This is a genomic window from Flavobacterium lipolyticum (assembly GCF_020905335.1).
In the GTDB taxonomy this organism is placed as follows: Bacteria; Bacteroidota; Bacteroidia; order Flavobacteriales; family Flavobacteriaceae; genus Flavobacterium; species Flavobacterium lipolyticum.
This window is the reverse complement of the sequence record NZ_JAJJMN010000001.1, coordinates 2306860-2422202: the sequence shown is the minus strand read 5'-3', so window position 1 is coordinate 2422202 and position 115343 is coordinate 2306860. Positions and strand designations below refer to the sequence as shown.

General features: G+C 35.2%; 98 protein-coding genes and 1 tRNA gene (2 of these 99 only partly in view). 50 read left to right on the top strand and 49 right to left on the bottom strand.

From position 1 onward, the window contains the following. Positions 1-1989: the 5' portion of a TonB-dependent receptor plug domain-containing protein gene (locus tag LNQ34_RS10720; RefSeq protein WP_229999654.1), read on the bottom strand. Its footprint begins 858 nt before the window's first position; only the first 1989 of its 2847 coding nucleotides appear in the window; its start codon is at positions 1987-1989; its stop codon lies beyond the left edge, outside the window. Between the two features lie 543 nt (positions 1990-2532). Between LNQ34_RS10720 and metK the strand changes: the two genes are divergently transcribed. Then, positions 2533-3783, top strand: a complete 1251-nt coding sequence (gene metK, locus LNQ34_RS10715; RefSeq protein WP_173966537.1) for a methionine adenosyltransferase — start codon at positions 2533-2535, stop codon at positions 3781-3783. Between the two features lie 440 nt (positions 3784-4223). Here the strand turns inward: metK and LNQ34_RS10710 are convergent, their stop codons facing one another. Beyond that, on the bottom strand, positions 4224-5690 hold the full coding sequence (locus LNQ34_RS10710; protein WP_229999653.1) for a M28 family metallopeptidase: 1467 nt from the start codon (positions 5688-5690) through the stop codon (positions 4224-4226). Positions 5691-5978: 288 nt separating this feature from the next. Here LNQ34_RS10710 and LNQ34_RS10705 point away from each other — a divergent pair, with 288 nt between their 5' ends. After that, positions 5979-7745 carry a DUF4153 domain-containing protein gene (locus LNQ34_RS10705; RefSeq protein ID WP_202700668.1) on the top strand — a complete coding sequence of 589 codons (1767 nt, stop codon included), beginning with the start codon at positions 5979-5981 and terminating at the stop codon, positions 7743-7745. A gap of 61 nt (positions 7746-7806) precedes the next feature. Here LNQ34_RS10705 and LNQ34_RS10700 read toward each other — a convergent pair whose 3' ends face one another. The 3 genes from LNQ34_RS10700 to LNQ34_RS10690 form a co-directional block, all read right to left on the bottom strand. Beyond that, on the bottom strand, positions 7807-10032 hold the full coding sequence (locus tag LNQ34_RS10700; RefSeq protein WP_229999652.1) for a CDC27 family protein: 2226 nt from the start codon (positions 10030-10032) through the stop codon (positions 7807-7809). 91 nt (positions 10033-10123) lie between these two features. Beyond that, the gene (locus tag LNQ34_RS10695) at positions 10124-12811 is read right to left on the bottom strand and encodes a carboxypeptidase-like regulatory domain-containing protein (protein ID WP_229999650.1); all 2688 of its coding nucleotides are present in this window, start codon (positions 12809-12811) and stop codon (positions 10124-10126) included. A 30-nt stretch (positions 12812-12841) separates the two neighbouring features. Then, complete coding sequence (locus tag LNQ34_RS10690) at positions 12842-13741, bottom strand: GLPGLI family protein (RefSeq protein ID WP_202700666.1); 900 nt, start codon at positions 13739-13741, stop codon at positions 12842-12844. A 223-nt stretch (positions 13742-13964) separates the two neighbouring features. Here LNQ34_RS10690 and LNQ34_RS10685 point away from each other — a divergent pair, with 223 nt between their 5' ends. From LNQ34_RS10685 to LNQ34_RS10670, 4 genes are all read left to right on the top strand, one after another. After that, complete coding sequence (locus LNQ34_RS10685) at positions 13965-14783, top strand: hypothetical protein (protein ID WP_229999648.1); 819 nt, start codon at positions 13965-13967, stop codon at positions 14781-14783. After that, positions 14783-15397, top strand: coding sequence for a deoxynucleoside kinase (locus LNQ34_RS10680; RefSeq protein WP_017498354.1), 615 nt, complete (start codon positions 14783-14785; stop codon positions 15395-15397). Before LNQ34_RS10685 ends, LNQ34_RS10680 begins: the two co-directional genes overlap by 1 nt. A gap of 170 nt (positions 15398-15567) precedes the next feature. Beyond that, positions 15568-15864, top strand: coding sequence for a type II toxin-antitoxin system HigB family toxin (locus tag LNQ34_RS10675; RefSeq protein ID WP_229999646.1), 297 nt, complete (start codon positions 15568-15570; stop codon positions 15862-15864). Between the two features lie 5 nt (positions 15865-15869). Next, positions 15870-16238: a helix-turn-helix domain-containing protein gene (locus LNQ34_RS10670; protein WP_202700663.1), complete on the top strand. Its 369-nt coding sequence runs from the start codon at positions 15870-15872 to the stop codon at positions 16236-16238. A 238-nt stretch (positions 16239-16476) separates the two neighbouring features. Here LNQ34_RS10670 and LNQ34_RS10665 read toward each other — a convergent pair whose 3' ends face one another. The 6 genes from LNQ34_RS10665 to LNQ34_RS10640 all read right to left on the bottom strand — a co-directional run bounded on the left by LNQ34_RS10665 (position 16477) and on the right by LNQ34_RS10640 (position 25073). Further along, positions 16477-19029 (bottom strand): sodium-translocating pyrophosphatase, encoded by a 2553-nt coding sequence (locus LNQ34_RS10665; protein ID WP_202700662.1) that lies wholly within the window; start codon positions 19027-19029, stop codon positions 16477-16479. Positions 19030-19151: 122 nt separating this feature from the next. Continuing rightward, complete coding sequence (locus LNQ34_RS10660; protein ID WP_017498356.1) at positions 19152-19682, bottom strand: inorganic diphosphatase; 531 nt, start codon at positions 19680-19682, stop codon at positions 19152-19154. Between the two features lie 110 nt (positions 19683-19792). Continuing rightward, on the bottom strand, positions 19793-20392 hold the full coding sequence (locus LNQ34_RS10655; protein ID WP_202700661.1) for a DNA-3-methyladenine glycosylase family protein: 600 nt from the start codon (positions 20390-20392) through the stop codon (positions 19793-19795). 47 nt (positions 20393-20439) lie between these two features. Then, positions 20440-21492 (bottom strand): acyltransferase, encoded by a 1053-nt coding sequence (locus LNQ34_RS10650; protein ID WP_229999644.1) that lies wholly within the window; start codon positions 21490-21492, stop codon positions 20440-20442. 34 nt (positions 21493-21526) lie between these two features. Then, entirely contained in the window at positions 21527-24028 is a 2502-nt protein-coding gene (locus LNQ34_RS10645) for a DUF5686 and carboxypeptidase-like regulatory domain-containing protein (protein ID WP_202700659.1), read from the bottom strand. Positions 24029-24095: 67 nt separating this feature from the next. Then, complete coding sequence (locus LNQ34_RS10640; RefSeq protein ID WP_202700658.1) at positions 24096-25073, bottom strand: pyruvate dehydrogenase complex E1 component subunit beta; 978 nt, start codon at positions 25071-25073, stop codon at positions 24096-24098. Positions 25074-25565: 492 nt separating this feature from the next. Here LNQ34_RS10640 and LNQ34_RS10635 point away from each other — a divergent pair, with 492 nt between their 5' ends. From LNQ34_RS10635 to LNQ34_RS10620, 4 genes are all read left to right on the top strand, one after another. After that, positions 25566-26312 carry an electron transfer flavoprotein subunit beta/FixA family protein gene (locus LNQ34_RS10635; RefSeq protein ID WP_017498361.1) on the top strand — a complete coding sequence of 249 codons (747 nt, stop codon included), beginning with the start codon at positions 25566-25568 and terminating at the stop codon, positions 26310-26312. Between the two features lie 145 nt (positions 26313-26457). Continuing rightward, positions 26458-27426 carry an electron transfer flavoprotein subunit alpha/FixB family protein gene (locus tag LNQ34_RS10630; protein ID WP_202700657.1) on the top strand — a complete coding sequence of 323 codons (969 nt, stop codon included), beginning with the start codon at positions 26458-26460 and terminating at the stop codon, positions 27424-27426. Positions 27427-27591: 165 nt separating this feature from the next. Continuing rightward, positions 27592-28215: a bifunctional nuclease family protein gene (locus tag LNQ34_RS10625; protein ID WP_202700656.1), complete on the top strand. Its 624-nt coding sequence runs from the start codon at positions 27592-27594 to the stop codon at positions 28213-28215. 116 nt (positions 28216-28331) lie between these two features. Next, positions 28332-29183, top strand: coding sequence for a thymidylate synthase (locus tag LNQ34_RS10620; protein ID WP_229999643.1), 852 nt, complete (start codon positions 28332-28334; stop codon positions 29181-29183). A 39-nt stretch (positions 29184-29222) separates the two neighbouring features. Here the strand turns inward: LNQ34_RS10620 and LNQ34_RS10615 are convergent, their stop codons facing one another. Continuing rightward, the gene (locus LNQ34_RS10615; protein ID WP_202700655.1) at positions 29223-29519 is read right to left on the bottom strand and encodes an isoamylase early set domain-containing protein; all 297 of its coding nucleotides are present in this window, start codon (positions 29517-29519) and stop codon (positions 29223-29225) included. Positions 29520-29755: 236 nt separating this feature from the next. Between LNQ34_RS10615 and LNQ34_RS10610 the strand changes: the two genes are divergently transcribed. The 4 genes from LNQ34_RS10610 (at position 29756) to porT (ending at position 32609) form a co-directional block, all read left to right on the top strand. After that, the gene (locus LNQ34_RS10610; protein ID WP_202700654.1) at positions 29756-30100 is read left to right on the top strand and encodes a 2TM domain-containing protein; all 345 of its coding nucleotides are present in this window, start codon (positions 29756-29758) and stop codon (positions 30098-30100) included. A gap of 11 nt (positions 30101-30111) precedes the next feature. Further along, the gene (locus tag LNQ34_RS10605) at positions 30112-30594 is read left to right on the top strand and encodes a dihydrofolate reductase (RefSeq protein ID WP_202700653.1); all 483 of its coding nucleotides are present in this window, start codon (positions 30112-30114) and stop codon (positions 30592-30594) included. Positions 30595-31165: 571 nt separating this feature from the next. Further along, positions 31166-31897, top strand: a complete 732-nt coding sequence (ubiE, locus tag LNQ34_RS10600) for a bifunctional demethylmenaquinone methyltransferase/2-methoxy-6-polyprenyl-1,4-benzoquinol methylase UbiE (protein WP_202700652.1) — start codon at positions 31166-31168, stop codon at positions 31895-31897. A 1-nt stretch (position 31898) separates the two neighbouring features. Further along, positions 31899-32609, top strand: coding sequence for a type IX secretion/gliding motility protein PorT/SprT (gene porT / locus LNQ34_RS10595; protein WP_202700651.1), 711 nt, complete (start codon positions 31899-31901; stop codon positions 32607-32609). A gap of 9 nt (positions 32610-32618) precedes the next feature. Here porT and LNQ34_RS10590 read toward each other — a convergent pair whose 3' ends face one another. Next, positions 32619-33347: a TrmH family RNA methyltransferase gene (locus LNQ34_RS10590; RefSeq protein WP_202700650.1), complete on the bottom strand. Its 729-nt coding sequence runs from the start codon at positions 33345-33347 to the stop codon at positions 32619-32621. A gap of 37 nt (positions 33348-33384) precedes the next feature. On the opposite strand from LNQ34_RS10590, the gene tamL reads away from it, so the two are divergent. The 5 genes from tamL to LNQ34_RS10565 all read left to right on the top strand — a co-directional run bounded on the left by tamL (position 33385) and on the right by LNQ34_RS10565 (position 39616). Further along, positions 33385-35946 (top strand): translocation and assembly module lipoprotein TamL, encoded by a 2562-nt coding sequence (gene tamL, locus LNQ34_RS10585; protein ID WP_229999642.1) that lies wholly within the window; start codon positions 33385-33387, stop codon positions 35944-35946. Between the two features lie 59 nt (positions 35947-36005). Then, the gene (fbaA, locus tag LNQ34_RS10580) at positions 36006-37073 is read left to right on the top strand and encodes a class II fructose-bisphosphate aldolase (RefSeq protein WP_229999641.1); all 1068 of its coding nucleotides are present in this window, start codon (positions 36006-36008) and stop codon (positions 37071-37073) included. Between the two features lie 83 nt (positions 37074-37156). Next, entirely contained in the window at positions 37157-38011 is an 855-nt protein-coding gene (accD, locus tag LNQ34_RS10575) for an acetyl-CoA carboxylase, carboxyltransferase subunit beta (RefSeq protein WP_070905905.1), read from the top strand. Between the two features lie 783 nt (positions 38012-38794). Then, the gene (locus tag LNQ34_RS10570; RefSeq protein WP_229999639.1) at positions 38795-39193 is read left to right on the top strand and encodes a helix-turn-helix domain-containing protein; all 399 of its coding nucleotides are present in this window, start codon (positions 38795-38797) and stop codon (positions 39191-39193) included. A gap of 54 nt (positions 39194-39247) precedes the next feature. Beyond that, entirely contained in the window at positions 39248-39616 is a 369-nt protein-coding gene (locus tag LNQ34_RS10565) for a lipocalin family protein (protein WP_229999638.1), read from the top strand. Positions 39617-39939: 323 nt separating this feature from the next. Here the strand turns inward: LNQ34_RS10565 and LNQ34_RS10560 are convergent, their stop codons facing one another. Both LNQ34_RS10560 and LNQ34_RS10555 read right to left on the bottom strand, forming a co-directional pair. Next, on the bottom strand, positions 39940-40986 hold the full coding sequence (locus LNQ34_RS10560) for an NAD(P)-dependent alcohol dehydrogenase (protein WP_229999636.1): 1047 nt from the start codon (positions 40984-40986) through the stop codon (positions 39940-39942). Positions 40987-41084: 98 nt separating this feature from the next. Further along, entirely contained in the window at positions 41085-42332 is a 1248-nt protein-coding gene (locus LNQ34_RS10555; RefSeq protein WP_202700646.1) for an ABC transporter permease, read from the bottom strand. A gap of 166 nt (positions 42333-42498) precedes the next feature. On the opposite strand from LNQ34_RS10555, the gene purH reads away from it, so the two are divergent. From purH to rodA, 6 genes are all read left to right on the top strand, one after another. Continuing rightward, positions 42499-44025 carry a bifunctional phosphoribosylaminoimidazolecarboxamide formyltransferase/IMP cyclohydrolase gene (gene purH, locus LNQ34_RS10550; RefSeq protein WP_229999635.1) on the top strand — a complete coding sequence of 509 codons (1527 nt, stop codon included), beginning with the start codon at positions 42499-42501 and terminating at the stop codon, positions 44023-44025. Positions 44026-44079: 54 nt separating this feature from the next. Further along, positions 44080-45108: a rod shape-determining protein gene (locus LNQ34_RS10545; RefSeq protein WP_017498379.1), complete on the top strand. Its 1029-nt coding sequence runs from the start codon at positions 44080-44082 to the stop codon at positions 45106-45108. A gap of 108 nt (positions 45109-45216) precedes the next feature. Then, a complete protein-coding gene (mreC, locus tag LNQ34_RS10540) occupies positions 45217-46041 on the top strand; it encodes a rod shape-determining protein MreC (protein WP_017498380.1) in 825 nt (274 codons plus the stop codon). Further along, on the top strand, positions 46034-46540 hold the full coding sequence (locus LNQ34_RS10535) for a hypothetical protein (protein ID WP_026110182.1): 507 nt from the start codon (positions 46034-46036) through the stop codon (positions 46538-46540). Before mreC ends, LNQ34_RS10535 begins: the two co-directional genes overlap by 8 nt. Further along, positions 46537-48501 (top strand): penicillin-binding protein 2, encoded by a 1965-nt coding sequence (gene mrdA, locus LNQ34_RS10530; RefSeq protein ID WP_229999633.1) that lies wholly within the window; start codon positions 46537-46539, stop codon positions 48499-48501. The genes LNQ34_RS10535 and mrdA overlap by 4 nt, the downstream gene beginning before the upstream one ends. 15 nt (positions 48502-48516) lie before the next feature. Continuing rightward, positions 48517-49752 carry a rod shape-determining protein RodA gene (gene rodA, locus LNQ34_RS10525; protein ID WP_202700643.1) on the top strand — a complete coding sequence of 412 codons (1236 nt, stop codon included), beginning with the start codon at positions 48517-48519 and terminating at the stop codon, positions 49750-49752. 202 nt (positions 49753-49954) lie between these two features. Here the strand turns inward: rodA and LNQ34_RS10520 are convergent, their stop codons facing one another. The 6 genes from LNQ34_RS10520 to xrtF form a co-directional block, all read right to left on the bottom strand. Further along, the gene (locus tag LNQ34_RS10520) at positions 49955-50635 is read right to left on the bottom strand and encodes a DedA family protein (protein WP_017494825.1); all 681 of its coding nucleotides are present in this window, start codon (positions 50633-50635) and stop codon (positions 49955-49957) included. 129 nt (positions 50636-50764) lie between these two features. Then, entirely contained in the window at positions 50765-51106 is a 342-nt protein-coding gene (locus LNQ34_RS10515; protein WP_229999632.1) for a heavy-metal-associated domain-containing protein, read from the bottom strand. 115 nt (positions 51107-51221) lie between these two features. Further along, positions 51222-53228, bottom strand: a complete 2007-nt coding sequence (locus tag LNQ34_RS10510) for a TonB-dependent receptor plug domain-containing protein (protein ID WP_229999630.1) — start codon at positions 53226-53228, stop codon at positions 51222-51224. A 112-nt stretch (positions 53229-53340) separates the two neighbouring features. Further along, positions 53341-53736: an HYC_CC_PP family protein gene (locus LNQ34_RS10505; RefSeq protein ID WP_229999629.1), complete on the bottom strand. Its 396-nt coding sequence runs from the start codon at positions 53734-53736 to the stop codon at positions 53341-53343. A 46-nt stretch (positions 53737-53782) separates the two neighbouring features. Beyond that, complete coding sequence (locus tag LNQ34_RS10500) at positions 53783-54229, bottom strand: exosortase F system-associated membrane protein (protein ID WP_229999627.1); 447 nt, start codon at positions 54227-54229, stop codon at positions 53783-53785. Then, positions 54219-54755 carry an exosortase family protein XrtF gene (gene xrtF / locus LNQ34_RS10495; protein ID WP_229999626.1) on the bottom strand — a complete coding sequence of 179 codons (537 nt, stop codon included), beginning with the start codon at positions 54753-54755 and terminating at the stop codon, positions 54219-54221. Before xrtF ends, LNQ34_RS10500 begins: the two co-directional genes overlap by 11 nt. A 72-nt stretch (positions 54756-54827) precedes the next feature. Between xrtF and LNQ34_RS10490 the strand changes: the two genes are divergently transcribed. From LNQ34_RS10490 to rpe, 14 genes are all read left to right on the top strand, one after another. After that, positions 54828-55283 carry a GAF domain-containing protein gene (locus LNQ34_RS10490; protein WP_202700638.1) on the top strand — a complete coding sequence of 152 codons (456 nt, stop codon included), beginning with the start codon at positions 54828-54830 and terminating at the stop codon, positions 55281-55283. Between the two features lie 32 nt (positions 55284-55315). Next, entirely contained in the window at positions 55316-56260 is a 945-nt protein-coding gene (locus tag LNQ34_RS10485; protein ID WP_229999625.1) for an energy transducer TonB, read from the top strand. Positions 56261-56415: 155 nt separating this feature from the next. After that, positions 56416-56682 (top strand): 30S ribosomal protein S15, encoded by a 267-nt coding sequence (gene rpsO, locus LNQ34_RS10480; protein ID WP_007804772.1) that lies wholly within the window; start codon positions 56416-56418, stop codon positions 56680-56682. Between the two features lie 163 nt (positions 56683-56845). Next, entirely contained in the window at positions 56846-58981 is a 2136-nt protein-coding gene (locus LNQ34_RS10475) for a polyribonucleotide nucleotidyltransferase (RefSeq protein ID WP_229999623.1), read from the top strand. A gap of 212 nt (positions 58982-59193) precedes the next feature. Further along, complete coding sequence (locus tag LNQ34_RS10470; protein WP_202700635.1) at positions 59194-59586, top strand: hypothetical protein; 393 nt, start codon at positions 59194-59196, stop codon at positions 59584-59586. Positions 59587-59670: 84 nt separating this feature from the next. Beyond that, entirely contained in the window at positions 59671-61413 is a 1743-nt protein-coding gene (locus tag LNQ34_RS10465; protein WP_229999621.1) for a tetratricopeptide repeat-containing sensor histidine kinase, read from the top strand. Continuing rightward, complete coding sequence (locus LNQ34_RS10460; protein ID WP_017494813.1) at positions 61406-62152, top strand: LytR/AlgR family response regulator transcription factor; 747 nt, start codon at positions 61406-61408, stop codon at positions 62150-62152. Before LNQ34_RS10465 ends, LNQ34_RS10460 begins: the two co-directional genes overlap by 8 nt. 198 nt (positions 62153-62350) lie before the next feature. Further along, on the top strand, positions 62351-62602 hold the full coding sequence (locus tag LNQ34_RS10455; protein ID WP_202700634.1) for a hypothetical protein: 252 nt from the start codon (positions 62351-62353) through the stop codon (positions 62600-62602). A 239-nt stretch (positions 62603-62841) separates the two neighbouring features. Continuing rightward, positions 62842-63561, top strand: coding sequence for a hypothetical protein (locus LNQ34_RS10450; RefSeq protein WP_229999619.1), 720 nt, complete (start codon positions 62842-62844; stop codon positions 63559-63561). A gap of 20 nt (positions 63562-63581) precedes the next feature. Continuing rightward, on the top strand, positions 63582-66317 hold the full coding sequence (locus LNQ34_RS10445; protein ID WP_229999617.1) for a TonB-dependent receptor: 2736 nt from the start codon (positions 63582-63584) through the stop codon (positions 66315-66317). 5 nt (positions 66318-66322) lie between these two features. After that, entirely contained in the window at positions 66323-67549 is a 1227-nt protein-coding gene (locus LNQ34_RS10440; RefSeq protein WP_202700631.1) for a DUF4249 domain-containing protein, read from the top strand. Continuing rightward, positions 67537-69273, top strand: coding sequence for a hypothetical protein (locus tag LNQ34_RS10435; RefSeq protein WP_202700630.1), 1737 nt, complete (start codon positions 67537-67539; stop codon positions 69271-69273). The genes LNQ34_RS10440 and LNQ34_RS10435 overlap by 13 nt, the downstream gene beginning before the upstream one ends. Before the next feature lie 125 nt (positions 69274-69398). Next, the gene (locus tag LNQ34_RS10430; RefSeq protein ID WP_007804760.1) at positions 69399-70262 is read left to right on the top strand and encodes a sigma-70 family RNA polymerase sigma factor; all 864 of its coding nucleotides are present in this window, start codon (positions 69399-69401) and stop codon (positions 70260-70262) included. A 336-nt stretch (positions 70263-70598) separates the two neighbouring features. Then, a complete protein-coding gene (gene rpe / locus LNQ34_RS10425; protein ID WP_229999615.1) occupies positions 70599-71261 on the top strand; it encodes a ribulose-phosphate 3-epimerase in 663 nt (220 codons plus the stop codon). Positions 71262-71350: 89 nt separating this feature from the next. Here rpe and LNQ34_RS10420 read toward each other — a convergent pair whose 3' ends face one another. Beyond that, the gene (locus LNQ34_RS10420; protein ID WP_202700628.1) at positions 71351-72190 is read right to left on the bottom strand and encodes an AraC family transcriptional regulator; all 840 of its coding nucleotides are present in this window, start codon (positions 72188-72190) and stop codon (positions 71351-71353) included. An 85-nt stretch (positions 72191-72275) separates the two neighbouring features. Here LNQ34_RS10420 and LNQ34_RS10415 point away from each other — a divergent pair, with 85 nt between their 5' ends. Then, entirely contained in the window at positions 72276-73811 is a 1536-nt protein-coding gene (locus tag LNQ34_RS10415) for an MFS transporter (RefSeq protein WP_229999606.1), read from the top strand. An 11-nt stretch (positions 73812-73822) separates the two neighbouring features. Here the strand turns inward: LNQ34_RS10415 and LNQ34_RS10410 are convergent, their stop codons facing one another. Both LNQ34_RS10410 and LNQ34_RS10405 read right to left on the bottom strand, forming a co-directional pair. Then, positions 73823-74608: a DNA/RNA non-specific endonuclease gene (locus LNQ34_RS10410; RefSeq protein WP_229999605.1), complete on the bottom strand. Its 786-nt coding sequence runs from the start codon at positions 74606-74608 to the stop codon at positions 73823-73825. Between the two features lie 124 nt (positions 74609-74732). Continuing rightward, positions 74733-76916 carry a carboxy terminal-processing peptidase gene (locus LNQ34_RS10405; RefSeq protein ID WP_229999603.1) on the bottom strand — a complete coding sequence of 728 codons (2184 nt, stop codon included), beginning with the start codon at positions 76914-76916 and terminating at the stop codon, positions 74733-74735. 201 nt (positions 76917-77117) lie between these two features. Here LNQ34_RS10405 and surE point away from each other — a divergent pair, with 201 nt between their 5' ends. The 5 genes from surE (at position 77118) to LNQ34_RS10380 (ending at position 81933) form a co-directional block, all read left to right on the top strand. Further along, the gene (gene surE, locus LNQ34_RS10400; RefSeq protein ID WP_229999601.1) at positions 77118-77897 is read left to right on the top strand and encodes a 5'/3'-nucleotidase SurE; all 780 of its coding nucleotides are present in this window, start codon (positions 77118-77120) and stop codon (positions 77895-77897) included. Further along, entirely contained in the window at positions 77890-78162 is a 273-nt protein-coding gene (locus LNQ34_RS10395) for a hypothetical protein (RefSeq protein WP_202700623.1), read from the top strand. Before surE ends, LNQ34_RS10395 begins: the two co-directional genes overlap by 8 nt. 68 nt (positions 78163-78230) lie before the next feature. Next, positions 78231-79349, top strand: a complete 1119-nt coding sequence (gene lpxB, locus LNQ34_RS10390; protein WP_229999599.1) for a lipid-A-disaccharide synthase — start codon at positions 78231-78233, stop codon at positions 79347-79349. A gap of 12 nt (positions 79350-79361) precedes the next feature. Then, positions 79362-79847, top strand: coding sequence for a C40 family peptidase (locus LNQ34_RS10385; protein WP_229999597.1), 486 nt, complete (start codon positions 79362-79364; stop codon positions 79845-79847). A 49-nt stretch (positions 79848-79896) separates the two neighbouring features. Then, positions 79897-81933: a ComEC/Rec2 family competence protein gene (locus LNQ34_RS10380; protein WP_229999595.1), complete on the top strand. Its 2037-nt coding sequence runs from the start codon at positions 79897-79899 to the stop codon at positions 81931-81933. Between the two features lie 48 nt (positions 81934-81981). Here LNQ34_RS10380 and LNQ34_RS10375 read toward each other — a convergent pair whose 3' ends face one another. The 7 genes from LNQ34_RS10375 to LNQ34_RS10345 form a co-directional block, all read right to left on the bottom strand. Then, positions 81982-82428, bottom strand: coding sequence for a thioredoxin domain-containing protein (locus LNQ34_RS10375; protein ID WP_202700619.1), 447 nt, complete (start codon positions 82426-82428; stop codon positions 81982-81984). Between the two features lie 270 nt (positions 82429-82698). After that, the gene (locus tag LNQ34_RS10370) at positions 82699-83151 is read right to left on the bottom strand and encodes a thioredoxin domain-containing protein (protein ID WP_202700618.1); all 453 of its coding nucleotides are present in this window, start codon (positions 83149-83151) and stop codon (positions 82699-82701) included. 225 nt (positions 83152-83376) lie between these two features. Continuing rightward, positions 83377-83844: a thioredoxin family protein gene (locus LNQ34_RS10365; RefSeq protein WP_017494796.1), complete on the bottom strand. Its 468-nt coding sequence runs from the start codon at positions 83842-83844 to the stop codon at positions 83377-83379. A gap of 53 nt (positions 83845-83897) precedes the next feature. Continuing rightward, on the bottom strand, positions 83898-85382 hold the full coding sequence (locus tag LNQ34_RS10360; RefSeq protein ID WP_229999593.1) for a peptide MFS transporter: 1485 nt from the start codon (positions 85380-85382) through the stop codon (positions 83898-83900). A 14-nt stretch (positions 85383-85396) separates the two neighbouring features. Beyond that, positions 85397-87055: a peptide MFS transporter gene (locus LNQ34_RS10355; RefSeq protein ID WP_202700616.1), complete on the bottom strand. Its 1659-nt coding sequence runs from the start codon at positions 87053-87055 to the stop codon at positions 85397-85399. Between the two features lie 79 nt (positions 87056-87134). Next, positions 87135-88811 carry a peptide MFS transporter gene (locus LNQ34_RS10350; protein WP_202700615.1) on the bottom strand — a complete coding sequence of 559 codons (1677 nt, stop codon included), beginning with the start codon at positions 88809-88811 and terminating at the stop codon, positions 87135-87137. Positions 88812-88853: 42 nt separating this feature from the next. Next, positions 88854-91025 (bottom strand): S9 family peptidase, encoded by a 2172-nt coding sequence (locus tag LNQ34_RS10345; protein ID WP_229999590.1) that lies wholly within the window; start codon positions 91023-91025, stop codon positions 88854-88856. Positions 91026-91208: 183 nt separating this feature from the next. Between LNQ34_RS10345 and LNQ34_RS10340 the strand changes: the two genes are divergently transcribed. Continuing rightward, positions 91209-92525, top strand: coding sequence for a hydroxymethylglutaryl-CoA reductase, degradative (locus LNQ34_RS10340; RefSeq protein ID WP_202700613.1), 1317 nt, complete (start codon positions 91209-91211; stop codon positions 92523-92525). Positions 92526-92626: 101 nt separating this feature from the next. After that, positions 92627-93541, top strand: a complete 915-nt coding sequence (locus tag LNQ34_RS10335) for a GYDIA family GHMP kinase (RefSeq protein ID WP_229999588.1) — start codon at positions 92627-92629, stop codon at positions 93539-93541. Positions 93542-93584: 43 nt separating this feature from the next. Here LNQ34_RS10335 and LNQ34_RS10330 read toward each other — a convergent pair whose 3' ends face one another. From LNQ34_RS10330 to LNQ34_RS10275, 12 genes are all read right to left on the bottom strand, one after another. Then, positions 93585-94016 carry a hypothetical protein gene (locus LNQ34_RS10330; RefSeq protein WP_017494789.1) on the bottom strand — a complete coding sequence of 144 codons (432 nt, stop codon included), beginning with the start codon at positions 94014-94016 and terminating at the stop codon, positions 93585-93587. 356 nt (positions 94017-94372) lie between these two features. Then, positions 94373-94960, bottom strand: a complete 588-nt coding sequence (locus LNQ34_RS10325; protein WP_229999586.1) for a hypothetical protein — start codon at positions 94958-94960, stop codon at positions 94373-94375. Between the two features lie 205 nt (positions 94961-95165). Further along, the gene (locus LNQ34_RS10320; RefSeq protein ID WP_229999584.1) at positions 95166-95738 is read right to left on the bottom strand and encodes a hypothetical protein; all 573 of its coding nucleotides are present in this window, start codon (positions 95736-95738) and stop codon (positions 95166-95168) included. Positions 95739-95742: 4 nt separating this feature from the next. Beyond that, positions 95743-95913: a hypothetical protein gene (locus LNQ34_RS10315; RefSeq protein ID WP_229999582.1), complete on the bottom strand. Its 171-nt coding sequence runs from the start codon at positions 95911-95913 to the stop codon at positions 95743-95745. Positions 95914-95982: 69 nt separating this feature from the next. After that, the gene (locus LNQ34_RS10310) at positions 95983-96567 is read right to left on the bottom strand and encodes a hypothetical protein (RefSeq protein ID WP_229999580.1); all 585 of its coding nucleotides are present in this window, start codon (positions 96565-96567) and stop codon (positions 95983-95985) included. Positions 96568-96572: 5 nt separating this feature from the next. Continuing rightward, positions 96573-98069 carry a hypothetical protein gene (locus LNQ34_RS10305; RefSeq protein ID WP_229999578.1) on the bottom strand — a complete coding sequence of 499 codons (1497 nt, stop codon included), beginning with the start codon at positions 98067-98069 and terminating at the stop codon, positions 96573-96575. Between the two features lie 115 nt (positions 98070-98184). Then, on the bottom strand, positions 98185-100284 hold the full coding sequence (locus LNQ34_RS10300) for a peptidylprolyl isomerase (protein WP_017494783.1): 2100 nt from the start codon (positions 100282-100284) through the stop codon (positions 98185-98187). A 108-nt stretch (positions 100285-100392) separates the two neighbouring features. Beyond that, positions 100393-101652 (bottom strand): hemolysin family protein, encoded by a 1260-nt coding sequence (locus tag LNQ34_RS10295; protein WP_229999576.1) that lies wholly within the window; start codon positions 101650-101652, stop codon positions 100393-100395. A 3-nt stretch (positions 101653-101655) separates the two neighbouring features. Further along, positions 101656-101850, bottom strand: a complete 195-nt coding sequence (locus LNQ34_RS10290; RefSeq protein WP_017494781.1) for a hypothetical protein — start codon at positions 101848-101850, stop codon at positions 101656-101658. A gap of 11 nt (positions 101851-101861) precedes the next feature. Beyond that, on the bottom strand, positions 101862-102413 hold the full coding sequence (lptC, locus tag LNQ34_RS10285; RefSeq protein WP_202704202.1) for an LPS export ABC transporter periplasmic protein LptC: 552 nt from the start codon (positions 102411-102413) through the stop codon (positions 101862-101864). 52 nt (positions 102414-102465) lie between these two features. After that, positions 102466-103698, bottom strand: coding sequence for a BamG family beta-barrel-assembly machinery protein (bamG, locus tag LNQ34_RS10280; protein WP_202704201.1), 1233 nt, complete (start codon positions 103696-103698; stop codon positions 102466-102468). Continuing rightward, on the bottom strand, positions 103691-104425 hold the full coding sequence (locus LNQ34_RS10275) for a type III pantothenate kinase (RefSeq protein ID WP_229999574.1): 735 nt from the start codon (positions 104423-104425) through the stop codon (positions 103691-103693). Before LNQ34_RS10275 ends, bamG begins: the two co-directional genes overlap by 8 nt. A gap of 104 nt (positions 104426-104529) precedes the next feature. Here LNQ34_RS10275 and LNQ34_RS10270 point away from each other — a divergent pair. Next, positions 104530-104605, top strand: a tRNA-Phe gene (locus tag LNQ34_RS10270). Positions 104606-104706: 101 nt separating this feature from the next. On the opposite strand, the gene LNQ34_RS10265 is transcribed toward LNQ34_RS10270, so the two are convergent. Further along, positions 104707-105660 (bottom strand): ISAon1 family transposase, encoded by a 954-nt coding sequence (locus LNQ34_RS10265; RefSeq protein ID WP_428979061.1) that lies wholly within the window; start codon positions 105658-105660, stop codon positions 104707-104709. A 22-nt stretch (positions 105661-105682) separates the two neighbouring features. Further along, a complete protein-coding gene (locus LNQ34_RS10260) occupies positions 105683-106030 on the bottom strand; it encodes an ISAon1 family transposase N-terminal region protein (protein ID WP_229998832.1) in 348 nt (115 codons plus the stop codon). A 451-nt stretch (positions 106031-106481) separates the two neighbouring features. On the opposite strand from LNQ34_RS10260, the gene LNQ34_RS10255 reads away from it, so the two are divergent. Continuing rightward, the gene (locus LNQ34_RS10255) at positions 106482-107978 is read left to right on the top strand and encodes an MFS transporter (RefSeq protein WP_229999565.1); all 1497 of its coding nucleotides are present in this window, start codon (positions 106482-106484) and stop codon (positions 107976-107978) included. A gap of 10 nt (positions 107979-107988) precedes the next feature. Continuing rightward, positions 107989-108222, top strand: coding sequence for a DUF6814 family protein (locus tag LNQ34_RS10250; protein WP_202702885.1), 234 nt, complete (start codon positions 107989-107991; stop codon positions 108220-108222). 101 nt (positions 108223-108323) lie between these two features. Here LNQ34_RS10250 and LNQ34_RS10245 read toward each other — a convergent pair whose 3' ends face one another. The 4 genes from LNQ34_RS10245 to LNQ34_RS10230 form a co-directional block, all read right to left on the bottom strand. Continuing rightward, a complete protein-coding gene (locus tag LNQ34_RS10245; protein ID WP_229999563.1) occupies positions 108324-111197 on the bottom strand; it encodes an alpha-amylase family glycosyl hydrolase in 2874 nt (957 codons plus the stop codon). Positions 111198-111274: 77 nt separating this feature from the next. Then, a complete protein-coding gene (locus LNQ34_RS10240) occupies positions 111275-112027 on the bottom strand; it encodes a SusE domain-containing protein (RefSeq protein ID WP_229999561.1) in 753 nt (250 codons plus the stop codon). 24 nt (positions 112028-112051) lie between these two features. After that, positions 112052-113680, bottom strand: a complete 1629-nt coding sequence (locus LNQ34_RS10235; protein ID WP_202702882.1) for a RagB/SusD family nutrient uptake outer membrane protein — start codon at positions 113678-113680, stop codon at positions 112052-112054. A gap of 37 nt (positions 113681-113717) precedes the next feature. Beyond that, a protein-coding gene (locus tag LNQ34_RS10230) for a SusC/RagA family TonB-linked outer membrane protein (RefSeq protein WP_229999560.1) crosses the window boundary here: on the bottom strand, positions 113718-115343 show its 3' portion. 1338 nt of this gene lie beyond the right edge of the window; the window shows 1626 of its 2964 coding nt (coding positions 1339-2964); its start codon lies off the right edge, out of view; the stop codon is at positions 113718-113720.

Here is a 115343-nt window from a genome sequence, read left to right as displayed (position 1 = left end):
ACTTTTTGATTTCTCTGGTTTTAAATTTTCAACCCCAATACTTTTGGCAGCCTGTGAATCGTTTGTAAAATATCCAACCTGATATGGCGAACCGTTTATGAACTGAGTGGAACTGCTTTCAAAATATTTTTGCTGTAAGGAAGGAGCTCTAAAACCTGTTTGCCCTGAAACTCTCCAGTTGATATTGTCTGTTAATTTCAAAAGAGATGCCAGTTTAAAGGTAACGGTACTTCCAAAATCAGAATAGTTCTCGTAACGCGCTGCTCCATTCAAAAGCCAGTTTTCTGTTGCATTTAATTCTAAATCTACATAAGCTGCGCCACTTTTTCTGTCCTTAACTTTAGCATCTGAAGGCTGAAACCCTGAGAATCCTTGTGCTCCGGCTCCACGTTTATTCCCGAAAAAGTCGGTTACGATTAAAGGTGAATTGCTTGGTAAAATTCCAGGAACCAAATTTCCGTTGGTATCATACAATCCGTAAGAAGCTTCTTCTCCCTGTTGAATCTGGTACTTTTCATATCTGAATTCTCCACCAAAGGCAACGTTCAGACCGTTTAAAACATCGTACTTCTTACTTAAATCCAAGTTGGTTGTACTTTGCAAAAACGAAACTTTACCGGCATAAAAACTTGAAGCCGAATTGGTTCCCAAAGTAGCATTAATAGTATTGTTCACATCATATTTAAAAGAGTTTGTCCCGAGGTTTGTACTAATATCGGTGTCAAAACCGAATAATTCTGTTGTAGCTCCAACTGCTGCAGAAGCATCTAAGATTGAAGATTCTATTTCCGGTAAAAATCCATTTTGATATACCTGTGTAAAAGTTCCTGAACCGTTTGGAAGCCTGTTAAAAGCATACGATCTACCATTTCTATACGAGAGACCTCCAAATGAATATAGAGATGTTGTTTCTGTTAATGGATACTTTGTATTGTAATATAATTGTCCAGATGCTAATTCAGACTGGCCCACACTCATATTATAGTCGCTTCTTTCCTGACCTCTGTACGCCAACTCATTGTTGGTTACATCAAAATTCAAAGCAGTCTGCATTTGCGCAATAGTACCTGCCGAAGCGATAGCACTTTGCTGTGCCGGTGTAAAGTAACCCACTTGTGGTGCATACTGTTTCAGCGAATTCAAAATTTGCGCTGAATTTGAGGTATTATTAATATTACTGAAAAATGAATTAATGTTCACACCGTTCTGAGCTGCTCTGTTCTCGACAGCATTGTAGGCATTAAAAATTGCGTTGCTTCTAATTCCCGCGCGGCTTGTTGCCTGTCTGGTCACAGCACTACCGGTAACATTTAAAAAACTACCTGCTTTACCCAAAGAGGTCCCGTAATTTAAATCAACTTGCAGATTCTGCCCGTCGGCTCCTCCTTTAAAATTATTCGATCCCGAAGATAAGTTAGTACCATACTGTATGTCTCCTGAAAGATAGTTGGCATTCTTTTTCAATACGATATTAATAACTCCCGCAATCGCATCTGAGCCGTACTGAGCGGCTGCACCGTCGCGTAAAACCTCGATTCTTTCAATGGCAAATGAAGGTATAGCATTTAAATCTGTTCCTACCGATCCTCTTCCCGGCGATCCATTAATGTTGACTAATGAACTTGTATGTCTTCGTTTTCCGTTTACCAAAATCAAAACCTGATCCGGCCCTAAACCTCTTAACTGTGCCGGATCAACGTGATCTGTCGCATCTGCCGTAGAAGTTGCATTACTGGTAAAAGAAGGTGCCACATAATTTAAAATTTGAGTTACGCTGGTTTGCGGCGCTCCTTTTGTTATTTCTGAAATATTAAAAACGTCAACCGGAACCGGTACATCTGTTTTTACTCTGTTTTTACTGCGCGACCCTACAATGGTCACTTCGGTCAATTCATTATTTTTTAAACTGTCCTGTTCTTTTTTATTCTCCTGCGCATAAATGCCTGAAAAGGTCAAAAGACTTAAAGCTACTACTACATTCTTTTTCATTACTTTTTTCTGGTTTTATATTGTTTTCTGACTTAAAAAATGATTTACAATCCGGTTTCTTTTTGGTACAAAAAAACCCCTGCGAGCGGCAGAGGTTCTATATGTATATTTCTTAAAAAAAACTACAACAGTGTCTCTGCGGAAGGCTCCGGCATCATACATGACATATTGCAAATCGTTAATTTCATCTTTTGTTTTATTTTGATGGGGCAAATTTGCGAACTATTTTCCAATCAGCCAAACAAAAACCAAAATAATTTCTATTACCCTATCAAAATAGTATGATATGTTAAATTTCTGCTTCTAAAATCAAAAAAATGAAAAGTTTAATTTGCAAATCAAAATGGTTTTATACCTTTGCACGCGAATACAAGAGGAAAAATTTGAACTGATTGCAACCTCTTCATAATGAAACGGTTCGTTATGGGTACTGAAACATTACTTTCGGTAGTAAAAAATGCTAAAGCAGAAATTCTCCTTTAGCCCTTTTTAGCAATTATTTTTTCTCGCTTAATTTTAATTTAATAAATTATATAAATTATTATGGCTTATTTATTTACGTCAGAATCTGTTAGTGAAGGGCATCCAGACAAAGTTGCAGATCAAATTTCGGATGCATTAATTGATAACTTTTTGGCATTTGATGCTGACTCAAAAGTAGCTTGTGAAACTCTGGTTACTACAGGTCAGGTAATTTTAGCTGGTGAAGTAAAATCGAATACTTATCTTGATGTGCAGCAAATTGCCCGCGAAGTAATCCGTAAAATTGGATATACTAAAAGCGAATATATGTTTGAGGCAAATTCTTGCGGGATTCTTTCAGCAATTCATGAGCAATCAGCAGATATTAATCAAGGTGTTGACAGGGCTAAGCCGGAAGAGCAAGGTGCTGGAGACCAGGGAATGATGTTTGGTTACGCTACAAACGAAACCGAAAACTTCATGCCATTGGCACTTGATTTGTCTCATAAATTATTACAGGAGTTAGCTATCTTAAGACGTGAAAATAAGGAAATCACTTATTTACGTCCTGATGCAAAATCACAGGTAACTTTAGAGTACAGTGACGATAATAAACCAACTCGTATTGATGCGATCGTAATCTCAACTCAACACGATGATTTTGACGAAGAAGCTACAATGCTGGCTAAAATCAAAAAAGATATTATCGAAATTTTGATTCCAAGAATCATTGCTAAAAATCCAGCTCACGCGCATTTATTCAATGATAAAATCAACTACCATATCAATCCAACAGGGAAATTCGTTATTGGAGGACCTCACGGAGATACTGGTTTAACAGGAAGAAAAATTATTGTGGATACTTACGGTGGAAAAGGTGCTCACGGTGGTGGTGCATTCTCTGGAAAAGATCCAAGTAAAGTAGACAGAAGTGCGGCTTATGCAACACGTCATATCGCTAAAAACTTAGTAGCAGCAGGTGTTGCTGACGAGATTTTAGTACAAGTTTCTTATGCAATTGGAGTTGCTGAACCAATGGGTATTTTTATTGATACTTACGGAACTTCTAAAGTAAACTTAACCAACGGTGAAATCGCTAAGAAAGTAGAAGCTATCTTTGATATGCGTCCTTACTTTATCGAGCAGCGTTTGAAATTGAGAAACCCTATTTACAGTGAAACTGCCGCTTACGGACACATGGGACGTAAACCGGAAACTGTAACTAAAACTTTCTCTGCTCCGGGTGGAAACGAAAAAACAGTTACTGTGGAATTGTTTACCTGGGAAAAACTTGATTTTGTTGACCAGGTAAAAGCGGCTTTCGGATTATAGATCTTAGATTATCAGACTAAATAGATTATTAGACTAGCTTGGATTTTTTTAGATTGTTAGACAATAACTATTTATTCTTAAACATAAAAAAACCGGTTTCTATTTTTAGAAATCGGTTTTTTTATTTTACTCCCTGATGGCCTGCATTATTCGGCGAAATCCAGATTTTATTTCAACACGGATGACGCGGATTTACTTCGTAAAAACGCGGATAAAAACGGATTTAATATTTGAAAACTATCGAATTAGTTGACAAAAAAAAGGCTTTCTAAAATTTAAGAAAGCCTTTTTTGTTATGCCTATTTTTGAATTGGACTATGATATAAATTGTATCGCATGTTTTTAAATTACTTCCCAGCAAAAAAGTATAAAAATCCGTTTTTATCCGCGTTTTCGCGATAGCGAATCCGCGTCTAAAACTCAACACAAACCACTATTTCCTAACGCTCCAATTGCACATTAGGCAATGTTTTCGGACGACCTGCATCATTTGATAAAATCCAGCCTGTACGGTACATCCACTCGGTCATTTTACGCAATTTTACAAAATCAATGTTTTCAGACTCGTCCATTGGTGTATGATATTGACTGTGTAAAACACTGGTATAAAAAACAGATGGGATTCCTCTTCTTGCATAAGGCAAATGGTCGGAACGGAAATAAAAATACTCCGGATGTTCCGGTCTGTCCCAAAGTTTATCCAGATCAAATTTAGGGCCTTCATCGTTTGCTTTTTTGGCAATTGCAACCAGATCAGATGAATTTTCATGAGGAGAACTGGAACCTAAAAGAGCCGCCTGATTGACATTATTTCTTCCAATCATATCTCCGTTTAATACAGCAACAATATCTTTTTCAGGAACTGTAGTGTGCGAAGCATACCATCTTGAACCTAATAATCCTCTTTCTTCTGAACCATGAAAAACAAATAAAGAAGTTCTTTTACCAGGCTGCTTTTTATACGCTCTTGCAATCGCCAACATGGCCACACAGGTACTGGCATTATCATCGGCTCCGTTGTAAATAGAGTCCTGTCCGTATTTTTGTCTTACCCCATCGTGATCCTGATGTCCGCTAAAAAGAACATATTCGTTTTTCAGTTTAGGATCTGTTCCTTCAATTTTACCTACAACATTCACCGAAGGATATTTATACGTTTCTGAAATTACTTCAGTTGATAAAAGATCTTTGGTGTTTTTTAGATACTCCAATTGATCGCTGTGCACCCAAAAAACGGGCATTGTAGCACCAATTTTATCTCGAAAACCTTCAATTCCATAAATTCCTCTTGTCATTTGCGGTTCCACCTGAGACCAGCTTTGCTCTGCTAACTCATCGGCAACCATAATCAGAGCCGTTGCGCCCTTTTTTACCACAAGATCATAATATTTGTTTCGAACCAAACCCGGGTAACGTCTGTCGAAAAGCGAAATATCGTCAGCAATGCCTTCTTTGGAAGCTAGTAATACAACTGCTTTTCCTTTGATATCGGCTTTTTCAATTGCTTCTTTAGTGGCTGCACCCAAATAAACCAATGGTGCGTCTACTTTAATGTTCGTCGTTTCTGCTACGAGAACATCTTTCCACAGTTTGTATTCTTTTTGTCCAATTTTAAACTTTGTATTGGGTGTCACCTGATGCCTGTACAAATCAAAAAACTGAAAATAAGTTCCGTCATCACCTGCCGGTGCCATTCCGGCCTCTTTGGCTTTATTGGCGAGCCACATCGATACTTTTAATTCATCTAAAGTTCCAGCTTCACGACCGTTAAAATGATCTCCGGCCATCTGGTACATATCGGTTTTTAAATCTTTATCTGTAATTGCTGAAACTAAAGGTTTCTTAACTGCCTGCGAAAAAACTACTCCTCCGTAAGCAATCAAAACGAGGATCATTTTATTTTTCATACGTTTTAAATTTAGTATTCCAAACTTAGTGATTTAAAGAGAATAAAAAGCGGCTCAGGCTCTTAAACATTATCGAAATGCAAAATCAGCAAAATGGCAGTATTCTTTTTTTAGCATTGCGATTTTTATTTGTTTATCTCTTACAATTTACCTTCCTTAGTACAAAATAATACCGATTATGTATTCCATATAGTCTAATCAAAATCAGACTATTTTCATACTATATCGGCATTATACCAGAAAATGATAGCATCAATAATCCTTCAATTGGTATAACTGATAAAAAAAATGAGTAAACTCCCATCGTTACAAAACGTTCTGAACGCAACGCTGAAAACAATTCTTCGATTTCCTTTAGAAATTTTAACCGCCATTTTAGGAACTGTCTTTGCCATAATTCTTAGCGAAGGAAATTATAACAGTCCCAACAAAGAATTCTATGAAAAAGCTTTAATGAGCTGCTCTTTGAGTCTCGTTTTATTTCTCTCTGTCAGTTTGTTTTTTCTAGCTGCTAAAAAAAATAACTTCCTGCGTTTTGCCCTTAGTATTGGCTTAGGAAGTCTTGTTTTTCTCTTTGTCAATACTTTTCACAAGTATACTACAGATGTCGAAATACAGCAGTTTATGGTTCTGAATATTGTATTTCATTTATTGGTTTCATTTGCCGGTTTCCTGCCAAGAGCTTACAATCAGGATGAGTTTTGGGAATTCAACAAACAGCTTTTCCTAAGAATTTTAACGGCAGGTTTGTACAGTATAGTGCTTTATTCGGGTTTGGCATTGGCAATTTTAGCGATTGACAAGCTTTTTAATATTGACTTTTACGATCGCATTTACATGCATGTCTTTTTTGTGATTGCCGGGGTTTTTAATACCACGTTCTTTTTAAGCGGTGTTCCGGAAACGAATAACAGCACGGCTCCCCTGGTTTTAAATTACCCGAAAGGACTTAAAAACTTCACTCAATTTGTGTTGTTGCCCCTGATTAGTCTGTATCTGGTGATTTTAATTTGTTATGAAGCAAAAATTCTGCTGACACTTTCACTGCCTGTCGGCTGGGTTTCCTATCTCGTTTTGGTGTTTGCTATTTTCGGAATCCTTTCTTTTTTATTGGTTCATCCCATTGCAACTGAAACGGCTAATCTCTGGATGCGAACTTTTAACCGCTGGTTTTATTTTTTATTAATTCCGTTATTAGTATTGCTTTTTTGGGCTATTTTGTACCGAATCAATCTGTATGGTTTTACACATGAACGCTATTATGTACTGTTAATGTCGGTATGGTTATCCCTTGTTGTGGGGTATTTTCTCATTCAAAAGCATCCTAAAATAAAGTTCATTCCAATAAGTTTATGTCTCGCAGGCTTGTTTTCTATAGCCGGACCACAAAGCGCCAATTCGATTTCGAAATACAGTCAGCTGGCCCGTTTTGAAAGTTATGTACAAAATAAAACCGCTAAAAAACTGAGTTTCGAACAACAACAGGATTTAAGCAGTATTGTTTCATTTTTAGAGCGCAATTATGGGGTTGAAATTATGGTTCCGTATGCCAAAACCAAGCTGGAAACCCTCCTTAAAAAAGAGAAAGATCCAAGCGATTATGAAATCATGGAAGCTTTAGGTTATGAATATCAGTCAGAATATGCCAGAGAAGAACAAATCAATGATTCGTTTTACTTTTATTACCAACAAAACAAGGTGCTGAACATTCACGGATATGACTTTTCAGTTGACCTTTCCAGTGACAACCCTTATGAATGTCATGATTGTGTAAAAATTGAGAATAAAAGCTATTCTCTTACCTCTACGGTAGAAGATTACGGATTAAATTTAGAGATTAACAAGGAAAGCATTCCATTAAAAATTACTGATTTTATTAATACAAGTCCTGATTTTAGACGAGATCACGATTATGATAAAAAAGTAACTCAGGAGGTGCAAACTTCAAAATATAAAATTCTGATTACGTACCTCAGCGCCAGTGGCAAAATTAAAGACAATAAGAAAACCGTAAATCGTTATATGATAAACGTGCTTGTACAAATAAAAAACTAAAAAAATACCCCCGACAGTTCCTGAAAACTGTCGGGGTATTACTTTACGAAACACTTCTATTTTAATAGGTTCCGTTTTGCATTTTTGTTAGTGTCTCTCTGATCTCCACTGCTGTTTGTTCTTCAACTTCACTGTTCAGATATTTAGCAGCCAAAATTTGTGTCTCGATTGCTTTGTTTTTTTGTCCGTCTTTATAATACAACTGCGCCAGGGTATCCAAGTAATAAGGATTGTTCTTTGTAACGGCAAGGCTATACTCAGACCATCCTATTGCTGATTTTAAAAAATCGGTATTTCCAGGTCTTGATACTACTGTCCATGCCGCTGAATTACAAAGATTAGAATGGTATTCCTTAAACCAGTTCCAACCATTGAAACCATATTCAGAATCAGTCCCTAATGCCCCAAACATCTGATCCAATCTTTCAATTACATTTCCTTTATCTCCCAGATTTGTAGTAAAATAAGCATTGAATTCTTTCAAATAAGCTCCATTAGAGCCATCGTTGTCAGCTGTTTCAGCTAAATAAGCTAAATAATTCTGATAGGTCTCAAAATTTCCTTTTCCGGCTGCAATTAGTTTTTTGTAGACCGAGATTGTTTTGTCCTGGTTACCTGCAACGGAAGCTTCATTTGACACGATATTCTTGTTTTGCTGTAAAGCTCCTGCAATTTCTTGATTTAGACTTCCTATATTGTGTTTCTCTCCTTCTTTTTCATTGTATCCTAAACGCTCCGCATCAATAGCATCATAATGTTTGATTAAATAATCGATCGAAAGAAAATCAGTATCATTTAAAACTTTATCTTCTTTCGAAACTTGTTTAGAGAATCCCTGATTTTTGATTTCTTTCAAAATAGTCTCCACCAGATACATATTTGGTTTCGTATCTTTTTGATGTGTCTCAATTAGTTTTTTCCATACCGGAGTCACTTCTTTTAGATCCACCTTAGTATTGGCAAATTTAAAGTCCCCTTGATTGGTTTGGTCGTATATTGTATAATAATTTCCAAAATCATAAGATAGAACTGATTTTCGGAATGCTGCAATTAAATCTTCGTCACTTGCTTTTTTATTTTTTACCACTTTGCCGAGCGAATAATAAGTATCTGCAATTTTTAGTTGTCTGGCAAAATCCGAATAGATATCAAAAAATGCTTCTTTTTCCAACAATGTGGATTTTGCACTTGCTAAAACGTCCCCATTCTCATTTAAGACAATCAAACTTTTATCATCCGTAATTTTAACTGATTTCAGCCATTTTTTATCATTGGCATTGGCCAGATAAAAATTAAAAGAATCATTTTCTGCGCTATAAGCAGTAGCCATATGAACGCCCAAAAGAGATTCCTGTTTTTCAATAAAAGTATCAAAATCCTTTTTTGCAGAAGGATTTTTAGTATCAACTGCCACAACCAAGAATTTAGTTTTATCAGCTGCAGTTGCCGCGAGAGCACTTTTAAGATTGTCTTGAATTTTGAATTTAAAATCATAAATTTCAGGAACATATGCAGAATCAGCCGCTGTAGCAGCAGAATCGACTACTACGGCATACTCTTCACTCTCTGCAATATCTTTCCCCGGATAAGTCCAATTTACAATACTCTTAATTTCCAGCGGAACTACTTTTGACGTTTTTTCAGGCTGGGCATTTTTTTGGTTAACAAAAATTAACGGATCCTTTCCGGACTTCTCCGAAACCATAAGTTCATTTGTATTTTTATTAAAGAAACCGGAAATATTCAAATTCCCAAAAAGATCGGGTTGGTAGTTGATCGTTACCTCTGAGACTTCTTTTGGCAAAGCAAATTTCGAAACTTTACTTTCTCCCTTATAATCTTCGAAAACCAAATACAGGTAATCTGCACGGTCAATTTCAAATTCAGCATCAGGATTGGCACTTTCTGCATTTTCCTGGCTCCAAATATCTGATAATCGTTGGTACTTAATCTCATTCGATCCGTTTTGCGAACCAATAAAAAAGGAATAATAAGACGGATTAATAAATTTAATTTTAACTTTTTTGGCCTTTTTATCATTTTTAAAAACAAGATCAAAGCCACTTTCCGGCTTGTCAATTGAAGTAAATGATACCGAATCTCCCTTTATCTGATAATCGCCGGAATAAAAAACCAATTCGTATTTGTTATTCTCTAATAAATTCAGTTTGATCTTCTGACCTTTATTGGTAGAAAGATAAGTTCCTTTTTCAAGCGTTTTTGTTTGAGAAAAAGAAGTAAAAACGAAACAAAAAAACATTAAAAAACTCCAGGTAAAATTGCGCATGTTCAAAATTTTGGTTGTTAATATCGCGCGTAAAGATACCGTATTCTAATTAAAATCGAGTACTGAAAGTCCGTACTTTGTACTCAAAATACTATAAATTATATTTCATCGAAAAGATGATGTAACGGGCTTGTACCGTATATTGGGAAACCCTTGTAGAAAACTGTGAGAAGCTGTCGTCATTGAGGTACTTTGTATTTAAGAGGTTAGTAGCTGCAATTTTATACTCCCATTTGCTGTCCTTTTTTTGATAAATTAAACTGGCACTTAAAAAATCATATTCGTTATCCACCGTTTTGTTGCCGTTGTAATAATGGTAAAATTCATATTCCGAAACAAACGAGAAACTTTTCAAGAAGTAATAATCCAATCTGGCAAAAGGCTTATCCGTATAAAACGTTGATCCACTGTATTTGTTAATTAGTGCATTATATCCAAATTCGATGTTCGGAAAGTTTTTATAGTTTGTTGAAGCTCTTACGGTATAACTTTGACTAAAACTTTCGGTAGTTGCCAGTACGTTGTTCTGAATGTTATTGAATTTTGACCAATTGAAACTGGCGTTAACAGAAGCTTTATAGTTTTTCAGGAAAGAACGTCCGTAATTCCCCATTCCGGTAAAAGTTTCGTCGGCCAGGTTCGAATTATATGGCGATGAAGACTGGTTTATCCCTTCAAAATTTGCTTTTGTTTTGATAGCATCTACTTTTTTAGTATAGGTCGCATTGGCAAAAATATTCTCGAAATTGAACATGTTGTATTTGAAATAACGTAGTGAATGCACTTGCGATGTGGCATTCTCCAGATAACGGTTTCCTCTGAACAAACTGCTGTAATCGGACAAAACGTAGCCCGAAGCCAATTGATTGATATCGGTAAAATCGTTAGATAAAGAGAAATTATAAGTTAACGTTTCTGATTTTTTGATTTGATACAAGGCAAAAAAATCAGGCAATACTTTTATAAAGTTTTGCGAATAGCCGGTTCCTGATTGTGTATTTTTCATGTTGTAAGTATGCACACTGACTCCAGGGGTCAATGTAAATTTACCGGCAAGTATTTTATAGTGAAATCCCAGAAATGCATCATTAAAATTGTACTGTACCTGATTGTTATTCGTGGGATCATTCAGATCATTTTTAGTTCCATTGTCCAAAATCTGAAAAATATGAGAATTAAAATCCTGATACGAAAATGTATTTCCGAGCGTAATATTGATGTTGCTTTTGGGTGTCACCATATAGTAGTAATCCAATTTAGCATCGATTTTATTGGTTTTTACGAACCGCTCCTGGTTCAAGTCGTTTCTGTTTTGTCCGGAAGTATAACCGGCCAGATCAAAGGGCTGCGTACGTAAGTTGGCATTGTAAAACGGATTTTCATCCTGATACAAATGCTGCATTTCAAAAGCGAAGATGTTTTTATCGCTCTGAGTGTAATACAGACTCAAATCCTGATTTACCGAAGTTGGATCCTGTCTTTTATTGGTCAAAATGGTTTCCAAAGCCGAAATGTTACTCACAACTGATTCACGCAGCAGACTGGTATCTTCATTTTGTTTGGATAATTTGGTTAAGATATCGTAATCAAACTGGAATTTTTCGTTGGGTTTATAACTCGAACTGAGTTTAAAAAGTCCCAAATTATTTTTTTGATGCGTTAATTCGTCCCTTTTTTGTTCGTTTCCGGAATCTAAAATAGTTGTTTTCGATTTGGTTTCGAGATCAGTTTTCGAAGTAGATAATATCCCAAAACCGCTGATGTTCCATTTTTTTGTAACGGTATAAGCAAAGTTTGTTGCCCCAAATTTCGTTTCAATTTCTTTAGCGCGATTGTTTCTCAAAATCGAAATTCCCAAATCATTAGACGAAACATTAAAATTGCTTCCTCCTTTTTTCATCATATTTTTAAATCCTCCTGTGAATTTAAAATAATCCTGTGCTGTAAGTGGCAACTCCCCAATATTATTAAAATTGGTAATGAGATTGATACTGTATTCCGGGCTGTAGTAAAACAATTTCGGATTGATGATATAACGGCTGTCAAGTTCTGCAACGCCAATCCCGGCGGTCACATCGCCAAACCAAAAGTTCTTTTTACCTTCCTTAAGTTTGATATTCATCGCGACATTGTCCTGATCGTTTTCCAGACCTTTTAGTGCTTTGACTTCATTGTAATTTCTCAGAACCTGAATTTTATCAATGGCATCGGCCGGAATATTTTTAACCCCGAGTTTCGTATCCCCATCAAAAAAGTCTTTTCCTTCGACCATTAATTTACTGACTTTTTTGCCTTCGACTTCAATCTCTCCATCGGCATTTACCTCAACACCCGGCAGTTTTTTCAATACATCTTCCAGCTTTTTTTCGGTTCCGGATTTAAATGAATCGGCATTGTAAACGATAGTATCGCCTTTAATCGACACCGGCATTTCACGCACTATCTCAACACCCTCTAATTCAATTCCGGCATCGTCCATCACAATATTCTGGGCGATATTGGCGGTTTGGGTTGAAATCGCAATTTCTTTTGATTTCATCCCGAGGTAACTTATCTTGATGGAATAAGAAGTATTAGGCTTCAATGTCAGCTGAAACTTTCCTTTGTCATTGGTAATTCCGTACGAATCCATAGCTTTTGTAGCCGTATTAACCGCCATCACATTGGCCATTTCCAATGGATTCTTTTTTTCGTCCTGAATAAAACCATCAAAACGTACAGTTTGGGCAACACAAAGAGACGTCATTAAAAAAATAACGAAAACAAATATATTTTTCATTGGAAAAAGCTAAAAATGATGTGCTATAAATTAACGTCTTATCAATACCGGACCACCTCCCGGACCGCCTTCACGACCGCGGTTCATTTCTCTCAACTCTTCCATTTTTTTTATGACCGTTTCGTCATAGTCCTTCTGCGAAATCACCTTCCCTTTTTTTGAAGGTTTGATTTCAATTTTATCTTTGGCATTCAATACAATTTTAGAGCATAGAATAGTGGTTCTTCCATCATTTACTTCAAGTATCAAACCCGGTAATCCCCAATAATTCTCGGGTCCCTGATTTACCGGAATCTCCGGCGAGTACCAGGCAGTTATAATAATCTCTTTGGGCATTTCGAAATTGTCCGCAAAATTGGTCTTCGTTTCTCCGGAAGCCTTACCGCTATCGTCTTTTTTCTCCTCTTTGTTTTTAGGTCTGAGATTCCTGAAATCTGTTTTGCTGGCTTCTTTTACTGCTGTGGCTTTATAACAAGTGTATCCACCAATTTGTTTCGTTTCAGATTCCATTTTCCAGTTTAGCTTCGGCAGGGAATCTATTACCAGAAATTCTTTACCCATAAATTCCTTATCTACCGTGTAGGTTTTGGCTTTGACATCTTTATAAAAAGTTCCTCCACCGCCCATAAAGGAATTCACCATAACCCTCATTCCACCTCCTTGTTGCCCTGGGGTTTCCAATTTTTCTTCTTCCTTATAAATAGAAGCCGATTTATCAAAATTCAGAACAAATGTTTTTTCGAGCATTTTCTTCATTCGCTCTTCCATGTTCTTTTGCATCTCGGGTGTAATTTCACGATTCGCACGTATTTCTCCCATTTTTGGAGCCTGTGTTTTCGATTCGTAAACGGCCATTCCCTGAAAATCTTTCTGAGCCTGCATCTGTGTGATTACAAGCATCAACGACATATAATAGATTGCTTTTTTCATTGTGTTATCTTTAAAAGTGAATTTGGTCTAATAAACTTATACTCAAATGTATTGTTTATTTTAAAATGCAAAAAATTAAATAGATCAACTCCCTTAAGATATAGATAAAATCAATTATTTATCAGACCATTACAATTCCGAAAGCGGCAAAATCTAAATAACAGCGTTTTGCGCCATTTCTACTGTAGTTTTTTGTAATTTGGCTCTTAGAAACGTAAACATCATGAACAGAGCAACACATCCTTTTCTTTTATCCTTTCTTTTTGTGATCTGTTCTTTCCCAACTGTGTTTTCGCAAAACCTAAAAATAAAAGCAGTCCCAGTCTCTCATTTTGCTAATAATATCGATCAGTTTTTAGGCTATGATTCGTTTGGATACTATTATCAAATCAAAAATAATGTCTTCTCCAAAGTCAAAGAAAAAGAGGTTTTCGAATATAAAAATGTTTCTCTCGGAACGATCACAAAAGTCGACTTACAGAATCCGCTTAAAATAGTTTTGTTTTACGAAGACTTCAATACAGTGGTTTTACTCGACAATCAACTGAATAAAATTACTGAAATTAATTTTTCTTTTAGCAACACCCCAATTATCGTTTCGGCAATTGGAATGTCAGCACAAAATCAATTGTGGATTTACAATTCTTTAAATCAGCAAATTGGTCTTTTTGATTATCTGAATAATGAATATAAAACGGTTTCTACACCATTAACAGAACCTATAAAATATTACCTGACCGATTTCAATACTTTTTATTGGATTGACAAAAAAAACAATTGGTTCTCGTGTACCATTTTCGGAAAAATAACGGCTTTGGGCAAAATCCCCGAATATGATGCTGTCGAAATTATGAACCATCATCAATATCTTTTCAGCAAGGCTAATTTGTTGTATTTTAAAGATATTACAAGTCCGGAATCCAATGCATTTTCTGAAATTGAGATTTTAGAAAAATCCTTCGACAAATTCTATTACAAAGACCAAATTTTATCTATTTTTACAGCTAAAGAAATCACAAATTATAAAATCGTAACACCGTAATGCACATAGCGATAGCAGGAAATATAGGAGCCGGAAAAACTACTTTAACTAAATTGTTGGCGAAACATTTTAAATGGGAGCCTCATTACGAAGATGTAGTTGACAATCCGTATTTAGATGATTTTTACCATCAAATGGAGCGTTGGTCGTTCAATCTTCAGATTTATTTTCTAAACAGTCGTTTCCGTCAGATATTACAAATTCGCGAAAGCGGAAAGAAAATTATTCAGGACAGAACCATTTATGAAGATGCCCATATTTTTGCTCCCAACCTGTACTCTATGGGATTGATGACAAGTCGTGACTTCGAAAATTACACTTCTCTTTTTGAATTAATGGAGTCATTAGTAAAAGCTCCTGATTTGTTAATTTACCTGAGAAGCTCTATCCCAAATCTGGTAGGACAGATTCACAAACGCGGACGTGATTACGAAAATTCTATTTCAATTGACTATTTAAGCCGTCTGAACGAAAGATATGAAGCGTGGATACAAACATACACTAAAGGAAAATTATTGATTATTGATGTTGACAATATTAATTTCGTAGATAATCCGGAAGACTTAGGAAACATCATTAACAGAATTGATGCTGAATTAAACGGACTGTTCTAGAAACACGAATTTCACAAATTTACACCAATGAAAATGCCTCTAAATATTTAGAGGCATTTTTTGTTATTCAAAGTTTTATTTTTTATTTGTAAACAATAACCTACTTTTGTTTCGTTTCTTAAAAACTTTTCCCGAATTGGGAAAAAACACTTATCTTTGTCTAATCCATTATGAGAATAATAGCCAAAAGAACCTTGCAAAATTTTTGGGAATGTTTCCCAAATGCAAAACAACAGTTGTTATCATGGTATCAAATCTTTGATAAAAATAATTTTGATAATTCGAATGCTATAAAAGCAATCTTCGGTTCTGCAGATTTTGTTGGCCATAATAAAGTCGTTTTTAATATTTGTGGAAATCATTATCGCTTAATTGTAAAAATTAATTATGAAACTCAAATTGTCTACATTCTATTTGTGGGTACCCACCATGATTATGACAAGCTTGACGATATTAAAAACTTATAAGTAATATGGAAATACGACCTATTAAAACGGAACACGATTATGATCTTGCTTTAGAACGTGTAAATGCTATTTTTGATGCGAAACCCAATACGGATGAAGGTGATGAATTAGATATCTTGGTTACACTCATAGAAAAATACGAACAAATAAATTATCCCATTCCGGAACCTGACCCAATTGAAGCCATTAAATTTATGATGGAACAAAATGGAATTACAGACGCCGATTTAGGGGTTATTTTAAACAGTCGCTCAAGAGTATCCGAAATTTTTAAACGAAAAAGAGCCCTAACCTTAAACCAAATCAGGATTTTAACAGAAGTACTTCATATTCCGGCTTCAACCTTAATTAAAGAATATGCTTTAAATCCATAAAAAAATGCCTCTAAATATTTAGAGGCATTTTTTTATGGATTTATATGTTTCGAACCTACGGTTCTTTGTTTTGTGTGTTTATTTCGAAACCGGATTAAAATCCGGTTCTACAAAATAGGTCGAGCCGATGGCTCTTTTTTTCGGAAATACTCATCGAAAAATACGAAGAAATACATTATCCGATTCCGAAACCTAATTTATCCTAACAGGTTTTAAAAAACTATTAGGATAAATATACTTATTTCACAGCTTCAATTTTGGCTTTTACTTCGGCTTCTGTTCCTTCAAAAACTTCTGTAGTGGTTTTACCGTTTTCGGTTTTGGTTACAGTTCCCACTGTAACACCATTAACCGTAGACAGGTTTACTTCTACTCTTTTTTTACTGTATTGGGTAGTATCAAAACGATCTGTTTTTTGATGAACGTATTTTCCATTAGCATCATAATGCGCCAGACATTTTGCTGTTTCTTCGGCAGAACATCCTTTTTCTTTGCACATTTGGGCACATTCTTCTTTAGTCATCTTCGAGAAATCTCCACATTTAGAATCTCCTGCAACGTGGATTTCCATTTTTTTGCAGCAGGAACCTTTTTCCATCATTCCCGAAGACGAATGTCCTTCTCCTAAAATAGGTGCAATTACCAAACCGATCAAACAAGTCAGTTTAATCAAGATATTCATAGAAGGACCTGATGTGTCTTTAAATGGATCTCCAACGGTATCTCCCGTTACCGCTGCTTTGTGCGCATCCGATCCTTTGTACGTCATTTCGCCATTGATTAAAACTCCGGCTTCAAATGATTTTTTCGCATTATCCCAGGCACCACCGGCATTATTTTGAAAAACTGCCCAAAGTACTCCGGAAACCGTCACTCCCGCCATATATCCTCCTAACATCTCAGCAATTAACTGATTGTTGTCTGCATAAACCAGTTTACCTAATAATACAATTGCAATTGGGAAACCAATCGTTAAAATCCCAGGCAGCATCATTTCGCGTAAAGCGGCTTTCGTTGAGATTTCAACGCATTTACCGTATTCAGGTTTTCCAGTTCCTTCCATAATCCCCGGAATCTCTTTAAACTGTCGACGTACTTCATACACCATATCCATCGCCGCTTTTCCAACAGAATTCATCGCCAATGCCGAGAAAACAACAGGAATCATTCCCCCCACAAACAACATGGCTAAAACCGGTGCTTTAAAAATATTGATTCCGTCAATTCCGGTAAAAGTTACATAAGCTGCAAATAATGCCAAAGACGTTAAAGCTGCTGAGGCAATAGCAAAACCTTTTCCGGTTGCAGCGGTTGTATTTCCTACTGAATCTAAAATATCGGTTCTGGTTCGTACTTCTTTAGGCAATTCACTCATTTCAGCTATTCCTCCTGCATTGTCGGAGATTGGGCCAAAAGCATCGATCGCCAATTGCATGGCTGTAGTAGCCATCATTGCTGAAGCCGCCAAAGCTACCCCGTAAAATCCTGCTAACGCATAGGAAATCCAGATTGCTACTGCAAACAATAAAACGGTTGGAAAAGTCGAAATCATTCCGGTTGCCAAACCTGCAATTACATTTGTTCCCGCGCCTGTTGATGATTTTTGTACAATGGCCAAAACCGGTTTTGTCCCTAATCCCGTGTAATACTCCGTAACGGATGAAATTGCTCCACCCACTACTAAACCGACCAAAGTGGCATAGAAAACTCGCATAGAAGATATCTGCTGCGATCCTTCTCCGAAGAATTCCATCGTCATTACTTCCGGTAACATGTGCTGTACTAAAAAGAAACAGGCAATTGCTGTAAGAACAATAGAAACCCAGTTTCCTATATTTAATGCTTTTTGTACCTGCGCTTCTTTGGCATTATCATCTGTTATTTTTACCAGAGTCGTTCCGATAATCGAGAATAAAATTCCGAAACCGGCAATAGCCATTGGAAGCAAAATTGGTCCGATTCCTCCAAAAGCATCCGCGATATTGCCTCCCATATCTTTAATCACATAGTTCCCTAAAACCATTGCCGCCAGAACTGTCGCTACATACGAACCAAACAAATCGGCTCCCATACCGGCAACATCTCCTACGTTATCTCCTACGTTATCGGCAATCGTAGCCGGATTACGAGGGTCATCTTCCGGAATTCCGGCTTCTACTTTACCCACTAAATCAGCGCCCACATCGGCAGCTTTGGTGTAAATTCCTCCACCTACTCTCGCAAACAAAGCAATAGATTCGGCACCAAGTGAAAAACCTGCCAGTGTTTCCAGAACAATAGTCATCGTTTCGGTATCTTTCCATACGCCACCTGATAATATATTAAAGAAGATAATAAAGAAACCTGTAAGTCCTAACACGGCTAAACCTGCAACACCAAGTCCCATTACGGTTCCTCCGCCAAACGAAACTTTCAAAGCCTGCGGTAAACTCGTACGGGCAGCCTGCGTGGTTCTAACATTTGTTTTTGTTGCTATTTTCATCCCGATATTACCGGCATAAGCCGAAAATAAGGCTCCAAATATAAAAGCGACTACTATTAATAAATGCGTTTTAACTCCCGGAATAAAAGTAATTCCGGCCAATGCAATACTGGCAATAATTACAAAAATGGTCAATAATTTATATTCTGCTTTTAAAAAGGCGAGGGCTCCCTCGTAAATGTGATCTGAAATCTCTTTCATTTTTCCGTCGCCCGCATCTTGTTTTAAAACCCAAGCCCTTTTTATTCCCATGAAAAGTAATCCTAAAATTGCCATAACGATTGGCAAATAAATCATAAATGCATTCATAATCTAGTAATGGTTTTTTGGTTAATAGTTAAAAGTCAATAAACTAACTCAAACGAATTTAAACAAAAAAGCAATACTCCTGACGGTAGTATTGCTTTTTTTATAATTGGGCGGCTTATAAATTATTTAATGCTAAATAATCCTTCCGGTTTGTTTTCAATATCATCAAAACGTTTTGTACACTCTGCAATAATAGCATAAGCTTCGTTTACGTCTCCCCATCCTTCTACATCCACTTTTTTGTTTTCAAGATCTTTGTATACCTGAAAGAAGTGCTCGATTTCTTTTACTAAGTGTCCGTTGATATCGGAAAGATCATTTAATGAATTCCAGATTGGGTCAGAAACTGGTACACAAATAATTTTTTCGTCTGGTCCTTTATCATCTGCCATATGGAAAACACCAATTGGTTTTACTTCCATAACACATCCAGGGAAAGTTGGTTCGTTTACTAAAACCAATACATCAAGAGGATCACCATCAAGAGCTAAAGTTTCCGGAATAAATCCGTAATCAGCCGGGTACATCATTGAAGAGAATAACATTCTGTCGAAACGCATTCTTTTAATTTCAAAATCGTACTCGTATTTATTTCTGCTTCCTCTTGGTATTTCGATTAACACATCGAAAGTTGTTAGTTTGTCTGCGGTCATTTTTGTTTTTTATTATTTCTATAATTTCGACTGCAAAAGTAACTAAAGAATCCCTTTTTACAATAAAAAACTGCATTTATCTCCTCACTTTTCTTTTAAAAAACAGGGAGTTAATACGTAATCTTTCTATTTCTTTTGTTTAGATAATAATGCCAAAGTAAATAGGTGGCATAAGACCGATACGGACTCCATTGTTCCGCGTGAATTTCCATTTCCTTTTTGTCGTGAATATTCAATAATTCTTTAATGGTGTTGACAACTGCAATATCTCCCAACGGAATCAAATCGGGTTCCTGAAGACAGAACATCAGATAAATATCAATCGTCCAGTTTCCGATTCCTTTCAGTTTAATAAGTTCTTCACGAACTTCTTTTGCCGATTTTGTAGCCAGACTTTCGATGTCCAGTTCTTTACTCAAAACGGCTTCTGCCAATATCTTAATGTATTTCGTCTTTTGACGGCTCACCCCTAAATTCCGAAACTCTTCATCCGATAACTCCACCATATTTTCAGGGCTACAGGCCCTATAAGCCTTTATCTTTAAAAACGTAGCTTTTGCGGAATCTATCGAAACCTGCTGCTCTAAAATAAGCAATACCAGAGTCTCAAAACCTTGCGGGCGTTTTGGAATTGGTGGCAATCCGTATTTGTCGATAATTTCCAGAAAAACAGGGTTTCTGGCAGATAGAAAATCGATAGCTTCCTGCATAACTTTGTTTTAAGAGTACTCAAAATTAAACAAAATTACGGGAATCATTACCCTGAAATGTATTGCCCGTAAGGAAGTTTATTCACCGCATAAATAATAAAAGAAGAAAGGAACAAACACAATAACGTTGTAATAGGAATAGCCAAAACCGGATTTATAAAATCATAATCGATTCCTGAAGACACCAGAAACCGCAAAACCAAAATATGAACCAGATAAATACCGTAACTATATTTATTGATAAAACCAATCACCCGTACCAGTACCGGATTTGTAATTTGTGAATTTTTAAAGAAAATAAACAATCCAATAGAGACCAGCATCACATTAAAAGTCAGATAGCCATAGAAATATTCATTAAAACAATCTTCTGCTATCGACAGAAAATAAGTCCCGAAAATGGTGATAATGGCTCCAAAAGAAAGCAAGAGTACAGAAATCTGTTTGAGTCTTCGGGCATCGTATTGAAATGACTTGACCGACAAATAATAGCCCAAAACCAGATAGCCTAAAAAACCTGTAAAATAAGTCAGATCCACATTGATTCTGAACTTAGAAAAAATAGGCTGATTGATCATTAGAGCAAAAATCCAAATGGCCAGAAAATACAATATCTCTTTTTCATTGGCATTCTGAATCCACTTGCTGAGAATCGGGATAAAAAGATAAATCCCAATAACCATATAAATATACCATAAATGAAAGGAACTCCCTCCGATAATAAGTGTAAAGGCACGCTTAAAAATATCGACAAATGCTTTTTCAGATTCTAACAAAAATTCGCTTCTGACCGTTAACAGAACATAAAAAAGACTCCAAAATAAGAAAGGTAAAATAATTCTCGAGAACTTTTTTCTCAGAAAATCATTCAGTTCGTATTTTTTGTTCAGCATTAATGCTCCGGTAAGCATCAAAAAAACCGGTACACAAAAACGGACAAGACCGTCGTAAACATTACCTGTCCACCAGGTAAAATTGGATATATGACCGTACTGATAGAGAATATCACAGGCTACATGCACTACGATCACGCTGATGGTGGCTAAAACTCTAAGATTATTTGTCCAATTTAGATTCTTACTTTCTATAGTTATACTCATAGAAACTAAATTAAGAAAAAATCTGACAATTTATCTAAAAATAAAAACCAAATGAACCTTTTATCGCAAATTTGCTTGCATCCGGCATATTGAGGTAATTCCCTCTCCAGGAGAAGTCAAGACGAAATACTTTGAATATATTTCCAATTCCGGCATTGTATTCCCAATACACATTTTCGGGTGCATTATAAGGTAAGCCCGAAGCATTAATGGCACGATTGGCATCCGAAATGGTTCCATGTACCGCTCTCACTCCTACAAATTCTCTCCAGTTTAATTTTCTCATGAATGGAATTCTTGCAAACAGCCTTCCTCCAAAATCATGATTCCATTGTAAAGTAGTATACTGATCGGTTACAAACTCGTAGAAATTTAAGTTACTGAATGTGTTCTCGATAGTAAAATAAGTCTGGTTTCCGGGTATTACACTCATTAATCCCAGCGGAATTGTACCAAAGGTTTTTCCCGTTTCAATGATAATATTGGATCTTCCTAACGGGCCAATGATAATAGGCTGCTTATAAAACAATTGAACTTTTTGATAAGCAAAATCACTGTTTAAAACCCCTTTTAAACCATAACTAAAATTAATAAAGAAATGACTAAAAGGACTGTCAACAATATTTCGCTCTACTCCAAAACCGATAGTTTTACGATTAGGCATAAACTCAAACTGAATGTTCGCTTCTGACTGCGTTACCTTATTGGCTATTACACCAGCCGGATTTGCCGCTGTTGGCAAAGTAGTATAATAGTCTAAACTAAAAGTAGGAGAAGCCGATTCTAAAGTTCTATAGGAAACTCCGGCCTGAACAACAAAATTCTTAAGAGGCTCCATTTCAAGGGAAACATTGCTCAGATTTATGTTCGTCAATTTTCCATTACTTCCTGTGGTAAATAAGGCGGAAGAAGCAAAACTTCGTCCTAAAATATCATTGGTAGTCGTTAAACTTGCACCAATTTGTTCGATATCGCGCCTGTTTCCTCCAGAGATAATGACACGGTTTTTCTTGTCCACCATCCATTTTCCGGAAACTCCGTATTTGAATTTATTATCGTCAAAACCATATGCTGTATAGGCTTGTATACGCCAAGGGTCGTTCGGGCCAAAATATGTCCTTCCTCCTGCACGCAATCGCAATCCTTCAACTTCATTATAACCGAATGTTGAAAAGATAGGTCCAAAATCGAAATTCTTAAACTCAACATAACCACTTCCCAGAATAGAAACTAAGCTATAGAGTTGCTTGAATCTTTTGACAGTTTGCAACGTGTCGAGCATTTTATAAATACCCGCCTCATCCTTATTGAGTTTTTCAAAACGGTTTTCATTCCAAAACTCATCCGATTTCGTATAGACAGAATTATCAATAAAATTAACTTCCTGTTTATAAAAACTTTCCGGTTTCTGAAGATTGAATTTATGATCTTTATATAATGTGGTTCGCTTTCCGTAAACCCCTTTTGATTTTTCCTTTTTGTTCAAAGCAAAATCAGACATCATATAATCACGGGTCAGAAGAAATACAGAATCATTCTCTACCTCAAATTCCTGTTCGATATAAATGTCTTTTACCCAGTTAATATTGGCACTTTTAGTAACGGCCATATTAATTTTTTTGATCGCAAAAGTGGTATCGTTTACCCAAAAATCCCCTTTAAAAGTCAGTTCATTTTTACGTCTTGGATAAAAAACAATATTATAACACCATTTTTTATCGACATATGCACTGTCTTTTAAAACATAATTGTAGACGTCAATTCCGGTTCTGGAAAGCGGACTTGTAAAGCTCTTATCGAAAAATTTAAGGTGATTGTCGTAAATATTATAATCCGAGTACAGATCTTTTACAAAAGACAAAATCTGCTGATTACCATTAAACCCTGAAGTTTTATTTCCGGTCAGATTCTCCTTTGTTTTCTTTAATTTATTATCTCCGTACACATCATAAAGAGATTCACTAATAAAAATTGGCAGATACGTTTTCCCGGTAACTTCTGATGTATCAACATGCTGGAACACAAATTCCATTCCTTTGAAGAGTTTATTCTTCATAAAAGCACTATCAATCGTGTTCATATCAAACTCGACTTTTTCATACTTCTGCATTTGATACTGACTGAATTGGTACAGTCCGTTCTTACGTTTACGTTCCCAGATTTTTCTCAGAATATCCAGCGCAGGATTGTTTTTCTTAGAGGTTTTTCCGGTAAAAATAACGACTTCATTCAGTGCTTCAGCTTCGCTTAAAACGATCTTAAAGTCATAGTTTACGGCTTTTTCCAGCGTAACCTCCCGATCTGAAAATCCTGCCGAACTTACTAATAAGGTCGTGTAAGTATTAGGCGATTCGAGATAAAAACGTCCATCTTCATTCGAAACAATTCCCGTATTCGATCCTTTAAAAACAACATTGGCAAACGGAATCGGCTGATTCGATTTGTCTAAAACAATTCCACTCACTTTAGTTTGTGCAGCAACGCCACCCACTAGTGCGAGTACAAAAAATAAGCTGAGTAAAATTATTCTTTTCATAATCCTGCAAAAAAAAACTTCATCAATTAACATGACTGATGAAGTTTTATAAGTATCGTTTAATTTACTATTTGTACATTACTTTCTTTACTGCTTTTACTACATCACCGGCATTTGGCAACCAATCTTTTAGTAAAACAGGAGAATATGGTGCAGGTGCATCGGCAGTCGTAATACGCTGAATTGGCGCATCAAGAAAATCGAATGCTTGTTCCTGAACGATATAAGTAATCTCAGATGAAATACTTGCAAATGGCCAAGCCTCTTCTAAAACTACTAAACGGTTTGTTTTTCTTACAGAAGCAAGAATAGTTTCTTTATCCATTGGACGAACTGTTCTTAAATCGATAATCTCACAAGAGATTCCTTCTTTAGCCAATTCATCAGCAGCGATAAAAGCTTCTTTGATAATTTTACCAAAAGAAACAATTGTAACGTCTTTTCCTTCACGTTTAATATCGGCAACTCCTAATGGAATTGTATATTCTCCGTCCGGCACCTCCCCTTTGTCACCATACATTTGCTCAGATTCCATAAAAATTACTGGATCATTATCACGAATAGCAGATTTTAAAAGTCCTTTTGCATCATAAGGAGTTGAAGGCACAACCACTTTAAGTCCCGGAGTATTAGCAAACCAGTTTTCTAAAGCTTGAGAGTGAGTTGCTCCTAATTGACCTGCAGAAGCAGTTGGTCCACGAAAAACGATAGGCACATTAAATTGTCCACCTGTCATTTGACGCATTTTAGCAGCATTATTTATAATTTGATCAATACCTACTAAACAAAAGTTGAAAGTCATATACTCAACAATAGGACGACAGCCATTCATTGCTGATCCTACTGCAATTCCTGTAAAACCAAGCTCAGCAATTGGAGTATCGATTACTCTTTTTTCACCAAACTCAGCAAGCATTCCTTTTGAAGCTTTGTAAGCTCCGTTGTATTCTGCAACTTCTTCGCCCATTAAATATATGGATTCATCGTGACGCATTTCTTCGCTCATCGCTTCACAAATGGCCTCTCTAAATTGTATTGTTCTCATATTTATATTGTATGTTGAATTTTCTGAAGAGCAAAAATAAATATTTTAAATCACTTAAAAGCATAAATTGAATTTAAAATCACACGAACTTCCGTCTCTCCTGCGCTTTTAACTTTTTCAAATTTATTGTGATAATTACGAAATCGATGTAATTAACGTTTTATCACTTAAAAACTTTTTTTCAGCCCAACTTCCCTCTCTAATGTCAGACTTCACTTCAGTAAAATTCCTACTAACTAACGTAACAATCGAAATTATAGTATAATCCACAACAAATTTAACAGTTCGAGCAACCCCTGTTTTACAAAATCCCTAAGAATCAGGAAACATCAATGCATTATCACTATTCAATAACGACGAACGGCTTTCCTTATTCCATAATCTGCGAAAACGTAATAGTTTTTAAAAAATATTATGCATGCATAGTATATTATTTCGATTTTAATTTCTAAATTTGTGGAAGCGTTTTATAATTTATCAAAATATATACTTATGAAAATATTAGTTTGCATCAGCCATGTGCCTGATACTACTTCAAAAATTAACTTCTCCAATGGTGACTCAGAATTCGATACCAATGGTGTTCAATATGTAATTAATCCTAATGACGAGTTTGGTCTTACACGTGCAATCTGGTTTCAGGAGCAACAAGGCGCAACGGTAACAGTTGTAAATGTTGGAGGACCTGATACTGAGCCTACTTTACGTAAAGCTTTGGCAATTGGTGCAAACGAAGCGATTCGTGTAAATGCCAACCCAACTGATGGTTTTTTTGTTGCAAAACAATTGGCTGAAGTAATTAAAAATGGTGGTTATGATTTGGTAATTGCCGGAAAAGAATCTTTAGATTATAATGGTGGAATGGTTCCTGGGATGATTGCAGGAATTTTAGGTTCTAACTTTTTAAACTCTTGTACTTCGATCACTGTTGAAGGCAGTAATGTAAAAGCAGTTCGTGAAATCGATGGCGGAAAAGAAACTGTAAGCACTACTTTACCTTTAATCATTGGTGGTCAAAAAGGTCTTGTTGAAGAAAAAGACTTACGTATTCCAAACATGAGAGGAATCATGACAGCAAGAACAAAAGCGTTAACTATTCTAGAACCAGTTGATGCTCCGGTAAACACAAAAGCGGTAAAATTTGAAAAACCAGCTCCTAAATCAGCCGTAAAATTAGTTTCTCCTGATAATTTAGATGAATTAATCAATTTATTACACAACGAGGCTAAGGTGATCTAAGATTGTAGACTTTAGATTTTAGATTGCAGATCGCAATACTAAATCTAAAACCAACAATTGATTCACTTCAAAATCTAAAATCAATAATCATTTTAGATTTCAATTTTAAAAATCTGAAATCTAAAATCTAAAATCTAAAATTATTATGTCAATATTAATATATGCAGAATCTGCAGAAGGAAAATTTAAAAAAGTAGCTTTTGAACTAGCTTCTTACGCTAAAAAAGTAGCCGAAACTTTAGGAACAACTGTTACCGCTTTAACCGTAAACATTAGTGACGTTAGCGAATTATCAAAATACGGAGTTGATAAAGTATTAAAAGTAAACAACGATAAATTAGCCGGTTTTACTGCTAAGGCTTATGCCGATGTGATCAAACAAGCCGCTGAAAAAGAAGCTACAAAAGTAGTTTTACTTTCTTCTACAACAGACAGTATCTACCTTTCATCATTAGTAGCTGTAGCTTTAAACGCTGGTTTCGCTTCAAATGTGGTTGGATTGCCGGTTAGCACTTCTCCTTTTCAGGTAAAAAGAAATGCTTTCTCTAACAAAGCTTTCAATATTACTGAAATCACTACAGAGGTAAAAGTTCTTGGTCTTGCTAAAAACTCTTACGGAATTTTCGAAAGTGCAGGATCTGCAACCGAAGAAGATTTCAACCCAACAATTGGAGACAACGATTTTGGAGTAAAAGTAGAATCTGTAGAAAAAGTAACCGGAAAAGTTTCTATCGCTGATGCTGATGTCGTAGTTTCAGGCGGACGTGGACTAAAAGGCCCTGAAAACTGGGGATTAGTTGAAGATCTTGCTTCTGTATTAGGCGCCGCAACAGCTTGTTCTAAACCGGTTTCTGACTTAGGATGGAGACCTCACAGCGAGCACGTTGGACAAACCGGAAAACCGGTTGCCACTAATTTATACATTGCAATAGGAATTTCTGGTGCTATTCAGCACATTGCAGGTATCAACTCATCAAAAGTAAAAGTGGTAATCAACAACGATCCTGAAGCTCCTTTCTTTAAAGTAGCTGATTACGGAGTAGTTGGAGATGCTTTCGAAATTGTACCGCAATTAATTGAGAAATTAAAAGCTTTTAAAGCACAACATTCTTAATTTAAAAATTCTCTTTAAAAATATAGCTACCTAAAAACAAGATAATCGTATCTTTGTTTTAGGTAGCTTTTTTGTTCCATATTTTTTGATTAAAATTGCACCTTTATTTTTCAATCAAAAAAAGTATCAAAATGAGGCAATAATTGCCCTTTTTTACCCATATATATGAGTCTAGTAAAATTATCTATAAAAGGAATTTCATACAGTCAAACTCAAAATGGCGCTTATGCCTTAATTTTGAATGAAGTTGATGGCGAAAGAAAATTGCCTATCGTTATTGGTGCTTTTGAAGCACAATCGATTGCTATTGCTCTGGAAAAAGAAATTAAACCTCCGCGTCCCTTAACGCACGATTTGTTCAGAAACTTCGCTGAAAGATTTGATATAGTCGTAAAACAAGTAATTATTCACAAACTTGTGGATGGTGTTTTTTATTCCAGTTTAATCTGCGAAAGAGACAAAATCGAAGAAATTATCGATGCCAGAACTTCTGACGCCATTGCATTGGCTTTGCGATTTAATGCTCCGATTTTTACTTACAAAAACATTCTGGACAAAGCGGGAATTTATTTAAAATCGAATACGGCAGAAACCGATCAGGGATCTCAGGAAATCGACGATGTACTTTCGAATCCGGAAACTTTTGGACGTGAAGAGGAAAGCAATCAATCCGGAGATATTTATTCCAAACATAGCTTACAGGAACTAAACGAACTTTTAGACCAGGCTGTTTCTCAGGAAGATTACGAAAAAGCAGCTAAAATTCGAGACGAAATTTCGAAAAGATAATTTAAGGCAATAAGCCGTAGGCATTAGGCCGTAAGCTTTAAAGCCCGAAACATAAAAAACAAGCTATAAGTATTTAGGATAAAGCCTAAAGCTTAAAGCCTAAAGCTTAAAGCACCATGAAGCAATACTTAGATTTGGTACGACACGTTTTAGACAACGGTTGCCAAAAAGGAGACAGAACAGGAACGGGAACCAAAAGTGTTTTTGGCTACCAAATGCGATTTGATTTAAGTGAAGGTTTCCCAATGGTTACCACCAAAAAACTACACCTAAAATCAATCATATATGAATTGCTTTGGTTCTTAAAAGGTGATACCAACGTAAAGTACCTTCAGGAAAACGGTGTAAAAATTTGGGATGCCTGGGCAGACTCTAATGGCGATTTAGGCCCTGTTTACGGACATCAATGGCGCAATTGGAACAGCGAAGAAATTGATCAGATCTCTGAATTAATTACTGAGTTAAAAACAAATCCAAACAGCCGAAGAATGCTGGTTTCAGCATGGAATCCTTCGGTCCTGCCGGATACTAAAAAATCATTTGAAGAAAATGTAGCCAACAACAAAGCAGCTTTACCTCCTTGCCATGCTTTCTTTCAATTTTATGTCACAAGTCCTGACACCGAAAAAGGAGAAACAAAAGGAAAACTTTCCTGCCAACTGTACCAGCGAAGTGCCGATATATTTTTGGGAGTTCCATTTAACATCGCCTCTTATGCTTTATTAACCTTGATGATTGCACAGGTTTGCGAATTGGAACCCGGAGAATTCATTCACACATTTGGAGATGCCCATATTTACAACAATCATTTTGAGCAATTAGAACTGCAACTTACACGTGAGCCGAAACCGTTACCTAAGATGGTTTTAAATCCGGAGATTAAAAACATTTTCGACTTTGATTACAATGACTTCACGCTTTTAGATTACGAACCGCATGCCGGCATAAAAGGAAGTGTTGCTGTATAAAACATAAAAAAATCCGCTTAAAATTTTAAGCGGATTTTTTTATACTACCAACACGCTATTTTCGCTTCCGGCATAATCATTCCACTTATACGAATCCGCCTCCGGGTCGTTTTCATACACTCCGTCCACTACGTATTTAAATTCGTAAATCGCGTCTTTCACCAAATCGTAAGTAGCTTTAAAAGTTCCATTTTTCAATTTACTTAAAACTCCTTCCTCGGGATTCCAATTGTTAAAATCCCCAACAACCGCCGCCGAATTTGCATCTTTTGCATCTATTGTAAAGGTGACTTTACACACGGGTTTCGTTTTTACAAACTGTTTCTTTAAAGACATAACTATTTAATTTTTAGATTCATAGACTAAATTACATAAATTCATCTGAACTCACCTCACCTCTGTAATCGTTTTATGATTATATCAAAAACACTCCTTATTTTTTTTACTATCGATAAATAAATCCATATAAAATTTTGGATTTCAAAGCGTTAAATCACTTTAATAGAAATATTCCCCAATCTAAATGGATCATTACAAAATAAATTTTAACTTTATGACCTCATTTATATCTTATGGAAAAGGAAGTACACGAACAATACGAGTATGCCAGAAGAAGAATCAGACAAAAGAAGGTTCTTTATTTTCATTTTGTGCTTTTTATTCTAGGGAGTTTATTTTTATTTATCGCCAATCGATTCTTTGGCCTTGGAGCCACCAACGGGCAAGACTGGTGTATTTGGGCCATAACAATCTGGCTTTTTATCTTCATTTTACATTTTATAAAAGTATACATCACAGACCGGTTCATGAACAAAAAATGGGAAAGAGAACAAATTGACCGGCTTGTTGCTTTACAACAGAAAAGAATTAGTCAGTTAGAATCGAAAGTAAATGAAGATTCCGAAAATAAAATTTAGTTTAGAATACCATGATTATAATGATAGCGGCTGTTGCCGAAAATAACGAACTGGGAAAAAACAATGAATTAGTTTGGCATCTACCGAATGATTTTAAAAGATTTAAATCGCTCACTACCAACCATCATATTATTATGGGGAGAAAAACTTTCGAAAGTTTCCCAAAACCTTTACCCAACAGAGTACATGTTGTAATAACTCGTCAAAATGATTACCATCCGGAAGGCTGTATTGTTGTTGATTCTATCGAAAAAGCGATAGCCGTATGCCCTAAAGACGAAGACTCTTATATTATTGGAGGGGGCGAAATCTACAATCTTGGTTTACCTTATACCGATATTATCGAAGTTACCAAAGTACATCATACTTTTGAAGCAGATGCTTTCTTTCCTAAAATCAATGAAAATGAATGGCAGCTTGTTGAATCGGAAGAGAATTTTAAAGACGAGAAGCACCTCTATGATTATACGTACGAAACTTATATCCGAAAATAAAAAAAACATCCTCTTTTGGAGGATGTTTTTCAAAAACAATTGACCTTCTAAATGGACTCACTCAGGAAATAGCTTTGATAAAATAACAAATATTAAAAATAACATTTGAAATAATTAAATAACACTGTTTGTTGAGATATAATCTCAAGGGACGCCTTTAATAACAAATACCACTAAGATATTAAAGGCAAATTTCCAAAAACAAATTTAATCCTAAGAACGTATTTCACACTTTTAAAAAATAGAGTATTGACCCCAAAAACAATACCTCTTTAACTACTTTCCTGACAAACTTAAGCACAAGTGCAAAAATAATACTCAGTTACTTTGAGCCATTTATAACGATCAATCTTTTAAACTTCATCATTATTACTGTGACAAAAGTGCATATAAATCCATGGTTCCACAATACCCACTTTTAGTGATTTTTTCAAAATAACCATTTTTGGTGATGCTAAAAAAATTTGATATCCAACATCAATCCCCCCTACTTTTAAAACAATTAAAACACAAAATAAAAAACCCAATTACAGTTAAGACAGATTGTATTATATTTGCGTAAATTAAAATAATGTCTGAAAAAATAACTCCATATAAAGACTCTTCTTTAGGTAAAAAAGAGCAGGTTGCCCAAATGTTTGACAACATCTCCGGCAACTATGATAATTTAAATCGTGTGATCTCATTTGGAATTGACACCAAGTGGCGGAAAAAAGTGCTCAAAATTGTTTCGGATACAAAACCAAAAATCATTCTTGATATTGCAACCGGAACCGGTGATCTTGCCATATTAATGTCGCAGACCAATGCTGAAAAAATTATAGGTTTAGATATTTCAGCCGGAATGCTTGAGGTAGGAAAGAAAAAAGTTCAGGCAAAAGGATTATCTAATACTATAGATTTAGTTTTGGGAGATTCTGAAAAAATTCCTTTTGACGACAATCATTTCGATGCCATAACAGTTGGATTTGGTGTTCGAAATTTTGAAAACCTGGAAAAAGGATTTGCAGAAATTCTAAGGGTTTTAAAACCAAATGGTGTTTTTGTAATTCTGGAAACCTCGGTTCCGGACAAAACACCATACAAACAAGGCTATAAATTTTACAGCAAAAACATCCTTCCCATTATTGGAAAACTCTTTTCTAAAGACAATTCAGCTTATGGTTATTTATCTGAATCTGCTGCAGTTTTCCCTTACGGAGAAGCTCTGAACAATATTTTAAGAAAAATTGGGTTTATAGATGTTGTAGCAATGCCTCAAACTTTTGGTGTTGCAACCATTTATTCTGCCTCTAAAAAATAGTATGAAAAAAATTGTAGTCTTACTTCTATTAGTCTTATCGACGCAAGGATATTCGCAATTTGCTAAAAGCATGTTCAGCAAAGATCCTATCATTAATCTTGAAAACTGGCAAAAACAACGCCTGTATTTCGGTTATTACCTTGGGTTTAATAGTTTTGACTTTAAGTTTGACTACAAATCTCCCGGTCCCGATGTTCAAACAAAAAAGACTACCGGTTTTAATGTTGGTGTTGTAGCAGATTTAAGATTACAAGAATATATTAATCTTCGTTTTGAACCAGGATTGTACTATACCAAACGTGACTTGCATTACCCAAATTTGCCTTTGCAAAAAGACTACCTTAGGGAAGTAAACAGTACGTATATCCACTTTCCTTTACTCTTAAAATTCTCAGCATTGCGTACCGGAAACATTCGTCCTTATTTAGTTGGCGGAATGTCTTCGACACTTAACCTATCCAGCAATGCTAAATCAAAAGACGACAACTTCGAAGGGAAATTCAGAGTAAAACAATGGACTGCCGCTTATGAGCTAGGTTTTGGAATAGACATTTTCTCTGAGTATTTCATCTTCTCTCCTTCTATTCGAGGGATGTTTGGAATTTCAGACGAGTTAATTCGCGATAATCCGGCAAACGGACCTAGCCCTTGGACTGACAATATCGATTCTATGAAATCAAGAGCTATTTTAATAAATTTTACTTTTCATTAAAACAAATACTTAACTATTTCGTTTAAACTCACTAAGAATAATTGCTGTTGCGGTAGCTACATTTAAACTTTCTGTTTTTTGCAGCTCTCCAAATCTTGGAATGGTAAGTCGGCTTGTAACCATTTTTTCAATTTCCGGTGAAATCCCGTTGGCTTCATTACCCATGATAATGATTCCATCCTGAGGAAGATCGGTTTTATAGATGTTTTCACCATCCATAAAAGTTCCAAATACAGCTAATTTTGTTTGAGCTATAAACGTTTCGAGATCAACATAATTAACATTTACTCTGGTAATAGACCCCATGGTTGCCTGCACCACCTTTGGATTGTAAATATCGACGGTTTCTTTTGAGCAAACAATTTGCTTGATCCCAAACCAGTCACAAAGGCGCAAAATGGTTCCTAAATTTCCGGGATCACGAATATCGTCTAAAGCCAAAATTAAGCCCGAATCGATTATTTTATTTTCGGCAGGAATTTTAAAAACAGCCAAACAGGAATTAGGAGTAGATAAAGCACTTATTTTTTTAAGTTCCTGCTCATAAATTAAAGTTCGCTTTGAAGAATGAACCTCTTCAAAATCATTTAGAGTCGTGTATAAATGCTCTAGTTCAAAATTGGATTGCAACAATTCTTGAATTACTTTTACTCCCTCGGCGAAAAACAATTGATTTGCAAAACGTTGCTTTTTTTGATGTAACCCTGAGATAAGCTTTATTTGGTTTTTACTAACCATAAAATAATGTACTTTTGAATTAAATATTTAAGAACACTTGAAAAAGAATTCCACAAAAATAATAGCATTTATCCTAATAGCAATATTTATTTGCGCTTGTAATGCTGTAAAAAGAGTTCCTGATGGAAAAAACCTTCTTGTTAAAAATACTATTCTTGTAAATGGCAAGTCAACTAACGACGAAACTGCCTTCAATCAAATGTACCAAAAACCAAATGGTACCCTATTAGGATATCGTCTTCGTTTGAATTTATACAACCTTGCCAATTTAAATCCGGACTCAACCTATAAAGCTAAATTCAAAAACAATCCGGGTTTGTACGAACGCCAGTCAAAACTTTTATCTGCGAAACAAGTAGATCGTCTGGGACAATCCTTTATGTACAAAGGTATTCATGAATTTCTAAAAAGCACCGGTGAAGCTCCGGTAATTATTGATACTGCGAAAACAAAGAAAACACTCCTTCGTCTAAAATATTATTATTTCAACAGTGGTTATTTTAAAGTTGCAACAGATTATAATATTGACAGTGTTGGAAGAAAAAAAGCGAAGATAAACTACAATATTACAACCGGACCTGCTTATACTTTAGACACTATCAAAACGAAAATAATGACTCCTGCGTTAGACTCGTTATACAAAGTTAATCCTGACCCTTCGGTTTTAAAATCAGGAAAACAATACAAAACCGTAGATTTTGAAGAAGAAAAAAATCGTCTTACCACTTACTTTAGAAACCACGGAGCCTATTATTTCCAGCCTACTTATGTGACTTTTGATATTGATACTATTGGCAAAAAAGACAAAGCCAATGTAACTTTGATTGTAAACAACAATAACATCCAGGGAAGAGATTCAAGCAGAACAGAGCCTTTTAAACTGTACAAAATTAGTGACGTCAACATCTACACTGATTATTCCGCAACAAATGCAAAAAACAAAATCACAGACAGCACCACCTACAACAACTTTAATCTATACAGTTATAAAAAACTAAAATACAGACCACGAGCCATTACCGATGCGGTTTTTATCACCAAGGGAAGTACTTTTTCAGACACCAGAACTACTCTTTCCTCAAGATATCTGAACAATCTGAAAATTTTCAATTATCCCTCTATTCAGTATACAGTCGACAAACGCGACTCAACTGCGCAGTCCTTAATTGCTAATGTCTATCTTACTCCAAGAAAAAAATACAGCTTTGGAGCTACTTTTGACGTTACACATTCTAACATTCAGGATTTTGGTATTGGAGCAAGTATTTCCGAAACTATTCGTAACGTTTTTAACAGAGCCGAAACTTTGGAAATTTCTACGCGATTAAATTTAGGGTCATCCAGAGATATGGCGAACCCCAACAACAATTTCTTCAACGTTTCTGAATATGGTCTCGATTTGAAACTAAATTTCCCAAGGATCTTACTGCCTTTTGGAACAGAAAAAATTATTCCAAAAAGAATGATTCCTTCCACCAGCGTTGCTGCAGGTTTCTCTAAACAAAGAAATATTGGACTGGACAAAGAAAATTTCACAGGAGGAATCGCTTACAACTGGTCTCCTAAACGAGGGAATACGGCAAAATTTGAACTCCTTAATGCACAATTCGTACGAAATTTAAATCCGGATAACTACTTTAACGTTTATAGAACATCTTATAGAGAATTAAACAATATTGGTACGATATACAATAAAAATGAGGATTATTATAACAGTCCGGACGATCGAAACCTAAGCATTCCCAAAGGGACTACCGGGTTTACCAATGATGTGTTGTCCCCCAATTCTAGCTTAATCCTTCCGGATCAGGCCTATAAAGATGTAAAAAGCATCGAAGAAAGAAGAATTCGTCTAACCGAGAATGACTTTATTCTGGCCACCAGCTATACTTTTACCAAAACCACAAAAAAAGATCTTGCCGATAATACATTCTATCAGTTTAAAACCAAAATAGAATCAGCCGGTACTTTGCTATCTGCTATTTCAAACATTGGGAACTTTCAAAAAAATGACAAAGGCAATTATGAAATTTTTAATCTGGAATATTCAGAATACATCAAAACTGAATTTGATTATATCAAACACTGGGATTTTGGAAAAGAAAAAGTACTGGCCGTAAGAACCTTTTTCGGAATTGCGGTTCCATTTGGAAATTCAAACTACATCCCGTTTTCACGAAGTTATTATGCAGGAGGTTCAAACGACAACCGCGCATGGCAGCCCTATTCTTTGGGTCCCGGAAGCACAAATGCCGCAAATGATTTCAACGAGGCCAATATGAAAATTGCCATGAGTGCCGAGCTTCGTTTTAAAATTTTTGGCGCCGTTAAAGGAGCCATCTTTGCAGATGCCGGAAATATCTGGAATGTGCTCGATAATGTGATTGATGAGAAAGCAAAATTCTCTAGCGTAAACGATTTAGCTGAAATTGCACTAGGTACAGGATTTGGTTTACGATACGATTTAAGCTTTTTTGTTATCCGTTTAGATATGGGCTTTAAGACCTATAACCCAGCACATGAGAAGGGAGATCGCTGGTTTAAAGAATACAATTTTGGGCACTCGGTTTTAAATTTTGGAATAAATTATCCATTCTAATGCTAATTAATTCTTATTTTTGCAACCTAAAAACTAAAAACAACTAAAAAAAAATTACAATGGCACACAATATTAAACCGGGAGTAGCTACGGGAGATCAGGTTCAGGAGATCTTTAATTATGCGAAAGAAAAAGGATTTGCATTACCTGCAGTAAATGTTACTGGTTCAAGTACAATCAATGGAGTTCTTGAAACTGCAGCAAAATTAAATGCACCGGTTATCATTCAATTTTCAAACGGTGGAGCACAGTTTAACGCTGGAAAAGGACTATCTAATGCAGGTGAAAAAGCAGCAATCGCTGGTGGAATCGCCGGAGCAAAACATATTCATACTTTAGCAGAAGCTTACGGAGCAACCGTAATTCTACATACTGACCACTGTGCAAAAAAATTATTACCTTGGATTGATGGTTTATTAGATGCTTCTGAAAAACATTTTGCAGAAACAGGAAAACCATTATACAGTTCTCACATGATTGACTTATCTGAGGAGCCAATCGAAGAAAACATCGAAATCTGCAAAGAATATTTGGCAAGAATGAGTAAAATGGGAATGACATTAGAAATCGAACTTGGTATTACAGGTGGTGAAGAAGATGGTGTTGACAACTCTGACGTTGACAGTTCAAAATTATATACTCAGCCGGAAGAAGTTGCTTATGCTTATGAAGAATTATCTAAAATAAGCCCTAAATTTACAATTGCTGCTGCTTTTGGAAACGTTCACGGTGTTTACAAACCAGGAAACGTAAAATTAACTCCGAAAATCTTAAAAAACTCTCAGGATTTCGTTCAAAACAAATTCAACACGGGTCATAATCCGGTAGATTTTGTTTTCCACGGAGGTTCAGGTTCTACTCTTGAAGAAATCAGAGAAGCAATTGGATACGGAGTAATCAAAATGAATATCGATACCGATTTACAATTTGCATACACAGAAGGAATACTTGATTATATGGTTAAAAACATTGACTATTTAAAAACTCAAATTGGTAACCCGGAAGGTGCTGATGTTCCAAACAAAAAATATTATGACCCAAGAAAATGGGTACGTGAAAGCGAAGTAACGTTCAATACAAGACTTGAGCAAGCTTTTGCAGACTTAAATAACGTAAATACACTATAAATTTTAGATTTCTGATTTTAGATTTTAGATTTTTCGAAGTCTAAAATCTAAAATCTAAAGTCTAAGATCTAAAATCTAAAAAAATGGCTTGGTTTAAAAGACAGGAAAAAGGGATTACGACCGCTACAGAAGATAAGATGGACGTTCCGAAAGGATTGTGGTACAAATCTCCAACAGGAAAAATTATTGATGCTGACGAATTAGCCCGAAACTTATTTGTAAGTCCTGAAGATGATTTTCATGTTCGAATTGGAAGCGCAACCTATTTTGAAATTTTATTTGACAATAATGAGTTTGTTGAATTAGATAAAAACATGACTTCTAAAGATCCTCTGCATTTTGTGGATACAAAAAAATATGCAGAACGACTGAAAGACGTTATGGAAAAAACTCACCTAAAAGACGCTGTGCGTACCGGAGTGGGAAAATCTAAAGGAAAAGAACTTGTAATTTGCTGTATGGATTTCGCCTTTATCGGTGGATCTATGGGAGCTGTTGTAGGTGAAAAAATTGCCAGAGGTATTGATCACGCTATCAAAAACAAACTGCCTTTTGTAATGATTTCTAAGTCTGGTGGAGCTCGTATGATGGAAGCTGCTTATTCTTTAATGCAATTAGCAAAAACATCTGTGAAATTAGCGCAATTAGCAGAAGCTAAATTACCTTACATCTCTCTTTGTACAGATCCAACAACCGGAGGAACAACTGCATCATACGCCATGTTAGGAGATATCAACATTTCTGAGCCAGGCGCATTGATTGGTTTCGCTGGTCCGCGTGTAGTTCGTGACACAACTGGTAAGGATTTACCGGAAGGTTTCCAAACTGCCGAGTTCTTATTAGAGCACGGTTTCCTTGACTTTATCACGCCAAGAAAAGAATTGAAAGACAAAATCAACTTGTATATCGATTTGATTCAGAATAACGAAATTAGATAGTTTTTAAACTTCTAAAACGATTAAATCCCAAGAAATTGCTTCTTGGGATTTTTTTATTTTTATAACCAACAAAATATGCCGTTCCTACCGACATTTCATTCCTGCGGAATTTTTATCGGCGTGCAAAAACCAATCCTAACTTCGACGCGATAAACTACCGACGTTTCATTCCTACGGAATTTTTATCGATGCGCAAAACCCAATCCTAACTTCAACGCGATAAACTACCGACATTTCATTCCTACGGAATTTTTATTGATGCGCAAAACCCAATCCTAACTTCAACACGATAAACTACCGACATTTCATTCCTACGGAATTTTTATTGATGCGCAAAACCCAATCCTAACTTCAACACGATAAACTACCGACATTTCATTCCTACGGAATTTTTATTGATGCGCAAAACACAATCCTAACTTCAACACGATAAACTACCGACATTTCATTCCTACGGAATTTTTATCGGCGTGCAAAAACCAATCCTAACTTCGACGCGATAAACTACCGACATTTCATTCCTACGGAATTTTTATCCGTGTGCAACTTCAACATGATAAATCATATTCTTATCAATATTTCATTCCAACGGAATTTTCTTAACTAACAATTTTAAGAACAACTAATTAATACTTGTCTGAAAAATTGTATTTTTGCTTTACATACATCAATCTATTATAATAGCTTTAACCCAAACGAACTATTAAAAATGTATCTCACAATAATTGATGTGTTTTTTACCAAATTCCATTTTTATTAAAGCTTTATAAATATCTTTGAATTATGAGTACAGCAACAAAACCAAATCACATAGGACGAAAAATTAGTCGTATTCGTGAACTTAAAGACATGAAACAGGAAGCTTTGGCTCAGGCTTTAGGAACCTCTCAGCAAACTGTATCTGCAATAGAAAACAGCGAAACCATAGACGATGCAAAACTCGCAGAAGTAGCAAAAGCTCTTGGCGTAAGTGTTGAGGCTATAAAAAACTTTACAGACGAAAATATGATTAGTTATTTCAATAATTTTTACGACAACAGCTGTAATGGAGCAAATGGAATGTTTCATGCAAATTATTGCAATTTCAATCCATTAGATAAAGTCATTGAACTCTACGAACGTATGCTTCAGGCAGAAAAAGAAAAAGTTGAATATTTAGAAAAATTACTGAAAGAAAAATAAGCCCTTTCAAAAATATATTTGTTCCTCAAAATCTAACTTTAAAATCGTAACCTTATGAAAAAGATTGTTTTTCTAGCACTAATTATGTTAGCTTCACTTTCCATTCAGGCACAAACGTCAAAAGAACTTATTGGAAAATGGCAACTGGTAAAACTTACCAAAAACGGAACAGAAAAAGATATAAAAGAAAAATTCAAGAGTGATCAGGTGTTTCAGATCTTCAACGAGGATGGAAAATTTACAGGAATCGTAGGAGACAAAAGCACCAACGGCAAATGGAAACTTTCGAAAGACAACAACACCTTAACTGTTACCGTTGATCTTATTCCTGTAAAATTTCAAATTGACTATTTCGACAGTCAGAAACGTGTTATTACCCACGAGCAACTTGGGACTTTAGAATACAAAAAGGTAGACAACTAACACGATAAAAGTCCTTACAAACCACACACAAAATTCAATAAGGACAAAAGTCTGTAAAGCTCTAAAACAAGCTTTACAGACTTTTCTTTCATACGATTAAGCTCCGAAGGAGCATTATATCTATAGTCAAAAATATTAAATCCAAGCAAAAGCTCCAACGGAGCGACATATCAAAACAATCAGCTACCCGAACTAAAATTCATACCAAATCTTCAAAATAAAAAACTCTTCGAGCCTTGCGTTTAAATCTTAATCGCAAGGCTCGCAAAGTTTACACAAAGAAAAAGACCTTTTAAACCTTTGCCTCTTTGAACCTTATAAAACTACTTCAAAGAAGCCATATCAATTACAAAACGATACTTCACATCGCTTTTATTCATTCGGTCGTAAGCTTCATTAATATACCCCATATCGATAATCTCAACATCTGAAGTAATATTATGCTCGGCGCAGTAATCCAACATTTCCTGAGTTTCTCTGATTCCTCCAATTAAACTTCCTATGATACTTCTTCTTTTCATAATTAAAGTAAAAACAGGAATTTCAGCAGGTGCAGGCGGAGCACCTACTACGATCATGGTTCCGTTTGTCGTCAACAAATTCAAATAAGCATTATGATCGTGTTTGGCAGAAACAGTATTCAGAATAAAATCGAAACTATTGGCAAGCGATTCCATTGTTGCCGGATTTGAAGTTAAAGCAAAATGATGTGCGCCTAACTTTTTAGCATCGGCTTCTTTGGAAGGAGAGTGACTTAACATCGTAACTTCGGCACCAAAAGAAACTGCAAATTTCACAGCCATATGACCTAAGCCCCCAAGTCCTAAAACTCCAACTTTATGTCCTTTACCAACTTTTAAATAACGCAAAGGCGAATAAGTTGTAATTCCGGCGCATAATAACGGAGCAACTCCTTTGATATCGAGTTTCTCAGAAACGTGAAGCGTATAACTTTCATCTACAATAATACTGGTTGAATATCCTCCCTTGGTCGGAATATCCGTTCCTCTCTCTACACCATTGTAAGTTCCGGTCATTCCTTCATCACAAAATTGCTCTTCACCGGACTGACAACTTGGACAGACTCTGCAGGAATCTACAAAGCACCCCACTCCTGCCAGCTCTCCAATTTTAAACTTAGAAACTTCGCTTCCAACAGCTACAATTCGGCCTACAATTTCGTGACCGGGAACTAAAGGGTAATTTACAGGGCCCCAATCCCCTTTTGCGGTATGAATATCGGAATGGCATACCCCACTATACAAAATTTCTATCTGAACCTGATGGGCACCTACTTCTTTTCTTTCAAACGTGTAGGGTTTTAACGGATTAACAGCATCATAGGCTGCATAAGCTTTAACTGGTATCATCGTATCGCTTTTTAAATTAGGGTATTAAAATTACGATAAAATTCAACAGCAGAGCTAAAATAATAACGGTTAAAAATTGATTTTTTTTAGCAGAATGCCTACATCCCGGTTCGAATGGCTTCAACCGGATCCAGATTTGCAGCAGATATCGCAGGTAATATCCCTGAAACCAAACCTATAAATGCCGCGAGAGTGGTTCCTAAAATTATATTCCCGAAACTAAGAACAAATTCAAAATCAAGCACTTTTGTTAAGACCAGTGCAATTCCCCAAACCATCACCAAACCTATTATTCCACCAATAACAGAAAGAATTACTGCTTCAAACAAAAACTGAAATAAAATGAATCGGTTTTTAGCTCCCAGTGATTTCTGAATTCCGATTAAATTGGTTCTTTCTTTTACAGATACAAACATAATATTGGCAATTCCAAAACCACCTACCAAAAGAGAAAATCCACTGATAATCCATCCCACAACATTCATCTGTCCTAAAATTCCATCTATAAAATCGGTAAATCCGGAAAGTACATTAATAAAGAAATTATCCATTTCTCCGGCTTTCATACCACGAATAGCTCTTATTTTTTGTGCCACCTGTGCCTTATAAGCATCCATGTCAATCCCTTTTACAGGCTTCACAACAATTACGGGTGTCATGGCATCACTATCACCATACATTCGGCGTAAAAAATTGGATGGCAAATAAACCGATGTATCATTACTGTCGCCAAAAAAACCCGCTCCTTGTTTTGCAATTACACCAATTACATTAAAACGTTGTCCGTACAAACGGATACTCTTCCCAATGGGATCACTTGTACCGAAAAGCCCTTCAGCAATTTCATAACCCAAAACAATAACAGCCGCACCGGAATTCGACTCAGATTCGGTATAAAATCTCCCCTTATCAAAACTTAACCCTTCAATATCTACAATTTCATTCGACGAAGGGATAATATTTACATCACTTACAGTTTTTGAATCGTATTTTAAACTTTCGTGTTTTACAAAAAGCTGATACGCCACCTGATCCGTATTGGTCAATGAATTTTTCAGCCCTACATACTCATCGTATTTCACATTTGGAAACTGATCTCTTTTCCATTGTGGAATTTCAGAAGGTCCAAAACTAAACTTCATTAAATAAATTGTATTTTTATCTAAGCTACTCAAATCTTTAGAAATTTTACGATCTAAAGAATCGACCGCCGCCAAAACAGCAATAATCGAAAAAATTCCGATCGTAACACCCAATAACGACAACAACGTTCGCAGTTTATTATTTCGCAGCGCATTTACGGCAAAACCTAAACTTTCTTTTAATAATCTTAGATAAACAAGCATATAGTCGTATTTTTCAATAAAGTAAAATTCAATAATTTAAAATCAAAAACCTAATAAAAGTTAACTTACTCATCAGTAGATTTTTTTAGCATAATGTTACATTAATTTTCTTTAAAATAATATATAAAAAAACTACTTTTGCAGTCTCAAAAATCATAACTACACGATGAGCACAACTAAAACAATACAATCGGCATTAATCTCTGTTTTTTCAAAAGACGGCTTAGAGCCAATCGTTAGAAAATTACACGAACAAAACGTAACACTTTACTCGACCGGAGGAACCGAAGATTTCATAAAAAACCTTGGCATTCCTGTTGTTCCTGTTGAAGACATTACTTCTTTCCCTGAAATTCTTGGAGGAAGAGTAAAAACACTTCACCCGAAAATCTTTGGTGGAATTTTAAACCGTCAGGATAACGAAAGTGACGTTCAGCAGATGAAAGAATTCGATATTCCTCAGATTGATTTAGTAATTGTTGATTTGTATCCGTTCGAAAAAACTGTTGCTTCAGGTGCAAGTGAACAGGATATTATTGAAAAAATTGACATTGGCGGAATTTCTTTGATCCGTGCCGGTGCTAAAAATTTCAAAGACACTGTAATTGTTGCTTCGGTAAACGAATACAGCCTGCTTTTAGATTTGATTACAAAACAAAATGGAGCAACTACTCTTGAAAACAGAAGATTATTGGCTACCAAAGCATTCCACGTTTCGTCTCACTACGACGGAGCTATTTTTAACTATTTCAACACTGACGAAACCATTTACAAAGAAAGTATTGCAGATGGTCAGGTTTTAAGATACGGTGAAAACCCTCATCAAAAAGGATTCTTCTTTGGCGATTTTGACGCTATGTTCAAAAAAGTTCACGGAAAAGAATTATCATACAACAACTTATTAGATGTTGATGCAGCAGTAAACTTAATTAATGAGTTCAAAACTGACGGCCCAACATTTGCCATTTTAAAACACAATAACGCTTGTGGTTTAGCTTCAAGAAAAACAATTAGTGAGGCTTATTTAGCAGCGTTGGCTTGTGATCCAACATCTGCTTTTGGCGGAGTTTTGATTGCAAATACTAAAATTGATGTGACAACAGCAGAAGAAATCAACAAATTATTCTGTGAAGTGGTAATCGCTCCAAGTTATGACGAAGAGGCAATTACAATACTACAAGAAAAGAAAAACAGAATCATTTTGATTCAAAATGAAGTTGAATTACCAACAAGACAAGTAAGAACATGTCTTAACGGATTGTTAATTCAGGACAGAAATAATATTACAGATACTAAAGAGCATTTAAAAACCGTTACTATTACTGAGCCTACAGCTGAAGAAATAGAAGATTTGATATTTGCTTCAAAAATTTGTAAAAACACCAAATCAAATACAATCGTATTTGCTAAAAACGGAACATTAATTTCGTCAGGAACAGGTCAGACTTCAAGAGTTGACGCTTTAGTTCAGGCAGTTGACAAAGCAAAAGCTTTTGGATTTGATTTAACGGGCGCTTCGATGGCAAGTGATGCATTTTTTCCATTTCCGGATTGTGTAGAATTAGCCAAAAAAGCAGGAATAACTGCTGTTATTCAGCCAGGAGGCTCAATAAAAGACGAATTAAGCATAAATTATTGCAATGAAAACAATCTTGCAATGGTATTTACGGGAACACGTCATTTTAAACATTAATTTGTTTAACTTTGTTCAAAATAATTTATAACATTTTAAACCCCTAAAAAACTTATGGGATTTTTTGATTTCATGACCGAGGATATTGCGATAGACCTTGGTACCGCAAACACTTTAATCATACATAATGATAAAGTTGTTATTGATAGTCCGTCGATCGTTGCACGTGATAGAATATCAGGCAAAATCATTGCTGTTGGTAAGGAAGCCAATATGATGCAAGGTAAAACGCATGAAAACATCAAGACCATAAGGCCTTTAAAAGACGGTGTAATTGCTGATTTTGATGCTTCGGAAAAGATGATCAACATGTTCATCAAAAGCATTCCGGCATTGAAAAAACGCATGTTTACTCCGGCTTTAAGAATGGTGGTTTGTATTCCATCCGGTATTACCGAAGTGGAGATGAGAGCGGTAAAAGAATCTTGTGAGAGAGTAAACGGAAAAGAAGTTTACTTAATTCACGAGCCAATGGCAGCAGCAATTGGTATTGGTATCGATATCATGCAGCCAAAAGGAAACATGATTGTTGATATTGGAGGTGGTACTACAGAAATTGCCGTTATCGCATTAGGTGGAATTGTGTGTGACAAATCTGTAAAAATTGCAGGTGACGTTTTCACAAATGATATTGTTTATTACATGCGTACGCAACACAACCTTTTTGTTGGAGAAAGTACTGCAGAGAAAATAAAAATTCAAATTGGTGCCGCAATCGAAGATTTAGATGGACCACCAGAAGACATGTCAGTTCAAGGTAGAGACTTACTTACAGGGAAACCAAAACAAGTAGATGTTTCCTACCGTGAAATTGCAAAAGCACTTGACAAATCGATTCAACGTATTGAAGATGCGGTAATGGAAACATTATCTCAGACTCCGCCAGAATTAGCAGCCGATATCTACAACACAGGTATTTATTTAGCTGGTGGTGGATCGATGTTAAGAGGTCTTGACAAACGTATTTCGCAAAAAACAGATTTACCTGTTTATATTGCTGAAGACCCATTAAGAGCTGTTGTTCGTGGAACCGGAATGGCACTTAAAAACATTACAAAGTTCAAAAGTATCTTAATCAAATAAGATCCATAATAACAATCAATATATTTTCTCGGAGCCAAATTTAAACATTTGGCTCTGATTAAATTTGAAACCAAAAGCATATCCTGAAACAAAATAACCATACAAGAAATGCAGCAAATTTTTAATTTCATTATAAGAAACAGTAATCGATTGCTGTTTTTGCTGCTTTTAGGTATTTCGTTGGCACTCACAGTTCAGTCTCATTCTTACCACAGAAGCAAAATAATCAGTTCGGCTAATTTTCTAAGCGGAGGTGTTTATGAAAGAATCAATCGCGTAAATGAATATTTGAATCTAAGAACTGAAAATGACGAACTTGTACTTGAAAACGCAAGATTAAAAAGTCTATTATTCAACAAACAAGACACCACAAAACTACCTTTGGCAGACAGTGTAAAAGGAGTTAAACCTGCGGATATTATTGTTTCAAAAGTAATTCACAACTCCTATAACACACACGAAAACTTCATCACGCTTAACTCAGGGGCAAACGATGGCGTTAAACCGGATATGGGGGTAATCAATAGCTTAGGAATTATTGGTATTATTGATGACACATCACCAAGATACGCAACTGTTGTAAGTATTTTGAACACAAAATCTCAAATCAATGCCAAGATTAAAAAGTCAAATCATTTTGGATCATTGACCTGGGACGGTAAAAGCACCGGATTTGCACAGTTAAAAGATGTTCCAAGATTAGCTTCGATCAGAAAAGGTGACACCATCGTAACCGGAGGACAATCGGTAATTTTCCCTGAAGGAATCAACATTGGAACGGTTGACAAGATCTATATTGAGAAAAACACAAGTTACTACGTTATAAATGTTAAACTGTTTAACGATATGACCAACTTGGGACACGTATACATCATCAAGAGCAAGGACAGAGAAGAACTTATTAATTTAGAAAACAAGGAGAAAAATGAATAGCGCTTTGTTACTCAATATTTTTCGATTTATTATGTTACTAGCAATTCAGGTTGTTATTTTCAATAATATGAATTTTTTAGGGTACATAAGTCCCTTCCCATATATCTTGTACATTATTTTGTATCCGGTAAACAGCAACCGAACAGGTTTGATTGTATCCAGCTTCTTACTTGGAATTATTATGGATATGTTTTGTAATTCAGGAGGAATTCATGCAGCAGCATGTCTTGTACTAGCTTATTACAGGCCTTACATTTTTAAATTCTCGTTTGGACTCAGTTACGAATATCAAACTATTAAACTGAATGACTCCTTAACTCCCGAACGATTTTCATTTATTTTAGTTTCTGTTGTATTACACCACATCGTGTTATTTATTCTCGAAGCTTTTCAATTTAAATTTATTCTGGACGTTTTACTTCGAACGTTATTTAGTTCGATTTTTACCATAATCACCTCAATTATCATAATTTACCTTATTAAGCCTAATAAACGATGAGAAAAGTTTTGCTGCCCTCTTTAATTATTATTGCAGCATCCTTGCTAGTGATCAGGATCTTTTATTTACAGATCATCGATGATTCGTTTAAGTTAAAATCCGAAAATAATGCCATAAAGAAAAAATATGACTATCCGGAAAGAGGTTATATTTATGATCGACATGGAAAATTATTGGTTGCCAACCAGGCTTCTTATGACATCATGGTGATTCCGAGAGAAATCAAAGAAAGCCTTAATATTCCTGAATTCTGTACTTTATTAAACATTACCAGAGAAGAGTACGACAAAAGAATTGCCAAAGCCAAAGTATACAGCCCAAGACTGCCTTCGGTATTTTTAGCACAGCTGAACAAAAATGAGTTCGCCGCTTTTCAGGAAAAAATTAGAAAATATGAAGGCTTTTATTTTCAAAAGCGTTCCCTTCGTGACTATGAAGTAGATTATGGCGCCAATATCTTTGGCTTCATCACACAGGTAAACGAGCGATTAATTGCCAAAAACCCATATTACAATAGTGGAGATTTGATTGGAAAGCAAGGTGTTGAAGAAAGCTACGAAGACATCCTTAGAGGTATTAAAGGTGTAAAATACATTCAGAAAGACAAATATAACAGAGAAATTGGCTCTTACAAAGAGGGTAAATACGATACTATCGCCGTAGCGGGAGAAGACATCAATTTAACAATCGATGCCGAACTTCAAAAATACGGAGAAGAATTAATGATCAACAAAAGAGGAGGAATTGTCGCTATCGAACCTAAAAGTGGAGAGATTTTGGCATTGGTAACTGCTCCTTCTTATGATCCCGGAATTTTAGTTGGAAGACAACGATCTAAAAATTACACCCTTTTATATCACGACTCTATTGCAAAACCATTATACGACAGAGGACTTTTAGCAGAGTACCCTCCCGGTTCTCCGTTTAAAATCCTTACCGGTCTGGTTGCTTTACAGGAAGGCGTTATCAACGAACAAACGACTTTTATGTGCCACCATGGGTTTAGCTATGGTAGAGGCCGTTTTATGAAATGTCACGGTTTTGGCCCTCATCAATTACACAATGGGATTTACAACTCTTGTAATACCTATTTTGCACAATCTTACATGTTAACCATTAACAAATATAACAATCCTGCTAAGGCGGTAGATGTTTGGAGTGATCACATTAAAAGTTTCGGCTTGGGACAATTTATGGGCTATGACCTGCCAACAGGTAAGAGAGGAAACATTCCAACATCAAAAACATATAAAAGAATTTACCCGAACGGAGGCTGGAGAAGTACAACTATCGTATCGAATGCTATTGGCCAGGGAGAAGTTCTAATGACTCCTATCCAACTAGCTAACATGATGGCAACGGTCGCCAATCAGGGATACTATTATACCCCTCACATCATTAAAAAGATCGAAGGAAAGAAAATTGATGCCAAATTCACCACTAAACATGTCACCACAATTGACCAAAAATATTTCCCACCAGTTATAAGTGGTTTATTTGATGTGTATAACAAAGGAACAGCTTATGCCCTTAGGGTAGAAGGCATTGATATTTGTGGAAAAACGGGTACTGCGGAAAATTTTGCAAAAATTAACGGCAAAAGAACACAGCTTAAAGATCACTCTATATTTGTGGCTTTTGCACCAAAGGATAATCCAAAAATTGCCATTGCCATTATGATTGAAAATGGAGGATTTGGAGCTACAGTGGCAGGTCCGATTGCCAGTTTAATGATTGAAAAATATCTGAGACATAAAATCACCAGGACCGATTTAGAAACAAGGGTTTTAAACAAAAGCTTAGCCAGCGAGTATGCAAAACTGGGCGGTATGAATGAAGCCAGTGCCATTGAATCTACACCAAAAGATTCTACTTTAAAAGCTAAAATTGTTCCCGTTAAACCGGTGACACCTAAAGCAGAAGTTAAAAAAACAGTATCAGACACCACTAAAAAGAACTAACAAAGATTATTTCAAATGAAAAATCAAAGTGTAAAAAATAACATTGACTGGATAAGCGTTTTTATCTACATTTCGTTGGTGATATTAGGGTGGCTCAATATCTATTCTTCCTCATTATTGTCAACCGAAGGAACTTACCAAAAGCAATTAATCTTTATCGGATGTACCATTCCTTTGATTTTTGTGGTGCTTTTTGTAGATGGAAAGTTTTACGAGAAATATGCGACTATTATTTTTGGCGTTTCACTATTGTCCTTAGCCGGTTTGTTCTTATTCGGAAAAACTATTGCCGGACAAAGATGTTGGTACGCTATTGGCAGCTTTACTTTGCAGCCGTCTGAGTTTGCCAAAGCAGCCACTTCATTGGCATTAGCCAAATATTTAAGTGATACACAAATCAACCTGAAAGACACTAACAGGCAGCTTCAGGCTTTGGCGATTGTATTTTCACCTGTATTATTAATTTTACCTCAACCCGATCCGGGAAGCGCCTTAATTTATAGTATTTTCATCATTGTATTGTATAGAGAAGGGCTGCCATCCTGGTACGTATGGACTGGATTTATTACAATCCTATTGTTTGTATTGACACTCGTACTGGAACCTTATGTAGTGATTTTAATTGCCTTGGGTATACTAACAATCATACATTTCAAAGGAAGAGTAGTTGACCGAAATATCATCTTAAGCGGTATCCTTTTAGCCGTCATTTCAGCTTTTGTTTTCTCTGTAGATTATGTTTTCGATAATGTTTTTAAACAGCACCACCGTGACCGTTTTAATATCTTATTAGGAAAAAGTGTTGACATGAAAGGTATTGGATACAACACTAATCAATCTGAAATTGCTATTGGATCCGGGGGATGGATTGGAAAAGGTTTCCTTGAGGGAACTCAAACCAAAGGAGGATTCGTTCCTGAACAACACACCGATTACATTTTCACAACGGTTGGTGAAGAATGGGGTTTTGCAGGGTCTTTAGTCGTAATCTTGCTTTTTGCCGGTTTATTTCTGAGAGTAATCTATCTGGCTGAAAGGCAAAAAACAAAATTCAGCAGGGTATACGGATATTGCGTTGCCGGAATTTTGTTTATACACTTCTTTGTTAACATTGCCATGGTTATTGGAATTTTCCCAACAATTGGGGTTCCTCTGCCTTTCTTTTCGTATGGAGGTTCCGGACTCTGGGGATTCACAATTCTACTGTTTATCTTCTTAAAAATGGATGCTAATAAGGTGAATGAATGGTAGTTTTCTTAAAGATGCTAAGCTTCTGAGATACTAAGGGGCTAAGTTTTTTTAGGTTCATAAGGATTGACAGTTTGCAGATTCTTTTAGATCCCACATTTCACATTTCACATCTTACAATTCACATTTCACAAAAGAAAAACCTATTACATAAAAAAAGTCCGAAACTTAATTGCTTCGGACTTTTTTATAGATTTTATTTGAATTATATCTTTTCGCTTGGTCTCTTTTTAAAGAGTTTTATCAATACCGGAAATGTAGATATGATAACAATTATAATAATAATGTATTCGATGTGATGTTTTAAATCTATTCCTTCTTTCAAAAACACTCCATACAGGTAGTGTCCGGCGAAGATCAGTATAAACGACCATAAGAAAGAACTTAGAACATTAAAGAACATGAATTTCTTTTTATCCATCGAAACTATCCCTGCCACAATAGGGGCGAAAGTTCTGAAAATTGGAAGAAAACGTGCATAGATAATTGCTTTTCCACCGTACTTCTCAAAGAAGTCTTTTGATTGCAATAAATATTTTTTCTTGAACCAAAAAGAGTCTTCTTTTTTAAACAAATAATAACCGCTTTTGGCACCAAACCAATATCCGGTCATATTTCCTAAAACTCCCATTATAGCAACCAGAGTCGAAAGTATAAATACATTAAGAAAATCTGTTGGTATATCAACAACATTCTGCATTAAGTCACGACTGTAAATACCTGCTAAGAAAAGTAAACTGTCTCCCGGAAGAAAAAATCCTGCAAAAAGTCCTGTTTCAGCAAAAACTATAAAGAGAACAATAAATAAACCAATTTGAACCCCTCCAATGCTTAATGTTATATAAAATTCAGGGTTGATTAATTGAGTCCAATCAAAATTATTCATAAATGCGCTTGGTTATATTTATAAGGTGGTGAAATTAACAATAATTTGCTTCAACCACAATTAAAAGCCATATTTTAAAGATAAATTAACTATTAAAAGCCCGGATACAAACCCGGGCTCTTTTGTTTTTTATTCTCTTACATATTTGCAGCAGGAATGTAGATTATCATAATCAGCATCCGTGGCTTTAACCTCTTTAGTATCATGCCCTACCTTAGCGATAACAGCATTCAAATCTGCCGTAGATGATTTTTCTTCGTTCAAAATCACCGCAAGCTGATGCGTGTTAATATCCCAAACCGCCGATTTTACACCCGGAACACTAAAAGCGGCTTTTTCAATACGCTTTTTGCATTGCTCACAAGTACCGTTTACCTCAGTTGTATACTTTAAATTTTTATTCTTTTTAGTTTGAGCCTGAGCTGAAAATCCTAAAAAAGCTACTAGTGCAATTAAAATTATTCTGTTCATCTTGTTTATTATTTAATGTTATTTTTTTTTGTTATGTGTGAAATGTTTTATGTGAGATGTAAGATGATTGAATAAAATTTTCGTGTCTCCGTAATTCACATTTTACATTTTACCTCTATTTTATCTTAAAACGCAATCCCGCGTAATACATCTGTCCAAAAATAGGAGCATACGCAACAGAAGCATCAAAATTAGGACCAAATGGATCTGAAGCTCCTAAAATAGCTTTTTCCTGCTTATAATTCCCAATGTTCTCCCCTCCTACATATACTTCAAAAACAGGAGAAAAAATTCGCGTTACCTGAACATTCATCACCGCGTACGAAGGCGAAAAATCAGGAAACTGATCTGCAGTCGGGTTTGACGCTGTATAAGGCAATTGTTGTTTTCCGGACCAGTTAAATGTATAATCAAATTTCCATTGCTTACCATCATTTACTTGGGTTTCGTACTCCAGATTCCCCAGAAAACGATGCTTCGCCTGTAACGGTCGCTGAAAAGTTCCTCGCAGATAATCCGTTTGAATGTCGTAATATTTATAAGCTGTTCTTAAATTCAGATTATGAATCAATTCGAAATTAAACTCTGCCTGAAAGCTATTGGCAAAAGAGCTTCCTTTTAAATTATAAAACAAGACATCCTGCGGACTCTGCATCAGATCTACAACCGCCTGATTCTGAAAATCGGTACGATAGAAATCAAATCCAATTTCGGAATTTTTATTAAAAAGACGGAATTTCTGAGAAAAACTTACCCCATAATTCCATGCAATCTCAGGATTCAATCCGTAAATTTTCCCACCTTGATCCAAAATTGAAAAAGTTCTCGAACTTGCAAATAGCTGCTGATTCTCGGCAAAAATATTAGCGGAACGTTTTCCTCTTCCTGCCGAAACACGAAGCACTCCATTTTTCCATGGATTGTATCGCAGGTGCAGACGCGGCGTAACAAAAACTCCCAATCGATTGTGATTGTCTACCCTACCTCCTAAAATCAAACTAAAATTATCCGTATTATCATAAGTGTATTCGAAAAATGCTCCCACAGAATTATCGATTCGGCTGTAATCGTTTGCGTTTACAAACTCCTGATACTGATCATAAGCAAAATTTAAACCCGTAGAAAACTTATGCTTCGTATTGTTAATAATCGAATTAAAAATTAAGTTCGAATAAAAACTATTTTGTCTGATATCATAAAGACTCAGTCCAAAGTAAGAGTTTTGATTATGCGTATTAAAAGCATTCTGAAAACCGATACTTTGATACGGCATATCTTTAAAAACATATCCAATTTTTGTAGAAACATCAAAACGTTCTGTATTGATTTCTGAACCCCAGTGATTTTTTGTTCCGCGATCTGTATTCTTGTCAAAATCCAATTCTCCGGTCTGTTTTTTATCATTCATATACCTGAAATTGATAAAACTTACTAAACCACTATCAGGATTGTAATATTGGTAACGGTTCAAAACATTAATTTGTTTTCCTAATGGATTATCCAAAAAACCATCGTCGTTCATATCGTTCTTTGCTACACGCGCATTACCATGAACAAACAAACTTGTCGCCCATTTATCCGACAGTTTTCTATTAAAATGAGTATTTAACTCAAAACGAGCATCTGTAGAGCCATAAGCATTTAAGAAAAACGGAATGTCGTTTAATGGTTTTAAAAGTTCGGTATTAATTTGTCCGGAAATGCTCTCATACCCATTGATAACACTCCCCGCTCCTTTTGTAATCTGAACACTTTCGATCCATGTTCCCGGGGTAAACGATAATCCGTAAGCTTGCGAAGCTCCGCGTACAGAAGGAAGATTCTCTTCGGTGATTAATAAATAAGGGCTTGTTAAGCCAAGCATTTTAATTTGCTTGGTCCCGGTTAAAGCATCTGAAAAATTCACATCAATCGAAGGATTTGTTTCGAAACTCTCGGCCAGGTTACAGCAGGCTGCTTTTAATAACTCCTTGCTGGTGATAACAGTAGTATTAGAGGTAAGCGTATAGGATTTTTTTATTCCTTTTTGCTTTTTTGTGATTTTTACTTCCTGCAAATCTTCTTGCGAAAACGCGGATACGGATAGCAAAAATGCGACAAAAAGCAGTATACTTTTTTGCATAAAAAAATGATTTAATGTTAAATAGAAGGCTGTTTCTATAGAATTTCTTCAAAAGGAGAAATAAACAAACAGCATAGCACAAGCCAAAACGGCCTGGATCTAAACATTAAAATCAGGAATAAAAAATATACTGGTGATACAACTTAAATAAAGGCGGTGCATTGGCATCAGAATAATACGAAATAACCTGATTGCTTTTGAAATTTGCAATTCCAAGAAAAGCAATCGGTTGATATTCCTGAACTGCCATAGGAAAAGCAAACTGGAAGAAGAAAAACTTTAAAGTAGCATCATCTGATTTCTTTTCAAAATGAACTACTTTGTCTTTACAACAAGATGATTTTTTTTCAGAGGTTCCGCAACAATTCTTTTCAGGAGCTGCTGCTGTTGTATTCAATGAAACCGAAGCAATCTCTCCGCCACAATAGTGCACATCAAAAGCAAACCCAATATTGGAGACCAATAATAGGAAGGCCAAAAATAATCCGGTACACTTCTTTAGTTTCATACTGCAAAATTATTTAAAAGACTCCAAAAAAAGGCGAAATAAATTGTTATTTTTTTAAATTTTGCTGCTGATAATAAAATGCCGGAATAAACAACAATACAAATATGGGCTGAATAATGAACCTTCGCACATAAAAAAGAAGCCAGTTTCCTTCTGCAAAACATTCAAGAACGACAAAAAACATCCCCAAAAGTATCACAGCAAAAAACACATACAGAAACAAACTAAATCGAAACATATCCCGATCCTGAAACAAAACATAGATCAATGACAAAGACAAAATAGTATTCAGTACATACCGGAGTAATAAATTCAGAAAAAGAGTAAAATTTTTCACCTCGGGAAATGGTAAATTTTTAAAATCACCGTCAAAATAATCCAAAAACGGGTCATAGAACAGCTGATTTTCAAAAGCTCTGATAACTGCAAAACACAATACAATCGCAACCGCAATTATTAATTTGGACTTATGTTCGAGGATTCTATTTAGCATACTTCGAAAATTTGTTTACCCAAATAATCCACAAAAGAAAAACGAAACCATAAATAATCAAAGGAAACAACGTTCCGTGCAAGAAATGATTATTTTCCGGAAAACGAAACAATAAAACAACCAATATTGCAATTCTCGCTACATTTAAAACATAAATAGAGAAAATTCCAAACACTATAAACAACAAAGTGGCTTTGAACTTTCCGGAAAAAGCAAGTATAAAAGCAACAAACAAAATCATAACGCTTACCGCATTACAGCCTTCAACAATCCGAACGGAATAGTGCTTATTGTACCAAACCTCCATCCAGGAATCAGTAAGGCTTTTATGAATCTTAATATCACAATTAAAACCCCGCATCAATTGTTCGACATTTTGTCCTACAGTGTTGGTTATTCCATCGACTTCATTTGGTCCAAAACCGTTTAGATAAAACTTATATAGCAAGGTAAGTACAATATAGGCTGCAAAAAAAGTGCCTATGAAAATGAGAAAGGGTTTAAACTGTACGAGATATTTTTTCAACGAAAATTTTTTTTCAAATTTATGTATTTTTTGAGTTTAGCTTTAAATACTTTTGTATAAAATCTTAACATTATGACATTCCAAGAATTACAACCAAAAATAAGCGCTATTGTATCTGACACTGTATTAGTTAGAGACGAAAAATTATTAGCAATCTGCCAGTTATTAAACGAGAATATCGAATACTATAATTGGGTTGGTTTTTATTTTGCTAATCACGAGAACAAAACCTTACACTTAGGCCCGTATGTTGGAGCTGAAACAGATCATACCGTTATTCCTTTCGGTAAAGGAATCTGCGGTCAGGTAGCCGAAAGTAACACCAATTTTGTAGTGCCGGATGTTGCAGCGCAGGACAATTATATTGCCTGCAGCTTTACTGTTAAATCTGAAATTGTTGTTCCGTTATTTGTTGATGGAGTAAATATTGGTCAGATTGATATCGACAGTCATGTTATAGATCCGTTTACAGAAGCTGACGAACGATTTTTAGAATTCGTAAATCAGGAAGTTGCCAAACTGTACTAAGAAACTCAAAATACAATTAGCCAAATCAATTTATGAGAAAAAAAATTTTCATTGCTTTAGCATTATTTCCCATATTCCTCTTTTCACAGAATTCTTCAGACAAAATCATTTATCGTGATTCGATTGGAAAAGACGCGTCAAAAGAAGACCATGCTTTTTATACAATAATCAAAGATTATTACACCGACAAAGATTTGTATCAAATTAAAAACTACTATAAATCCGGAGTATTGCAAATGGAAGGGAATTCTAAAACAAAAGATGGAAGCTCAAGAGAAGGAGAATACATTCACTACTACGAAAATGGAAAGAAAAGAAGGACAGAGAACTATATTAAATCAAGATTAAACGGAAATATTTCAGAATGGTATGAAAATGGAAATCCTCTATTAAAAGGCGAATATATTGAATCTAAAAAAGGAATTAGTCCTGAAATGAAGATTTATGACTTTTGGGATGTTAACAATAAGCATAAAGTCATAAATGGAAATGGAACATATGAAGAAAATGGTGAGCCTTTTTCATCAAAAGGAAGCTTAAAAAATGGATTCAAGGATGGCGAATGGAAAATAATAAATAAAAATACCGGCCATCAGTATGATGACATTTACAAAGAAGGAACATTTATTTCTGGCAAAAGCACAGATAATAACGGTATAGAAACACAATATAACATTCTTGAATCAAGACCATTACCTAAAAAGGGAATACAAGATTTTTACAATTTCATAGGGGCAAATTTTTCAAAAACAAAAGAAGCAGTTGCCAATAAAATAAGCGGACGATTAATAATTCAATTTGTAATTGAAAAAGATGGTAAAATAACTGAACCCAAAATACTAAAACCACTAGGGTATGGCCTGGATGAAGAAGCCATGAGAGTCATTACCAGTTATGAAAATTGGATTCCTGGCCAACAAAGAGGCATCCCAGTTAGAGTCAATTACTCTATACCTTTAACAGTGACATACAAGTAAAACAAATTAAGGCCGCAAATTGTTCGAAAACAAAAATTACTGTTCTTTTTGAGATTCTTTTATTTTTGTTTGATTTTTTTGTTTTTTTAATCTAATTTTGCACCCGTCTTACAAAAGTTGTATGACATACATAAAAATCATTAAACAATATTGGAATGTATTTAACTAAAGAAAAGAAAGAAGAGATTTTCGCACAACACGGTGGTGCAACAAACACTGGAAGCGCAGAAGGTCAGATTGCATTGTTCACTTACAGAATTTCACACTTAACTGAACACTTGAAAAAAAATCGTCACGATTACAACACTGAGCGTTCACTTGTACTATTAGTAGGTAAGAGAAGAGCTTTGTTGGACTACTTGAAAAAGAAAGAGATCAACAGATATCGTGAGATTATCAAAGTATTGAATATCAGAAAATAATCAATATAGAAAAGAGGTGCGAGAGTGCCTCTTTTTGTTTTTACATTACAAGCATTTTATAAGAAAAAAAGTTTGGTTTTTCATTGGGTTTTAGAACAATAACTACACACAACAACAACTACAACACAACTAAAACCCATTGTATAATCAAAAAGGAAAAATTATGATTCCACAATTATTTGTAGAAAAAATCGATTTAGGTGATGGCAGAAGCATCACAATCGAGACAGGACGTTTAGCCAAACAAGCAGACGGTTCTGTAGTAGTAAGAATGGGCGATACGATGATTCTTGCAACAGCAGTTTCAGCTCGCACTTCAAACCCGGGCGTTGATTTTTTACCTTTAACGGTAGATTATCGCGAAAAATTTGCAGCAGCAGGTCGTTTTCCAGGTGGTTTCTTTAAAAGAGAAGCTCGTCCAAGTGATAGCGAAGTATTGACAATGAGATTAGTTGACCGTGTTCTACGTCCGCTTTTCCCAGACGATTACCATGCTGAAACTCAGGTTATGATTCAATTAATGTCTCATGACGAAGAGGTTATGCCGGACGCTTTAGCTGGTTTAGCGGCATCTGCAGCGTTAGCTGTTTCAGATATCCCTTTTTATAACTTAATTTCTGAAGTACGTGTTGCACGTATCGACGGAAAACTGGTCATCAACCCAAGCAGAGAAGAATTAGAGAAATCCGATATCGATATGATGATTGGAGCTTCTATGGATTCTGTGGCAATGGTTGAAGGTGAAATGAAAGAAATTTCGGAAGCCGAAATGATCGAAGCTATTAAATTTGCTCACGAAGCTATTAAAGTTCAAATTCAGGCGCAATTGCGTTTGCAGGCTGCTTTTGGTAAAAAAGAAATTCGTACTTACGAAGGTGAGAAAGAAAACGAAGAAATTTACAAAAAAGTAAAAGCTGCAGCATACGATAAAATTTATGCTATTGCAAAAGTTGGTTCCGCTAAACACGAAAGAGGTGCTGCATTTGCTGAAGTAAAAGAAGAAGTAAAAGCTTTGTTTACTGAAGAAGAATTGGCTGCTGATGGTGATTTAGTTTCTAAATACTTTTACAAAACAAACAAAGAAGCTGTTCGTAATGTAGTTTTAGAATTAGGCGTTCGTTTAGACGGAAGAAAAACAACAGATATCAGACCAATCTGGTGTGAAACGGATTATTTACCAAGAGTTCACGGATCTTCATTGTTTACACGTGGAGAAACTCAGGCGTTGGCTACAGTAACTCTAGGAACTTCAAGAGAAGCAAATCAAATTGATTCTCCATCTGAACAAGGTGAAGAGAAATTCTACTTACATTATAACTTCCCTCCTTTCTCAACTGGTGAAGCAAAACCTCTAAGAGGAACTTCAAGAAGAGAAGTAGGTCACGGTAACTTAGCTCAGAGAGCTTTGAAAAACATGATTCCAGCAGATTGTCCTTACACTATTCGTGTGGTTTCTGAAGTATTAGAATCTAACGGTTCTTCTTCTATGGCAACCGTTTGTGCCGGAACAATGGCTTTGATGGATGCGGGAGTTCAAATGGTAAAACCGGTTTCCGGAATTGCTATGGGATTAATTACTGATGGTGAGAAATTTGCTGTATTGTCAGATATTTTAGGAGATGAAGATCACTTAGGAGATATGGACTTTAAAGTAACCGGAACTGCTGATGGTATCACTGCTTGTCAAATGGATATCAAAATTGACGGTTTACGTTACGACATTATGGAGCAGGCTTTAAGCCAGGCTCGTGATGGACGTTTACATATCTTAGGTAAATTAACCGAAACTATCGCTACACCAAGAGCTGACGTTAAAGCACATGCACCAAAAATCATTACCAGAACTATTCCTGGAAACTTTATTGGAGCATTGATCGGACCTGGTGGAAAAGTAATTCAGGAATTACAAAAAGCTACGGGAACTACTATTGTAATCAACGAAGTTGACGAACAAGGTGTAATCGAAATCTTAGGTACAGATCCTGCCGGAATTGAAGCGGTATTGGCAAAAATTAAGTCAATTACCTTCAAACCACAAATGGGAGAAGCTTACGAAGTAAAAGTAATTAAAATGTTAGATTTTGGAGCTGTAGTTGAATATACTGCTGCACCAGGAAATGAAGTTTTATTACACGTTTCTGAATTAGCATGGGAACGCACTGAAAACGTAACTGATGTTGTAAACATGGGTGATGTATTCCAAGTGAAATACTTAGGTGTAGATCCTAAAACTAAAAAAGAAAAAGTGTCAAGAAAAGCACTTTTACAAAGACCTCCACGTGAGGAGAAAAAAGAGTAATCAGATCTTAGTTTACTAAAGGTTTATTCATAGAAAACCCCAATTCATGCATTTGAATTGGGGTTTTTCGTTTTTATGGCATTTTCTAACTAAAATTTGCCTTAGTTACTAGAAAAATCACAAAAAAACACGACAAACCTTACATTTATATGTGAAAATAAAATATCTTTAACACACCAAAAAAACAGATTAATAATCCTTAAAACACCACTATGAACTTCAACGTTACCCAAATCACAAGAATTAATCAGCAAGATTTTGTATTTTCAGACAAAAGCAATCTTACTTTCCCAATTCCACCTTTAGCTTCAGCGCAACTGTACAGAAATCAAGGAATCCTTACTTTAAAAATCTGCGCTACCGTTTACATCAACTCTAAAGATTCAGCTGCCCCATCAGTTGGTACACTAATAGAAAACGATACTAATATCGAAGTTTATTTTGACTATACATGGGATGAAAGCACACCAGATACCTATGATGTTTGGTATATTGAAATCGATTATATTTCTGACAGAATTAGCCAAATTACATCTGTTACATCTTATTTACGAAATCTGGACCCTGAAACTTCTAGAGGAACTAAAACTGGAGTTGCAGATTAGAACATAAAAAGGTATGGTGTAATAAATAAATTTAACACACCATACCTTTCTCTTTTTATTATACAAAACCAATATTATCGAAAAATGCACAAACTTAAAATTATCATCATTTCGGTTCTGTGTTTATTCTCTATATCATCTCACGCCAGAATACAATCAAGTACTAGTAATTTTAACGAAGTGCTTAAAATAAAGGCGTCCCAATTTAAAAAAGAAACCAATTTCAACAAAGCTCAATATTTCTTTATAAACAAAAAATGGGACTCTACTTTAGTGTATTCAATGAAACAATTAAGCTCAAGTAGGAATAAGGAATTAACCGATTATTGCCACTATTTAAGAGGATATTCATTTAAAAACTTAAAACTTTTTAAAGAAGCTAAAGCTGAAATGAATTTAATTTCTGAAAGTTTTGCATTTTACCCACTAGTAAATAAGGTTTTAGGTCAGGTTTCGCTCGAATTGAAAGAATTCGAAAAAGCAATCTACTATTTTTCGAAAGTAGAAAAATTTCTAATAACAAATAAAAGTTTAGATTATCGAATAAGTTCTATTTATGAAAATCTGGGAGTTTGTTATCTACATCTTAATCAATTTAACAAAAGTGAAGAATACCTATTTAAAAGTAAAGAAATAAACGAGAAAGAAAACGACCCTCTTTCACTTACGCTATTGTACCAAAATATTGCAAATCTATATTATTTACAATATAAGGATGAAAAAGCTATACTATATTTCAAGAAAGCCTATATCTTTTCTAAGAAAATAAAAGATTTCGATAAAAAAGAAAGTACCGCATTCAATATGTCAATGGTTGAAGAAAATAGAGGTAATTACAAAAAAGCATTAACCTATAGAAAAGAAGCTGAACAATGGAAAGACTCCCTCAACAATCAAAACAAAATCTGGGCCGTTGCCGACTTTGAGAAAAAGTTTGCTGTAGCCCAAAAGCAAAAACAAATAAAAGTACTTGAAATCGAAAACAAACTAAAAAACACACAGCGTAACGGTTTGTTTTTTGCTGCTGTTGGTTTATTATTGATTTTAACGGCAGGGGTTTATCTCTACGCCCAAAAAGTAAAAAACGGTAAGACTATTTTACGTCAAAAAAATAAACTTGACGAATTAAACGCTACCAAAGATCAGTTGTTTTCAATTGTGAGTCATGATTTACGTTCGTCTGTAAATGCTTTGAAGACCAGCAACACTAAATTATCTTCTACACTGGAAACCAAAAACTACGATGAATTAAACCAGCTCATCATTCAAAACAGTACTATTGCAAATGGCGCTTACACTTTGTTAGACAATTTATTGCATTGGGCCATGTTACAAACCAAACAATTGTACTTTCAAAAAGAATCCATTCACTTGTACTCTGTCGTTCAGCAAATTGAACACAATTACAAACCTTTATTGCTGGACAAAGCCATTACTTTTGAAAATTCGGTCTCAAAAAATAGTTTTATCTTTGTAGACCTCGATTCGTTAAAAATTGTACTTCGAAATTTATTGGACAATGCTATTAAATTCTCGAATGAAAATAGCAAAATAAGCTTTCTCACTCAGGAAACCAACCCTGATTTTTGCGAACTCATTATTCAGGACAATGGTATCGGAATGAGCGAAAGTACCATTCAGGAATTACTCGCTGACAATGCTTTACTCGCCAAAAAAAACAACTCTGAAATTATCGGTACTGGTTTAGGTTTGCAGCTGTGCAAACAAATGATCAAAAAAAATGGCGGAACACTAGCCATAGAAAGTGAACTCAATATAGGAACTAAAATGATTTTGACTTTCCCAAAAACAAAAAACAATGGATAATATTCATGTATTAATTATAGAAGACACCCCTGAACAAAGTGATGCTCTGCGTAAAGTACTGCTCCAAAACAATTATAAGGTTGTAGGCATAGCAACTAATTTTGCTGATGCGTTAAAACTTTTTTACGAAAATACCATCGACATTATAATTATTGATATTTTCTTAGACGGGAAACCGGAAGGAATCACATTTGCTGAATCGATTAACATTATTCCAAATGCAGCAAAACCGTTTGTGTTTTTAACCAGCTCACAAGACCGTCAGATTTTTGAAAAAGCCAAGCTTACAAAACCGTTCAGCTTTTTACTAAAACCTTTTAATGAACTGGAAATTCTTTATGCCATAGAAATGGCTGTAGAAAAGTTTTATGCTCAAACCGAAGTTTTTCAGACTGAAGAGCAAGATACTGTGATTAGCAACGACTACTTGTTTATAAAAAAGAAGAACTCCTTAAAAAAAGTAGCCTTAAATGATATTCTTTATATTGATGTTGAAGAACGTTATTGCAATATCATAACCGAGAAAGAAAAATTTGTCATTCTGATTTCTTTAACCAAAATCAGCAATCTGTTGGATAAAAACAGATTTATAAAAACACATCGAAATACAATCGTAAACACGAATAAAATTGAAGAAATTATTCTGGCCGATAATCTCATTATTTTAAAAGGTGATCACAAAATAAATCTAAGCGATACCTACAAAGATTTTATAAAAAAGATGAATATTTTGTCATAACAACAGTAAGACGAAAGAATAAAAGCTCAGCAAATCCTCTCTATCCGGGAGGATTTTTTTGTTTTAAAAGAAGAATACCCGACTACAGGGTTTATAGAAAATTTCATGACAAAAAATTCTGCTTTCATGACATTTTTAATTTCCTTCCCGCAAATCGAAATTACTTTTACACCAAGAAATCCAAATTATAAAATCTAAATGAGAATTGAATTAAACAGACCATCGGACATGAAGCTTTTATCTATATTAAAAAAAATAAAAAACAACCCCTGGGTTGGCGTAACTGTCTCTCTTCTCTTTATCATTCCTTGTTTATATAAAATTCTGGACGACATCACGGTTTTCAGAATCGAATATCTTTTGTTAGCCTTCGCATTTCCGATCTACATCAAATCGCTTAAAAAAATATTTGATGACATTTTAGATACCTCAGATGATTTTTCAGATTAAAAAATAAATTTTGCCCCAATTTTATCGAGACACTTTGGCTTAATCTTTTTAAGCTGGAGTGTTTTTTTTTTATTTTAAGACAAAACAGGTTTCCAAACTCAATAATACCGCATAAATCACTCGTTTTTTAAGTCAAAAAATAACAACCTTATTAAAATTTAACAAAAACACCACTGTTGTTGATATTTTTTTGATATTTTTGAAGAGCTATAAACCAAAAAATCAAAACCACCAATCCTTTGAAGAAAAACCAAATAAAAGGTCAATATATAATTTTATTGGCCTTATTCTTAAATGCATACATAATTTACGGGCAAACCAACAACGAAATCCTAGTATACAACTGGTTTGACAAAAATCTGGGTGTAGAATCGTTAGAATTTGAAAATGGCCCCGCCCATTTAAACTTCGACAAAACAGTCAACAACGAGAACCGGTATTACATTTCCGAAGATTTCAGAAAAGGAAGTATGCAATATCACAATCAAAATTATTCTGATCTGTTACTCAACTACGATACTTATACCGATGAATTGATTATCAAACCATATGGCGAGCTTAACTCCACTAAAATTAATCTCTTTACCGAAAACATCAGTTCTTTTAAAATAGGCAATGATAAATTTGTTCATTTAGACATTCCGAATTCAACCACTTTCAGGAAAGGATACTATGAAGAAATCCCGGTAGGAAACAATGTTATTCTTTACATAAAACACTCTAAAGAGAAGAAAAAAAGCAATAAAGCCGAAGTTGATTTAATAGGATATACAGACAGAAAAGAATTTATCCTTTTAAAGCAGAACAATTTTTATCCTGTAAATGATAAAAAAGAGATCATATCCTTATTCCAGGAGAATAAAAGAAAAATAAATGATTTTTATCTGATGTATAGAAATCTCAGAAAAGAAGATGCTGCATTATTTATGAAAAACCTCCTCAAGTACATAAATAACTAAAATCTGTAGCAATTATCCAAATGAGAATATTTACCCTTCTTTTATTATTTTTCGGTTTTAATCAATGCATTTATTCACAAGATCAAAAGATCACCATAAATTACAGCAACATCAATCGGGTTGAAGTTTTAAAAAAAATAGAGGCTTCGACAAATTACAAATTCTACTTTCAAAAGGAATGGATAGATAACAACGTATTAATATCCGGAGATTACTCTAATAAAACCATACAGGATATACTAAGCAAAATCTTTGAAGACACTGATCTGAATTTCTTTATAACCAAAAACAAAGTCATTCTGACCAAGAACAGCATCATTTATGACAAATTTCAAAATGATAAAATTAAGGCCGGCAATATTCCCATCTTTTTTCAACAGTACGATTCTGTAAAGAAGAGCAAAACAGATCAGACCGCTCCTATTGCACTAATTGGAAAGGAAACCATCGATTCTGAAACTGACTTTTACACCATTTCAGGTTATATAACGGACCAAAAAGACGGTAAACCTCTTGCTGACATAACGGTAAAAGCAAAAAACACCACCGCAACAACCGTTACAAATGCTCAGGGATTTTACAGTCTAAAACTACCTGTTGGATTGGCAACAATCGAAATCGAATCGTTATTGTACAATAATACCGCCCGTAAAATAATGATTTACAGTGATGGTACTTTGGATTTTCCGATAATTGAAAAAATAAATCAATTAAAAGAAGTTTTGGTAAAAGGAAAAAACAGTCAAAATATAAGAACTGCCATAACAGGAGTTACGACAATTGAAGCTGAGGGTGTAAAAACCGTTCCTCTGGTTCTGGGAGAAAGAGACGTCTTAAAAATTGCCCTCACCATTCCCGGAATAAAAACTGCAGGAGAAGGCTCTTCAGGATTTAATGTAAGAGGAGGAAAAGAAGATCAAAACCTAATGTTACTGGACAACGGAACGATATACAACCCTGCTCATCTTTTTGGTTTTTTCTCTTCCTTAAACCCTTACACCATCAATAAAGTTGATATTTACAAAGGAGGTATCCCGTCAGAATTCGGCGGCAGATTGTCATCGGTTTTTGACATTACTTCTAAAAACGGAAACACAGAGAAATTTTCGGGCGAAGGAGGAATTGGTCCGGTTACGAGTAACCTGACCGCTTCAATTCCCGTTGTAAAAGGAAAAGCAAGCTTACTATTGGGAGGAAGAGCCACTTATTCTGATTGGATTTTAAAAAGCTTAGACGATGAAAACCTCAAAAACAGTCAGGCCTCTTTTTATGATTTGTTTGCAAAATACAGTCATAAAATAAACCAAAACAATACTATTGAAGGTACCGCATATTACAGTAAAGACAAATACACTATTACTCCCGACTCGTTGTACCAATACAGCAACCGTTTGATTTCTTTAAAATGGAAACATGCTTTTAATGAGAAAAACAACAGTGAATTTAATGTCTCCAATAGCGAGTACAAATTCAGTATTGATTATCAATCTGTCAATCCTGAATCCTTTATTTTCAAATATAAAATAACTGAAACTCAGGCGAGTCTTAAATTCAATAGCGAATTGAACAGTAAACATAAATTTACTTACGGAATATCAAGTAAATTATACGGCGTTAATCCCGGGGAACTTAATCCAAATGGGGAAACTTCGATAGTGACACCTATAAAAGTGGATGACGAAAAGGGACTGGAATCGGCATTGTTTTTCTCTGATAAATTTAAAATTACGGAGAAACTATTATTAGATATCGGAGCACGATATTCCTTCTACGCGGCTTTAGGAGCAGCTACGCAGAAAATTTACAAAGAAGATGCCCCAAAGACTCCTTCAACAGTTGTAGAAGAAAAAACGTATGGCAATAATAAAGTAATTACGACTTATGGAGGTTTTGAACCAAGGCTTGCTTTGCGCTATATAATTGATGAAAGTCTATTTGTAAAAGCCGGTTTCGATAAAAACTACCAATACATCCATTTGTTAACCAACAACACAACCCAATCGCCTACAGACACCTGGAAGCTATCTGACTTAAATGTAAAACCGCAAAGCGGATTACAGTATTCTCTTGGGATTTTCAAAAAACTGGATTATAAAGATATTGAGTTAAGCCTGGAAGGATACTACAAAACTTCTAAAAATATACTCGATTACAAAGTTGGAGCCAACTTACTTTTAAACAAGGATCTTGAAACGGAATTACTTCAAGGTAATGGAAAGGCTTACGGTGTAGAGTTTTTACTAAAAAAATCAACCGGAAGACTTAATGGCTGGCTTGGGTACACTTATTCCAGAACCTTTATAAAACTGGACAGCAAGTTTAACGATGAAAAGGTGAATAATGGCACTTACTTTCCAACTAATTTCGATAAGCCGCATGATGTAAGTATTGTCATGAATTACAAATTTACACACCGCTATAGTTTTTCTTCCAATTTCGTATACCAAACGGGAAGACCTATAACTTATCCAATCGGAAAGTACAATTATAATGGTGCAGAATACACACTGTATAGCGATCGTAACAAATACAGAATACCGGACTATTATAGATTAGACATCGGATTGAATATTGAAGGCAATCACAAAATAAAAAAATTAGCCCACAGTTTCTGGAACATCTCCATTTACAATGTATTGGGACGTAATAACCCTTATTCTATCTTTTTCGTAACAAAAGAAGGCCAGGTAAAAGCCTACCAAACCTCTATTTTCTCTGTTCCGATACCAACAATTACCTATAATTTTAAATTTTAGAAATTATGAAAAAGATCTTACACTACGGATTTCTTATAACGATACTTCTTTCAATTGTATTGGGATGCACTACACCCTATTCGTACCAAACCAATGGCTTCGAAGATGCTCTGGTAATAGAAGCCACTATCACTGATCAATATAAAAACCATCAAATTAAATTGTCCAGAACGTATAAACTTGACGGAAAGAAACCAACCTTTGAAAGTAAAGCGGTGGTATATGTTACCGATGATCTGGGTAATAAATACGATTTTCAGGAAAAAAATGAGGCCTATATTTCCGTAAACCAATTTCAGGCCAGTCCCGGTAGAGCCTATCAATTGCATATCCTTACAAAAAACGGAAGAAGCTACGTCTCGAATGAAGAGAAATTGCCACAACAGACTCAGATCGATAAAGTAGAAGCAAAAGCAGTAACAAAAAAAGGTGTATTAGGAGTTGAAATTACTGTAAACAGCAACGATCCCACAAACAAATCCCGATACTACAGATACGAATACGACGAAACGTATAAAATAATTGCACCTAAAGTTTATTCTAAAAAAGCCGTTGCTGTCTTTTTTCCTCCAGGCTCCAATCCAAAAGGACAAATTGTATTTGAAGACAGGACAACAGAAGTTAGAATTTGTTATTCCGATAAAAAATCTAATGAATTAATTCTAACCAATACGAACCAGTTAAGTGAAGACAGAGTTACTGATTTTCCAATTAAATTCATTAGCAGCAAAGACCCGATCATCAGAAGCAGATACAGCATATTAGTCAAACAATATGTTCAGAATCTTGCTGCCCATACTTTTTACGAAACCCTAAAAGAGATTTCTGACATTGGGAGCATTCTATCACAAACCCAACCCGGCTTTTTTTATGGAAACATAAATCCTGTTGACAATCCAGGCGAAAAAGTGATTGGATTCTTTAATGTGTCCTCCTATTCCGAAAAAAGACTCTTTTTTAATTTTACCGATCTTTTCCCAAAAGAACCAATACCTAAATATCAATATGATTGTCCCTCTCCAGTTCCTGAAAATGAAATAGACCAATTTTACTTTAATTATTGTTTCAGTTCTTCAGCCGAATGTCAGGGGAATGATATCCTAGACCTAATCAAATCAGGAATTAAAGTTTATTTTCCTAACGAAACGCCTCAGTATCTATTGTATCCCGTAGAATGCGGAGATTGCACTTCATTTTCATCAAACATAAAACCATCATTTTGGATAGACTAAAATACATAACCATCATAGCTATAGCAATGAGCTTTCAGCAAATTTTGTTTGCTCAGAAGAACAATGCCGTAACGGAACTGAATACAATAGATCAAAACCTTAAGGAATCCATTTACATCAGTACAAACGCTAATTCCTATATCACCGGAGAATCTTTGTTCTACAAGATTTTCTGTGTCAATAAATCAACAAATGAAATGTCGAAATATAGCAAAATTGCTTACTTGCAGCTGGTCGACAAAAACAAAACAACAGTTCTTACCCATAAATTGTTTCTCGAAAACGGAACCGCCAGCAGCGACTTTTTCATTCCAACAACTCTGGAAACCGGAAACTATAAAATTATAGGATACACCAACTGGATGTTGAACAAAGAGGTCTCAGATTATTGCAATATTGACATTTATATCCTAAATCCTTACAAGGATAAACCTGTAAATACCGTTTCTCAAAAAGAAGTAACTTTACCCGAAACGATAACAAACAAAGACATCTCTTTTAATTTAAGACGCAAAACTTACAAAAACAGAGATCAGGCAGAGTTGCAAATCATCAGTAATTCTGATGAATTTACAAAGGGAAATTATGTGCTTTCAGTAAGAAAAGCAGATGGTTTTGTAGCTCAAACGAAAATCAATTTCGGAGAACTTGGTGGAGGCAATACTTCTAAAATCCTTCAAACAGAAATAAAAAACCCTAATTTTCTATTGCCGGAATTACGTGGTGAGCTAATTTCCGGAAAAATACAATCCAGCAATGCTGACATAAAAAATAAAAAAGTAGCTCTTTCAATAGTGGGCAAAAATTATACATTGAAGCTTGCCAAAACAGATAATGAAGGAAATTTTATTTTTAATCTGGAAAAGCCGAACTCAAACTCCAATGTAATTGTTCAAATTCTGGAAGACAACAAACAGGATTATACTATTGAAATGGACAAACCGAAAAATATCAATTTTTCAAATTTAAGCTTTCCGGAATTTCAGTTCAATTCAGACTTTAAACAGAATATTTCAGAAAGACTGATTTCTACTCAAATAGAAAACGCTTATTACAATCTTAAAAAAGACAGCATATTAGCCTCAAAGGATACCATTCCTTTTTACAAAAATTTATCAAAAGAGTTTAAACTGGACGCTTTTACACGATTCGCAACTATGGAAGAAACGATAACTGAAGTTGTGAAAGGCGTCTATTTTTCAAAAGATAAAAACAACTATGCCATTCATGTTTACGACTACGATCCTAATTACGAATCTGCCCTACCTACCTTAATAATCGTAGACGGACTGATCATAGAAGACCTAAACGAACTGTTCCAATACAACCCGAAAAACATCTATAAAATCAATGTTGTAAAAGGAATTTACAATTACGGCGCAAAATCTTTTAACGGTTTAGTGTCGTTTACAACTAAAAATGGCGATTACGAAACCAAACTTAAAGGCAGTTTTATTTTAAGACCTGAACTTCTAAGACCACAGTCTAAAAAAGACTATTTTAAACCTGATTATACCAGCACTAAAAATGAAAGAATTCCTGATTACAGACATCAGCTTCTTTGGGTTCCTAAAGTAGATTTAAGTGATGCAAATTCGAAAATACAATTTTATACCTCAGACGTATCCGGTAAATTTGAAATCACACTGGAAGGATTTTCTGCTTCAGGAAAACCCGTTTTTATAAAAGAGACTATCGAGGTTAAAGAAGTGCTTTCAAATTAGATCGGAAAAGATAAAAAAAACAGCCAAACAATTAATTTGTAAAAATAATTTAAATTAATTGTAACCTTTTTTGAACTCATTACGTATAACCATTTGTACACTTAAAAATTGAGGAGACAAAAAACATGAGACAACTTAAAATCACCAAGCAGGTAACCAATCGTGAAACTGCATCATTAGACAAATACCTACAAGAAATTGGAAAAGTTGACCTAATTACCGCCGATGAAGAGGTAGAATTAGCACAAAGAATAAAAGCCGGTGATCAAAGAGCATTAGAAAAATTAACAAAAGCTAACCTACGTTTCGTTGTATCGGTTGCTAAACAATATCAAAATCAAGGATTAACTCTTCCTGACTTAATTAATGAAGGAAACTTAGGTTTAATTAAAGCCGCTCAGCGTTTTGATGAGACTCGTGGTTTCAAATTCATCTCTTATGCTGTATGGTGGATTCGTCAATCGATCCTGCAGGCTTTGGCAGAACAATCTCGTATTGTTCGTTTACCATTAAACAAAATCGGTTCTATCAATAAAATCAACAAAATGTATGCTTTATTAGAGCAATCTAACGAGCGTCCGCCTTCTGCTGAAGAAATTGCAAAAGAACTTGACATGACTGTAAATGACGTAAAAGAGTCTATGAAAAACTCTGGTCGTCACCTATCAATGGATGCACCTCTTGTTGAAGGTGAAGATTCTAACCTTTATGACGTTTTACGTTCTGGAGAATCTCCAAACCCGGACAGAGAATTAATTCACGAATCATTACGTACTGAAATTGAGCGTTCACTAGAGACATTAACTCCAAGAGAGGCTGATGTTGTTCGTTTGTATTTTGGTCTTGGCGATCAACATCCAATGACTTTAGAAGAAATTGGAGAAACTTTCGACTTAACTCGTGAGCGTGTTCGTCAGATTAAAGAAAAAGCAATCCGTAGATTAAAACATACTTCAAGAAGTAAAATTCTTAAAACTTATCTTGGATAAATTCCAAAGTTCCAATTATAGCAATTCCAAATTCCGATTATTTTGTCGGAATTTGGAATTTATTTCAAAACTACCTATATTGGACGACAAAGCAAACAACAGTTTGATTGACTGTTCGTTTTTTGATTGATGATTGAAACTCCGGCTGATTACCGGAGTTTTTTATTTTATTTTTTTTTCTGCAACACTTTTTAAAGATCAGACTTTTAAAAGCACACCGCTTTCTGAATTTATTACTCAACTCAAAACATAAAAACTTTGCATAAATCTTTGCGAGCTTTGCGATTAAAAAAATTAACTTTGCAAAAAAAAAACAACACAACACACAACTACACAATGAAGAATACACTTATTGCTCCTTCTGTTCTGGCAGCTGATTTTGCTAATTTGCAACGTGATATCGAAATGATCAACAACAGTCAGGCCGACTGGTTTCATATTGATATTATGGACGGAGTTTTTGTTCCGAATATTTCTTTCGGAATGCCGGTTTTAGAAGCTATTTCGAGACATGCTAAAAAAACGATAGACGTACACCTGATGATTGTTGATCCGGATCGTTACATTAAAACTTTTGCCGATTTAGGGGCCAATATCCTAAGCGTACATTATGAAGCCTGCACACACTTACACAGAACATTGCAAGCCATCAAAGCTGAAGGAATGAAAGCAGGAGTTGCAATTAATCCACACACTAATATTGATTTATTAGAAGATATAATCAACGATATTGATTTAGTATGCATTATGAGCGTAAATCCTGGTTTTGGAGGTCAGTCGTTCATCGAAAACACTTATACTAAAGTAGAGAAGCTAAAAGCCTTAATTACTCGTAAAAATGCTTCGACCATTATTGAAATTGATGGTGGTGTGACCAGTAAAAATGCCAAACAATTAGTAGAAGCCGGTGCTGATGTTCTGGTTGCCGGAAGCTTTGTTTTTAAAGCCGAAAACCCAACTCAGACTATTGCTGAATTAAAAACTTTGACTACTTTTTAAGGTCTTAAAGAAATAAAAAATTACAAGCCGGAGATTTTCTTCGGCTTTTTTAATGCCCCTTTTTAAAGATATTTTTTTCGTTAGAAAAATTAATTCACTGAAACCTTAGCCTTTCTGTATGCAGTCAGACTAACATTTCTATGTTTCTTAAAAAACTTATTAAGATGACTTTCATCGGAAAAACCAAACTCATCCACAATTTCATTAATTCTCATATCACTAAAACTTAGCCGATGCTCAATCAATCGGATCTTATAATTTGAAACAAAAGACTGAATCGTTTCTCCACTATGATTTTTAAAATAGCTCCCCAAATAAGTATCTGATATATCAAACTTCTTGGCCATTACCAACACTTTTAGTTTTTGCGGATAAAAGATATTCGTCTGAATGTAATTGATAATTTCCAAAACCCTTTTATCAGCACTCTCCTTTACACCTGAGGGTTTTATTTTCGCAATGTTTCGGGCAGCAATAACAATAAGTGCGTTTACGTAGTGAATAATTAAATCTTCATCGTAAATATCTTTATTGTCCATCGTATGTAATAATGATTCCGCTATTGATTTAACAAGGTATTCATCTGCTTTTCGGCTCAAAATACAACCTGACAAATGTGATGCATAATGAAATAAACATTCGACGTGATCGATACTTTTTGATTTATATTCTTTAGCATATTCACTATTCAACTTCACTAACAAAAACTCTGTTGTGTTAACAATATCAAATGAATAGCAATCATTTGGTGTCAATAGCATAAGATTTCCGGTTTGATAAGAAATTGCATTTCCATTAATATGAAGAAGTCCTGAACCCGAAATAACATATACCATTTGAAAAAAACTAAGTTGTGAATTTACCAATGGGCATTGATCAGCTCTTTTATAAATCACTTCAACTAATTGATGCAAGTTTTCTTTTCTCATGTTGCAAAAATACTTCTTTAACCTTTAATTGTACTGAAAAAATAACCCTAATCAGTTTATTTTTACTAAAAATTAAATAAAAAAAATGAACCAAAAATTTAACTCCGACAAAAACAATATCGCTCTAATTGCCATCTGTCTTGCCAATTTAATGTTTTCACTTGAAATTTCAAGTGTACCAGTCATCCTTCCAACACTTGAAAAAGTACTGAATGCAAGCCTTAAAGACATGCAATGGATTATGAACATTTACACCATAGGCTGCACTACCGTTTTAATGGCTGCCGGAACACTGGCAGACCGATACGGAAGAAAACAGGTTCTTATCATTACAACCATTTTATTTGGAGTTTCGTCTTTAATCTGCGGTTTGGCACAAAATGTAGTTTTACTAGTTATAAGCCGATTTTTTCAGGGAATAAGCGGGGGTGCCATGTTGATTTGTCAGGTAGCCGCTTTATCCTACCAATTTCAGGAAGGAAAAGAACGAAGCAGAGCTTTCGGTGCCTGGGGAATTATTCTCGGTATCGGATTAGGTTTTGGCCCCATAATAGGCGGAGCAATCCTGGCGCTATTATCGTGGAAATGGGTGTTCCTGGTACATTTTCCAATAGCAATTCTTACTGCGATTCTTATTTACGGCTACGTTGATGAATCTAAAGATACCAACTCAAAAAAAATAGATCTTTGGGGCATGATTACATTGTCCATAGCCGTGTTTGGGCTAACGTATTATATTACGCAGGGACCGGATCTTGGGTTTACAAGCCCTACGGCTCTTTGTCTTTTAGGAGTAACGGCACTTAGTTTTATGCTATTTATTGGTGTCGAAAAAACAAATCCCTATCCGATGTTTGATCTCTCAGTATTCAAGATACGTGACTTTTCCGGTGCTATCTTGGGGTCTATCGGTATGAATTTCAGCTTTTGGCCCTTCATCATTTATTTGCCCATCTATTTTCAAAGTTATCTCCACTACGATGTTGTAGCCGTTGGGCTTTCCTTACTTGCCTATACACTGCCCACTTTGGTCATTCCTCCTTTTGCAGAATACCTATCAGCGCGCTACCGTTCAGGCATTGTAATTCCGTTAGGTTTGTTTGTAATCGGATTAGGTTTTATACTTATGAAGTATGGCTGTAGTATAGAAAATGCCAGCTGGCTAACGATGCTTCCAGGTTCTTTACTGGCCGGTATTGGATTAGGACTGACCAATACGCCTGTCACGAATACCACCACAGGCTCCGTTTCTGCAAACCGCTCCGGTATGGCATCAGGAATAGACATGAGTGCCCGATTGATCACTTTAGCTATTAATATTGCCTTAATGGCTTTTATTCTGGTGAACGGAATTTTCTATTATCTAAATACTTCTTTATCAGGAACCATAGACAGAAAAACGCTGTATGCTATAGCCGAAAAAGCAGCAATAGGAAACTTTTCTTCTCTTAATCAACAATATCCACAATTAAAAATAACGGACTCAGCTTCATCGATTCTGCACCTGGCTCTTGCCCATGGTTTCGAAATGGTCTTACTTTATGGAGGATTCGGCGTCTGGATTTTAGCTTTTTTGAGCTTTATCCTTTTTAATCCCGGAAAACCTAAAAACCGTCTCTAATGTTTGTCATTCTAGAAATCTTTACTACTTTTTAGATTCTTTAAATTGGGAAAGAAATCAATTCCGGTCATTTTCTCAAGAGTCTCAATTGGAACCACAAAATCATAAAGCGACTTATCACTATCCTTGTTCGGAACTAAAAAAGCAATAGCCTTATGTTCCTTTCCGATTTTGACCAGGATAATTTTATAAAAATACCTAGGAACAGATACTTTTTCTGTTCCTATTTTTTTATCCGAATCTTTCAGAATTCCTCCTGTCACTACATAAATGTCATGATACTTTTCAGCCCAATAACGTGTTTTCTGCTCCAGTCTGTTCCAAATTCCGCTGTTGAAATCGTGATCTTGTGGTGAAATATTTGAAGTGTAAAAAGTATCGTTATAAGCACTCTCATTAAACTCCATATCTCCCGCAGGACAAAGATGCCCCTTATCATAACCCGACTTTTTATAATTCCTCCAATCTGCCGAACCGGTCGTTACTTTTGGATCTTCAATAAAATAAGGGCGCTTATAATCGGCATTTTTAAGATATTCTTTCTTTAATTCATAAGCAACCCATTCTGCCTGTTCAAATTTTTCATTGTAGGACAATGTGTAATAGTTATGTTTTACAATTTGTCGGGTCGTAGAAGTCGGCAAATATGCCACTGTAAATATGGAATCGGAACTGCTTTGATTCGAAACAAATGGAGTCTGCTTCTCCTGTTCGGACTGTTTTACGCTTTCATTAATTTCTTTTTTACAGGATAACAGCGCAAATCCCAATAAACTCAAAAGGATATAATTTTTCATTTTTTCAGTCAAATATATTTTTATCTGGTTTCCAACATCTGTAGAGTACCGTTAAATCTACAAAAAAACGCTCCAAAAAATACATTTTGGAGCGTTTTCCTAACAAATTAATCCTTTTACAGTATTAAGACTTTACTAATTTATCTCTTTTGATCTTAGTTGTGGCGCTGTTTCTTACCACACCTTTTACTTGCAAATCATCTAAAACATTCAATGCTTCTTCTACATAAACATCTTTAGACAATGCCTGATGCCAAGCCTCTCTTTTTTCTTTTAACGTAGCATCACTTTTCATTTCAAGCTCTTCGTAAGGCAATGATTTAAAAACCAAATTGTTTTTGTAATCTGAAATTGGTTTGTATTTTTTACCTTCAGTTTCTACCTGTTCCTGAGTAGCTTTAAAGCTTTTGATATTTAAACTATAAGTATTCTCCTTATTCTTAACATCAATCCATTTCGCATTGTCTTCGATCAATTTAAACTGTGCATTTTGAGCAATTCTGTTTTTACTGCTTTCAATTGCTTTAGTAAAATTTGTATTCGAATGCCATGTGCTATAATCAGCCGGATCAATTTTGTCCCAAGGCATAGCATTGTCGATATCGCGTTCTCCCATTTTTAAGTAGGCATAACGATCCGGCATTACCACATCACTATGAACTCCTTCTAACTGAGTAGAACCTCCGTTAATTCTATAGAACTTTTGTCCTGTAATCTTCAAAGCACCTAAATCTCCATAATTTGCATTACGAACAAATTGATTCAAATCCAGAACATTCTGAACTGTTCCTTTTCCGTAGGTTTGTTTACTACCAATGATAACCCCTCGTTTGTAATCCTGAATTGCTGCTGCCAAAATCTCTGAAGCCGAAGCAGAGAAACTGTTTACCATAATTACTAATGGTCCGTCCCACTCCACTTTTTTATCTTTATCGTACAGTACTTCTTTCTTTTTTCCTGCAGATTTCACCTGAACAATTGGTCCTTCTTCGATAAATAAACCGGCAATATCAACAACAGTCGACAAAGATCCTCCTCCATCGTCACGCACATCAAGTACGATACCGTTTATATCTTCTTTTTTAAGTCTTTCTACTTCAAGAGCAATATCTTTTCCGGCATCACGACCGTCTTTATTCTCAAAATCGATATAGAATTTAGGCAGGTAAATTACTCCGTATTTCAATCCGTTTCTTTCTACAATACTAGATTTTGCGTATGTTTCTTCGATTTCAACTACATCTCTGATGATTGAAATGATTTTAATTGTACCGTCTACTTTTTTAACGGTAAGTTTAACTTCTGTTCCTTTGTGCCCTTTGATTTTTTTCACAACATCGTCCAAACGCATTCCCACAACATCTACAGGCTCTTCGTTTCCTTGGGCAACTTTTAGAATTAAATCTCCTGCTTCAAGTTGTTTTCCTTTCCATGCCGGACCTCCTGAAATTAACTCATCAATTTGAGTAAAATCATTTTTCTTAGTCAGTCTTGCACCAATACCTTCCAGTTTTCCACTGATATTAACATCGAAACGATCTTTATCTTCAGGTGCAAAATAGCTGGTATGGGGATCAAAACGAGTCATGATTGAATTTACATATACGGAGAACCAATCTTCTTTATTCAAATCTTTAATCAGACTAAAATTGTCATCTAAAGATTTCAATGAGCTTTCACGCGTTTCTTTTTCCAAAGTTTCAAAAGTTTTCTCCTTATAATTAGGGTCTGTTTTCTTTTTATCCTCTTCTATTTTTTGTTTGGTAACAAGTGAAGAAAGTGTCGATAACTTGATCTGTTTTCTCCATCTTTCGTTAATCTCTGCTGTATTTTTAGCATACGGCAATTTGTCATAATCCGCATTAAAAGTCTCATCAATATCGTAGTTGAAAGGCTGTGCTAAAATGGTCTTATAACGTTTTTTGCTTTCTTCCATTCGTTTCATCAATCTTGTATAGGTAAGATTGAAGAACGTTAAGTCTTTATTCAAAAACTGATCGTCCAATTGCAATTCATATTGTTTGAATTCGTCAATATCCGATTGCAGGAAGAATCTCTTCGAAGGATCTAATGCTTCGATATAATCTTTAAAAATTCCTTTAGAGAATTCATCATTTATTTCTGCCGGGCTGTAGTGTCCTTTTTCAATAACAAATGCTAATAATTCTAAAAGTGTTTTATCTCTATTCGGATCCGGATCTACTGATTTGTCTGCATTTATCTTAAAAGCAAACAACGTCAATGACAAGCATAATACGGCTATAAGTATTTTATAATTTCTTTTCATAAACTTAATAATAGCATTCATCAAATTTTTTAATCTAAGTTACGGTAAAAACTGTGCCAACAAAGCCAAGCCCGCTATAATTTTTTGTTAAAGGTATAAAAATGTTTGACGCGCAAAAATCTTCTTGAAATTAGTTGACAAATTTTGTTCTTTTTGTTCGTATTCTACCGAAATCTGTCACTACATTTGCTTAATTCCCATATATAACCTTACGATTTTAGCATGAAAAATGAGAAACCCCTAATATTAGTTACCAACGATGATGGCATTTTAGCTCCCGGAATCAGAGCTTTAATCAGTGTGATGGAAACTATTGGTGAAGTCGTAGTAGTAGCACCGGATAAACCTCAGAGTGCCATGGGTCATGCCATTACCATAAATAATACTTTGTTTCTTGACAAAATTTCTAAAGAAGAAGATGTGGTAACGGAATATAGCTGCTCAGGAACTCCTGTAGATTGTGTTAAACTGGCCGTTAATGAAATTTTAAAAAGAAAACCAGACTTGTGCGTTTCTGGGATTAATCACGGGTCAAATTCTTCTATAAATGTGATTTATTCCGGTACGATGAGTGCTGCCGTAGAGGCCGGTATAGAAGGGATTCAGGCAATTGGATTTTCTTTACTGGATTTTGACTGGAATGCCGATTTTGAGCAAATCAAGTCGTACGTTAAAAAAATTACCTTAGAAACTTTGGAAAACAAGTTGCCGCCTGGTGTAGTTTTAAATGTAAATTTTCCGAAATTAAAAGAAGAAGAAATTAAAGGAATAAAAATTTGTCGTCAGGCAAAAGCCTACTATGCACAGAAGTTTGACAAAAGACAAACTCCATTCGGGAAAGATTATTACTGGCTTACCGGAAAATTCACAAACGAAGATCAGGGCGAGGATACCGATGAATGGGCTTTAGAAAACGGATACATTTCAATTGTTCCGGTACAGTTTGATCTGACCGCTCATCATACCATGCAGCAGCTGAATACCTGGAAATTAAATGACTAAAAAAGACATTATTATAGGCTTTGTTATTGGAATTTTCACGGCTTTGCTTGGAAGTTTTGTGTTTGTTTCGTTTTTTACCAAATTTGATTTCTTTACGGGAATTCAAACCATCAAACAACAAGGATATCTCGGAAAAGTAATCACAATCGGTACCGTTTTAGATTTGGCCGTTTTTGGTATTCTTCTAAAAACGAACCAGGAATTGATGGCCAGAGGCGTTGTTTTAGCAGTCATTGTTCTTGCGATTTCAACTTTGTTTATTTAAATCTTATCTTTGTACCGCAAAAATTATTTTGCGTTTAAAGTTGGAAACACACTTTCAAAAAAATCAATATGAAGTATTACATAATAGCTGGTGAAGCGTCAGGAGATTTACATGGTTCTAATTTAATGAAAGCATTATATGAAGAAGATCCTCAGGCTGAAGTTAGATTTTGGGGCGGTGATTTAATGCAAAAAGCCGGCGGAACTCTGGTAAAACATTACCGCGAACTGGCTTTCATGGGGTTTGTTGAAGTTCTTTTCAATTTAAAAACCATATTAAACAATATTAAAATTTGCAAAAAAGATATCACAGCATTTCAACCTGATGTTTTGATTTTTATAGATTATCCCGGTTTTAATATGCGTATTGCAAAATGGGCCAAAGCGTTACATTACAAAACGCACTATTATATTTCGCCACAAATCTGGGCCTGGAAAGAGAATCGCATCAAGGCAATCAAAAATGATATTGACAAGATGTTTGTGATTTTACCTTTCGAAAAAAGCTTTTACGAGGACAAACATCATTTTCCTGTAGATTTTGTTGGGCATCCTCTGATTGATGCTATTCAGAATCAGCCTTCTTTTGACGAAACAACCTTCAGAAAAGAAAACCAACTGGGAGAGAAACCTATTATTGCGGTGCTACCCGGGAGTCGTCAACAGGAAATCACAAAAATGCTGAGTGTGATGCTAAGCGTTGTGGATGATTTTCAGGATTATGAATTTGTAATTGCCGGTGCTCCAAGTCAGGATTTTGAGTTTTATCAGCAATTCATCAGCAATAAAAACATCAAATTTGTATCGAACAAAACGTATGATTTGTTACGCTCTTCAACCGCTGCTTTGGTAACATCCGGAACTGCGACATTGGAAACGGCTCTTTTTAAAATCCCTGAAGTAGTCTGCTACAAAGGAAGTGCCATTTCCTATCAAATTGCCAAGCGCATTATCACGCTAAAATATATTTCACTTGTCAATTTAATCATGGATGAAGAAGTGGTTACAGAATTAATTCAGAGCGAATGCAACACGAAACGAATTAAAGAAGAATTGCAAAAATTACTGACTTCTGACTATCGCGAAAAATTGTTAAAGAATTATGACATCTTAGAGCAAAAACTGGGAGGTGTCGGAGCCAGTAAAAAAACAGCAAAGCTTATTGTAGCTGATTTAAAACACGTTTAAAACTTTCTTGCTTTGAAAAGAATATCATATTTAATACTCATCACTGTACTTTTTGCTTCCTGTAAATCGGCTTCAACTGCGGTGGGCAACAAAGAATCAAAGCGGGAAAACAGCTATACGGTTACACATTTAATCGAACACGCTACAGACAATATTGGGGTGCGATACAAAGCCGGAGGCACCACAAAAAGTGGCTATGACTGCTCCGGATTAGTGTTTACCACTTTTGAGTCGGAAAATATAAAACTACCCCGAAACTCTTTTGAGCAGGCTAAGGTGGGCAGAATTATTAAATTTAATGACGCCCAAAAAGGAGATCTAATTTTCTTCAGAACAAACAGGAGCAAACAGATTAATCATGTTGGACTGATTGTAGAAGTAAAATCAGATGAGATCAAATTTGTCCATTCTTCTACCTCAAAAGGAGTTATTATTTCATCCACTAAAGAACCCTATTATCAAAATTCATTTGCTCAAATCAACAGGGTAGTAGAATAATTAAACAACACTCGTGTTCTTTTTCTTACAAATTTAATACTTTTGACTTATGAAAGTATTAGATTTTCCTTTAACTAAAATTACCATTTGGTTTAGCTGTGGCATTTTGGCTGCTTATTATTACCCATCAAAATTCACGGTAACAACTTCTGTTTTTGTTCTTGGTTTTCTTACTTTTTTACTTGTTTACTCTTCTCTTCAAAAAAACAATAAGCGAAGTATCTATTTTGGAATAAGCATCTCTTTCATTTCTTTCCTTATTGGCATTGCAACGCTTTTACTTCATACAGAATCGCTGCAAGAATCCAACTACAGCCATTGCAAAGAAGTCTTTAGCTCTCCGCAAACGATAACTTTTGTGGTACGCGAAAAACTAAAAAGCAACGCATACAGCGACCGCTACTATGTGCAGGTAAAGAAAATCAACAATAGGAATTACTCCGGAAAAATTCTTGTAAATATAGAAAAGGACAGTGCTGAAAATCCAATTATTATTGGAAACATAATAAAAGTCAAAACCATTTTACAACGTACTAGTCCGAATAAAAACCCAAATCAGTTTGACTACCAAAAATACCTTTCAGATAAACAGATTTATGGTCAGTTGTATCTCAATAAAAAAGAAATTGCAGTTAATAAAAAACTTCAAAAAGACATCTGGTATTACTGCGGACGTTTACACTCCAGAATTTATAACAATCTAAAAAAAACAGGTTTTCGTCAAGCGGAAATGAACGTTGCACTTGCTCTTATATTGGGACAGCGACAAGAAATTTCAGATGATTTGATTCAGGATTATCAGTTCTCAGGTGCTACGCATATTCTGTCAGTTTCCGGTCTTCATGTTGGTTTTATTATGCTATTCATTAGTTTTATTTTAAAACCTGTTCCCAATACGCGAAAGGGCTCTTTATTAAAATTGATTTCAATACTGCTGTCTCTTGCACTTTTTGCCGTAATCTCAGGATTATCTCCGTCAGTACTGCGTTCTGTTGTCATGTTTTCGTTTCTTGCTGTTGGCAGCCATCTGAGAAGAACAGGAAGTACGTATCATACTTTACTTGTCTCTTTGTTTTTAATTCTGCTCTTCGAACCTTACTTTTTGTTTGACGTTGGTTTTCAGTTAAGTTATCTTGCTTTGTTTTTCATTCTTTGGCTACAACCTCTCTTAAACAGTATCTGGTCTCCAAAGCTTAAAATCTCAAAATTCCTTTGGAACGCACTAACTGTTTCTTTTGCTGCCCAAATAGGCACATTCCCTTTATGCTTGTATTATTTTCATCAGTTTCCGGGATTATTTTTCGTTACCAATATTGTTATGATCCCTATATTATCTTTCATCATGATTGCCGGAATCATAGTACTGCTTATTGCTGTTTTTTGTCCTCCTCCAATGGTCCTCACTGAGCTATTTGAAAAAAGTATTTTCCTTTTAAATTATACCATCCATTACATTGCATCGCTCAAGTGGTTTGTTATTCAAAACATTAGCTTTAACTTCTGTCTTCTTACCTCCTCTTACTTTCTAATTATTTCCGCCATAATCTGGGGCAAGAAAAAAAATTACCCTACAACGTTCGCTGTATTGATTTCAATTATAGCGTTTCAGCTTTCTATGATTTACACCAAGAGAGAAACCGGAACCCAACGTGAAATGATCGTTTATCATACTAAAAACAACTCTATAATTTCTCAGAAAAATGGAGGTTGTATCAAAGTGTTTTCAAATGATACTCTTTTACTTCAATCCTCAAAAGCAACTCTTCTAAATTCTTATTTGTCGAGTGATTTTAGTCAATTAAGCGCTACTGTCAGCATCAAAAACCTGCTCTATTTTAATGGAAAAAAGATCTTAGTAATTGACAGTTCCGGAGTTTATAAAATCAGCTCTCAACCTGACCTATTATTGTTAATTCAATCCCCGAAAATCAATTTAGACCGTGTTCTACAAGAGCTGCATCCTAAAATTATAATTGCAGATGCATCGAATTCCTACTCTATTCAAAAAATCTGGAAAAGCAGTTGCCGTAAAAAAAACATCCCTTTTCATGCCACAGCCGAAAAGGGATTTTATTCTTTAAACTAATCAAACTTAGTCCGAAAAGACAGAATAGTTCGTCCTGTTCTACAAGACTTACGGATTCAAAATTAAATTTGCATCTGCAATCCAGGCTTTCGCCCCGCCTTGTTTGTACGGAACCAATCCTAAGTTATTAAAAGTAGTTTTGCCTTTTCGAACAGAAGCCATTAAAAGACATACTTGCGGAAGTTCCTGAATACCTAAAGCGTTTTTTAACTTGACATTTTGCTCTTTTACCATGTCAGATGCTTCTGTATCTGACATATCCAGTTTTACCAAAATGACATTATCACGTGACCATACTGCAAAATCAGGTGTAACAAAAATTTCACTCTGGAATCTCTGCGAAACTCCGGCAGCAGTGAAAAAAATTAATAAGGGCCGTTTTTGTGAATCACTCGCCATTATAGCATCATTCATATCTGTCTTCCAAATCAAATTTTGCGAATGCAGGCCAAACGAACCTAAAAAAAGTAATAAAATAAGTAGTTTTCGGTTCATACTAAATTGGTTTTTTAAGCAGGTTAATGCGACTAAATTAACACAATATCTTCACCAAACAAGTAAAAACCAAATAAAATAAGTTAAAAAAGTAACATAAATTTAAATTCACTAATAAAGTCTTGGATTTTTAAGAAAATAAAAAAATATACCCTTTTAAATGACAAAACTATTGATTATCCGGATCAACCTTTCAAAAAAAAATCCCTTCTCGCCCAAGAGCAAAAAGGGAATCTACAAATTAAACTAAGAAACTTAATTTAAATCTTACTACTCACTTGAATGCAAAATTGCATTTGACTCCGCAATCCAGGCTTTTGCACCACCCGGTTTATACGCAATTTTTCCTAAAGCGCTAAATGTGGTTTTATTTTTTCTAATCGAAGCACTTGCAAAACAAACTTCAGGCAAGTCCTCCACTCCAAAAGCACTTTTCAATTTGAGCTTTTGTTCTCTATCACTTTCATCAGCTGTACTGTCAGACAAATCAAGTTTTACAAGAATAACGTTGTCACGGGACCAAACCGCAAAGTCTGGAGTTTTAAAAATTTCATTCTGAAGATTTTCCGGTACACCTGAGGCAGTGAATAAAATTAACATTGGTTTTTTCTGTTCATTACTAAGCGCAATAGCATCCGTCATATTTGTTTTCCAAACTAAATTCTGCGCCTGCATAAAAATTGAACCTAAAAAAAACAGTAGGATAAGTATTTTTTTGGTCATATTAAATTGGTTTTGGTTAGAATATTAAGACGAAATTAACATAATATTTTAATTTTCCAATTTTTATTAATATAAAAAATATATTATGTGTTTTTTTAACCAAAATAAATTACAAAATACACAATAAGCACGGGTTTACTTATTACTTTTTCTTACGAAACAAAAAAACTCCTTACCAAAAGGCAAGGAGTTTTTTTGAACTATAATTGTAATTTAATGTTTTCTTTACGATTTTTTAGGATGTACAATTCCCTCAGCAACTGTTAACCAGGCGGTCGGACCACCGGCAACATATCCTGTCTGCCCCAATCCTTTAAAATTCACTTTCCCGTCTTTTGACTCAGCGCTTGTGAAATAAATAGTCGGGAATCCCTGAATTCCAAATGCCTGCTGTAATTCATTATTCTGATTTTTAAGCTCCGGTGTCTGAGGTGTTCTTCTTGGATAATCAAGCTCAACCAACACCACATTTTCGGTAGCCCATTTTTTGAATTCAGCCGTTTTTAAAACCTCATTCTGCAAACGAATACACCACCCACACCAGTCACTTCCGGTAAAAAACATTAACAGAGGTTTTTTCTCTTTATTACTAACAGTGATCGCTTCTTTAACATCCGTATACCATTTTAACTCTTGTGCCTGCGTTACAAATGCTCCCGCTAAAAAAAGCGTTATTAAAAATATTTTTTTCATATCCTTTTATTTTACACACAAATTTAAACAAAAAAAGAATCGTAAAATGTCGTCTATTTTACTTCTTGCATTAATTTTCTAATAATTGGCGAAATTGCTAATAATATCAAGCCCGCAACTAGCGAATAAATAGCTAGTTGATAGTAACCTTCTGTATACGATTGCAATTTAGAAATCAAGGTGTCGCCGGTATTTGATCTGGAAATCTCGGCTCCCAGTTTACCCGCAGCCAACTGTCCAAAAGCACTTGCCAGGAACCACAACCCCATCATCATTCCGAATAATCTTTTTGGAGATAATTTGGTAATGATTGACATTCCGATTGGTCCTAAACAAAGCTCTCCGATAGTGGTTATCAGATAAGCAAACGTAAAGACATTCAATGAAGCAATTCCGTTAACATCAGCAAAGAATTTGGTCAGATAGAAGATGTAAAAAGAAGCTGCCAGGAATAAAAACCCAATTCCGAATTTAATTAAAGTATTCGGTTCAATTTTCCGTTTCCCTAACCATATCCACAACAAACCAATAAGCGGGCTTAAAACTACTACAAAAAAAGTATTCGAACTGTTGTTCACAACGTTGGGATCAATTGTAAAAAACAACAATTTGTTATTCAAATTATCTTTTGCAAAAAGCGATAACGATCCACCACTTTGTTCGTAAATAGAATTGAACAGGAAATAGAAAAATACAAACAGAAAAGCAGCAAAAAGCTTCTTTTGCAATTTAGAATCTCCCAGTTTAAACAATTCATAAGCAAAGTACAAAACAGCAACTGTACCAATAGTATACATAAAATAATCCGTATACTTCGTATTCTTAACCATTATAAAAATAAAAGGCAAACTCAAAATAGACACAGCATATACGGCTATCTCACGAATTCGTCTCTTTTGCGGTGTTAAATTCAATAACGGAGAATCACCAATTGGTCCTAAATATTTTTTAGTAAATAAAAAGGTGATCAACCCTAAAAACATTACAATTGCAGCGGATAAAAAGCACAATTGCCAAGAATAAAACTTCCCTAAATACACACACAAAGCACCACCAAAAAGTCCGCCAACATTTATACCGGCATAAAACATCCCATAACCTGCATCTCTTCGACCATCATCTTCACGATACAATTCTCCGACCATTGAAGAGACATTGGGCTTAAAAAAACCTGTCCCAATAATAGAAAAAGCAATTCCGTAATAAAAGAAATCATGAGGCGCAATAGCAATCAAAAGGTTCCCCAGAATCATGACGATTCCTCCAAAAAACAACGATTTTTTAAATCCTAATACTTTATCGGCAAAAATCCCTCCAATGAAAGTAAAGGCATATACAAAAGCCTGAATAGCACCATATTGCTCGCTGGCATGATCTTCTTTCAAGAAAAGCTGATCGACCATAAAAATAACCAAAACCCCACGCATTCCGTAAAAGCAAAAACGCTCCCACATTTCGACAAAAAACAAATACCATAATTGTTTCGGATAATTGCCTTTAAAATTTTGAATTTCTTCTAAAGTGATTTTTTGCTCCATTTATTTATAAATAATTAATTAATTCCTCTCTCTTTCATCACTTTGTTAAGTTGCTTTACTAAAGCAAACATCAATATTGTCGCAAACATTAACAGCGCAAAATTTACCCAAAAAAAGTTGACTTTATTATCGTAAGTATCCCACATACTGGCTAAAACTCCACTTAATTTATTTCCTATAGAAGTCGACAGGAACCAGCCTCCCATCATTAAGGAAGTGATATTAACAGGACTTAATTTGGAAACTACTGATAATCCCATGGGACTCAAAAACAATTCACCAATTGTTATGATACCATAATTCGCGACTAACCACCAGGCACTGACTTTCTCTGCTCCGTTATTCCCAATTTTTACAGCAGCTATCATAACCAAAACAGACAGCGCCGAAATCAGCAAACCGAAAGCAATCTTAGTAGGTGTTGAAGGTTCCTTTTTACGCATTCGTAAAAAAGAGAAGAATGCAACGATCAAAGGAGTTAATATAACCACCCAGGCCGGGTTGATAGACTGACTTAAATTTGTCGCCCAAAGATGAACCTTAGCGCCTTCTGCCGGTAATTTATCCGGAGCAACATTTCTAAAATATAAAGGATAATTGACTTCTTTCTTAACCACTCCATTTACCTTTTGCAAACGAAACTGATCATCGTATAGTTCAGTAGAGTCCCTTTTATACTCAACTTCTTTTGCCAGTTTAAGCTTAGCAATCACCTTACCGGATGTTCCGGTTACTTCTCTGTCAGTATATCGGTCTGCCCAGGTAGTAAGTGCCGAGCCATTAAGTTTAAAGACTGCCCAAAATAAAATCACTACTCCAAAAATAGCCAATAAGGCTCCTATTGATCGCTTATCTTCTGTTTTTGCTTTAAAATAAAGTGATCCATAAAAGAGGACTATTGGAATACATGCAAAAATAAAAGCGTCTGTACTGTCTGAACCAAATATAGAACTATTCACATTAGCATCTGAAGCTACTCCTTTTATCAACCAGCCAATTGCTCCAAAAACAAAAGAGGGCAATAAAATAAACAGTATAATTTTATAAAAAGGCATATCACCTTCCTGTACTCCTTTTTTCTGGTCGTGCCCCACATAATGCTTCGTACCTAACAAAAACACAATAACACCTATAAACATTCCGACACCGGCAGCCATAAAAGCCCAATGCCATCCCAAAAGGATTTGCAAAGCAGCTCCAAAGAAATTACAGATAAAACCTCCAACATTAATTCCCATATAGAAAATATTGTAGCCTTCATCTTTTTTATCTTTATACTCTTCTTTAGAATAAAAACTGCCCAATAATGTAGAAATATTGGGTTTAAAAAAACCATTCCCAACAATTATCAAAGTCATGGCGATATAAAGCATGGTCAAATCATGCACTCCAATTAAGAAGTAACCGATTCCCATTAAAATTCCGCCAAGAATGACTGATTTTCTATATCCTAAATATCGATCGGCAATTAGTCCGCCAATAAACGGAGTCAGAAAAACCAAAGCAATAAAAGTCCCGTATAAATCAGAAGCCTCTTTCTCGGTCATGGCAAAACCGCTCTTTACATCTTTCAGATATAAAGTAAAAATTCCGATCATTAAATAATAACCAAAACGTTCCCACATTTCAGACAGAAACAGGAATGGCAATGCTTTTGGGTGTTTTTTCCACATAACTATAAAGTCTTTAAAATTAAAATTACCTACAAGCCTAAACCTGTAGGTAATTTTTTATATATGATTACGATTTATGTTATCTAACACCATGCATCATTCTTTTCAGAAATGGAGTCAAAGCAAATAAAATAATTGCAGCAATACCAGTTAAGACCACAAATACCATGAAGAATTCGTATAAGTTATGAATTTCGAATCCGGCAAAGAAGTGGTTATGTGCACTAATCTGATGTTTTTCCAACAGAGCCAATTGTTCAGCTGTTGGTGTAATCTTGTTGTCTAAAACTGCCTGAAGGTCAATTCCTAATTCTTTTGCTTTTGCAAATTTATCTCCGGTTGCCGGTAAGATTGAACCTAAAGTTCCTCCTAAAGCATAACCTGAAGCATTTGACAAGAAGAATACTCCGTACAATAACGAAGCAAAACGTTTTGGAGAAAGTTTACCTACCAATGACAAACCAATTGGAGACAAACATAATTCAGCACATGTATTTAAGAAATATAATAAAATAAGCCATTTTACCAATAACAACCCTGATGTTCCGATATAAGAAACCTGAGTAGCGATCATGAAGAAACTAACCGAAATTACCACTAAACCAACGGCTAATTTTACCGGTGAAATTGGCTCTTTACCTTTAGCTCTTAAAGTATCCCAAAGTACGCTAAACGGCACTGCTAATAATACTACGAATAGTCCGTTAAAAATCTGAACCATTGACGGAGGCATTTGCCATCCGAAGAAATTTCTATCCGTTTGGTTGTCTGCAATAAAAGTCAATGACGAACCTGCCTGCTCAAAAGCTGCCCAGAAGAAAATAATAAAGAAAGAAACGATGTAAATTACAATAATTCTGTCTCTCTCTACTTTAGTCAAAGAAGTATCCGAAATAATTAATCCCGCCAATGACAAACCACTAGAATAAATCAAAGTATAAATCAAGTTCTGACCAACCACATAATGGAAGAAGAACCCTAAAGTGACAAAAGCGATTCCGGCAGCTAGTAAAGCTTTATTTGAGAAATCAGCTTTCTGAGCTTCTCCTTCTTCAAAATCAGAGGCGTCATTTTTAGAAGGTAAACCTCCTAATGGTTTTCCTTCAGGAGAAACCACGTATTTATTTTTCAGGAAGTAAAAAAGAATTGTTCCGATAAACATTGCAGCAGAAGCAGCAAGGAATCCCCATCTAAAAGCGTGAATATCTCTAACTCCACCGGCATCTTTAACATCTCCTAACAAAGGGCAAATAGACTGTCCTAAAAAAGCGCCAATATTAATACCCATATAAAAAATAGTAAAAGCACTATCCAATTTTGTCTTTTCCTGTTTAGGATACAAACTTCCTACCATACTTGAAATGTTTGGCTTGAAGAATCCGTTACCGAATACGATAACTCCTAATGCAGTGTACATAATAATCGTAGCAAACGCTCTGTTACCTTCAAAAACACTTCCACTGGTAAACAACAACAATTGTCCGATTGCCATAAGCAACCCTCCCAAGATGATACAATTTCTATTTCCTAAGAAACGATCGGCAACAAAACCTCCCAACATTGGTGTTAAATAACAAAGTCCAAGAAAACCTCCGTAAATCAAAGAAGCCTCTTCTTCCTTCATCAACAATGAATTTACCAGAAATAAAGTTAATAAAGCTCGCATTCCATAAAAGTTGAACCGCTCCCACATCTCCGTTCCGAATAATACCCAAAGTCCTTTTGGATGCGCTGTTTTTACCTGAGTTTCTCCCATATTCTTTATTATTTATTTAAGGTTTTTAGTTTTGTTTTATAATTATAAATTTTCTTTGATGAAGTTAGTCATTTTGTTGTAAAGCTGAATTCTGGTCTTTCCTCCGTAAATACCATGATTTTTGTCCGGATAAATTTGAGAATCAAATTGTTTATTGGCCTGAATCAATGCTTCCATCATTTGCATTGAATTTTGTACGTGTACATTATCATCTGCTGATCCGTGAATTAGTAAAAACTTCCCTTTTAGTTTGTCAACGTGATTTATTGGAGAGTTCTGATCGTACCCGCTTGCATTTTCCTGCGGAGTCTGCATGTATCTTTCCGTGTAAACGCTGTCATAAAAACGCCAGTTGGTTACCGGAGCAACTGCAATTGCCATTTTAAAAACATCATTACCCTGGAAGATACAGTTTGAAGCCATAAATCCGCCATAACTCCAACCGAAGATTCCAATTCTTGAAGCATCCACATACGGATATGCTCCAATTACTTTTGCGGCGTCAATCTGATCTTCTACTTCGTATTTTCCTAATTCTTTTTGAGTAACTTTTTTGAAATCTGCCCCTTTAAAACCGGTTCCTCTACCGTCAACACAAGCCACAATATAACCTTGCTGTGTTAGGGATGCAAACCAATAGTCGTCTGAATTGTTCCAATCGTTGTTTACCTGCTGAGAACCAGGCCCAGAATACTGGTACATGAAAACCGGATATTTTTTTGAAGGATCAAAGTCTTTAGGCTTTAAAATCCACGCATTAAGCTCATTGCCTTTAGCTGTTTTTAAAACAAAAAATTCTTTTGTCGGTAAATTGTAAGCTGTTAATTTAGCAGAAAGCGCCTGATTGTTTTCGATAACCTGGATTTCTTTTCCTGTTTTCGCCTCATTCAAAGTATAAGTGGTAGGCTGAGTACTGCTTGAGAAAGTATTGATAAAAAACTGAAAGTTTGGACTAAAAGTTGCCGCACTTGTTCCAGTATTTTTAGACAAACGAATTTTATTCTTTCCGTCTAAAGCAATACGATAAATATCTCTGTTGATTGAACCATTTTCTGTAGACTGATAGAAAATTGTTTTATTTTTTTCATCGAAACCGTAGTAAGACACTACTTCCCAGTTTCCTTTTGTAACCTGATTTTTAAGTTTTCCGTTTTTATCATATAAGTAAATATGATTAAACCCGTCTTTTTCGCTTGTCCAGATAAAGCTATTGTCTTTTAAGAAGGTCAAATTGTCGGTAACATCCACATAAGCTTTGTCTTTTTCATTCAAAACCACTTTTGTTGCAGCGGTAGTTCCATCCACAAACAGTAAATCCAGATTGTCCTGATGACGGTTTAAAACCTGAGCAGATAATACATTGTTATCATTTGTCCATTGTAATCTTGCAATATAAAAGTCATTATAGTTTCCTAAATCAACTTTTTTACCGGCATTACTCACCGCATCATAAATGTGTAAAGATACTATTGAGTTTTTTTCTCCTGCCTTAGGATACTTAAACGTTTCAATCGTTGGATACAAATCTTTTTGAAAGATTGACATCGAGAATTCCGGAACAGCGCTTTCATCAAAACGGATGTAAGCTAATTTTTTACTGTCTTTACTCCAGTCAAAAGCACGAACAAAGGAGAACTCTTCTTCATAAACCCAGTCCGTGATACCATTGATGACAGCATTTTTCTTTCCATCAGTAGTAACAGCCGTTGATTTTTTCGAAGCCAAATCATACACATATAAGTTATTCTCTTTTGCATATGCGATTTTAGTTCCGTCGGGAGAGAAAGTTGGCTCCTGAATCTGAAAATCAAATAATTTACTCAACGTTCTTGTGGTGATATCGTATAAGAAGTAATCTGCTGTAAACGAGTGACGGAAAATTTGTTTGCTATTACAGGCAATTAAAATCTTTTTCTCTGAGGCATCAAAAGTATAACTGTCAATTCCTTCAGCAAGAGCTGCATGATTCTTTGTATCGATTAAATTGGCTACTTTTTTTAGTGTTGCAAAATCGTACAAATCAATCTGCATGCTTCGGCTGGCCTGATCTACATTTAGTACCGTATATTGGTCTGTATTTTTTAACGATTGCAGTTCATCCATTCCTTTTGCCCGAAATGCTCCGCTATAAATATTCTCGACAGTAATTTTTTGCTGACCAAAAATAGTGGCCACTAAAAATAAAAATATAACAGTAATTTTACCTGTATTCATTAGAATTATTTTAAATATAAAAAAAGAGCCCAATTTTAATAAAAAAAATGAACATAATACCCTTTTTAATTGTTAAATGTAAAAAAAAATAACGATTGCGTAGTTTTCAATTTTCAAATACATTGCAAACAAAAGTCTTAAAATAGTATCTTTGCCGCAACTTTATTATTTAAAATACTGAGAATGAACAACGCCGTTGCCGGATTTTCGAAATTATCCAAAAAAGAAAAAATAAACTGGATTGCCAATACCTATTTTTCAAGCCCTGAAGAAGCCCTTTCTATTATAAGAAATTACTGGAATACAGACGAAAAGCTACAGCAATTGCACGATGAATTCATCGAAAACACCATTACAAACCTTTACATCCCGTTAGGAGTAGCGCCAAATTTCCTAATCAACGGAAAATATACCACAATTCCGATGGCAATTGAGGAAAGTTCGGTAGTAGCCGCAGCATCAAAAGCAGCAAAATATTGGTCGACCAGAGGCGGTTTTAAAGCAACGGTTATGGCTACCGAAAAAATAGGTCAGGTCCATTTTACCTTCAACGGAGATGCTGAAAAACTGCAATCTTTTTTCAACCAGATTAAACCTACATTATTTACTGACACACAAAGCATAACTAAAAATATGCAACAACGCGGTGGCGGAATTTTAGACATAAAACTAAAAGACAAAAGAAGTCTTCTGGAAAATTATTTTCAGCTTCACGCTACTTTTGAAACCAAAGACAGCATGGGAGCTAATTTCATCAACTCCTGTCTGGAGCAATTTGCTACTACATTAAAAGATGAATTTCAACATTCTGATCTGTTTTCGGAAGATGAGACTCTAAAAGTAATTATGAGTATTTTGTCTAATTATGTACCAAATTGTATTGTTAGAGCAGAAGTTTCCTGCCCTATCGAAGATTTAACAGAAAAACACATTCCGAATCCGCAGGAGTTTGCCGAGCGTTTTGTACAGGCGGTTCAAATCGCCGAAGTAGAACCCTTCAGAGCTGTTACTCACAATAAAGGAATTATGAACGGTATTGACGCTGTAATTCTGGCCACCGGAAATGATTTTAGAGCAGTCGAAGCCGGAGTTCACGCTTATGCTTCTAAAAACGGTCAATATTCAAGTTTATCTCATGCTAAAATTGAAGACGGAATTTTCACCTTCTGGCTTGAAATTCCCTTAGCACTGGGAACTGTAGGCGGATTGACTTCTTTGCATCCATTGGTAAAACTATGTTTTGATATTCTTGAAAAACCTTCTGCAAAAGAATTAATGGAAATCGTTGCAGTTGCCGGTCTCGCACAAAACTTTGCTGCCTTACGTTCCTTAACTACCACCGGAATCCAGGAGGGACACATGAAGATGCACCTGAACAATATTATCAATCAATTTGAAGCAACTGAAGAAGAACGTCATTTAATTAAAACTCATTTCAAGAAAAGTGCCGTATCACATAGCGCTGTGGTGGAGTTTATTGAAAATCTAAGAAAAAAGTAAAATTTTTAAATTCCAAACTTCAAATTCCAAGTTCCAAGGTTAATTGGAATTTGGAATTTATAACGACGTTTGGGGATTGGAATTTAATTTATAATTGAAGAATGAAAACAACTTTTTACAGTAACGGAAAATTGCTTATTTCCGGAGAATACCTTGTTTTAGACGGAGCTGACGCTTTTGCCTTACCTACCAAATTTGGCCAGAATCTGGTGGTTGAAAATGGCACTAACCAGGAAATCATCTGGAAAAGCTACGATTTTGACGGACAGCTATGGTTTGAGAATTCGATTCCTTTTTCAGAGATCATCGACAATCCAAAGACAGAAATCGAGACTGTAAAAACGACTTTGATTCAAATTCTTCATGAAGCTTATCTTCTGAACCCAGATTTCCTAAAAGATACTGACGGTTACAAGATCAGCACACATCTTACATTTCCTAAAAACTGGGGATTAGGTACTTCGTCAACTTTATTAAACAATGTTGCACAATGGACCAGAGTCAATGCCTTTACTTTATTAAAAAACAGCTTTGGTGGCAGTGGTTATGACATTGCCTGTGCACAAAATGACACGCCAATACTCTATCAAATTGACAATAATGCTGTAAAACCGATCTCTTTTAACCCGGATTTTACAGATAAAATTCATTTTGTGTATCTCAATAAAAAACAGAATAGTAAAGCAGCCATAAAAGCCTATTACAACAATAAAAATCAGAATTTAGCGCAAAATATAGCCGAAAACAACAAAATTACCTCCGCTCTTATCAACGCTAAAACAGCAAAAGAATTTGCTCTTGCCGCTGAAAAACACGAGGTTCATTTGAGTGATATTCTAGAAATGCAAACCGTCAAAGAAGCCGCTTTTCCGGATTTCAATGGAGTTGTAAAAAGCCTTGGTGCCTGGGGTGGAGATTTTGTGATGACAATCTCCAAAGAAGATCCCAGATCTTATTTTACTTCAAAAGGATACGAAACCATCCTGACTTACGAAGAAATGATTCTGCAAAAATAAAGTCTTCACATTTAAATGATCTAAAACCAGAAAAAAGAAGGTTCTAATTTACCTTTTTACTTTCGCGATCTTTGGTTTCCAGTTTTCGGACTTTTTGATTTTCCTGCTCATTAGATTCTCTAAGTGTGTTGTGCAGTCGCTCAGCCATTTTTTCTATGTTATTGGTTATAGAATCATAAACCTCTTCCATTCTGCGATGCTTCTCTTCTTTTATTGCCTTCAAAACGTCATCCACAAAAGCTTTATCATACTTTTCAGCAACAGAATCTCTTGTATTGGTTAACCTGATTACATAATCATTACCTAAGACCGTCACTTTAAAATGCTGCTCTTCGTTACTTAAATAATACTTCCCCCCTAATTCATCCCCATTGATTTCGGTACTGCTCAATTTTAAAAGCTCTGTTATTATTCCGAAAATATGATTTTCAATCTTAGAATAAGCTCTGGGCTTTCTTTTCAACAGCTTAAACATAAAGATGGAATGCTAGATTACTAAAGTATTTATTCATCAGTCCTAAGTGGGGTTTGTTTGAATTTTGGAATATAATTTCAACAAATTAACTGTAATATTCTTAATACCACAAACTTTTAACCAAAATTCCTCACAAAAAAAACCAAAAATCCAAATAACAAAGCCCTCTACTCGCACTCAATATATAACAATAAAAAAAACCGAAACATTCTGTTAGAACATTTCGGTTTATATTGCTATTGAAGTCCAGATATATATTGCTAGGATAATACAAATAGGCATTCTTTTTAAAACTTCTGTTATCATATATCTTATTTAAACAAAAAAAAAGTGCTTACACAGAATCTCAATCACAACTAATAATAAACATAATCGCCAATCACTTTAACTACAATCCATTTCTTCTTTTCTTTTTTCATGATTACAACTTGAGGTTCCAAACTACCTGAGAAAGACACTATATTAAAATAAAACATAATGTATTTTTTGTTCCAATAATACATGGGTTCTGAGATTACTATAACATCTTCAATTCCACTGTTCATATATTTAATCCCTATATCATATTTTAACGTTAAACCAGTGCCCTTTTCTAAAAAAAAATTATGCCCAGGGAAATCTTCCTTTTTCCAATATTTCTTTATTGTATCTTTTGCATATTTTCTATACATTTTTCTCCAGTGTTTTTCGACAAATAAATCATCAGTATAGTCAACCGGATCTGAAGAATCTATAATATGAGCTGCCCCTTCTCCACGGTTAAAAATCCTTAATGCTTGTTTATTCCTTCCTTTATCACTTTGCAAAATATATTTTTTTTTGCCTAACTTCTGTGTTTTCAAAAATACATTTACCGACTCATAACTATCTACATACTTTGTACTGACACACGATAAAATAAAAGAAGAAATAGATAATATGAGTATTTTTTTAAACTGTTCCATTATTTTTATTTTTTACATGGTGTTCCTGCAGGAGAAGTGCTGCCATATAGTTCTCCTCTTCTTTCTGCAGTTATTCTCGCGAAAATTCTTTCCCGTTCTTTATAGGAATATATTCGTTTTTTGAAGCCCTTCCAAAGCCAAATCCAGATACACCTGAGAGTCAGCCGGGAAATGCTTTGGAAATCTTCTAGTTCCAATCTGTTTATCAATAAAAAACCTCTTCCCACATTGTTCTATCAACAATCCATTTTCCTTTTTCTTTTTTCATAACTACGACTTGCGGGCTAGAGCCACTACTGAAATATGATGTACTTAAATAAAACATAATATATCTTTTATTTCTATAATACATAGGTTCAGAAATTATCATAACTTCATAGTCTAAATATTTAGCACTCTTATAAGGAAGCTTGGGCCAGTCTCTACTATTCTCTAAGATAAACTCATATTTCGGGAAATCTTCTTTCTTCCAGTATTTCTTAATCGTATCATTGATATACCTTTTATACATTCTTTTCCAATGTTTTTCTACAAACAAACCATCGTTAATATAATAATGAGGGTCTGCTATATGCTCAGATCCTTCACTCCCGTTAAAAATACGTAGTACTATCGCATTAGATGCTTTGTCTGTTTGCAAAATGTATTTTCCTCCTTTTTCTATTATTTCTTTTTCCAGGAACACATTAATCGGTTCATAACTTTTTACATATTGTGTACCGGTACAGGATAAAATAAAAAAGGGAATTACCACAAATATTTTTTTTAATTCTTTCATAGTTTTACTTTTTACAAGATGTCCCTACAGAAGAAACTACACCATATTGAGAACCCAATTTTTCGGCATTAATTCTAGCAAAAATTCTTTCACGTTCTTTATAATTTTTATCGTTAGGATCATGAGGATAATTTTTATTAAATACTTGAATTCCTTGAAGTCCTCCCCAAGTCATGTCGAGATAGACCTGTTTAACAAGAACTGAAGAAAAGACTAGTTTTAAATTCAATATTTAAACTATAAACTAGTAATAAACATAATCGCCAATCACTTTAACTACAATCCACTTTTCTTTTTCTTTTTTCATAATGACAACTTCTGGCTGATTACTGCCAAAAAAAGATGCCACATTGTAATAAAACATTACATATTTTCTATCCATATAATACATAGGTTCGGAAACCATTACAACATCTTCTATCTTACTATTCATATATTTATCGTGAAATGCCGATCCAAATAAACCATCTTTACTTTCTAATACAAAATCATACTCAGGAAAATCTTCCTTTCTCCAATATCTTTTTATTGTATCAGACACGTATTTTTCATACATTTTTTTCCAATGTTTTTCTACAAACAAACCGTCTTTATAATCTATAGGAACATTTGGCTCCCCAACATGATCAGGTCCTTCACCACCATTAAAAATTCTTAAAGCTTGTTTATTTGAAACCTTATCAGCTTGTAAAATATATTTCTTTTCCTTATCTATCTTTTGAGTTGCTAAAAATGCATTAATAGGCTCAGAGCTTTTAACATATTGCGCGTTAGCATATAAGAAAAAGAAAAAATAAATTGTTACAAGTATTTTTTTAAACTGTTCCATTATTTTTATTTTTTACATGGTGTTCCTACAGGAGAAGTACAACCATATAGTTCTCCTTTTTTTTCTGTAATTATTCTATTCAAAATTCTTTCTCGATCTTTATAATTCTTATGATTTGGATCGTTTGGATAAGTGGCATCAAATATTTTAGTCTTATCAAGTCCCCCCCAAGCCATATCAAGATACATCTGACGAGGAAAACCTGAAGTTACCGGTTGCCCTGTATGAAATTCCTGGATAGTAGACGCTACTGCATTGATATATTTTTTAGCAATTAACTCATGATGTTCATCTGGAAGGGCTTTAGGATTCTTTCCAATTTCTTGTTGTACATAAGCTTCATAGATAGTTGGAAAGTCATAAATTATTGAAGCTCCTAAAGTTTTATTTTCATTCAATAGACTAATCAGATAAGCATGTATAACCTCATGCGCCATTGTAGCAGCAACAGACAAATCGGTAGGAGGATTTGTATTACCTGTTCCGTAAATATAATCCTGATTGAAAACCATATCAACATCGTTAGTACTCCCGTTGGTCTTAGTGGTTTGTGCCCAAACATTTGCATCATTATTTTGCACTTGTCCCGTTGACATGTTTATATTAAAAACAGATCCCCCCGCACTAAAACGAGTAATCATTTTTGCAAGATCGGCCTGTTTTAAATTTTTCAATTTTTCCAAAACTGCTTTGGTACAGGCATCCAGTTTGTCTGCACTAATTTGCTCTTCTATCCTTTGTGCATTTTCCGAAGTTGTCGAACCTGAACTTCCACTTCCTCCACCTCCCGGAGATTTCACATATCCTTTCGGACTATTTCCCTTCGATCCTGAGTTTAAACTGCCTCCATAAGAACCTCCTGCACTTCCACCCCCTCCATAATCCTGTTTATTTTCGGATTTTTCCCTGCGAATGATCACTTCATCTAATTCAATAGGATCTGATTTAGCTGTCGATTTATTCAGACGCTCTGCCTCCTCCGGAGAGATTACTCTAAGTCCTGTTAGCCCTGCTGTCGTATTGGAGTTTTCAAATTTTGCTCCGCTTACAAATCCGCTTTCTAAATCCCAGGCAATGATATATCCATTAAAGTTAACTAAATCCTGTGAACTTTTTATTTTTTCTAAAGATTCCGATGACGGTATTATTTCATATAATGTAGCCGAAAATTCTTTTTTATCCTCTGATGGATACAAATACAATAGTTTTTGTCCTTTATAGGCATCGCTAAGATTATTATCTTTAACAGTAACCACAATCGCCTCAGACCCATTTTCGAAAGTTTCTGTGGTTGCACTATCCCACTTATAAATCTGATTTTTAAACGACGAATCGATTTTTACTTTTGATTGATACTGTTCAAACCAAACCTTCGCTTCATTAACCGTAATAGACTGCTCTATTTTTTGTTTCCCTCCTGCCTCTTCTAAAGCACAACGACCTGTTAACACTGCAACTCCTAAAACCATTAGGAAGATTGCTGATTTTTTAGTATTTTTCATACAAATATATTTTTATAAATATAAGAAAAATACTATATTAAATTTAGAAATTTCATAAAAAAAACCTGCTCGAACTAACGAGCAGGTTTTTTATAAACTTTTAACTAACTAAAAACTAGTAGTTAAATTGTAATCTATTATCTTCAATTTTAGCGTTGGCTTTCAATGCCGGTAAAATTCTACTTGCATCAGATGCGCTTTGTGCTTTTACTTTAGCAACATATTCTGCGTGATTAGCAGCTGCAGGAGCTTTTACTGTACTGATATTTTTCACTACATATACACCTGTATTACCTTCAATTGGAGCAGAGATTTTGTTTGCAGCTAATGCAAATGCATTACCTACTACTTTTGGCTCTTGTCCAACACCTCCAGGCAATACCGGGCTATCCATAGTTACGTTAGCCGCTTGTTGAACGGCTACACCAGCACTCTTAGCAATAGCTTCAAGTGATGAACCTTTCATTTTTGCTTTTAAGATCTCCGCTTTTTTCTTGTTTTTCAAAATTGACTCCACATAAGGTCTTGCCAAAGTTACAGATACTAAACCTGATTTGTTTTCGCTTTTGTATTGTGCAATTACGTGACCGATATTTGCCAATTCAAAACGTTTTACATCTCCGGTGTTCGTTTCCTTATCAAATGCCCATCTGATGATGTTACGTTGATTTCCTAATGGACCAAATGCTTCGTCCATAGCTTTTGCAGTTATCGGAGCAGCCACTTTTAAACCTAATTCTTTTGCCGTAGCATTAAAATCTTTATCGGCAGCGTCCATTTCAAATTTAGTTGCCAATGTAAATACTTTATCAGAAGTAGCTTCAGAAGGCTCAATTTTTTGAGCGATAGTAGCTAAACGAATTCCGTCTTGTTTGTCGGTAATTTTGATTACGTGAAATCCAAAAGGAGTTTCAACTAAACCAACTTTTCCAATTCCGTTACTGAATACAAAATCATTGAATGGTTTCACCATTTGGTTTGGGCCAAAATATCCTAAATCTCCTCCTTGTTGTGCAGAAGAATCATCTGAACTTGTGAAAGCCAACATCATGAAACTATCAGGGTTTGCCTGAACCTGAGCCAGAATTTCTTCTGCTTTAGCTTTAGCTTCTTCTTTCGTTCTTTTCTCTTTTGTATTTGGAGTTTGAGAACCTTCGTATCCAATTAAAATATGACTTGCTTTTGCATTAACTCCTGCTTTAAATCCTAAAGATTTAGAAATTGCATAGTATCTTCCGTACACATACGGTCCGTAAATTGCTCCTGCAGGCAAGCTGAATAATTTATCAGCATCAACAGCCGGCAAAGCATTTTTAGGTACATACGTTGAATCGTAAGGAACATCAGAATTTGAGTTTACAAATTCAGCAATGTTAGTAGCATTTTTAAATCCTGGCAAAGTATCGTTTTTACCTGTTTTAGCATTGTACTCTACTCTTCCGTTTAATAATGCAGTAATTTTAGCTTTAATTTCAGCTTCGTCTTGTTTTGAAGCTTTATCTTCTACTAAAACGTATTGAATTTCACGAGTTGCATCCGCTTTGAATTTCTTCTCGTTTTTCTTCATATATTCTACAATCTCTGAATCAGAAATTTTCACTTCACTATCTTTAATTGAAGAATACAAAGCAGCAGCGTAAGCAAAGTTTACTTTGTTAGCTTCCATTTCATATTTTAGTTTTCCTTCACTTACCGTAGTGTAAAGTCCGGATTTTACTAATGTATTGTAGATTTGAAATTTAGCGTTTAGCTCAGCATCTTTTTCTTTTTGAGAGATAAATTGTGCTGCTTCAGGATTCGTTTTAAAGTATTCTTTAAATTTAGCTACATCAAAAATACCGGCAGCATTTAAGAACATTGGGTTTTTACCAATATTCGGATCTGCCTTTAAAACTTCAAGCAGGTGTTTTTCACCAACTCTCAATCCTAATTTATCAAACTGTGTTGATAATAATGCGATTGAAACCTCCTGGTCCCAAACTCTGTTTGCAGCTTCAGTGGAAGTAATTCCTTGACCACTTTTTTCAACATTACTAACTTTAACTCTAAAGTCTTCAAATGAAATATCTTTTCCATCGATGCTTCCCACATCTTTTGAACTTTGACCAAAGGTTCCTCTTGTGAATAGATCTTGTATTATAAATGCAAATAATGCAAGTGCAATAACTCCTATCAATAAAGCGGAACGCTGTCTAATTTTTGCTAAAACTGCCATTTTTATTATCGTTAATTTTATATTCAGTTTGCGAAAATACAATTATCTAGTTAATAACAATACAACTAGCGTTTTATTTTACACAATTTTTTTTATTAATTTAAAAAATCACTCTTTTATTGTCAATTTAACCAATTCTATTTTCTTATTTGTGGCTTCTTCAATCACAAAATGATAGTTTCCAATTCGTATTTCTTCTCCTTTTTGAGGAATTTCTTTGGTCGAATTGACAATAAAACCACCTAAAGTCCCGTACGAATCCTCCTCAGGAATAGCTAATTTATAGGTTTCATTGAGATATTCTACATCTAATCGGGTCGAGAACAAATACCTGCCTTCTCCTAATTCCTGCTCAATCAATTCCTCATCTAAATCATGCTCGTCTTCGATCTCACCAAAAAGCTCTTCAACGATATCTTCTATTGTAATAATTCCGGAAGTTCCTCCGTATTCATCCAGAACTACGGCCACATTTTTTCGTTTTTTGATCAACAGATTTAGTACATCTTTTATCAAAATGGTTTCGGGAACAAATTCAACCGTCATCAAAACCGATTTTATGGTTTTTGGTTTTTTAAACAAATCAAACGAATGCACATACCCTACAATATCATCAAGTGAGTTTTGACTCACTATAAGTTTCGAATATCCAGTTTCTATAAACAACGCTTTAAGATCTGTAACGTTGTCAAACAAATCAATATCAACAATTTCCGTGCGCGGCGTCATGATATCACGGGCTTTTACACCTGAAAATTCCAATGCATTCTGAAAAATCTGAATTTCAGAATCTACTTCTTCATCATCCTCAACAGCATTCATTTGTTCTGCAATATAATTCCCCAATTCAACTTTGCTAAAATACAACTGTGCCTGATCTCCTTCTGTTTTAAAAAATTTACGCAGAATAAAATCTGAAATCCAAATAAAAAAAGTAGAGAAATAGTAGAACAAACGATAAAACAAATAGGCCGGAATCGCAAAAATCTTGATTAACGAATTGGCATAAATCTGAAAAAAAACTTTTGGAAAAAACTCAGCAGTTACCAAAACTACAAAAGTCGAAATAACCGTCTGAATCAGCAAACTTGTTAAATTTGAAAAATGCCCTGCTGAATTGACGATCCATTTCAGAATCAAATCCCCCATGTAAAAGCCATAGACAACCAAAGCCAGGTTATTACCAATAAGCATTGCAGCAATAAACTTTGAAGGATTTCCGGTAAGTTTTGTTAGAATTTGTGAGGCAAAATTATCTTGTTTTTTTTCAATTTCAAGATAAATTTTATTGGATGAAATAAAAGCAATTTCCATTCCTGAAAAAAAGGCTGACAATATTAAACATAATACTATAATCCCTATTTCCATTGTTTATTGCTTTTTATTACGGTCATCAAATTTCTTGACAAATTTCCTCCTAAAGAAGAACATAAATACTGCCATACCTGCAATTAAAAAACTTAAAGCGGCGGTATCATTTCCATCGTTTATCTTTGTAAAACCATCATAAATAAAGTAAATGGCAAATATGATGTAAACGTATTGTGTATATTTTATGTAACCCATAATTTCTTTTTTTATTCGTCTGATTCGATCTCGCCGCTCACACGCTGCGAATTAATCACTTTAAAATCCTTACTAAAATCTATCCCTTGCCCATTTGAGCTTCCTTTTGCATCTGTAAGCTTAAATTTTCTTTCGGTATAAAACCATTCGTTATTCTGATCGAAGTACAGCTGTTCTGTTTCCAGCATTTGCCCTTCTTCAGAAGTGATTCTAACTTTTCCCTGCAAGTCAATTATACCGGTTGGTTTATAAGACACTGCATAATTTGACCTGATAAAGGTACGTTTTTGATTTTTATCGTATAAGGTAACATCAATTCCTTTTGGAAATTCGGTAAATGGAAAATCCAAATTAGAATAATCCAGCATTTTAGGACTTTTCAAAACCCCGGTTATACGCCCGGAATCTGTATATTTAATATCAACGGTATCTGCATCACTTCCGGGAACAAACTCTGAGAAGTTAATTTTCTGAACTTCTTTAAAATTACTTTCGCACCCAAAAAACAGTGTCACAGTAAAAACTGTGACAGCCGCTATTGTATATCTTTTTGATAAATTCATTTGCCAAATGTAGTAAATTGTAATGAGCTTAAAAAAACATAAAAGTTTATGTTTAATTGAATTTACTTTTCACGAACCATTTATCATTAAATGAGAAGCTCATACTAAAATTGAAATAGTTTTCCTGAACTAAACCTGCTGACATTGTTCCTCTTTTTCCGAACTCAAGTCCAATATTAACATTTGAAAAAGATCCGTTATTAAGTGGAATCCCCATACCCAACGTCATTCCTAAATCATTGATTTCCTGATTATTTACTACCAAACCAATTTTCTCGTATTTTAACCCGGCTCTGTACGTCATTCGGCTAAAATAGCTTGTGAACGATTCATAATTAGGAATATAGTACCCCCCTATCGCATACTTTTGATATTTTTCGTAACGTACATTATCTCTTGTATTGTAAAAATTAGCAAGCTCTCCCTTGCCCTGAAAAGAAATGGTCGTACCCACAAGCCATTTTCTGGCTTCCCCGATACCCGCACCAAAGGTTATTTTATTTGGTAACTTTAGTTTATTTGTTTGCTCAGGAGTATTAATTGGATCCGGATCACCATCTACCTGAATAACTCTTGTGCTGTTTGAATTTAAGTTACTGGCAAAAGTATAATTCAAACTGGTAAACAAGCTTAGTTTTTTATCAATTTTTGTTTGATACATGGTACCAATATTAAAATTAATGCCCGATAACTCAGAAGCATTTGTCTCTCTGGTCGCGTTTTCAACATTTGTTCTAAGTGCTAAACTTGTGGTGGTGATTCTTCCGAAATTATACTGTGCATCAACTCCAATATTCCAGTTCTTTTTAATCTTATATCCTAAACCAAAAAACACTTTATTAACTCCACCTTTTCCCTGAAGCTGTGTACTTGTAGCTCCTTCTGTATCTGTAAGGTCATTTTGAATTTTATATCCAACAGAACTCAACGGAACTAAACCAAACGCTGCTCCAAATTTTCCCATTGGAATTCCTAATGCCAAATAATCAAAAGTAGCTCTTTGTGCCTTTTCAGATTTTTCGCCGGTTTTCAGATTAGTTGTACCAAAAGATCCCCCAACTGTAAAAGTTGTAAACTTTAAACTCGCATAACTTGCAGGATTTTCAATATTCAGGTGAATACTATCCTGCTCCACCGCAACTCCTGACATCGATCTGTTTTCAAGGGTTCCTTTAAATCTTGTATCTCCAATTCCGAAGAAAGAATAAGGCGATGCAGTACCCTGTTGAGCGAATGAAACGAACGAGATAAGCAAACAAGCGCTTACTATAATTTTTTTAATCATTGTCGATTTTATATTGAAATGTTTGGTTCAAACTCTCCAAAAGGAAATTTGAATTGGCAAATATGGTATTTTTTAATCGTTTAGCCAAAAAATCTGCATCACCTCCCGTTAAAATTATTATAAAATTTGAAAAGTTTGCCCGATATTCATCGATAAAACCATCAATCTCATAGACGAATCCATTGACCACTCCAGAGTGAATCGCCTGTTTTGTGGAATCTCCAATATATGCCTCCGGAGACTCTAAAGTGAGTAACGGCAGCCTGGCTGTAAAATTGTGCAAAGATTCGTAACGCAGTCTTAGTCCCGGAGAAATAGCTCCCCCTAAATAGTTATCATTTTCGTCGATGAAATCGTAGGTTATACAAGTTCCGGCATCAATTACCAGTCTGTTTTGTCTGGGAAATTTCAAAGTTGCTCCGGCCGCCAAAACCATTCGGTCTATTCCTAATGTTTTTGGAGTTGCATATTTATTGGTGAAAGGAAAAATATCCTCATGGGTTAAAAAATGAACTTTTAGATCCTTTTCGAAAGTCAGGAAAGATTGTTTTTCGACATTTCCAACCGATGCAACAACCAAATCGGAGCATTTCTGAAATTTTTCTAAAATTTTTTTTATTTTTTTTTCGAGCTCATTTTTCTCAAAAGTAAAAATTTCAAGAACAGTACCACCCTCAAATACAGCAGCTTTAATTCGGGTATTCCCAACATCAACCGTTAAAATCATGTTTGTTTTTTTAGCAAGGCGAAGATACGAATTGATTTTTTTAAAAAAATGTTTTGGATAAACGAAAAATGATTCTATCTTTGCACCCGCAATGCGCACAGCACGGTACCTTAGCTCAGATGGTAGAGCAATGGACTGAAAATCCATGTGTCCCTGGTTCGATCCCTGGAGGTACCACCAAAACCCACTCCACCGAGTGGGTTTTTTGTTTTTACCATTTTTCCTTCGCAATTAAACATTCTAACACAAACTTTTTCTGGATCAGGTTCAAAAGTTGGGGATTAAGCAAAAAGATTAGATAATCTGAACAAGAAAAAATCTATATTGCTCACTCCTCTAAATTGACTTCTAAAAGCTTTTATTTTAGCATTGAAAGATTCTGCCGAAGCATTTGTGCTTCTATTATCAAAATAGTTTAAGATTGACTGATAATTAATAGTTATGGTATTGAGTAGAATATTAAAGTTTTTAAAACCTGATTCTTCTACATTTCTATACCAATGTGCCAGTTTGGTCATGGCAATATGTTTGTCATTGTAGTTATTGTAAATTCCTCGAAGCTGTTGGTTTAAATTGTAAGCTGTTTTAATGTCAGGATATAGTTCAAATACCATTTGTGCTCTTTCTTCTTGGCTCCGAGTCCATTTTTCGCGAGACTTATAAAGTAGATACCTACTTCTGGCTAATAACTGTTTAACAGAATCTCCGTTAGGTAAAAGCTGGGGAATGTATGTTTTGTTTTCTAATTTGGCTTGTAGTATCGATTGATTCTCAAAGTCCATAGCTTCCCAGCGATGTTTGATTCTAATCTCTTGTACTGCTTCGAGTGCTAATTTTTGAACATGGAACCGATCTGTAACCTGTATGGCTTTAGGAAAACATTTCTTAGAGATTAGCTTCATGGAATTAGCCATATCGAGCGTTATCTCTTTGACAAAAGATCTTTTCTTGTAATCAATCTTTCTGATGTGTTCTATAACCTGATCTGCTTTAGTTCCGGCAACAATAGCTACCAGGCAACCTTTTTTGCCTTTGAATTTCTTGTTGGTCAGGATAGTATAAAGTTCCCCCTGAGACAAAGCCACCTCGTCAATGGATAAATGAGTGCCCATGTTTTCAGGGTAAATCATCCATTGGTGCGCATGTTCGCGTGGAGCCCATGTATTAAACGAGCTTAAATGTTTTTTGTATTGTCTTTGGAGTCTCTTTCCGTTAACTCCGAAAAAGCCTCCAATAGTATGACAATCTGTAGCACTCTTATCTATTAATTTCTTTTAAAAAAGTCGCAAACTCCTGAGTCATGCGAGTTCCTTTAGCAACTAAAGTCCAATCTCTTTTGATGATTTCTCCATTGGTTTTATTAGTCCAACGGCGTCTTTTGATGTGTAAATACACAAATTTACCTCTTAATGGAAAATCCTGAATAGTAATCTCATCAAGAAACCCCTTAGAAATCAATTCAAAAGAATTAAACTCTTGTGGAGGTTTTATTTTTTCTTCAAAATACAGATGCAATACTTCTTCTGTGTTAGTGGTAGAAACTACTTCAAAGTATTCTATTAAAAAATCAGGAAGCATAAATTTTAAAAGCTCTATAGGTGTCATATCTAATTCTTAGATTACAAATTTCTAATTTTATTTTGACATTCCTCCCCAGGTTTTGTTCTTGATCCCTTTTTCTTTCCTATTAGAATTTTCGTTCCTTGCATAATCCTTCATTCACATTACGGTTAAAAACGGCACGGATGACACGGAATTTAGGTGTTATTTACCAAAAGATAATACTATCGCTTATGATTCATTTTTGCCCTTTCAGGGTAATTCTGTGCCTTAATCCAGTTCATAGTGCTGTGTACGATGCTGTCGTTTTTCGGACATTCAACCCTTTTCTTCCCAAATTTTGTTCTTGATTCATAACTATTTTACCTTAGAAACAAACAATTATCAAATATTATTTTTTTGTTAAAAAATCATTAAATAAATAAAAAAATATCTTATATATTCGCGAAATAACACTTTATACTTTTATTCACCATCAAGTACACAAAGTCAGCTTATGAGCAATACCGCTACAAAGGGCATCTGGAAAGTAATTTCGGCATCGTCAATGGGAACCATGATTGAATGGTATGATTTTTATATTTTCGGTAGTTTAGCGGTGGTCATCTCAACCAAATTCTTCCCCAGTGACAATCCTACTGCCGCATTCTTATCGACTTTAGCCACTTTTGCTGCCGGATTTGTAGTACGGCCATTTGGAGCATTGTTTTTCGGAAGACTTGGTGATATCATTGGCCGCAAATACACTTTTATGGCGACGCTACTATTAATGGGAGGCTCTACTTTTTTAATTGGCTGTATTCCGAGTTATGAAACAATTGGTTTTTTAGCTCCTTTATTGGTTTTAATTCTTCGCTTACTTCAGGGACTTGCTCTTGGAGGCGAATATGGAGGAGCTGCTACTTATGTGGCAGAACACGCTCCTGCGAGACAAAAGGGTTATTGGACTTCGTGGATTCAGACTACCGCAACAGTTGGCTTATTTATTTCTTTGATGGTCATATTAGCCACAAAAAACATTCTTTCGCCCGAAGATTTTGATTCCTGGGGATGGCGTGTTCCGTTTTGGGTCTCTATTGTGATGATCGGAATCTCCTATTTGATTCGTAAAAACATGGATGAATCTCCTGTATTTGCCAAAGCTAAAAAAGAAGGAACAACTAGCACCAATCCTTTAAAAGAAAGTTTCGGGAATCGATATAACCTGAAATTTGTTTTACTCGCATTGTTCGGCGCCACTATGGGGCAAGGCGTGGTTTGGTACACGGGGCAATTTTATGCCATGAGTTTTATGAAAACGGTAATGAATATTAATTCATCACAAGTAGATGAATTACTGGGAATTGCATTGTTATTCGGAACACCGTTTTTTATTTTTTTCGGGTGGCTGAGTGATAAAATAGGACGAAAACATATTATGATGGGAGGAATGCTACTTGCTATTTTGTTTTACAGACCTATTTACAAAAAGATGTACAACACAACCGACCTAAAACACAAGACTGAAATAGTGGAGAAAACAACTACAAATACAGCTGTTTTTAAAGAAAATCAAACCATTACCACGATTTCAAAAACCTATACTGACGGAACTACGTATACAGAGAAGAAAACAAACTTTGCCGATCAAAAAGAATCTCAAAGCAGTGTTGTTATCAATATCAATTCTAATGATGAATGGACTTTAATTTTCTTAGTTTTCATTCAGGTTTTATTTGTTACCATGGTTTATGGCCCAATTGCAGCGTTTTTAGTGGAACTGTTTCCAACTAAAATCAGATATACTTCGATGTCACTTCCCTATCATGTAGGGAACGGAATTTTTGGCGGACTACTCCCGGCAATTTCAACTTATTTTGTAACTCATGCTAAAGCTGCCGGAAAAGATGATTTTTATCTTGACGGACTTTGGTACCCAATTATTATAGCCTCGGTTTGTTTTGTAATTGGAATGGTTTACATCGACAATAAAAATCAAACAAATCACCTTTAATATACTATTTATGAATTCAATCAAACAAGCTTTAGGTGTACTGTGGATTATACTGGCAATCGCATCGACTTATTTTTGCATTTTCGAATTTGGCTTACCTAAACTGCTTTCAGACAAACAAGACGATCTTGTATTCGGAATCATTATTCTTTTCATTCTCACTCCATTAATTGTTTTGGGGTTAGGCACTTTTGGCTATTTTGCTGTAGCAGGAGAATACAATACTAAAATAAAAAGATCATAAAAAACGAAAGGACTGTCTAAAAATAGACAGTCCTTTCTCGCCACTAACAAAACCAAAAATCTTTTACCTGTCAGTTCTATTTTTCTATTTATTTCGATAAATTATTTTTTAATAAACTTCATTACCTGAGTATGCCCATTCTCATCAACTGCTTTCACAAGGTATAAACCTGTTTTCAAATCGTTTACAGCATACTGAGAATCCCTATTTCCTTTCGCATTAAAGCTTTTCACTAATTGACCGGAAACTGCATATACCTGAACTTTTGACACTGGTACATTTAAAGTAAAATAATCTGTAACCGGGTTCGGATACAGATGAACTGCACTTCCTTTTTCAAAATCCGTAATGGCTAAATTTGCTACTTTGTTACCATAAATTCTATACTCTCCGGCAGGAAGATTTAAGGGAGCATTTACGTCAGTAACATTAATAGTAGTATTGTCCATCAAATTATACCAGGTACCCGTATATTGAAAACCTGTTGGAACATTTTGTGCTGTAACATCAAAATTTGCCACTATTAAAACATCCTTTAACTGGGTTGAAGACAAGGCCGGATTGGTCATTTTAATGTTCACTGATAATGAATTTGTATTTGCAATTACAGTAGTTCCCAAAAACACAGGCTCTTTTATTTTCAAGGTAATCATCTTTGCCCAGTCGTTGTAAATTTTACTGCGTGCCGAATTACCCAGCCAATTACTAACCCATTGAGGCTGTGGTTTTGTATCGAGTTTACAATCGCCTCCAGTGGCATCAAAATCAGTATTGACTGAATTATCATTACAGGTAAAAATAGAATTCTCCCATCCTAATTCTCCAAAATGCCAGATCATTTTTGGTCCCGGAACTAATAATGAAACAGCCCCAATTGCCGACATTCTGGACAATGCAGTGTTTAACGTTTTTACATTATACCCTACTCCTGAATTTCCATATTGTATGTTTTTATACATCAAACGTTCTTCATCGTGACTTTCAGCATATCCCATTAATCGGTTTGCGGTAAAACCATGATTCCCGCTTGACATCCTTGAAATATTACTCTCGCTTGCGTACCCCATTGACAATTGGTTGTAAGGTCCTGTCATTTTCCCCCACATCATTACTCCTTTAGACGGTGTCTCAGCAATTCTGTAATTAGCCCATTCTTTTTCCTCAGTATCTGAGCCCAGGTGTTCGAAAATTGTATAATGTGTAGGATCCAAACTCCATGAATAATCAGCATACTTTTTTAATACGTCTACTCTGTCCTGTTGATAGGCATCCGTACATGCTCCATCAGAAGCCGTACAATTTTGCGTAAAACCTTTGGTTAAATCCCAACGGAAACCGTCAATTTTATATTCTTCAATCCATTGTTTGATAACACGATCAACATAGTTCTGCGTTTTTGGCAACTGGTGGTTAAAATCTTCCCCCACATTGTACGCATGTTTAGCCACTGTATTAAAATAGGGATTCTCGGCAGTTGGTGAGCCAAAACCGTCACCATCCGGATCATTCATCCACATTCTCACCATAGGATTTCTTCCGAAAGCATGATTTAGAGCAACATCCAGAATTACTGCAATTCCGTTTTGATGACATAAATCAATAAACTCTTTTAATTTATCCGAAGTCCCGTAAAATTTATCCAAAGCCATGTGAAACGAGGTATTATATCCCCAGCTTTCATTGCCTTCAAACTCCATTACCGGCATTAATTCGATGGCGTTAATTTTAAGGTTTTTGAAATAATCGATCCGATCTATCAGACTTTGATAGTTTCTGGCTGCATCAAAATCACGAACCAAAACTTCGTAAACTACTAACTTTTCTTTTTCGGGTTTTACGAAATTGGATACCTGCCAATTGTAGGGTGTTTGTCCGGTTTTTAGAACGGTAACCTCAAAGTTCTGTCCTGCCGGATAAACAGGCATGTTGGGATAAGAAGTTGCAGGAATAGAAGAATCATCGAAAGGTGATAACACTAAAGTGGAATACGGATCGGCCGTTTTTACCAAAGATGGAGAATTCGCCAGTGGCGTAGTATCTACCACCCAATATTGATAGGTATTATTGGCACCTGAAACCAATCCCGTTAATTCCAGCCAAAATTTGCCCGAAGCAGGGTCTTTTTTCATAGCATAAGCCAAAGTTGGCAGCCAGTTATTGAAGCTTCCTGCAACGTATACAAAGTCTTTTAAAGGCGCATCCAAAACCAAAGTAGCTTTTGTGACATCGGTCTGATTGTAGTTTATTCCCTCTGTCAAGCCCGCTGGCATTGCTTCTAAAACCGTATTCGGATTTACCACAACCGAAAACTTTTTTACTATCGTGGTTCCGGCCTGAGTGATACTCAATTCGTAACTCTGATTGTTGGTAATCCCAATATGAGAATAGGAATAAGTTGCGGTACTTGGGTTGGTATTAATCACCGTTCCGTTTGCCTTTAAGGAATAACTTGCTGCACCGTTTGTATTGGTAACTGCAATATCAAAATTAGCTCCTGCTGTTATAATTGATGCACTGTTTTCTATAGGCGAAGTCAAAGTGACCTGAAAGCTGCCTACTTCTACTAAAATATCCTGCGATTTTTTATCGCCATTTCCATTTTTGGTTTTTATTAAAAACCCAATTCTTCCAATCCCTGTGGTGTTATAATAAACTGTTGGTGTAATGGTTTTGGTATACGTATCTGTACCCGGATTATAGGTAAACTTACTCGCTTCGCTTGAAGCATCCCAGGAACCATTGTCCGGACTTCCCTTCTGAGTAGTATCGTTGGTATCAAAAGCCCAGGCCCACATGTACAAGGAATGGTCGGTAATTCCCCAGCTGCCTTCATCAACACTTGTACCGTTAATGGTGATGGTAATGGATGTAGTCTCTTCAAAAGTTGACGGACTTACAGAGTGGCTTACTGTTTGCATTTGGGCAAAAGCAGCCACAGACCACAAAAATGTGATCCATAGTAAAGTTTTTTTCATAATGTGGTTGATTGGTTAGTTAGCTTGACTAAAAAAGGGCTATCTTATTGTAGATAGCCCCGTTATAATAAAAAAACTTAGTTCTTTTTGATAGTATAAGTTTTTGCAGTAAAATCGATAACAATAGTATAATTTCCGGCTACTGTAATTGGAATATTAGCACCTCCGGCATCTAATGTCAAATCATTACCATCATCTCCATAATTAGTACCCCATGAATCATCTAGTCTAAATTTGATTTCACCTACTGTTAATGGTCCAACATAAGAATATTTTTTAGTACTTAAATCATAATCTAAATTGGTATCAGGGTCACTCCATCCGTTAGGAGTTGCAGAACCAATAATCCCCCAATTTGGCCAAGCCGGATAAGGAGTCGCTGTAATTGTATAGGAATTTGAAACCTGACTTACTGAACCTGTTGTTCCCACAGAAGATTTAACACGTACATCAATCTGAGCTGCCTTAAACGGAGCAAAACCAGCATTTAAACAAGCTGTATTAAGGTCTGCAACCGTAAAACTTTTAAATTTATCGGTTGTCGTAGCCACTACTGTAGGAGTTTTAAAGTTAGTTCCTGCAGCAGCCATTTCCAAACTATAAGTAACAACAGTCTTAGTTCCATTATACTGAGCATCGTCCCATACAAATGTTGTTGCTGCATTTGCTGCATTTGTATTCTGAAGCACAATACTAAAATCTGATTTTGGAGTTAATAAAACCGGTGCAGTTGCCGCTTCAATTACAGGTCTGTCCTGTACATCATCTGCGTTACACGATACCGCTAATACACCAACGAATGCGATTAAAATTTTATATATATTTTTCATTTGATTATAATTTTATATAGTTAATTAGTATCCTGGGTTTTGTTTTAAAGTTGGATTTGCCTGAATCGTTTTTAAAGGAATTGGCATTAAATCTCTGGAAGGATCTGTAGCACTTCCGTTCATAACTCCGCCTTTCCACTGCCAAATTTTAGATCCTCCTGTGAATTTTCCAAAACGAATCAAATCGGTTCTCCTGTGACATTCCCAAAACAACTCTCTTCCTCTTTCATTTAAGATAAAATCCAGTGTCAAATCAGGAGCCGTAATTGTTGTGGCACCTGCTCTGGTTCTAATTTTATTCACATATCCTACAGCCGTACCGATGTTACCTGCACTTGCTCCTCTTACAGTAGCTTCGGCATACATTAAATAGACGTCCGATAATCTATACATTGGAAAGTCCGTATCCGGAATATCATTTCTTTGTGCTGCAGTTCCGTCAGAATTTACGTTTGTATATTTAGTAACCGCATATCCTTCGGTAAAAATGTCAACTCTGGCAATATCTAAATTTTGTCCTTTAGTATAAAAAGTCCCTCTTTTATCAGCTGTTGCAGTTGCATCAGGAAAAAGACCAACAAATTCTCTACGAGTCCTAATTCCTGCCCAGCCACCATTCATTCCCTGAGCAGCCGCATCCATATTACCACCTATAGAAGCATGAAGTATAAAACTCATTCCGCCACCAGTAGCTCTAATCGCATTCCCGTCACTTACAACAGGGAAAATAAATTCGTTTTGAGCTCCGTTTCTATTGTTATCTGCAGCAAATAAATTTTTGTACGGTATGTTAGCAAAAGTATATTGTGAGTTATCAATAATATCTTTACATACAGTTGCTGCTTCATTATTTCTATCTGTTCCTGTATAAACTTTTGAATTCAGATAAATTTGCGCTAATAAAAACTTAGCTGCCGTTTTATCTACTCTTCCATATTCGTTTTGTTTAGAAGCTACCAAACTGGCATCGATATCTTTTAACTCTGATTCGATAAAAGCAAAAACTTCAGCTCTAGATTTTTGTACCGGATAAAAGAATCCTACAGGGTCATTCTCTGTCGTGATTGGCACATTTCCGAACAAGTCCATTAGATTGTAATATGAAAAAGCTCTTAAGAAACGAGTCTCTGCTCTAAATGCAGCTATTTGAGCTTTTAAATTAGCATCAACTCCTCTGGCAGTCAATTTATCATCTGTAGTTTGTCTTAAAAACTCATTGGCCACACTAATGTGATAAAATGCTCTGGAGAAAGTTCCGTACAAGAACTCATTATCTGCCGACCAGGTCTGTCCATTTAAGCTTGGTAAATTACCATCTGCCCACGCGATAATTGCCTCATCAGTAGGGAATTCCTGTGTTACAAAAAGCAGCCTTAAATAACTGCTAAAATCACCACCAAGTCCTGCTATATCAGGATTTCTTCCCGGTATGTTTGCATCACCATCACCATCATTTCCTCCTACATACAATCCGGCATATAATTTCGCCAATACCTGTTTGTATGAAGCCGGATCTTTGTAGAAAGCTTCAGAAAGAAATTCATCATCATCCTTGGGTGTCACGTTTAAATCGTCCGTACACGAAGTAAGCGTCATATTTAATCCTAAAATAAATAGGAAAAAATAAGATATATATTTAAATGATATTTTCATTTTGTTTGTTTTTTAAATTTTACTTATCAGTTTTCTTTTAAAAATTAGCATTTACACCAAATATAAAAGTACGGGCTCTTGGATACACATTGTTATCAATTCCGTTGAATTTCTCAGGATCTAAACCATCGTATTTCGTAAGTACAAAAACATTCTGTACTCCTGCTGAAAACCTCATAGAAACAGATTTCAACAAGGCTTTATCCAAAGTATACCCTAACGTTACATTGTCTAATTTTATAAACGAGGCATCTTTTACAAAATAATTTGATAAATAATTATTATTTGTTGTGAATCCGGTCTTATTATAATCAGAACTAATATTACCCAAATCAGACTGTCTTCTCAATCCTGCTAATAAATATCCTTTATCTGAACTTACGTTGTCATAAATGTAATTTCCTAAACTGGCTCTCCAGTTCATTGCAAAATCAAACTTTTTGTAATTTAAAGTTGAAAAAAGACCGAAAGTGTAATCTGCTGACGGTTTATGGTATTTGTAACGGTCTCCGTCATCAATTTTTCCATCTCCGTTTCTATCTGCATAAGCTCCTTCAATTGGTCTTTTGTTAGCATCATACAATTGCTCATAAACAAAGAATGAATTTGGAGCATATCCTACTGAATTTATCAAAATTTTATTTCCAGAACCTCCTGCGATATTATCTCCTACAATATATCCGGTGAAACCAGGCACTGTACTTCCTAAATCTGTAATTTTCTGATGAAGATAAGTAGCATTAAAAGCAACATTCCAGGTTAAATTATCATTTTTTACGACATCCGACTGAATACTAAACTCAACCCCTTTTGTTTCAAAACTTCCAATATTATTAAATCCCTGATTTCTTAAATTTGCTCCGTCAGGAACTAAAACATCCGCTAACAAATCGCTTGATTTTTTATCAAAATAGTTTACCGAACCTGTAATTCTGTCATTAAGGAATCCAAAATCAACACCAATGTTTGTTTCGGCCAATTCTTCCCATTTGATACCTGTATTATATCCTTCCGGTCTTGCTGTTGGATAAACCGTATTTCCGAAAATGTATTGAGAATTAATCGTTCCTAAAGTTACTCTTGGTAAAAAGTCATAAGCAGATGTAATGTCTTGCTGCCCGGTAGTACCATACCCAACTCTTAATTTTAGACTTGAAAGTGTACTATTTCCCTTTAAGAATGATTCTTCCGCAACATTCCATGCAAAAGCTGCTCCTCCAAAATTACCCCATCTGTTCTCTTTAGAGAAACGAGAAGTTCCGTCTCTTCTATAATTTAAGGTCAATAAATAACGGCTGTCATAATTTAAAGTCAAACGTCCAAAATAGGATTGCAGATTAACATTCGGATCTGTAGCAACATCCTCTCTTGGTGTTGGCTGTCTAACTTCCCCTGACTCATATTTTTCTTTTTGGAATAACTGGTAGTTATATCCCGCAGTAGCGTCAATTTTAAACTTCCCTAAAGTTTTAGTATAGTTTAAATAGGTGTTTAAATTTTTATTTTGAAGATCATCTGTATAGGAGTTGTAATTTCCTAAGTTTATCCAGTTCCCGTTGCTAAAAGCATTTGGCTGATATCCCAGAATACTTTGTGTACTTTGTTGATTATATCCGTTGCTGCTAAATTTATCAATACCGGCTTCAGCAATAATTCTCAAGTC

Excerpts from the sequence above, each read along its gene's own strand:
- metK (WP_173966537.1), top strand. The coding sequence starts at position 2,533 with ATGGCTTATTTATTTACGTCAGAATCTGTTAGTGAAGGGCATCCAGAC.
- LNQ34_RS10710 (WP_229999653.1), bottom strand. The coding sequence starts at position 5,690 with ATGAAAAATAAAATGATCCTCGTTTTGATTGCTTACGGAGGAGTAGTT.
- LNQ34_RS10705 (WP_202700668.1), top strand. The coding sequence starts at position 5,979 with ATGAGTAAACTCCCATCGTTACAAAACGTTCTGAACGCAACGCTGAAA.
- LNQ34_RS10700 (WP_229999652.1), bottom strand. The coding sequence starts at position 10,032 with ATGCGCAATTTTACCTGGAGTTTTTTAATGTTTTTTTGTTTCGTTTTT.
- LNQ34_RS10695 (WP_229999650.1), bottom strand. The coding sequence starts at position 12,811 with ATGAAAAATATATTTGTTTTCGTTATTTTTTTAATGACGTCTCTTTGT.
- LNQ34_RS10690 (WP_202700666.1), bottom strand. The coding sequence starts at position 13,741 with ATGAAAAAAGCAATCTATTATATGTCGTTGATGCTTGTAATCACACAG.
- LNQ34_RS10685 (WP_229999648.1), top strand. The coding sequence starts at position 13,965 with ATGAACAGAGCAACACATCCTTTTCTTTTATCCTTTCTTTTTGTGATC.
- LNQ34_RS10680 (WP_017498354.1), top strand. The coding sequence starts at position 14,783 with ATGCACATAGCGATAGCAGGAAATATAGGAGCCGGAAAAACTACTTTA.
- LNQ34_RS10675 (WP_229999646.1), top strand. The coding sequence starts at position 15,568 with ATGAGAATAATAGCCAAAAGAACCTTGCAAAATTTTTGGGAATGTTTC.
- LNQ34_RS10670 (WP_202700663.1), top strand. The coding sequence starts at position 15,870 with ATGGAAATACGACCTATTAAAACGGAACACGATTATGATCTTGCTTTA.
- LNQ34_RS10665 (WP_202700662.1), bottom strand. The coding sequence starts at position 19,029 with ATGAATGCATTTATGATTTATTTGCCAATCGTTATGGCAATTTTAGGA.
- LNQ34_RS10660 (WP_017498356.1), bottom strand. The coding sequence starts at position 19,682 with ATGACCGCAGACAAACTAACAACTTTCGATGTGTTAATCGAAATACCA.
- LNQ34_RS10655 (WP_202700661.1), bottom strand. The coding sequence starts at position 20,392 with ATGCAGGAAGCTATCGATTTTCTATCTGCCAGAAACCCTGTTTTTCTG.
- LNQ34_RS10650 (WP_229999644.1), bottom strand. The coding sequence starts at position 21,492 with ATGAGTATAACTATAGAAAGTAAGAATCTAAATTGGACAAATAATCTT.
- LNQ34_RS10645 (WP_202700659.1), bottom strand. The coding sequence starts at position 24,028 with ATGAAAAGAATAATTTTACTCAGCTTATTTTTTGTACTCGCACTAGTG.
- LNQ34_RS10640 (WP_202700658.1), bottom strand. The coding sequence starts at position 25,073 with ATGAGAACAATACAATTTAGAGAGGCCATTTGTGAAGCGATGAGCGAA.
- LNQ34_RS10635 (WP_017498361.1), top strand. The coding sequence starts at position 25,566 with ATGAAAATATTAGTTTGCATCAGCCATGTGCCTGATACTACTTCAAAA.
- LNQ34_RS10630 (WP_202700657.1), top strand. The coding sequence starts at position 26,458 with ATGTCAATATTAATATATGCAGAATCTGCAGAAGGAAAATTTAAAAAA.
- LNQ34_RS10625 (WP_202700656.1), top strand. The coding sequence starts at position 27,592 with ATGAGTCTAGTAAAATTATCTATAAAAGGAATTTCATACAGTCAAACT.
- LNQ34_RS10620 (WP_229999643.1), top strand. The coding sequence starts at position 28,332 with ATGAAGCAATACTTAGATTTGGTACGACACGTTTTAGACAACGGTTGC.
- LNQ34_RS10615 (WP_202700655.1), bottom strand. The coding sequence starts at position 29,519 with ATGTCTTTAAAGAAACAGTTTGTAAAAACGAAACCCGTGTGTAAAGTC.
- LNQ34_RS10610 (WP_202700654.1), top strand. The coding sequence starts at position 29,756 with ATGGAAAAGGAAGTACACGAACAATACGAGTATGCCAGAAGAAGAATC.
- LNQ34_RS10605 (WP_202700653.1), top strand. The coding sequence starts at position 30,112 with ATGATTATAATGATAGCGGCTGTTGCCGAAAATAACGAACTGGGAAAA.
- ubiE (WP_202700652.1), top strand. The coding sequence starts at position 31,166 with ATGTCTGAAAAAATAACTCCATATAAAGACTCTTCTTTAGGTAAAAAA.
- porT (WP_202700651.1), top strand. The coding sequence starts at position 31,899 with ATGAAAAAAATTGTAGTCTTACTTCTATTAGTCTTATCGACGCAAGGA.
- LNQ34_RS10590 (WP_202700650.1), bottom strand. The coding sequence starts at position 33,347 with ATGGTTAGTAAAAACCAAATAAAGCTTATCTCAGGGTTACATCAAAAA.
- fbaA (WP_229999641.1), top strand. The coding sequence starts at position 36,006 with ATGGCACACAATATTAAACCGGGAGTAGCTACGGGAGATCAGGTTCAG.
- accD (WP_070905905.1), top strand. The coding sequence starts at position 37,157 with ATGGCTTGGTTTAAAAGACAGGAAAAAGGGATTACGACCGCTACAGAA.
- LNQ34_RS10570 (WP_229999639.1), top strand. The coding sequence starts at position 38,795 with ATGAGTACAGCAACAAAACCAAATCACATAGGACGAAAAATTAGTCGT.
- LNQ34_RS10565 (WP_229999638.1), top strand. The coding sequence starts at position 39,248 with ATGAAAAAGATTGTTTTTCTAGCACTAATTATGTTAGCTTCACTTTCC.
- LNQ34_RS10560 (WP_229999636.1), bottom strand. The coding sequence starts at position 40,986 with ATGATACCAGTTAAAGCTTATGCAGCCTATGATGCTGTTAATCCGTTA.
- LNQ34_RS10555 (WP_202700646.1), bottom strand. The coding sequence starts at position 42,332 with ATGCTTGTTTATCTAAGATTATTAAAAGAAAGTTTAGGTTTTGCCGTA.
- purH (WP_229999635.1), top strand. The coding sequence starts at position 42,499 with ATGAGCACAACTAAAACAATACAATCGGCATTAATCTCTGTTTTTTCA.
- LNQ34_RS10545 (WP_017498379.1), top strand. The coding sequence starts at position 44,080 with ATGGGATTTTTTGATTTCATGACCGAGGATATTGCGATAGACCTTGGT.
- mreC (WP_017498380.1), top strand. The coding sequence starts at position 45,217 with ATGCAGCAAATTTTTAATTTCATTATAAGAAACAGTAATCGATTGCTG.
- LNQ34_RS10535 (WP_026110182.1), top strand. The coding sequence starts at position 46,034 with ATGAATAGCGCTTTGTTACTCAATATTTTTCGATTTATTATGTTACTA.
- mrdA (WP_229999633.1), top strand. The coding sequence starts at position 46,537 with ATGAGAAAAGTTTTGCTGCCCTCTTTAATTATTATTGCAGCATCCTTG.
- rodA (WP_202700643.1), top strand. The coding sequence starts at position 48,517 with ATGAAAAATCAAAGTGTAAAAAATAACATTGACTGGATAAGCGTTTTT.
- LNQ34_RS10520 (WP_017494825.1), bottom strand. The coding sequence starts at position 50,635 with ATGAATAATTTTGATTGGACTCAATTAATCAACCCTGAATTTTATATA.
- LNQ34_RS10515 (WP_229999632.1), bottom strand. The coding sequence starts at position 51,106 with ATGAACAGAATAATTTTAATTGCACTAGTAGCTTTTTTAGGATTTTCA.
- LNQ34_RS10510 (WP_229999630.1), bottom strand. The coding sequence starts at position 53,228 with ATGCAAAAAAGTATACTGCTTTTTGTCGCATTTTTGCTATCCGTATCC.
- LNQ34_RS10505 (WP_229999629.1), bottom strand. The coding sequence starts at position 53,736 with ATGAAACTAAAGAAGTGTACCGGATTATTTTTGGCCTTCCTATTATTG.
- LNQ34_RS10500 (WP_229999627.1), bottom strand. The coding sequence starts at position 54,229 with ATGCTAAATAGAATCCTCGAACATAAGTCCAAATTAATAATTGCGGTT.
- LNQ34_RS10490 (WP_202700638.1), top strand. The coding sequence starts at position 54,828 with ATGACATTCCAAGAATTACAACCAAAAATAAGCGCTATTGTATCTGAC.
- LNQ34_RS10485 (WP_229999625.1), top strand. The coding sequence starts at position 55,316 with ATGAGAAAAAAAATTTTCATTGCTTTAGCATTATTTCCCATATTCCTC.
- rpsO (WP_007804772.1), top strand. The coding sequence starts at position 56,416 with ATGTATTTAACTAAAGAAAAGAAAGAAGAGATTTTCGCACAACACGGT.
- LNQ34_RS10475 (WP_229999623.1), top strand. The coding sequence starts at position 56,846 with ATGATTCCACAATTATTTGTAGAAAAAATCGATTTAGGTGATGGCAGA.
- LNQ34_RS10470 (WP_202700635.1), top strand. The coding sequence starts at position 59,194 with ATGAACTTCAACGTTACCCAAATCACAAGAATTAATCAGCAAGATTTT.
- LNQ34_RS10465 (WP_229999621.1), top strand. The coding sequence starts at position 59,671 with ATGCACAAACTTAAAATTATCATCATTTCGGTTCTGTGTTTATTCTCT.
- LNQ34_RS10460 (WP_017494813.1), top strand. The coding sequence starts at position 61,406 with ATGGATAATATTCATGTATTAATTATAGAAGACACCCCTGAACAAAGT.
- LNQ34_RS10455 (WP_202700634.1), top strand. The coding sequence starts at position 62,351 with ATGAGAATTGAATTAAACAGACCATCGGACATGAAGCTTTTATCTATA.
- LNQ34_RS10445 (WP_229999617.1), top strand. The coding sequence starts at position 63,582 with ATGAGAATATTTACCCTTCTTTTATTATTTTTCGGTTTTAATCAATGC.
- LNQ34_RS10440 (WP_202700631.1), top strand. The coding sequence starts at position 66,323 with ATGAAAAAGATCTTACACTACGGATTTCTTATAACGATACTTCTTTCA.
- LNQ34_RS10430 (WP_007804760.1), top strand. The coding sequence starts at position 69,399 with ATGAGACAACTTAAAATCACCAAGCAGGTAACCAATCGTGAAACTGCA.
- rpe (WP_229999615.1), top strand. The coding sequence starts at position 70,599 with ATGAAGAATACACTTATTGCTCCTTCTGTTCTGGCAGCTGATTTTGCT.
- LNQ34_RS10420 (WP_202700628.1), bottom strand. The coding sequence starts at position 72,190 with ATGAGAAAAGAAAACTTGCATCAATTAGTTGAAGTGATTTATAAAAGA.
- LNQ34_RS10415 (WP_229999606.1), top strand. The coding sequence starts at position 72,276 with ATGAACCAAAAATTTAACTCCGACAAAAACAATATCGCTCTAATTGCC.
- LNQ34_RS10410 (WP_229999605.1), bottom strand. The coding sequence starts at position 74,608 with ATGAAAAATTATATCCTTTTGAGTTTATTGGGATTTGCGCTGTTATCC.
- LNQ34_RS10405 (WP_229999603.1), bottom strand. The coding sequence starts at position 76,916 with ATGAATGCTATTATTAAGTTTATGAAAAGAAATTATAAAATACTTATA.
- surE (WP_229999601.1), top strand. The coding sequence starts at position 77,118 with ATGAAAAATGAGAAACCCCTAATATTAGTTACCAACGATGATGGCATT.
- LNQ34_RS10395 (WP_202700623.1), top strand. The coding sequence starts at position 77,890 with ATGACTAAAAAAGACATTATTATAGGCTTTGTTATTGGAATTTTCACG.
- lpxB (WP_229999599.1), top strand. The coding sequence starts at position 78,231 with ATGAAGTATTACATAATAGCTGGTGAAGCGTCAGGAGATTTACATGGT.
- LNQ34_RS10380 (WP_229999595.1), top strand. The coding sequence starts at position 79,897 with ATGAAAGTATTAGATTTTCCTTTAACTAAAATTACCATTTGGTTTAGC.
- LNQ34_RS10375 (WP_202700619.1), bottom strand. The coding sequence starts at position 82,428 with ATGAACCGAAAACTACTTATTTTATTACTTTTTTTAGGTTCGTTTGGC.
- LNQ34_RS10370 (WP_202700618.1), bottom strand. The coding sequence starts at position 83,151 with ATGACCAAAAAAATACTTATCCTACTGTTTTTTTTAGGTTCAATTTTT.
- LNQ34_RS10365 (WP_017494796.1), bottom strand. The coding sequence starts at position 83,844 with ATGAAAAAAATATTTTTAATAACGCTTTTTTTAGCGGGAGCATTTGTA.
- LNQ34_RS10360 (WP_229999593.1), bottom strand. The coding sequence starts at position 85,382 with ATGGAGCAAAAAATCACTTTAGAAGAAATTCAAAATTTTAAAGGCAAT.
- LNQ34_RS10355 (WP_202700616.1), bottom strand. The coding sequence starts at position 87,055 with ATGTGGAAAAAACACCCAAAAGCATTGCCATTCCTGTTTCTGTCTGAA.
- LNQ34_RS10350 (WP_202700615.1), bottom strand. The coding sequence starts at position 88,811 with ATGGGAGAAACTCAGGTAAAAACAGCGCATCCAAAAGGACTTTGGGTA.
- LNQ34_RS10345 (WP_229999590.1), bottom strand. The coding sequence starts at position 91,025 with ATGAATACAGGTAAAATTACTGTTATATTTTTATTTTTAGTGGCCACT.
- LNQ34_RS10340 (WP_202700613.1), top strand. The coding sequence starts at position 91,209 with ATGAACAACGCCGTTGCCGGATTTTCGAAATTATCCAAAAAAGAAAAA.
- LNQ34_RS10335 (WP_229999588.1), top strand. The coding sequence starts at position 92,627 with ATGAAAACAACTTTTTACAGTAACGGAAAATTGCTTATTTCCGGAGAA.
- LNQ34_RS10330 (WP_017494789.1), bottom strand. The coding sequence starts at position 94,016 with ATGTTTAAGCTGTTGAAAAGAAAGCCCAGAGCTTATTCTAAGATTGAA.
- LNQ34_RS10325 (WP_229999586.1), bottom strand. The coding sequence starts at position 94,960 with ATGGAACAGTTTAAAAAAATACTCATATTATCTATTTCTTCTTTTATT.
- LNQ34_RS10320 (WP_229999584.1), bottom strand. The coding sequence starts at position 95,738 with ATGAAAGAATTAAAAAAAATATTTGTGGTAATTCCCTTTTTTATTTTA.
- LNQ34_RS10315 (WP_229999582.1), bottom strand. The coding sequence starts at position 95,913 with ATGACTTGGGGAGGACTTCAAGGAATTCAAGTATTTAATAAAAATTAT.
- LNQ34_RS10310 (WP_229999580.1), bottom strand. The coding sequence starts at position 96,567 with ATGGAACAGTTTAAAAAAATACTTGTAACAATTTATTTTTTCTTTTTC.
- LNQ34_RS10305 (WP_229999578.1), bottom strand. The coding sequence starts at position 98,069 with ATGAAAAATACTAAAAAATCAGCAATCTTCCTAATGGTTTTAGGAGTT.
- LNQ34_RS10300 (WP_017494783.1), bottom strand. The coding sequence starts at position 100,284 with ATGGCAGTTTTAGCAAAAATTAGACAGCGTTCCGCTTTATTGATAGGA.
- LNQ34_RS10295 (WP_229999576.1), bottom strand. The coding sequence starts at position 101,652 with ATGGAAATAGGGATTATAGTATTATGTTTAATATTGTCAGCCTTTTTT.
- LNQ34_RS10290 (WP_017494781.1), bottom strand. The coding sequence starts at position 101,850 with ATGGGTTACATAAAATATACACAATACGTTTACATCATATTTGCCATT.
- lptC (WP_202704202.1), bottom strand. The coding sequence starts at position 102,413 with ATGAATTTATCAAAAAGATATACAATAGCGGCTGTCACAGTTTTTACT.
- bamG (WP_202704201.1), bottom strand. The coding sequence starts at position 103,698 with ATGATTAAAAAAATTATAGTAAGCGCTTGTTTGCTTATCTCGTTCGTT.
- LNQ34_RS10275 (WP_229999574.1), bottom strand. The coding sequence starts at position 104,425 with ATGATTTTAACGGTTGATGTTGGGAATACCCGAATTAAAGCTGCTGTA.
- LNQ34_RS10260 (WP_229998832.1), bottom strand. The coding sequence starts at position 106,030 with ATGACACCTATAGAGCTTTTAAAATTTATGCTTCCTGATTTTTTAATA.
- LNQ34_RS10255 (WP_229999565.1), top strand. The coding sequence starts at position 106,482 with ATGAGCAATACCGCTACAAAGGGCATCTGGAAAGTAATTTCGGCATCG.
- LNQ34_RS10250 (WP_202702885.1), top strand. The coding sequence starts at position 107,989 with ATGAATTCAATCAAACAAGCTTTAGGTGTACTGTGGATTATACTGGCA.
- LNQ34_RS10245 (WP_229999563.1), bottom strand. The coding sequence starts at position 111,197 with ATGAAAAAAACTTTACTATGGATCACATTTTTGTGGTCTGTGGCTGCT.
- LNQ34_RS10240 (WP_229999561.1), bottom strand. The coding sequence starts at position 112,027 with ATGAAAAATATATATAAAATTTTAATCGCATTCGTTGGTGTATTAGCG.
- LNQ34_RS10235 (WP_202702882.1), bottom strand. The coding sequence starts at position 113,680 with ATGAAAATATCATTTAAATATATATCTTATTTTTTCCTATTTATTTTA.